This is a genomic window from Seonamhaeicola sediminis (assembly GCF_004358095.2).
GTDB classification, from domain to species: Bacteria; Bacteroidota; Bacteroidia; order Flavobacteriales; family Flavobacteriaceae; genus Seonamhaeicola; species Seonamhaeicola sediminis.
This window is the reverse complement of record NZ_SMZJ02000001.1, coordinates 173014-288356: the sequence shown is the minus strand read 5'-3', so window position 1 is coordinate 288356 and position 115343 is coordinate 173014. Positions and strand designations below refer to the sequence as shown.

Genomic DNA, 115343 nt, shown 5'->3' with positions numbered 1-115343 from the left:
GGATTTGCCATGAATTTCCGGACTTATTTTATATTCGGGCTACCCATCAGAATAAAAGTTTTGGAGGGCCATCCAATGCTAATTTGGGACCTCACATTTGGCATCCTTATGAATACACACCTTTTGGGCAACACCAGTGGTTTAAAGAAAATTTGCAAACCAATCATGGTAAATTGGGCGCGTTATATCCAGATAGAAAAGTAGATGATACCTTTCATTTTATTGGGGGTGGCGGCACCATACCTTGGCTGGTACTTGTTAATCCAGCATTATCTGATATTTCAGAACCTTCATGGGGAGGTTGGGGAGGTCGCTACTCTGCTAATAAATTACCAAATCCACCTTCAGGGTTTTCAATTGTTGAAGCTGATGAACAGCCCTACTTGCCTTATAAAGCCTATAGTGATGGAAACACAATTATTGATACTTGGACAAACCCCGATGATGGAAAAATATATGCTGATGAATATACTGCTGGTTGGCGTTGGCGAAAGGCTATTTGGAGCGATTTTAAGGCAAGAATAGATTGGTGCGTTCATCCTTTTAGTAAAGCGAATCATCGTCCTGTTGCTGTATTGAATGGAGATACTTCCAATCAAATTGTAAAGGCAAAATATAATTACAATGAAGAGGTGATATTAGATGCTACGGGTTCTACAGATCCAGATGGAGATAATTTGAGCTACAAATGGTGGATATACCCCGAAGCTGGAAAAAAACCATATAATAAACCCTTAAAAATAAAGAATGACACCAATATTAAAACGTCGTTTAAAATTCCTATGGAAGCAGCAACCAAAGAGTTACATGTAATATTAGAGGTATTCGATAATAACAGTATTGTGCCCTTAGTAGATTATAGGCGCTTGGTAATTATTGTTACTAATTATTAAAGACTACAACATGATAGGTTCCTTGCTCTTGAAATGTTTCCAAAATCCATGAAACAATTATTTAAAGTACTAATATTTTGTCTTTAGAAATACCTTTTTTAATGACAGTACAGGATAGTTTTTTTTCAAAAAAGAAGCATCTTGCTTTGCTGTTTTATCAACTTTATAGAATTCAGTTTTAACTCAGTTTTTAATAAATTAACTTCAGTTTCATGACAAAATCTAAACTCCCTTTTTTAATATTTTTATGTGTGGCTTTTGCTTTTTTTTTCTTGTCGTGTAATAACGAAGTAAATCAAGCACCAGAATTACTAACAATTTCAGAGGGGTTTAAAAACCCCATTGGATTTTACGATGCTAATCCAACTTTTTCATGGCAACTTCCTGTTTCTGAAGATATAAAATCTCAGAAAGCGTATCAAATTGTTGTAGCATCTTCTGAGAATTTATTACCTAATAATCCTGATTTATGGGATTCTAAAATACAAGAAAGTTCAAACTCTACTTTTGTAAAATATGCGGGAACTGAGTTACAGTCGCGTCAAAACGTATACTGGCAGGTGCGTTATTGGAATCAAGACGGCAATGTTTCAGAATGGAGTGAGATTAACACTTTTGAACTAGGATTGTTAAATAATTCAGATTGGAAAGCAAAATGGATAGGTTTAGATACGGCTAAAGACAGCATTAAGGGAGTTCGTAAATTTTTAATGCATAGGCCACAATATTTAAGAAAGGGGTTTGAAATTTCTTCTGAAGTAACATCAGCTAGATTATATATCACAGCAAAAGGTGTTTTTGATGTGCACTTAAACGGAAAGGACGTGAGTAATGATGTCATGCCTCCTGGTTGGACACCCTACAACCACCGCATAGAAACATTAACTTATGATGTGTCTGATGTTTTGGTTTCAGGAAAAAATGCTCTGGCTGTAGAATTGGCATCAGGTTGGCATTCAGGGCGAATTAGTAGAGGTACCGCTCTTTACGAAAATTTTGCTTCACCAAAAATTTTATGTCAGTTAGAAATTACCTTAAAAGATGGTTCCAAACAAACCATTATTTCTGATGAAACTTGGAAAGGCACTACAGATGGTCCTATACGATTAGCAAGTATTTATGATGGAGAAATGTATAATGCGAACTTTGAAATGCCAAATTGGACAACAACCAATTTCGATGACTTAACATGGATTCAAACGGAAACAGAGGCAATTGTAGATTCTGTAAAGTTACAACCCAAAAGGCACAACACAGTTAAAACTAAGACTACAATTGATAATGTAAAATTGGTCTCTGCAAAAAATAATACGGCTATTTTTAACTTACAGCAAAATATAGTTGGAGTTCCTAAAGTGAAAGTTCCCATGAAAAAAGGAGATACTTTAACAATCCGTTTTTCTGAAATGTTGCTCAAAGATGGCACATTTTATACAACTAATTATCGTTCAGCAAAATCAACCGATTTTTATATAGCTTCAAAAGATGGCGTTATTGACTATACTCCTAAGTTTACATTTCATGGTTTTCAATTTTTAGAGTTAAGTGGTTTTGATGATAAACAAAAACCAGATGCCAGTTGGGTGCAAGGTTTAGCGCAACATTCTGATTTTGATAAAAACGGAACGTTTACTTCCTCACATGATAAGCTAAATCAACTACAAAGCAATATTACTTGGGGATTAAGAGATAATTTCTTTGATATTCCAACTGATTGTCCGCAACGAGACGAACGTTTAGGTTGGACGGGAGATGCTCAAGTAATTGCACCAACGTCATTGTTCAATTATAATGTGCATTCTTTTTGGACTGCTTGGTTACAAAGTTTAAGAGAAACACAAACGGAGCATGATGATGGCTTAGTGCCTTTTGTAGTGCCTGATGTATTGCAACGAGATAATGCTAGTTCAGGTTGGGGAGATGCCAGTGTTATCATTCCTTGGGATATTTATAACATAACTGGTGATAAGACCGTACTTGAAGAAAGCTATAAATCTGCAAAAAAATGGGTGGGTTACTATCAAACTAAAGTGAAAGATAAACCCTATATACCCAATATGCATTCTTTTGCTGACTGGTTACAGCCTTACCCAACTAAAGAAGGGAAAATAGGGAACAGAGGAGATACGCCCAAAGAGTTTATTAATACTGCTTTTTTTGCACATTCAGCACATTTAGTATCTAAAATAGCTGGTGTATTAGGAAATAAAGAAGATGAAAAAAAATACAAAGCTTTATATGGTTCTGTTGCTTCTGCTTTTGAAACTAAGTTTTTTGACAATAATGGTAAATATAAAGGTGAAAAACAAACACAAACCAGTTACTTGCTTGCCATATATTTTGATTTGTTAAAACCAGAATCTAAAGTAAAAGCGCAACAACATTTATTAGCAGAAATTAAAAAAGCAGACAATCATTTAGGAACTGGTTTTTTAGGAACTCCCATTTTGCCTAAGGTCTTAGATGATATAGGAGAAATTGATTTGATGTACGACATTCTGTTTAAGGAAACCTATCCATCTTGGTTTTATTCCATCAATCAAGGGGCAACAACCATGTGGGAACGTTGGAATAGCTATAGCATAGAAGAAGGATATAACAAGCAACCCATGAACAGCCTGAACCATTACGCCTATGGTGCTATTGGGCAATGGATGTACGAGCGTATTGCAGGACTTTCATCTTTGGAACCAGGCTATAAAAAAATAAAGATTGCACCTGTGCCAAATGTAGATTTCTTAACATCGGCATCAGCTAGTTTAAATACGCCTTATGGAAAAGCATCATCTTCTTGGGTGGTAGAAGGTAATATATTTAATCTAGACGTAGTTATACCTCCTAATACAACTGCAGAAATTCATTTACCAAATTCATTAAAAAATGACACAGACAATGTAAAAATTGTTGGTGCGGGCACTCATACATTTCAAACGAAGCTAAATTAATACCTAATGAATACTAAATCAAAACAAAAAACAATTTTATTAACGCTCTTATCTGTTGTCTTTTTTAGTTTTATTTCTTGCAAAGAAAAGACTACCCTAGAAAAACCAAAGGATTTAACTATTTCGGAAGGTTTTAAAAATCCGTTAGGATTTTATGATGCAACTCCAACATTTTCTTGGAAATTACCAGCTACAGAGGGTGTTAAACATCAGTCAGCATACCAAATTGTAGTAGCATCTAGTAAAGATTTATTACCCAACAATGCTGATTTATGGGATTCTGAGAAACAAAACACAGACCAGTCCGTTTGGGTAAAATACGAGGGTAAGCCTCTGGAATCGCGCCAAAAAGTATATTGGCAAGTGAAGTATTGGAATCAAGATGAAGCTCCTTCAGAATGGAGTGCTATAAATCATTTTGAATTAGGGTTATTATCCAATGATGATTGGAAAGCACAATGGATAGGTTTAGATACGAAGGCTGAGGGTATTCTGGGAAGTCAGGACAACATTATCCACAGACCACAATATTTAAGAAAAGGTTTTGAGTTATCTAACGATGTGGAATCTGCAAGATTGTATATTACAGCAAAAGGGGTTTTTGATGTAGCCATTAATGGCGAAGATGTAAGTGATGATGTGATGCCTCCCGGTTATACACCTTACAAAGAGCGTATAGAAACCATTACTTACAATGTTACCAGTGTTATAGAATCTGGTCAAAACACCATAGGTGTGGAACTGGCTTCTGGGTGGCATTCCAGTAGATTAGGGTGGAAAAAAGCATTGTGGGTTGATACAGAAACGCCTAAAGTCTTATGTCAGTTAGAATTAACTATGAAAGATGGCACTAAAGAAATAATTGTTTCAGATAACAGTTGGAAGGGGACTACCAATGGCCCCATTCGTCTTTCAGAAATTTATGATGGTGAAACTTATGATGCCAATTTAGAAATGGAAGGATGGACAACCAATAATTTTAGCGATAAAGATTGGAGTTCAGTCAACAGCTTTCCTATTACAAACAATATTCGTTTAGAGCCTAAGCGCCACACTAAAGTTAAGTCTAAAATTGAATTAGCAACACAAGAGATTATTCAAAAAGATGGCACTATAATTTTTGATTTAAAACAGAACATGGTAGGTGTTCCGCTTTTGAAAGTTCCTATGAAAAAAGGGGAAACCTTAAAAGTGCGTTTTGCAGAAATGCTATCTCCAGATGGTGCGTTTTATACCAAAAATTACCGAAGTGCGCTATCGACAAATTACTACACAGCATCACAAGATGGTGTGATTGAGTGGATGCCTAAATTCACATTTCATGGCTTTAGATATGTAGAGTTGAGTGGGTTTGATACAACTGTAGAACCAACAAATGACTGGGTTACAGGTATAGTGCAATATTCAGATTTTGATGAAAATGGCACCTTTACCTCGTCTCACGAAAAATTAAATCAATTACAAAGCAATATTGTTTGGGGTATGAGAGGCAACTTTTTTGATATCCCCACCGATTGTCCGCAACGCGATGAGCGTATGGGTTGGACAGGAGATGCACAGGTGTTTGGACCAACATCCATGTTTAATGCAGATGTTTATAAATTCTGGGCCAGCTGGTTACAAAGTGTGCGTGAATCTCAGTTTGAAAATGGAGCTATTCCTTGGGTAGTGCCCGATGTTTTGTTTGATGGTAAAGTAAGTGCAGGTTGGGGCGATGTCTGCACCATTATACCTTATAAAATTTACCAAAGGACTGGAGATGTAAAAATTTTAGAAGATAATTTTGAAATGATGAAAGCTTGGGTGGCTTACCATCAAGAAAGTTCTGAGAATTTAATTTCTAAAATGGGCTTTTTTGCAGATTGGCTACAGCCTTATCCAGAAAATGGTGATAATAAAGGCGATACTAAATTAAATGTAATAGGTACCGCATTTTTTGCGCAATCGGCTCATATAACCGCCAAAACCGCAAAAATTTTAGGGAATAATGACGATTATAATACATACTATAAGCTGTATAAAAGTGTTTCGGAGCAGTTTAGTAATCAGTTTTTTAATACCGATGGTACTATAAAAAATGCTACAGAAACGCAAACCTCCTATTTGTTGGCTTTAGCATTCAAATTATTACCAGAGGAAAAACATGAAGGTGCAAAACAAAATTTACTAAAAAAGATTGCAGAAGCCGACAATCATTTAAGAACAGGTTTTTTGGGAACGCCATTATTGTCCCAAGTTTTAGATGAAACCGGTGAAATAGATTTAATGTACAAATTACTGTTTAATGAAACGTATCCATCATGGTTTTACTCTATTAATCAAGGTGCAAGCACCATTTGGGAACGTTGGAACAGTTACAGTAAAGTCGAGGGTTTCAACCCTCAAAACATGAATAGTTTAAATCATTATGCGTATGGTGCCATAGGTGAGTGGATGTATGAAAGAATTGGAGCCATTGCACCTTTAGAAGCAGGTTATAAAGTTATTCGTATAGCTCCAGAACCAAGGCAACCCCTTAGTTCGGCGTCAGCATCATTAAACACGCCTTATGGTGAAGCATCGTCTTCTTGGGAAATCAATGGAGACGAATTTCAGTTGGAAATTATGATCCCTCCAAATACAACAGCTCAAGTGATTCTACCTGGAACTACCGGCTCTTTTGATGGAACTGATGGCATTGAAACGATTTCAAACCAAGGTAATAAAAATGAATTCTTAGTACAACCAGGGCACTATAAGTTCGTATCCAAACTATAATCTTATGAAATTAAAATTTTTATTGTTCTGCCTCATTGCCACTTTTATGGGCTGTAAAAACAGTAAAGACCAATCAAAAAAAGAGGAGGAAACAAAAGAAGACGTTGTCGAGGTTAGTAAAAATAATCCAGTAATTCGCCATATACGAACGGCAGACCCTTCTGCTCACATTTGGAACGATGGTAAAGTTTGGATGTACACCTCTCGTGATATGGAGTATGCAACATTCTATGATTCTATGGATGGTTATCGTGCGTTTTCTTCAATTGATATGGTAAATTGGACGGACCACGGTGAAGTATTACATTCTAAAGATATTCCTTGGGGTGCGAGCGGATGGATGTGGGCGCCAACGGCTATCTACAAGAATAATAAGTATTATTTACTCTATCCGCATTCAGTAAAAGGTTCAAAAGACGATATGAGATGTGGCGTTGCCGTTAGTGATGTTCCAGAAGGGCCTTTTAAAGATTTAGGTTGGATTGAAGGTGTGGAAGGGCAATGGTTAGACCCTTGTGTGTTTGAGGATGACGATGGGAAAGTGTATTTGTATTGGGGTGTAAGAGAACCTAAAGTAGCACGTTTAAAAGACAATCTTTTAGAGTTGGCCGAAGCACCAAGAACCATTGAATACGGAAGCGATAACTTTTTTGAAGCCAGTTATATGCACAAACGTAATGGTGTCTATTATTTTTCTTACAATGCAGGTTTAGGTGGTTTTTACGGAATGGCAGATAGTCCTTATGGACCATTTGAATACAAAGGAGGAATTAACCCAAAACAAAGACAAGATCATCACTCTATTATCAATTATAAAGGGCAAGATTATTTCTTTTACCATTGGCAAAATTGGAAAGGCGGTTCTAAATTTAGTAGAAATACCGCTATTGAGTATTTGTATTATAATGAAGATGGTACCATTCAAGAGATAAATGCCACTCAAGAAGGTGTTAAAAATGTTCAATTATAAACTATAAAAATAAACCATGACAATTAAACGAGTACTAGGTTATTTATTTCTGACATCAATTTATTTAGTGAGTTGTAAATCTGAAAAGAAACAGGTAGAAAATAATAATCCTCTAGAAACCAAAAAACCCAATATTGTTTATATCCTAACAGACCAATGGCGTGGTTCGGCTTTAGGCTATGCTGGGAACCCCGATGTTAAAACTCCCAATTTGGATACTTTTGCCAAAGAAGCCATAAATTTTACAAATGCGGTTTCGGTACTACCTGTTTGTACGCCCCACAGAGCATCCTTATTAACAGGCAAGTTTCCAACAACAACAGGGATGTTTTTAAACGATTTGTATTTGCCAAGTGAAGAATTATGTATGGCAGAAATTTATAAGGAAGCAGGTTATAATACAGCGTATTGGGGAAAATGGCATTTAGATGGTCATGGTAGGTCTAGTTTTATTCCAAAGGAAAGACGTCAAGGTTTTGACTACTGGAAGGCATTAGAGTGCTCTCATAATTATACCAAAATGCCTTATTACGATAACGAAGATACAGAAATGAAAATTTGGGAAGAGTATTCGCCATTTGCCATTGTAAAAGATGCCAATGCTTATATAGCAAAACACGCCAACGATGAGCAACCATTTTTGGCATTCCTATCAATAGCAACGCCACATTATCCGCATAATAGTGCTCCCAAGAAATATAAGGCCATGTACAAGCCAGAGTCTTTAACATTGGGTCCAAATATTCCTAAGGAATTTGAAGACCGCTGTCGAGAAGAGTTACAAGGGTATTACGCACATGCCACAGCCACCGATGAGGCTATTGGGCTAGTGCTCAATAAACTAAAAGAACTTAATTTGATGGATAGCACCATTGTTGTATTCTCAGCAGACCACGGCGAAATGATGGGCGCTCATGGTGTTAAACCTTTTGTAAAACAATTGGCATGGGATGAATCTATTAGAGTACCTTTTCTAATTAGTTATCCTAATATTGATGTAAACAAAGGGGCTACAGTTAATGCGCCAATAACTACTCCAGATATACTACCTTCACTATTAGGGCTTTCAGATATAAAAATTCCAGAAGGGATTGAAGGTGACAACTTAAAGGGCTTAATCAAAAATCCAGATTCAAACGTTGACAGAGCAGCTTTGGTTATGAATCCTGCACCATTTGGTGCTAACTTCAAAGATGAACCTTACAGAGCTATTAAAACCAAACAATATACCTATGCAAGAACGCCTAATGGGCCTAGTATGTTTTATGATAATATTGCAGATCCTTTTCAACAAAATAATTTATTGGGAAATCCTGAATTAAGTGATTTGCAAAAAGATTTGGATGAAAAACTGAACATGGCTTTAGCTGAAATTAATGATGAGTTTGGAACACGCGATTTTTATTTAAAGAAGTATAACTACATTTTGGACGAAAAGAAAAAGGCCATACCACATTGGGGTTTCAATGAAGGCGATGGAAAACTTAAGAATGTCGGGGATATTAGAACAGTACAGTCGCCTAAGCCTATTATAGAATAAAATATATGTGATATTTAATAATATTTATGAGACTTATAACTCTAATACTATTGATGCTAAGTTTTGGTTTTTGTGCTAGTTCTCAAAACCTTTTAATCTTGACAAAAACAGGGCATTACAGACACGCATCACTACCTGATGCCATTAAGGCTTTTGTGGAAATGAGTGAAGAAAATGGTTGGAAATCTACTTTTACCGAAGATTCATCCTTTTTTACTAAGGAGATTTTAGCAAAGTATGATGTAGTGGTATTTTTGTTAACAAATAAAAATATCTTATCAGATGAGCAAAAGAAAGCGTTTAAGAACTTTATTCAATCGGGAGGTGGATTTGTAGGAGTTCATTCAGCCACTGTAACCGAAATGGAATGGTTTTGGTACGGTCAATTAATAGGCGCTCGGTTTATTGGTCATTCAGGGGTTCAAAAAGGTAGAATTGTAATAGAAAATAAAGAACACGCTTCAACCCAACACATAGAAGCTAATACGCTTATTTGGGAAGACGAATGGTATTCTTTAGATCATAGTCCTCGTGAGGACGTTAATGTGCTTATCTCTTTAGATGAAACATCAATAGAAACTAAAGAATTTCAAAATAAAAGTATGGCAATGGGAGATCACCCTATAGCATGGTATCATCACTTTGATGGCGGACGTATTTTTCAAACGCAATTAGGACATCGTTCAGAACTTTATCAAGACCCGATTTTTAGAAAACATTTAATTGGTGGCATTCATTGGGCAAGTGGTCTTAGTAATTAATAATAAAAATATTTTTATTAAAATGAGAAGTATTACAATTTTATTGTTGTTAGTATTAACTTTTTTAAGTAGTCAGGCTCAAACCAATCAACCTAATATATTAGTATTTTACATTGATGATTTAAGGGCCGAATTAGGGTGTTATGGCAGTGAAACCGCAATTACGCCTAATATTGATAAACTCGCTTCTGAGGGTGTAATGTTCAACAAGGCTTACACGCAACAGGCTATTTGTGCACCTTCTAGAATGAGCACCTTAACTGGTTTACGACCTGAAACTTTAGGTATCTATAGTATTTTCACGCCTCTACGAAAGATTCATAAAGAGGTGGTTACCCTCCCTCAACTGTTTAAGCAAAATGGGTATAAAACCATAAGCACAGGTAAAGTATATCATCATTTTGTAGATGATAAAGATAGTTGGACAGAATTGGTAAAAAGACCTTCTAATATATACCTAAAACCAGAGAGTCTTGCAGTTCTGAGTAACAAAGGAGCCAAAGGTCCTGCTTATGAAGATGCCGATGTAGCCGATGACGGATACAAAGATGGCATTGTTGCAAACGATGCTATTAGAATGTTACATCAATATAAAGATGACAAATTTTTAATGTTTGTTGGTTTTATGAAGCCGCATTTACCGTTTAACGCACCAAAAACATATTGGGATATGCATGACAAAAGCAAGTTTGAAATCCCATCAAAGAAGAAGCCTAAAGATATGTACAACTTGGCACTAAGCAAATGGGGCGAATTAAAAGGTTATCATGGCATACCTGATGAAGACCCTTTAAATAACGAATTAACCAGAACTTTAATTCATGGGTATCATGCTTGTGTAAGCTATATGGATGCCCAAGTGGGTAAAGTCATGCAAACACTTGAAGAATTAGATTTACGTAAAAATACTATGATTGTTTTTATGAGTGACCATGGTTATAAAATTGGCGAATATGGCGCATGGTGTAAACACTCTAATGTAGAAATTGATGTTAGAGTACCTTTAATTATAAGTCGTGAAACCAATGATAAAAATCGTGTATCGGGAGAAGTATCAAATGCATTGGTAGAAAATGTAGATATCTTTTCTACATTAACAGAAATTTGTGGATTAGAGAGTCCAAAATCTGATGGCAAAAGTTTAGTTCCTGTTTTACATAATCCAGATATAAAATGGGATGAGGTGGCAACAAGTGTATATGCTAGAGGTAAAAACATCATGGGATGTACAGCCACAGATGGTAATTGGCGTTATACAGAATGGCGAGATTCTAATACCCATGAAATTTTAGGAACAGAATTATATGAACATAAAAACAGTTTGTTGTCTTTTGAAAACCTCTCTGGTAAGGAAGGTTATAAAGACGTTGAGGAAAGAATGAAAACAGTTTTGGAATCACAATTTCCAAGAGATGCTAAACCATTTCCACAAAACGATATGCCCAGAAATTAATAATTAATTGTATTAATTTTCAAAAACATAACTTAAAGGTAGTTTTGCCTTAAGCTATGTTAAAAAACTTTTGGTTACCATAATTTAGATTTTTAGTTCAACTGGCTTTCATAATTTTGAAATGACTAAAACTATTTAAGCCATGTTAGACCTTATAAAACTAGACACAAACTCTATAGTGCCCAAATACTTGCAGATTATTAACTCTGTAATTAATAATGTTTCCAAAGGCAATGCTAAGTTTGGAGACCAAGTACCTTCAATAAATAGTCTAAGTAAAGAATTTTATTTATCAAGAGATACAGTTGAAAGAGCTTACAGGGTTTTAAAGAAGCGTAAAGTTATAGTTTCAGTTCCTGGAAAAGGAACCTACATTGCCAAAACTCAGTTAATATCAAAATTGAATATTTTGTTTTTTGTTAATAAACTGAGTCCTTATAAAACACAGGTTTACAATTCTTTTTTAAAAGAAATGGGCGATAACTGTCATGTAGATCTTCAAAGTTATCATTCCGATGAAACACTTTTTTTAGAATTAATGACAAAGTATAAATCGGTGTATGATTATTTTGTAATCATGCCCCATTTTAGGACAGAAAACTTATCTCATAGAAGTTTTACAAAGAAGGTAGAAGCAGTAATAAATGAATTGCCTAAGGAAAATTTAATTCTATTAGATAGTAAAAGCTCGCAAATAGAAGGTGAATTTATAGAAGTCTATCAGGATTATGAAAATGATATTTTTTCAGCTTTAGAAAGTGGTAAAGAGAAAATAGCCAATAAGTATAATAAGTTAACACTTGTTTATCCAAAAACCACATTTTACCCATATCCTTCAGAAATAGTAGATGGTTTTAGGGCGTTTTGTTCCAAATTTTGTTTTGATTTCGAAATTGTAGAGGAGATTTCTAATGAATTTCAATTAGAAAATAAAAGTTTATATATTACTATAGAGGAAGATGATTTAGTGGCAGTAATGAATCTAGTGAGGAAAAGTGACTATAAATTAGGTGTTAATGTTGGAGTTATATCTTATAATGATACACCCTTAAAACAAGTTTTAGGCATCACAGTGATTTCATGTGATTTTGAGGCTATGGGAGTACAGGCTGCAAAAATGATAACAGAAAATGTTAAGGATAAGGTTAAAGCACCTTTCTTTTATATTGATAGAGAATCAGCATAGAATTTAGTTATTTTATTACCAAAGGGAAGCTCTTGGGCTTCCCTTTCTTATTTAAACTTTTTTTGCTTTTAAGTTTTATAGAAAATAAAATATTAACCATAATAGTGAAATGATATTGAGGTAGCATTTTTAGAATTATGACACTTCGCCTATTCATTTTGAGAATATATTATCGATAACTCTAAAACATTTTTTAACTTGTGCTATAGGTTATAAGAGCTACAAATGAGGCATAGGATATTTTATTTTTTCTTATTATTTCAGATTGGTTTAGTACAATCTCAGATTGGTGATTTTAATTTCAAAAATTTCAATCTATCTGATGGTTTATCTAGTAGTACCGTAAATTATATAAAGCAAGATAAACTTGGGCAAATATGGTTAGCTACAAATAATGGGTTGAATAAATTTAATGGAGAAGAAGTTGTTGTTTATAGAAGTTTACCTGAAGATAAATCAACAATAAGTAGTAATAATGTGCATAACATCCTAGAAGATAAAGATGGGAATTTATGGATAGGAACTTTCAACGGGTTAAACAAATACGAACCTCAAAAAGATCAATTTAAAAGATATTTCAAAACTTCCGATGAAAATTCCTTAAGTGGTAATAGAATTTTTTCCAGTTTTGAAATGAAAAATGGAAATATATGGTTTGGAACAGAAGATGGTATTTCCATTTATACAAAGAAACATGACAGTTTTATAAGATTTCTAAAAAACAGTAAAAAACCTACACTGATATTAGATATACATGTTGACAAGAAAAAAACCGTTTGGTTGGCTACTTTTAATGGAATTATACAAGTAAGCAGGAGTAAGGAAGGAAAATTTAAACATCAAACATACCGCCCAAGGAATTTGAATAAGCGGTTTTTTATTTACAAAATATTAGAAGTAGAACCAGATATCATTGCTCTAGCTACAAAGTATCACGGATTTTTACTATTCAATAAAAAAACAAAACAATTTAGTTCTCCTGAGGAATTTGATTTTTTTAAAAATATAGAGATTAAAGATTTGTATAAAGATGAAAGTGAAAACCTTTGGTTAGCAACAACAACAGGGCTTTTCATCGTAACACCTTCAAAAGAAATAACCACTGTTAATAGTAGTATTTACGAAGATATTGGAAGTGTAAAAAATCATTTTAAAAAAATATATAAAGATAAAAATGGTTCCATTTGGTTAGCTACTCAAGATGTTGGAGTGATGACATGGCACAAAGCCAATCAGAATTTTAGGAGATTTAAAAATTCTGGAACCTATAATAATATTGCCAATTGTATAGCCTCTGATGACGAAAAAAATATTTACTATGGTACAGAGGGTGGAGATTTAAATAAAATAGATAGTAGTGGTATAGTTACAAAACTTTTTGATGTTCAAAACAAAACAAAAACAACAGTTTATCCTATCAAGACTTTATATAGGGATGGAAATTTACTCTGGATTGGTGCCATGAAAAATGGTATCAAGATTTATGATTTACAATCACAAAAAGAGTACGAAAATTATCTTTCTTCTGAGTTGAAAAATTTTTTAAAAGACGTATCTGTATTGGATATTAAAAAGGGTTTTGGTAATACTATTTGGATAGCAACTATAGGTAGAGGTTTAATAAAATACGATACCAAACAAAAAAAAATGAGGGCTTTTAACTCCCGTCAATTAAAAAGCAGTTACGTTAAAGTTATTCTGAAAGACAAAAGGAATTTAATTGTTGTTGGTTCAGACCATTTGAGCTTTTTAGAAGCAGAAAAGAAAGGAAATTTTAAGATATCAAATTACCCAACTATTGTAGATTCTAGCAGATTAGATATAGTTTCGGTGCATAAAGATTCACGAGGAGTGATTTGGGTAGGTTCAAGAACTAGAGGGCTTTATAAATTCACAGAAGATAAGAGATTTGAAACTGTTATTGTTTCTGCAAAGAATAGAATTTTTACGGTCAATGCAATTTTAGAAAGCAGCAAAGGCTTACTTTGGTTAAGTACAGATCAAGGAATTGTAGAGTATGATCCTATAAAGCAAGAAAGTATAATTTACAACCAACAAACACTAGCTCAGGATAACGATTTTAGAGTAAATGCTGCTCTTAAAGAAAATGATAAATTCTATTTTGGAGGAAAGCAAGGGGTTATAACTTTCCAAGCAGATAATATTGTGAAATTGACCAACGTCCCAAGGGTAATTTTATCGTATCTTAAAATTAAGAATAATAAAATTGACACTTTAAATAAAAATGAAACCGTATTTAAAAATATAAGTTATTCAAAGGAAATTGTTCTACCTCATAATAATGCTAGTTTTTCTATAAATTATGCGTTTCCTAATTATATCAATTCCAATACCAATCAATATGCGTATAGACTTAAAGGGTTAGATAATAACTGGTTATATACTAAACAAAACGAAGCATTTTATACCCTGCAAAATGCAGGTACTTATACGTTTCAAGTCAAAGCTGTGGGTTATGATGGTGTTTGGAATAATGAAATAACTGAGCTTGATATAACAATACAACCTGCACCTTGGTTTACATGGTGGGCTTATGCTATTTATTTTGTATTAGCATTCGGATTGTTTTTTAGTATTTCTTGGATGCTTCAATCTAAATCAAGATTAAAACAAAAACTGGAGTTTGAATTTGCCGAGAAGAAAAGAACTGAAGAGTTAAATAAAGCTAAACTGCAATTCTTTACGAACATTTCACATGAATTTAGAACACCTCTAACACTCATTTTAGGACCACTTCAAAATATTTTAGAGAATTATAATGGGCCTAATCTCATCTATAAGAAACTAAAAATAATAGAGGGTAGTGCTAATCAATTATTAAGACTTATTAATAGATTGATGGATTTTAGAAAACTTGAAAGTAATCAATTAAAACTGGAAGTAGCAGAAGGAAATATAGTAAAGTTTTTACAAGAAATATTTTTATCGTTTTCAGAGCATGCCAAAAATGGTCATTATAACTATGAGTTTCATGCCTCTGAAGAAGAAATTTTTGTGTATTACGACAGATATAAATTAGAAAGGGTTTTTTATAATTTAATATCGAATGCATTCAAGTTTACCAAAGCAGGAGGTGCTATTAGTATTCATGTTTCTAAAGATGATACTAACCTAATTGTAGAGGTTAAAGACACTGGAATTGGTGTCCCGGAGCAACACCTAGATAAAATTTTTGATCGCTTTTTTGAAGTTTCAAAAAACAACGAAATTGAAGAATACAAGAAAGGTACAGGAATTGGGCTTTCTATTGCCAGCAATATTGTCAAGTTACACCACGGAGAAATATTTGCTAAGAATTTAAGTCCTAAGGGTTCCGTTTTTACTGTCAAGCTTAAATTAGGGAAGAAGCATTTATCAGAAAGTGATATACTGGAAAATTTCAAAATGAGTGATGATGTCTCGCAATATGCTGCCCAGATTAATATTGAGGATATTGAGTTACTTGGTAACCCAGAAGATTTACTATTAGAAAAAACAAAGTATACAATTCTTATCGCAGAAGATAATGTGGTGTTAAGATCCTTTATTAAAGAGATTTTGAAACCAAATTACAATATTATTCAAGCAGAAAACGGAAAAGAAGCATTTGAAAAAACATTAAAGCATTTGCCTGATTTGATTATTAGTGATGTGATTATGCCAAAAATGGTAGGAACAGAACTCTGCTCAAAAATAAAAACAACCTTGGCAACAAGCCATATTCCCGTCATTCTTTTAACATCCAGGTCGTCTTTAGTTTATAAATTTGAAGGTTTAGAAAGTGGTGCAGATGATTACATTAGTAAGCCGTTTAACTTAAAGGAATTCAGTCTTAGAATTCATAATTTATTAGAATCTAAACAGCGATTAAAAAATAAGTTTTCGTCTAATGATGATTTTACCTCTATTGATGTTTCTCTCACATCACTTGATGAACAATTATTAAAAAAGTCTATCAAAATTGTAAAAGATAATATATCTAATCAAGATTTTAATGTAACTCAGTTTTCTGAAGATTTGGGTGTTAGTCGTTCTATGCTTTTTAATAAAATTAAGGCGTGGACTAATTCAACTCCCAATGATTTTATTCAGGAAATAAGGCTAAATCACGCAGCTAAGCTCCTAGAGCTAAATAAACTAAATATTTCAGAGGTTTCATACGAAGTAGGGTTTAAAAGACCTAAATATTTTAGCCAATGTTTTCACAAGAAATATGGGATAACACCATCCGAATATCAAGAAAAAGTTACAGTTAGTAACTAAAGTGTTATCTTATTCAACTATTTTATTTTATTAGTTTTTAGTCTAAAAATAGGTGAGTTTCAATTCATTTAAAAAACGTGATGGTGCAGGACACTACAGGATTATTTTATCTGTTTTTAAGGTTAAGTTTGTAGGTATTACAATCCTATATTTTTTTAACCAAATGAAAACTATTTTTTCTATTCTTTCGCTGGCCTTTTTAATGCTGGTTTCTTGTGCTAATCAAGAAAAAACAACAAGTACAAATTTCAATGATAATTGGCTTTTTATCTTAGATGAAGACCAAGAAGCCTTTTCTCAAGAAGAACTAGACGACAGTTCTTGGACAGCTTTGGATTTACCTCATGATTGGTCCTTCGAAAAAGGGGTTAGAAAAGGAGGTGACCAAGGACAAGGCGGTGGTTATCATGATGGCGGAATCGGTTGGTACCGTAAGTACTTCCATGTTTCAAAAGAAAGTTTGTCTAAAACCACATATATCAATTTTGATGGGGTATATATGAATAGCGAAGTTTGGGTAAATGGGAACCGTCTGGGTAAAAGACCTTACGGTTATATTAGTTTTCGGTATGATATTTCAAAACATTTAAAAGCTGGACAAAACACTATTGCCGTACGTGTAGATAATAGTTTAGAGCCCTCGGCCCGTTGGTATCACCCCTGTGGTATTTATGCAGGTGTCTCTTTAATTGAAAAGAACCCAACACACATTGAGCTTAACAGTATTTTTATCACGACGCCCAGTATTGCCACAGATAAGGCTTCTGTAAATGTAAAGCTTAATGTTGTAAACGCTTCTGACAATTTAGAAAGTAAAATTACAATTCTAGGTTCGGATGGTACTGTTTTAACATCGATAACAAGTGACGTTGAGGCAGCAAAATCAGAAGCAAACTTAGAAGTTGAAACACCTAAGTTATGGAGCCCAGAATCACCAAATTTATATAAAGCAGTAACTCAAATTCTTGATGGTGAAGAAGTATTAGATGAAAAAACAACCGTTTTCGGATTTAAAACCGTGGAGTGGAAAACTGAAACTGGCTTTTGGTTAAACGGTGAAAACGTAAAACTAAAAGGTGTTTGCGAACACTGGGAAGGTGGCCCTGTTGGAGGTGCATGGACGAAACCTATGTTACGATGGAAGTTAGAGTTACTTAAAGGTATGGGTATCAATGCCATTCGTCCGTCTCATAATCCAGCACCACCCATGTTTTATGATATCTGTGATGAAATTGGCCTGTTGGTCATGGATGAAATTTTTGATGGTTGGCATAAAAAGGCACCAGAGGATTACGGAAAACAAGCCTTTGACGAATGGTGGCAAGCTGATGTAAAAGAATGGATTACTAGAGACCGTAATCACCCAAGTATTTTTGTATGGAGTTTAGGGAATGAAACCCATAGCGATGTGGCACCAGAATTAGTGAGCTTTGGAAAAAGTTTAGACCCAACCCGTTTGTTTACCTCAGGAGCAGGGAATCCTGAAGATATGGATATTCAGGGGGTTAATGGCGGTTCTGAAACAAAATCTTTTATAGATAAACAAAACGAAAAAGAATTAGAGAAACCATTCATTTCCACCGAAGCACCTCACACATGGCAGACTAGAGGGTATTATCGTACCCACACTTGGTGGCGCGATAATGAATTACCAGGAACCTACGAATTGCCTAATCTTACAGAAAAGGAAATTTTCTTTTACGAAGGCTTAAATCCTAAAAATTGGAGAAATAGAAAACAACGTTATAACTCATCGTACGATAATGCTACGGTACGAGTTTCAGCAAGAAAATATTGGGAAGTGATGCGCGATACCCCATGGCATAGTGGGCATTTTCGTTGGACAGGTTTCGATTATTACGGAGAAGCAGGTTTGGTTCATGGTGGTTTACCGTTTAACCTATTTATGGGCGGTGCTCTTGATGTGGCTGGTTTTGAAAAGGATTTATACTATTTCTATAAAAGTCAGTGGACCAGAGAACCAATGATACATATGCTACCACATTGGACGCATCCAAGAATGGAAAAAGGTACTAAAATTCCGGTTTGGGTCTATTCTAACACCGATGAGGTAGAGCTATTCTTAAATGGAAAATCTTTAGGTAAAGACAAACCAGGAACGGTTTGGAACGAAATGCAATGTGAGTGGTTAGTGCCTTATGAAGAAGGAACCATAGAAGCAGTGGGGTATATTGATGGAAAGGAAGTAAATAGAACGTCTTTTTCAACGGCAAAACAACCATCTACTTTACAAAACACAGTAACTAAGTTGGAAGCAGAAGGCGATTTTAGAGCGAGCTATATCCTAACTTCAGAAGGGATGGATGCCGACGATAATTTGAATCCCTACGCAGAAAATAGGGTGTATTACAACATCGTTGGTGATGTGGATAAAGTGTCTATGGAAAACGGAAATCCTATAGACCCAACCAGCAGAACAAAAGCCGATTACAGAAGTATGTTTTTCGGGAAAACCAGATTGTTTTTAGAAGAAGGTCAAAATGCAAAAGAGGCCTCTGTAATTGTAGGTTCTATTTTAGGAGATAAAGCCTTATATGTTTCCAATGAAATTACTATTGATGTACAATCTGTATCGTTATTTGGAAATGATGCTTCCAACGATTTTGAAGTACTTTACACGATAGATGGCAAAAACCCAGAAACAGATGGTTTAGCTTACACCCAACCTTTTAAAGTTGAAGATGGTACTACGGTAAAAACTGTCGTGAAACAAAACGACGTTCTTATTTTATCTATGGAAGAAACATTCGGTAAAAACGAAGGTCTTTTCTGGGGAGATGAACACTCTGCAGATATGTGGATTGGTAGAGGTGTTAATATTTCTGCAGAAGATGGCGCCTTAACTGGAACAGCTAAACCAAGTAGAGAGGCGCACCGTTTTAAAGGAAGTGGTTTTGTGGATTTTAAAGGAGGTGAAGGGTCTATTACTTGGTATCAAGAGAATGATGGAGAACCTGGTGATTATAGCATTCGCTTTAGATATATGCATAATAATGAGGGGAAATTACACCCTATGAAACTCTATGTGAATGATGAATATGTTAGAAGTATAGAGTTCAAAGCCACAGGTGGTTGGGAAAAAGAATGGAAGTTTGTACCCACCATTATTGTACTGCAATCTGGAGCTAATAATATCAAATTAGAAACTACAGGAGAGAGCGCACCTTACATTGACGAGTTGTTCATTGATTAAATTTATTTAACAATGAAACAAAACCTTTTTGTATTACTTTTTTGCTTTTTAAGCATTTGTTTTTCTGTTGCTCAGACTAACCAGAAAAATGATAAAGATGTACTGCTTAAAGGTTTCAAAAACCCTCCAAACCAAGCAAAAGCTAGAACATGGTGGCATTGGATTAGCGGAAATGTATCTAAATCGGGCATCACCAAAGATTTAGAAGCCATGAAAGCTGTTGGTATTCAAGAAGCACAATTGTTTAATGTGCATCTTGGTTTTCCCCAAGGACCTGTAAAATATTTAAGCAAAGACTGGCTAGACTTATTTAAGTTTTCTGCTGAAGAAGCCAAACGTTTGGATTTAGAATTAGCATTTCACAATAGCGCTGGTTGGTCGTCTTCTGGTGGGCCTTGGGTTACCGAAGAAAACGCAATGCAAACGGTTGTTTTTAGCGAACTTACGGTTAAAGGCGGAAAACCAATCAAACAAGCTTTGCCAAAACCTAAAACCAAATTTGATTATTACAAAGACATTATAGTATTAGCTTTTCCAAAGCCTAAAAAAGCGATAAAGATTGATGGTTTAGACTATAAAATGCTTTCCGAACGTATTCGAAATCATCTGTTACCAGATACAAAAACGATTGCAAAAGAAGCTATAATTCAAAAAGAAACGATCATCAATCTAACTTCAAAATTGTCCGAAGATGGTGTTTTAAATTGGGACGTACCTAAAGGCGACTGGGTTGTATTACGTTTAGGACATACACCAATTGGAACAACCAACAGGCCAGCACCGCCAGAAGCTAAAGGTTTAGAGGTGGATAAAATGAGTAAAAAAGGGGTAGATGCCTATTGGGAATCTGGTATTCAACCGATTATTGATAAACTTGGCGATTTAGTTGGAACAACTGTAAATAATTGTTTGATTGATAGCTACGAGGTAGAAACTACTAATTGGACAACCGGTTTCGATACACAGTTTGAAAGTTTAAGAGGTTATGATTTAACAGCATATTTACCAACTTTAGCAGGCTATTATGTAGAAAGTGGCGAAGTTTCAGAACGCTTTCTTTGGGATTTTAGAAGAACTATAGGTGATTTAATTGCCGAAAACTACTATGCACACTTTGCACAATTATGCCATGAAAACGGAATGAAATTTTCTGTAGAACCTTATTGGGGTCCTTTCGATAATATGCAAGTTGGTGCTCAAGGTGATATTGTGATGTGCGAATTTTGGAGCGGAGGCTATCCGTTTTTTGATTCTCCAAAATTTGTGTCATCTATAGCGCATTTAAATGGAAGTGCCATTGTTGGTGCAGAGTCTTTTACAGGAATTGGTGGTTGGGATAAACATCCAGCAAACATCAAATCAATTGGAGATAGAGCTTGGGCAGAAGGCATTACACGATTCATCTTTCATACCTATGTGCATCAACCTTGGGATGTAGCTCCAGGTTTAGCCTTAAGTTATCATGGATTTGATTTTAACCGTTTGAATACGTGGTGGTACCAAAGTAAATCTTATATGGATTATTTAGCTCGGTCTCAGTTTTTATTGCAAGAAGGTAAAAATGTAGCTGATGTTCTAGTGTTTACAGGAGAATCCTCTCCAAATACAGGCTTTATTAAACCTGAGATTAAACAAATGGGCTTTGATTACGATTTGATTGGTGCGAATAAGTTGAAAGACTTAACCGTTAAAAATGGAACAATCTTCTCGTCTGTTGGAAATACGTATCAACTTTTGGTGTTGCCAGAATCGGATTTTATAAAACCAGAAACTTTAGAAAAAATAAAAGCATTGGTTGATGGTGGCGCAAAAGTCATTGGAAAAAAACCAATGCAATCGCCAAGTTTAACTGATTATCCAAATTGTGATAAGGAAGTTACAACTTATGTTGATGAATTGTGGGGAAGTAGTTTGGTAAAAGACATTACTATTATAGAAGCTTTAAGTGGCGCAATACCTGATGTTGAAATTGAAAGTAGTGATAAAACCGATCTAAGTTTCATCCATAGAAAAACTGCTGATACAGATATTTATTTTATAGCGAATGCTAGAAAAGAAGTCAGAGAAATAACAGCGCGTTTTCGAGTTTCAGGTAAGCAACCAGAACTTTGGAATTCAGAAAAGGGAACTATAAAAGATGTGGTTGTTTTTAAAGAAAATGAAGATGGCACAACCACAGTACCTTTACAACTAGGAATGGAAGAATCGGTTTTTGTTGTCTTTAAAAAGCCTGCAAATTCGAATCATTTAGTAGAAGTTTCAACAAAATTACAACCTTCTCAATTAGAACCATTGTCAAATTTAGAGATTGTAAAAGCAGAATATGGTACCTTTTTACAAGAAGGTTTGGTTGATATAACCGATAAGGTTTCCAACACCATAAAAGATGGGAAACTGGATTTTAACATGAGCAGAGCTTTTTGCGATTGCGACCCTGCCATGGGCTACAAAAAGGAGTTCAGAATGGAGTATCAAATAGGCGAAACCAAAAAGCAATTACATGCTGAAGAACGCGAGCATATTCATATTGATGCTAGAAATAAATCGTTAAAAATTTTAAAAGCTGTTTTTGGAAAGTTTAAGGCTGAAACTGTGGGCATTCCTGAAAATTATGAAACATTTGATGTTACCGATAAGATACAAAAGGTAGTAAATTCGGGAACGTATGATATTTTGGTATCTAATCAATTGATTAACAGTATAATTCCAGAAGGCAATAAACCCGTTTTAAAGATTACGTATAAAACAGATGGCGAAGAACGTACGTTGTTTATTCCAAAAGGACAAATTTTAAAATTATCTAAAGACAGACCACAACCAAAATTAGAATTTGAAGATGGTACAATAAATTGGACAACACCTTATCCAGGAAAAGTTAATTATACGCTCGCATCAGGAGAAACAAAAGTGGTAGAAGTAAAGTCTGTGCCAAAACCAATTGAATTATCTAATGATTGGGAGGTTACATTTCCATTAAATTCAAAAGTTGCTAAAAAGGAAACGTTCAATGATTTGATGTCTTGGACCAATGCTCAAGATGAGGCTATTCAATATTTTTCAGGAACTGCAACTTATATAAAAGAATTTATGTTGTCTGATGATTTACTTCAATCAGATAAAATTATAGAACTTGATTTAGGAAACGTTGCAGTCATTGCAGAGGTCATTGTTAACGGTCAAAATGTTGTAACTTTATGGAAAGCACCTTTCAGAATTAATATTTCAGATTTTGTGCAAAAAGGTAAAAATACTTTAGAAGTAAAAGTGACCAACCTGTGGCCCAATCGATTGATTGGTGACGAAAAACTTAAATTAGATTATCCAAGACAAGGTAAACGCGCAAAACCACTTCCAGATTGGTTGTTAAATCATACAGAACGACCATCTAAAAGAACAACATTTGCCAGTTGGAATCATTATAATAAGAGTGATGATTTACTAAAGTCTGGTCTGCTAGGACCTGTAAAACTTACATTTTTTGAAACTGTAAAGCTAGAGAACTAATGACTAAATATGTTTATATACACCTCTTTATTTGTTTTTGTTTGTTGGGTTGTGCTAATAAAACCAAAAAACAAAAGACAATTGACGCGGGTAGCAAAATGGTAGATTATTTTGCCGATAATGGCTTCGGAAATGCGGTGGCCATTGTACAACATCCATCAGGAGTTTATCACGAAGGAATTACTTATGTGGCTTATCAAGGTGCTTTAGAAGATCCTTATGTAGCTTCATACAATCATACTACTAAAGAATGGAAAGGCCCTTTTAAAGCAGGTGTGAGTGAAATGGGAAAAGACCCAAACCGTAAGAAGAAAATTGACAATCATGGTAAACCTGCATTGCTTATTGATGATGCAGGCTATATTCATATAGCTTTTGGAGGTCATGGAGGAACGCGAGAAGATGGTCCTAATCCATTAGGAAATCATCATTATGGAAAAAATTTACATGCAGTTTCTAAAAAACCGCTAGATATTTCTGAATGGGAAACTCTAGATAATATTTCTTTGTTTGGAACTTACAGTCAGTTTATAAAAATGGATAATGGAGACATCTATTTATTTTATCGTCACGGCGCACACAGAAGCAATTGGGTATATCAAAAATCAACCGATAATGGAAAAAATTTTGGAGCACCTGTTTCCTTTTTAAAGCATAAACGCAGAACAGATATAGAAGCTGAAGATTCTTGGTATCCTTGGGTTTCTAAAGGTAATGGCGATGATATTATTGTGGCCTTTGATTATCACATTTGTAGAGATAACAACAATGCGCAAGATTCACGAGGACATATCCCTGAACGGCATAATTTGTATTATATGGTTTTTGATACAAAAACAGGTGTTTGGAAAAATGTTAAAAACGAACCTTTAACAATACCCTTAACCAAAGAAATGGCTGATGAAAAAACTTTGGTAAGTACAATAGCTGAGGATTGGACATTTCAAGGGATAGCAGATGTAGACCCCAATGGAAATCCGCATGTTGGAATATTGGTTGGTTCAGACGTCGGCGAAAAAAGAAGTGCCCCTAAACGCATACAACTTTTTAGATGGGATGGACAAGAGTGGCTACAAAGTGAGAATATAGATATTCCCAAAGGCAATGGAGATTTAGAAGTAACGTCAGCAAAAGAAGTAAGTCTATATTTAGAACATGAAAGTAATGGTAATGTTGGTGAAATAAGCCGATGGGATAGTTTTGATGGGGGTAATACTTTTAAGAAAGAATCTGTTTTGTTAAGTCGAAAAAATTCCAGTTTTGTAATATCATCTCTTATTGATAATCCTCATCCAGATGCTAGAATTATTGTAGGAGAAAAAGAAAGGGGAACAGATTTTAGAAAAATGTATCTTTTAGGAGATAGTGGACCAATAAAACGTTCTAAAACCGAAGCTCAAATACTAAAAAACAATTAACAAATAAATAATTAAAACAATAATGAAAAAAGTAAAAAACACCTGCTTAATATTTTTAATTGCTGTCTTAGTTTTTTCTTGTGGGAATAAAGCGAAGAACAATGCAGAAAAAAATAGTGACATATCTGAATCTTCAGAGCAGCCGCCAAATATAGTATTCATATTATCAGACGACCAAGCATGGACCGATTACAGTTTCATGGGGCATGAGCACATTGAAACCCCTCGATTAGATCAGTTTGCTTCAGAAAGTTTAACCTTTACTCAATCCTATGTTCCAACGCCGTTATGTTCACCTTCGTTAGCAACCATTATTACAGGTCTGTATCCAAAAGATCATGGTATTTTAGGAAATGATAAAGTTTATGAACGTGGTAATATTCGTGGAAAAGCAAGAGCTGAAGCCTATAAACCAGTAATTACTGCTTTTGAAAAACAAACAACACTTCCAGAAATTTTAAAGGAAAAAGGATACTTATCGTTTCAAACAGGTAAATGGTGGCATGGTAATCATAAAATTGGTGGTTTTGATTATGGTATGACCCACGGTGACCCAGAACGAGGGGGGCGTCATGGTGATTTTGGTTTACAAATTGGTAGAAAAGGATTGGATACCATTAATAGCTATTTAAATTTGGCTGCTAAAGAAAAGAAACCTTTCTTTTTATGGTATGCGCCATTTTTACCACACCAACCGCATACACCACCGCAACGTTTGTTAGATAAATATTTGCCCAAAGCACCAACCGAGTATGTGGCTAAGTATTGGGCCATGTGTGAGTGGTTTGATGAAACTTGCGGACAGTTATTTGATATGATTGAAGCCAAAGGACAAATGGAAAATACCCTTTTTGTATATGTTTGTGATAATGGTTGGGTACAAGAACCAAATAAGAACACTTACGTAAAAACTTCAAAAAGAGCGCCTTACGATTTAGGGATTAGAACACCAATTATGTATAAATGGAAAGGTAAAATTACACCTAAAATGGATAAAAACACAATAACAAGTAGTATTGATATGGTACCAACAGTTCTTGATATTCTTGATATTGAAAAACCAGAAAATTTGCCAGGGATTAGTGTTTTAGATGACGAGGCGCTGAATGAAAGAAAAGGTGTTTTTGGAGAGGTATATGCACACGATTTTGATACCATAGAAAATAGTATGTTCTACAACATGGCTATTTTTCCTCCTTACAAAATTATCATTCCAGACCCTGAGAGAAAGAAGGACGAAGAGGTACAATTATTTAATATTGTAGAAGATCCTTTTGAAAAAAATAATATTGCCGAAAGCCACCCTGATATTGTTGCCGATTTAACCTCAAAAATCACAGCATTTAGGGCGGAATAATTCAAAAATATATCGCTAAAAATATACAGATGAAAAGAAGAGATTTTATTCAATTATCAACCATAACAGGTGTTGGGCTATCGCTTTCAGCAACTAGTTTGTTAAGTTCCTGTACCAATGAGGTGAAAGAATTTCATTCACCTGAATATAGAAATTTAGTTTTTGATTTATTGAAGGATTGGTGTGATGGTATGATAAAAACTCAAATCGTAAATCCATCAGACCCTAAAACTCATGGACTATTGGATTGCCCTGCTTGCGAAACAGTGCATGCTAGAATTATGGATGCCGTGTATCCATTTTTCTATATAGCTAAAGCCACCGGAGAAAAAAAATATCTTAATGCTGGTATTTTAGCTTTTGAATGGGGTAAAAACGTAACAAGAGAAGATGGGGCATGGACTAACGATTTAGATCCAAAATCATGGGATGGTACCACCGTTTTTGGAGTCATAGCCTTGGCTGAAACCTTAAAGTATCATGGCGATTTATTGGATGAAACCACTCGAGAACAATGGTATAATCGTTTAGATTCGGCCACCAAATTTGTTTATAATCGATTTTATAAAGTGGATGCGTCTAATATCAATTATGGCGCAACAACCATTTATGCGTTAAATTTAATTGGTAAGTTGATAGATAATACCAAGTATATATCAAGAAGTAAAGAATTGGTAGCACAAGTTAAAAGCCATTTTACTGAGCCCAATGCGCTTTTATTTGGTGAGATAAAAGGTAAGAATAAGAAAAAATTGAGTCCAAAAGGTTTACTAGGAATAGATTTAGGTTATAATATAGAGGAGTCTTTAAATAATTTAGTCTTATATGCTTTAGAAGAAAAGGATGAGGAATTACTACAACTCCTAAAAAAATCTTTAGATACCCATTTGCAGTTTGTTTTACCAGATGGAGGCATAGATAATAGCTTTGGTAACCGTATGTTTAAATGGACCTATTGGGGCAGTAGAACAAGCGACGGTATGCAACCGGCATTTAGTTTCATGGCTAATCATAATCCGGCTTTAGGGACAGCAAGCTTTAAAAATACTGAGCTTTTAAAACAATGTACTCATAACGGATTATTACATGGCGGGCCACACTACGTGTCTCATGGTATTCAACCTTGTGTACATCATACTTTTGCACATGCCAAACCATTGGCGATGTTACTTGATCATTGGGAGCATTTACCTAAAATAGATAAAACTACACCATTACCTAGAGTCATTGCTAAGGGTGAGACTTATTTTGAAGAACTAGATGTTTCTCTTTTTGGTAAAGGCGATTGGAGAGGTACAATTTCAGCCTACGATTCTATATACAGTCCAACAAATGATGTGAGGCAAGCTTCAGGAGTATCAATTGGGGTATTGTATCATAATAAAGTAGGATTGCTTTGTGCAGCTAGTACGGCAATTTATAAAATGCTAGAAGCCTATAATCAACAACCCCAACCGGGAGAGGATTTTGCGTTAACCCCAAGAATTGAAACGTTAAAAGATGGGGTTTGGTATACTAATTTATTTGATTTAGAAGCCACTTTTACATCCAAAGATGAGACCAATATTTTGGAATACAGTGCTAAAGTGCAATTAAAAAACGAAACTTTTGAGGCGATAACTGAAACGGCTTCAAATTTCAATTTAAATTATACCGCAACTTCTGAAAAATTAGAAATAATTGCGAGTACCAATGAGGCTATAAAAACATCAACCGCTTTTGTGTTGCCAATTGTTTCTCCAACTGGGGAAAAAGTAACGCAAGTTTCAGAACATGAAATTACCATTGAAAAGCCCGACGGCGTAGTAAAAATCACCTCAAATTCAGTTATAAAAATAAAAGACACGCCAAAAGGTAGATTGTTTAATATGGTACCTGGCGTAGAAGCAGTGCCATTAATGATGCCTTTTGAAGATGAAAATCAAGTTAAAATTACAATCAAAGTTATTTAAAATCACATGAAATATATTGTTAACCTAAGTCTACTGTTCATTTCAATTTTCACGTTTGCAAATGAACAATTGTTACAGAATAGTTACTTAAGAAACGGACAAAGCCTTAACGGTAGGTGGCATTACATTGTAGATGTTTACGAAACGGGGTATTACAACTACCGAATGGAACCTCATGATGGAACCGAAAATCCAGGTTCTAGCGCCTATTTTTTAAATAAGAAGCCACAAAATAAAACCGATAGGGTAGAGTACGATTTTGATGCTGCTCCAACGATGGTTGTTCCCGGTGATTGGAATTCGCAAGAAGAAAAACTGTTTTATTACGAAGGCACCGTTTGGTACAAAAAGTCTTTTAATGTTGAAAATTATGATGCTTCCAAACGTTACTATTTACATTTTGGTGCGGTTAACTACAAAGCAGACGTGTATTTAAATGGTAAGAAACTGGGTGTGCATGTTGGTGGTTTTACACCTTTCAATTTCGAAATGACGCATCTTTTACAAGAAAAAGACAACTTTTTAATTGTAAAGGTAGATAATAAACGTGCTGCCGATGAAGTACCAACATTAAGTACAGATTGGTGGAATTACGGCGGAATTACGAGAGATGTTACCATTTATGAGTTAGATGACACGTTTATTGAAGATTATAAAATTCAACTGACTAAAAATAACAATAAAGAGGTTTCTGGATATATTCAATTAAATGGGGAAAATAAAGGAGCTCAAAAAGTAAACCTGACTATTCCAGAATTGAAAATTGACAAAACCTTTACAACGGATGCTAATGGATTTGTAGTTGTAAAATTTCCTGTGAAACGTGTGTCGTATTGGAGTGATACAAATCCGAAATTATACGATGTAAACATTACCATTTCAAAGGATAAAGTTTCAGATAAAATCGGATTTAGAACTATTGAAACTAGTGGGAAGCAAATTTTACTAAATGGCGAAAAAATATTTCTGAAAGGTATTTCCATTCATGAAGAAAACGTCATGCGTGGTGGTAGAGCTTGGTCTATGGAAGATGCTCAGGTATTATTGGGTTGGGCCAAAGAATTGGGATGTAATTATGTACGTTTAGCACATTACCCACATAACGAAAACATGATTCGTTTAGCAGACCAAATGGGTATCTTAGTTTGGGAAGAAATACCGGTATATTGGACCATACAGTGGACAAACACCGAAACCTATAACAAGGCTGAAACACAGTTATCAGAATTAATTCAACGCGATAAAAACAGAGCCTGTTCTATCATTTGGTCTATGGCTAATGAAACACCCACCTCTAAAGAGCGTTTAACGTTTTTAACCAATTTAGCTACTACAGCAAGAAAATTAGACGATACACGATTGATTAGCGCCGCTTTAGAAGACCATGGTAAAAAAGAAAATAAAAATATCATGATTGTAGAAGACGAATTTGCAAAAGTGGTAGACGTATTAAGCTTTAACCAATATTATGGTTGGTATGGTGGTAAAATTGATAATATCAAAAACATACGTTGGGAAATAGATATTGATAAACCAGTCATTATTTCAGAGTTTGGTGCAGGTGCGCTTCAAGGGTATCATGCCGATAACATGACTCGATGGAGTGAAGAATTTCAGGAATTATTATACCAAGAAACCTTACCAACGTTGGCTAAAATACCGGGAATAAGCGGTATAACTCCATGGACGTTGGTAGATTTTAGGTCACCAAGACGTACCTTAATTCCTTACCAAGATGGCTGGAACAGAAAAGGTTTGATATCAGAAACAGGAAACAAAAAGAAAGCCTTTTATACGTTGCAATCGTTTTATAAAAACATCAAATAAATTAAAAGATAAATATGAGAAAACTACTCGTTGTAATCGCTGTTTTTGGCCTATGCTTTAGTTCTTGTAAAACTAAATCTTCATCAGAACAAGCAACTTCTGAAGGAAATTCAAAACCAAATGTATTGTTTATCGCTGTTGATGATTTGAACAATATGATTGGGCCAATCGATAACTTTTCAAATGTAAAAACACCAAATTTTGATAGGTTGGCAAACATGGGTGTTACTTTTACCAATGCCCATGTTCAAGCACCACTTTGTGGGCCCTCAAGAGCTTCAATTATGACGGGGTTACGACCATCTAATACTGGTATCTACGGAATGGCGCACGATAATGACGTAAGACGAGATGGAAATCCAGCAACAAAAGATATCACGTTTCTTCCTGAATATTTTGGAAATAACGGCTATCACACAATGGGAATAGGAAAGTTGTTTCATAATCATGCGCCTGATAGTGTGTTTCATGAGTCTGGTGGACGAGTTAAAGGTTTTGGTCCATTGCCTAAAAAACGATTTGTTTGGGATGGCTACGGAAAAGGTATCAAAGGTGTTCATGGTAGAACGAGTACCGATTGGGGTGCCTTTCCTGAAACAGATAGCCTGATGCCTGACTATGCTTCTGCAAATTGGGCCATTGAACGTTTACAAAGAGAATATGACCAACCTTTCTTTTTAGGGGTTGGATTTTTAAGGGTACACGTGCCATTATATGTACCTCAAAAATGGTTTGATTTATATCCTTTAGAAGAAATCGAAACACCTCCTTATAAAGCAGATGATTTAGCTGATATCCCCAATGTTGGTTTACAAATTAATGATTTGCCCATGATGCCAACAACAAATTGGGCGATTGAAAGTGGTGAGTGGAAAAAAATTGTACAAGCTTATTTAGCCTGTATCAGTTTTGTAGATAACCAATTAGGGCGTGTTTTAGATGCCTTGGAAAATAGTAAATATGCCGATAATACTATAATTGTTTTATGGTCAGACCACGGGTATCGTTTAGGCGAAAAAGAAACCTTTGCAAAACACGGCCTTTGGGAAACTGCCACAAAAGCACCGCTAATGTTTGCAGCACCTAACTTACCAAAAGGGAAGAAGATTGATGCGCCAGTAGAATTCTTGTCAATTTATCCAACATTATTGGAGTTAAGTGGACTTCCTGCTTACCCCAGAAATGAAGCTAAAAGCTTAGTGTCAATGATGACTAAGGATGAAGGTGTTGATGAATCGTATGCGTTAACTACTTATGGGATGAACAATCATGCTGTAAGAACACAGCAGTACAGATACATTCAGTATGAAGATGGTACTCAAGAATTGTACGACCATAGTAACGACCCTAACGAGTGGACGAATGTTGCAGGAATCAAGGAGTACAATGAAAAAATTGAAGAATTAAAACAATTGTTGCCTACTACAAATGTAAAATGGGACGAGAAATCTGTCTATAAATTTCAACCTTATTTTGTTGAGCAGAAGGCGAGAACTAGTTTAGAAAATTAAATAAGGTTTTCTGCTAAAATGAATGTTATTGGGAATATTGAATAGGTTTACTAAATGATAAGTAAGGTTTACTAAATATAGCTTTAAAGATAATTGGTTGATGGATAGTTTCGATGAATTATTCATAAAAACTAGACCAATGAAAAACATCGAGAATTACGTCAACATTTTACAAAGTAACCTATTTTTAAAAATTAAGAGTCTAAATTTGAAATTCAATTACAATTTGTTTTTTTTAACATTTATTGCCAGTTTTTGTTGCCATCTAGGAGCTCAAGATAAAGTGAGTAGTACATCTTTAAACAAGTATTCCTTTGATTTGTACAACCAGTCAAAAGTTGAAAATGAAAATCTTTTTATCTCGCCTTTAAGTACGTATTATGCACTTTTAATGGCTTATGAAGGTGCTAGCAATACAACTAAGAAAGAATTTGAAAACGTTTTATACATTGAAAATTCTGAAGACGTTCCAAACACAAAATCAGTTAACCAAAAACAGCAATCAGACAGCTTATATGGCTTTAAAGTGGCAAATGCCCTTTGGTTAGACAAAGCGTTTCATGTAGATAAAGCTTATAGAAATTCAGTATGTCATAAGTACGGTTCAGATGTTAATCAAATCGAGTTTAAAAACACAGCTTTGGCGGTTTCACAAATCAATGAATGGGTTTCTAATAATACTAATAATCGAATACAAAATATTCTAAATCAGTCAGATTTAAATGCCGACACTAAATTAGTGATTTCCAATGCAGTTTATTTTAAAGGCGAATGGCTTGAAGCGTTTAAAAAGAGTGCAACTCGTAAAAATGTATTTTTTACCGATAGTATTAACCAATATCGTACAGATTTTATGAATAAAACTGAAAAGCTAATGTATTTTGAAAATGAAGCATTTCAGTTTGTAGCCAAACCTTATAAGCAATCAAACTTATCGTTTGGAATGATTTTACCAAAAGATTTTTTTGGTCTAGAAGCCTTGGAAAATCAATTAAATGATAAATTATTTAATGAACTTTTGGAAAAGGCCGATACCACTAATATCTGGCTTTCAATACCAAAGATAAAGCTGGAGTCTAATCTTAAATTAAAACCAGTTTTAAAGAAAATGGGCTTAGAAACAATGTTTACTAATGAGGCTGATTTTTCTGGAATTAATCGAAACGATAGTCTGCACTTTAGTGAAGTTATACATAAAACACAAATAGACCTTAACGAAAAATATACTGAAGCTGCAGCAGCTACTGTAGCCGTAGCATATATTCGTGGAATACCCAAACGCAAAGATGTTGTAGCCGACCATCCGTTCATGTTTTTCATTTTTGATAATTATACTCGAACTATATTGTTTGTCGGGCGTTTTACTAAACCGAAAAACGGCGAAATGATTGAAGAAGATGATTTTTCAGCTGATTTGCTGCAAAGAATTATAAATGAGATAAAACCTAATAAGCGGACAAGTTTTAGTTATACCCAACCTTTAACTGTGATTTCTGATGGAAATGATTTGATTGCAGTAGATTTGAATGATATTGATTTTAACGATGTTGAGGATATGAAATCTTATAAAGTAGATGCCATACAGTTAGCATCCAAAGGTTATGAAGGCCTTATTGTAATCACCCTTAAAAAGGGAAAAACTAAGAAAATAAAGAGGAAAACCATAAAATGAAAGCATTACTATTAAGAATGTTGCTGTGCAGTCTAGTTTTTACTGGATATAGTTTCAGTCAAACTACAAAAATATCTTCCGAGAACAAAAAACCTAATATTTTATTCATCGCCGTTGACGATTTGCGTCCAGAATTAAATTTCTACGGCGCCAATCATATCCAATCGCCCAATTTAGATAAATTGGCTAGCGAAAGTTTGGTATTTAATAAAGCCTACTGTAACGTACCAGTTTGTGGAGCTTCAAGAGCAAGTTTGCTTACGGGTGCAAGACCAACACGTCATCGTTTTATTGATGCAAAAACAGAGAAAGACCATGATTACCCCGAGGCAGTATCATTGCCCATGCTTTTAAAACAGAATGGATATAAAACAATATCAATTGGTAAAATTTATCATAGTGGTAAAGATGATAATGCTGCTTGGGATTCGAGGTGGTTCCCTAAAGGAAATGTTAGAGATTATCAATTAACTGAAAGTAAAGAGCAAGCAATAGCAACAGGATATGGTCCACCTTTTGAAAATATAGCTGTTGAAGACGGTGCCTATTTTGACGGCAAAATTGCTAATAAAGGAATAGAAGATTTACAAAAACTAAAAGAAGGAAACCAACCGTTTTTTCTGGCACTTGGTTTTATGAAACCTCATTTACCGTTCAATGCGCCAAAAAAGTATTGGGATTTGTATGATAGAAGTGCGATTGAACTTCCTGAAAGCTACGTGCAACCAAAAACGACACCTAAACAGGCCTTTCATAAATTTGGGGAATTACGTAAATATAGTAATATCCCTAAAAAGGGTGACGTTTCAGAAGATATGGCAAAAGAGATGATTCATGGCTATTATGCCTGTGTTAGCTATGTGGATGCACAGATTGGTTTGGTTTTAGATGAACTAAAGCGTTTAGAGTTAGAAGACGATACCATCGTAATTTTATGGGGTGACCATGGTTGGAATTTGGGCGACCATAAATTATGGTGTAAGCACGTAACGTTTGAAACAGCGCTGAGAACACCACTTATCATTAAAGTGCCAGGTAAAACCAGCGGGCAACAAACAGATGCGATAACAGAATACATAGATATTTACCCAAGTTTAGCGGAGTTAGTTGGTTTGAATAGTCCTGAAACCGTTGAGGGACAAAGTTTTGTACCCGTTATAAATGGAGAAACACCACAAAAGGATTGGGGAGTTTCTAAATTTAGAGATATGGTTACCTTAATAAAAGGTGATTTGTTTTATACCGAATGGACTAAAGATGATGGGATAGCTTATGCGCGTATGTTATTCGACCATAAAACAGATCCTTTAGAATTAGATAATTTAGCCGAAAAACCAGAATATCAAGATACTGTAAATCAACTTGCTGTGGAGCTTAGAGAAAAATGGGGAAAAGATTTCTTAAGTAAATAGTGTTCATGAAGTGGAACGTATGCCTATTAGTGTTTTTTTTAGTCCTTGTAGTTTCCTGCAAGACAAACAAGTCCCTTAACGAAAAGAATAGCGAAACTCAAGACAATTGGAAATTAGCTTTTCAGGATGATTGTACCAAAGATTGGACTCAACAATGGACATTAGATGGTTTAATAGCCATGGTGGAACACTCTAATAACGGTATGCATTTTAAAGCAGGTCCCGAAGCTGGAAATGATGCGCATCATGCGGTTTTATGGACGAAGGAATCGTTTTCAGGGGATGTGAAAATTGAGTTTGATTACATTAAAACCGATGATGCCAATAAGTATGTAAATATAATTTACATTCAAGCAACTGGAGATGAAGAAGATGTTTACGAGAAAGATATTGCTAATTGGAAGCACTTACGAGAGGTACCTAAAATGAAGCTGTATTTTGAAAATATGAACACGTTTCATATCAGTTTTTCGGCTTTTGGTAATGATGGTGCTGGCTTACACTATGTGCGCGCACGACGTTATCCCAAACCAAAAAACAAACCCTTTAATAGCATTGTGGTAGAACCATCGTACGATATGAAAGGTTTATTTGAAACTGGAAAAAGGTATCATATAACTGCCATTAAAACTTCAGAAAAACTCAGTTTTAAAATGGAGCATGAAGGTAAAGCGCAATATTTTGAATGGGATATTACCAAAGAAGCTCCAATTTCAGAGGGAAGAATAGGGTTACGACATATGTACACGCGTACAGCTATTTATAAAAACTTCAAAATTTATACGAAGTAGTGTAATGGAATGATATCTTTTTAAATAAATGAATTATTAAGAAAAACTAGGCAAAAATGAAAAGCGTTTTAGGTTTATTACTTATTAGTGTTTTGTTATTGGGTTGTAAACAACCTAAGCAAACAAAACAAATTTCGAATTTGGAATCTGACTCATTAGAGGAAAAACAACCTATAGTCGTACAGTTTATTATTGATGGACTGATGAAAGACGCAGCAGAAACTGCTATTGCTGCCGGAGCAAAAAACTTAAAGTATTTTGCAGAAAACGGAGTGGTTGTTGAAGATGCCTATTCTAATAGTCCCGTAGGAAGAGTGAAATTACCTGATGGAAGTGAACCATGGAGAGGCGCATCACCACCAAATATTGGAATGCATACTGGGACTCATGTTTTTGAAACACAACAGTTAGATGATATCTTTTTATCAGCAAGAAGAAAAGGCATAAAATCGGTTTATGTAGGCGGACATACGTTGTATGATGTGTTTACCACAGCAGATACACATTATGCAGAAATTATGCCAGACCAAAAGGTTGTAGAATTGGGTATAAAACATATCAAAGAAGATAATGTAAGACTGGTTCGCTTACATTTGCAGCAGATTAGAGATTTCTGGAAAGGGCCAGAAGGTAAAACAAATCCAGATTCAGAATACATAAAAGCCATTTTAAATGCAGATGCTGAATTAGGAAAACTAATAGCGTTTTTAAAAAATGAAGGTTTATGGGAAAATACATTTTTTATTATTTCTGCCGATCATGGCATGGGAATTTTGAAGAAAAGTAATCATCTTTCTGAACAACTTTCTTCTTGGCAGATTTATATGAATTTTTATGGACCAGGTATTAAAAAAGGAGCAACCATACCTTATGCAGAATCTCCTGATGTAGCTATAATGACCAATCATTTTATGGGCTTACCACCACTAAAAGGTTATAATTCAAAAGTTGAGAGCCTAAATAAAATAGAAACAACAGGTGTTTTTCTTAAAAATATTTTTGAAGAAAACTCTGAAAGTATAGATCACCCTAAATGGATAAAAACATATCTAGATGAGAACGCTGGATCTCCACCTAATGATTACCTTCATTATAGAGAGGCGATGCTAAATTTTATAAATAATTAAAAAATGTTTTTACGAAGGTTTTTAATTTTAAGTGTTTGTATATTTTTTAGTTGTAATTCTAATGATGCAACTAAAACAGATCAACCAGATAGTTCAACTCAAGATTTATTCTCAGGTTTTCAAAATCCACCAGCCGAAGCAAGACCTTTTGTGCGCTGGTGGTGGAATGGTAACAAAATTAAACAGGAAGAATTAGATAGACAGCTAGAATCTTTAAAAAGTGTGGGGTTTGGTGGTGTTGAAATAAATCCAATTGCGATGCCTAATGCGACGCCAACAGACGAAAAATCTTTGGTTTGGATGAGTGATGAATGGATAGACCTTGTGGTGCATGCCTGTAAAAAGTCGCAAGACTTAGGCATGATTACCGATATTATTGCAGGAACGGGTTGGCCTTTTGGTGGAGAGTTTCTAACTGAAGACCAAACCTGTCAACGCATGGTCTCAGATAAGATTTTGTACCAATCGGGGGATATTATTAAGGTAAGTGAAGACTATTTAATTAACTATTATAAAAATAAATATAAGAACAGCCGAGAAGAAAAACGCAACAGTAAACGTACAACATGGCGTTTGTCAAGTGTCTCATTAGTACCTACCAACTGCAGTTCTTCAGCTCAAATAATTAACCTTACCGAACACCAAGATGACTCAGGTAATATTTCATATACCATCAATGGAGAAGGAAATTATTATCTGTCGTATCAATTATTACAACAAGATTTTAGAGATGTTACTTTAGGAGCACCAGGAGGCGCTGGTCCAGTAATAGACCATTATAAAAAGGAAATGACTTTGGCCTATTTAAACAGGATGAAGAAAATTTCTGAACGTTCAGGGATACCTTTAAATCAATTAATTCGAGCGTTATTTTGTGATAGTATTGAAGTATCTGGTGCCAATTGGAGTGATGGTTTTTCTGAATTATTTTTCAAAACGTATGGCTATAAACTTGAGCCTTGGTTAGCTTTCGTGTTCTATGAGGGGCATCACGACTATTCTAGAAGTAGATATTTAGATAAATTTTCAGAAGATTTTAAAGCACAGGTAAAGCGTGTGCGTTTCGATTATAACAATATGTTGGTGGAAACGTTTCTAGAGAATTTTACGAAGACCTATAAAGCGTTCTGTGATGAGAATGGTATTTTATGTCGCTATCAGGCCTATGGAACCCCATTTTTAATGGGGATGCTAGATGGGTATTTAATTCCTGATATTCCAGAAAGCAATAATTGGATTTATTCGGCAAAGATGAAAGATTCACTGTGGCAATGGCGACAGTCTCATGGGTATATGATATGGAATTTATATGCATCTTCCGCAGCACATTTAACAGGTAAAAAAATAACAAGTTGTGAAACTATGACCAATACCAACGGTGTATTTAGAACGACATTGGAGGAGATTAAACAGCATGATGATATGAACTTTATTACGGGTATTAATCACTCTGTTTTACATGGTTATAATTATTCGCCAAAAGATGCATCGTTTCCCGGTTGGATTCGCTATGGTGCTTATTTCAGTGAGCAAAACCCATGGTGGAAACATTTAAGCAGTTGGGTAGATTATAATGCACGATTGTCTTATGTATTTCAAAACTCAAAAGCTGAAAAATCTATTGCCATCTTAGGGCCAACATCTGATATTTGGGGCGATAAAGGTTTGGCAAGAGAGCCATTTCATTTAGAGCCAGAGTATTTGTATAAGTTATGGGAACCTATTAGTCAGTTAGGATATTCCTGCGATTATATCAACCAAAATGTATTGGCTAATGCTACGGTAAACGATGGGGTTTTAACCTATGGCGAAATGAACTTTAAATTGCTGGTATTAGCCAATTTAGAATCAGTAGATGTTAAAGTAGCCAAAACATTGAAAGATTTTGTAGTTTCTGGTGGTAAAATTGTAGTTATAGATGGTTTACCAGATAAGTCTTTAGGATATAGTAATTATCAGGCTAATGATGCAGTTGTTTCAGATATTATGACTGATATTCAAAGTAATTATGCAACATCAATAATTGATGTGAACCCACCAAATTCTATTGAGGAACTATTCTCATGGACAAAGAAAATTTTAAATAAATCTGAACTTTCACCTGATGTTGAAATTAGTAGCCCCAGTAAGAATGTATTTCAAATCCATCAAAAAACTTCAAAAGAAATCATTTATTTCTTCACGAATGTTAATCGTTACGAGATTTCAAATTTTACAGCGAAATTTCCATTTCAAAATAAATATCCATACCTCTGGAATCCTGAAACAGGTGAACGCAAGCCTTATTTTTTTGAAAAAGCTTCAAATGAATTAGACATCAATTTAGAGCCACTTCAATCTTTACTGTTAGTATTTGAAGATGAACGACCAAAGATAAAATCTGAGGATACTAAAAGTAAATTGGTGTTTTCAAAAGAAATACATACAAATTGGACGGTAGAAGGGAAAAGGGTAGATGGTGAAAGTTTTACATGGAATATGACTGCTTTACACGATTTTGGTGCATCAAAAGATAAAACACAAAATACGTTTGCAGGAACTCTAATTTATAAAACCAAAATTACTGTTGAAGATGCGATTACGCATTTGGATTTAGGTAATGTGAATGAAGGGATTACAGAACTATATATAAACGGAAAAAAAATTGGTAAACGTTGGTATGGGAGAGCAATATATCCTATATCTGATGTTTTAGAAGAAGGCGAAAATGCTATTGAAATTCACTATACTACAGTTTTGGCAAATTATTGCCTATCTTTAAATATTCCAGCTATTAATAGATGGACATTTAGATATAAAGATGAGCCTTTAACATCGGTAGGTCTTGCGGGGCCTATTAAACTGATGAAATATGAGTAATAGAAATTACGTAATAGTAAAGCACATGACACTATTAAAACAAGTAAAAATAACAGCTTGCTACGTATTTTTGGTATGGATTACAATAACTCAATTTAAGGCATGGTCTCAAACCCAAGAACGTCCATTTATATTGGTAAAAGCTTCTGAGCGTGAAAAAATACTTGATAAAATAGAAAAACAAGATTGGGCAAATGAGATTTATACCAACCTACAAAAGGAAACCAACAGGCGAGTAGATATTTTCTATAAAAATCCTGAAGCCTTTATTAAAAAATTACCCTTCGATTGGTCTAAAAAGCAACAAAATCAATTTCCTCCATTTTTAAAAACAACTCATGTTGCCAATGGTGTTCAAGAGAATTTGGATAATGCCACAGATGAAGAATGGCGACCCGCCGAACTTTTAATTAACAATTTACAAGTAGCTTTAAACTGCGGTGTTATGTATTACTTAACCGAGGATGAAAAATATGCCTATGTTGCAAGTAGCATTTTATATTCATTTTTGAAGTCGGTTCAGCAATCTGAAGTATCTACTTGGCGAGGTAGAGGTGGTTGGTTATTTCCGTATGATGGTTTTCGGGAGGTACGTGTTATAGGATATAAACTACCATTAATTTATGATTTTATTCATCCGTATCTAAAACAAGAAGGAAAGGCGTTTGATATATTTAAAAACAATAAAGTGAGTTTCCCTTTTGAAGACGCTCAAAAGGTATTTAAGGCTTACGCAAACATAACAGTAAATTACGGGCAAACAGGTTCAAACCATTGTGCTTTAGAAGCACCCAGTTTGGTGTTTAATGCCTTAGCAATGGATGACGATACCGACCGAGAACAATGGTTGTCTTATTTTTTAACAGAAAGTACAGAGAACCAAGATGCGTTAAATGTTATGGTTAAAAATTATAAAAATGAAGGGGATATTTGGCCAGAAACCTCGCAATACTTAAATCATACGACCTCAATTTTAGCTCGATTAATGTTGGTTGTTAATAAATACAATCCATCGTTAAAATTAGGTAAGAAGTATCCCAATGTGCTGCATGCTTTACCACGACTGGATTATTTTGTGTATCCTAACAATGAAATTGTACGTTGGGGAGATGGACATAGGCGTGCTCACGCCCCTTATGAAGCTTATGAAAATGCATATGCTTTAGCGAAGATGGATGGCTTAACTCAAATTCAAAATAAATTCGCTCCGCTCATCAGTGGGGCTATTCGTAAAGGCAAATATAAGCGAAAAGGTATAGAGGCCTTGTTTTGGTATGATGATGATTTTAAAGACGCCCCCGTCAATATTGAATTGTCCAGAACCGATAGAGTCTATCATGCAGGTATTGTTTTACAACGTAATTTAAGTAGTACTGGTAATCCCAAGGATGATATGATGTGTTTTGTTGGCGGTGCACACATGGTACATGGGCATGCTGAGGGCATGAATATAGAATTATATGGCGAAGGACAAGTTTTAGGTGTGGACCATGGAAGAAAAAGTTATGGTAAAAATTTACATGAAAATTATTCCAGAATTTTTGCGGCTCACAATACGGTTATCGTTAATGGCAGTTCTCAGGGCGAAGGTGGTTGGGTAAATTTAGGCATGAATAAAGTAAAGCCTGTTACCATGGAACCCGAAGTAGGTAAAGAAGGTGTCTCTCCACATCATTCTTTTAGTTTAACAAGTTTTGTAGATGATAAAGGGGATAAAGCTGAGGCAACTCAAGAACGCACCTTGGCTTTAATTAGAACGTCTCCAACAACGGGCTATTATGTGGATGTGTTTCGCTCAAAATCCAGACTGCCGAATGAATATCACGACTACTTATATCATAATATTGGGGATGAACTGGTTTTCGACAATCAGGATTTGGATTTTAAAGAAACACCTGATAGATATATGGCGAATGCCAACGCGCCATGGAAACGCAATAAACAATATAGGCACCCGGGATGGCATTTCTTCGAAGATGTAAATACATCAAAATTGTATGCAAGTGATGTAAAAGCCACATTTCATACTAAAAAATTAGAACAAGGCGCTGTTTTTATGCAATTGCATATTCCAGGTTTTGAAAATAGAACCTATACCAAGGTTAAAGCTCCAACTACTTTCGAGTCTCCTGAACCTTATAATCATATGCCAACGCCAACTTTAGTGATTAGAAAAGAAGGTGAAGCATGGAACAATCCCTTCGTGGTGGTTTTTGAACCTTTTAATGACATGGAAACGCCATCTGTCCAATCGGTGACAAAAATTGAACAGGATGGGATATATAAAGGTTTAAAAATTGTAAGTAAGACACCTTCTGAAACTGTAACTCAATTTATTATCACTCAATCTAAAAACCAAGTATTTAAAAATGATACATTAGGAATACATTTTGAAGGGACTTTTGCGATTATTACAATAAATGAAGATGATTCCTTAAAAAGTATTTATGTTGGTGAAGGCGAAAAACTATCTTATAAAAATGAAGTTGTTACTACAAATTCATTAAAATCATACTATAAGGATTATAGTAAATAATTCTAATAACAATCACTACTTAAAATGAAGCAATTACTTTTTTTATTATTGACTATTACTGTTTTTGGTTGCCAAAAAAGTACTAACGAAACCTTGCTTTTTGTGGGTAGTTATACTGATAAACAACCAGGTGAAGGCATTCATGTTTACCAGTTTAATAACGAAACTGGAGAAAGCGTTTTAAAGTATACTTTGGATAGTATAACAAACACCTCTTTTTTAAAGTTATCGGATAACGGCGAATATTTGTATTCTGTTGTAGAAAGTCAAATGCCACACCATGGCAAAGTTGCCGCTTTTAAAGTTGATACACAAAACACCAAATTAGAACTTTTAAATATGCAGGATTGTGGCGGGTTAAATCCTGCACACCTTGAAATTGATAATACAGGAAATCATTTGCTAAACTCAAATTATTCTGATGGAAGTTTAAGTCTTTTCAAAATTAAAGAAAATGGAAGTCTAGAAGCGCTTAGCCAAGTGTTACATTTTAAGGATAGTAGTATCATTAAAAGCAGGCAGGAAGCATCACATATGCATTCTGCAAATTTTTCTCCAGATGGGAATTACGTTTTTGCTCACGATTTAGGAGCAGACAAAATAAGAAGATTTACACTTTCAAAAACTGAAGATTCAGTAGCTCTAAAAAACCTTAAAGATATCAAAACAAAATTAGGCAGTGGCCCTAGACATTTTGCCTTTCATCCCAATGGAAAATTTGGATATCTAGCAAACGAGTTGAGCGGTAAGGTTGATGCGTATCAATATGACAATGGCAATTTGGTTTTTATAGAAGATTACCTTTCTTACGGTCAACAACAAGATATTTATAGAACGGCAGATATTCATATTTCACCAGATGGAAAGTTTTTATACGTTTCAAATAGAGGGCCTGAGGAAGATACTATTACTGTGTTTCAAATTAATCAAGACAATGGCAAACTTACTTTGGTAGAAAGAACCGATACGGGAGGCCAACACCCTAGAAATTTTGCGATTCACCCTTCAGGAAAATACCTGTTAGTTGCAAACATGTTTACCGATAATATAGTTGTGTTTCACAGAGACTTAGAAACGGGAAAACTAACAAAACTAGATAAGGATATTAAAGTGAAAAGTCCATCTAGTATTCAAATAAAAATTTATAACTAAACCTAATGAAATTTTTTAGATTAACTAACTGGTCTTATAGGATTTATGTTCTTATGTTTTGTTAGGGATTTTTCATTCAAATACAATATATGTAAAATAATAACGAATCAAACTGTAAAAACTAAAATTGATAAACCTTTGGAAGAAATCTTGAGAGATCAAGATTAAGCACTCATTCTAAGTAAACATAGTGGATTATAACGAATCTCTTTCAATAAAATTAAAAGGTACTTTTATTGTGCCTCGTGATTTATTACGAATCATGTTGGCTGCCGTTTCTCCCATTATTTTGAAATCAGTAGACATTACTGTAATCCCAAGCAGTTCTTTGAGAGGGGTGTCGTTGTATGAAATGATTCCAATTTCTGAGCCTAATTTAAATTCATCTTCACGTACTTGTTTTAAAAGGTTAACTAGGTCAGATTCCTCTATAGTAATGAACAAATCCCCTTTTTTAAGAATCATATCATCGTAAATTTTATCAAGAATTTCAAAATCTAATTTGTATTCTACACAAAATTTTCTAAAACCATGTAAGATTCTTCTTGGATATGGGTAAACAGATTGTTCGGGATATATCAGAATTATCTTTTCATAGGTTTTGATTTTATCCAGCCCCTCTTTTAAAGCAAAATAAATATCATTTTCAAAATCTTGGAATATTTCAGTTTGAACGGTATTAAGTTCTGGTTTTACATTATCTAATATTATTAGTTTTTCAATGGGTATTTCTTCTAAAGCGCTTATTACTTTTTCAGTGAGTGTTACATGTTTCAAATCTTCCGTTTTGAAATGAGGCATTATAATATAGTAGTCGTAAGCCGCTTTATTTTTTTCTAACAAGTTTAGAAAAAGGGTTTCATCGCAATGATATACTTGTAAGTCTATATGAGCGTTGGCTCCAATAGCATCAATAAAATGGTTGTATATTCTAAGCTTGTAATTACTTAGTTTATTAATTAGAAAAAATATATTAACCTTAGAAATTAACTTAGTTCTAGATATATAAAAGCCTTTTCCTCTAATTGATGTAATAATATTTCTATCTTTAAGAATGCTATATGCTTTTTCAACAGTATCTCTAGAAAGATAAAATTCTTCACTAAACATATTAATTGAAGGTATTTTTTCATCCATTTTTAGATTACCTATAGATATATTGTGAATTATAGAATCTATAATCTGTTGATATTTAGGTACCCTCGAGTTTTCGTCAATCTTTATGAATTTCATCATTTCCATCAAACATTCATTACATGAACTTGTTTAGCTACAAATTTACAGTTTTAAGATAATTAAAATCAATTAAAAAGCAACAAATAGTTTGTGTTTATTGTACAAAATAACTTGATTTAATGTAAAGCATCATAATACGGAAATTATTGAGCTAATTAATGTGAGTCAGTTTAGAGATAAAATTTTTTTTTAAAGAATTTTAGTGTAGACCAAGATAAAAGCAACCTAAATGTAATACTTAACTTTTAATGTTTATTTAGGTTAATAATAATGAACAATTAGGAGTTTTATTGTTATCGTTATTATATACTAATGTTGAAAACTTATAAAACGATAAGGTTTTACTTAAGGTGTTTATATTGTTGTTTTTCAGTTTTTTAAAGTTATCCTTGTTAGTTTTTTTAATTATTATCTCTTAATTATTCATATTGCGGTATAGTACAGGATACAAATGTTTGTAACGTGATATACTTTTGAAACAATAATTAATTAAAGAAAATGGAAAATACTACAAAAACTTTTAAATACGTTGATTACTTATGGGATCAGGAAAAGGCCGAATCGTTAAATGATAACCAAGTAGAGTTATTTTTGTATCGCTCTAATATTTTAGGGGCAGATTTAAGAATAACCAATTATGGTGGAGGTAATACGAGTTGTAAAACGATTGAAACTGATCCATTAACCAATGAAGAAGTTGAAGTTATGTGGGTTAAAGGTTCTGGAGGTGATATAGGTACACTAACCAGATCTGGTATTGCTGGATTATATACAAAAAGATTGAGAGATTTAAAGAACGTATATCAAGGGTTGCATGATGAAGATAGAATGGTTGGTCTATTCAATCATTGTATCTATGATTTAGATAGCAAGGCACCTTCTATTGATACGCCTTTACATGGTTTATTACCATTTGCTCACATAGATCATTTACATCCAGATGCTTTAATTGCTGTAGCAGCTGCTCAAGATAGTGAAAAAGTAACCAAAGAGATTTGGGGAGATACTATGGGATGGGTGCCTTGGCAACGTCCAGGGTTTGATTTAGGATTACAGTTAGAAAAATGTTTGGCTGAGAATCCAGGAATAAGAGGTATTGTATTAGGTAGTCATGGTTTGTTTACTTGGGGGGATACGTCTTATGAGTGTTATATAAATAGTTTAGAAGTTATTGAAATGGCTTCTGAATACATTGACAAAAAAATCAAAGAAAAAGGAAGCGTATTTGGAGGTCAAAAAGTACAAAGCCTTCCTAAAGAGGAACGATTAGAAAAAGCAGCGCAGTTAATGCCACTTTTAAGAGGTCTTTGTTCTTCTGAAAATAGAATGATCGGTCATTTTTCTGATACCGATGTAGTAATGGAATATATTAATAGCAATGATTTAGAGCGTTTGGCTCCAATGGGAACCTCTTGTCCAGATCATTTTTTGAGAACTAAAATTCAGCCTTTGGTATTGGATTTAGACAAAAATGAAGATCTTTCAGATTCAGATGCTGTGTTAAAAAAATTAGAGCCTGCATTTGAAGCGTACCGTCAGGAATATGCAGATTACTACAATACTTGTAAAAGAGATAATAGTCCTGCTATGCGTGATGCTAACCCGGTAATCATTATATATCCAGGAGTTGGAATGTTTAGTTTTGCTAAAAACAAACAAACTACACGTGTGGCAAGTGAGTTTTACATAAACGCTATTAATGTAATGAGGGGTGCCGAGGCTATTACTGCTTATACCTCCTTACCAAGACAAGAAGCCTTTGATATTGAGTACTGGTTGCTTGAAGAAGCTAAGTTACAACGTATGCCAAAAGAACAACCACTTTCTAGAAAAGTAGCTTTAGTAACTGGAGCTGGTGGCGGAATTGGTAAAGCAATTGCCGATAAATTAGCCGCTGAAGGTGCTAATGTTGTGCTTACAGATATAGTAGAAGATAGATTAATTGAAGCCAATGCAACCTATAAAAGAGATGTGTCTACTTATGCTGTTTGTGATGTAACGAAAACAGAGTCTATTGAAGCTGCATATAAAAAAGCATGTATAGAATTTGGTGGTGTTGATATTATAGTACATAGTGCTGGTTTAGCTATTTCTAAGCCACTAGAAGAGACCACAGACAAAGATTGGAATATATTACAAAATATATTGGTTAAAGGACAGTTTGATCTAGCTAAGCAATTTGCAGCTATTGCCAGAAAACAAGGCATTGGAGGAGATTTTATTTCAATAGCAAGTAAAAATGGTTTAGTGGCAGGTCCAAATAATGTTGCCTATGGTACTGCAAAAGCAGCACAACAACATATGGTACGTTTATTAGCAGCTGAATTAGCCAAAGATAAAGTAAGAGTTAATACCGTAAACCCAGATGGAGTAATTGTAGGAAGTAAAATTTGGGAAGGTGCTTGGGCTGAAGGAAGAGCTAAAGCAAATGGTATTACCGTTGAAGAGTTGCCAGCATTTTATGCTAAAAGAAATCTGTTGCATGAAATCATTACACCAGATGATATTGCAAATGGAGTATTCTCATTAGTAGGTATATTAGATAAATCTACAGGGAATATAATTAATGTAGATGGAGGTATGGCAAATGCTTTTGTGAGATAATTTAAAATTTAAATAATAGTAATTTGATTAGTTTAGTTTAGTTTGAAAAAAACTTCCTTAAAGCAATTTTAGGGAAGTTTATTTTCTTTTAAAAAGTAAGAGTATGAAAATACAAAAGCAACAAGTATTAGAAAGCAACAAAAGCAGCCTAAAGAGTCATGAAGAAAATTTTGATTTTTTAGCTAACAAACTGAGTAAGAACGGACATGATGTCAAATCCATAGTTTCTAAGTTATCAGATTTTCAGGTAGCTATCCCAAGTTGGGCCTTAGGAGCTGGAGGCACACGTTTTGGTAGATTTTCATTTTATGGAGAGCCGTCTACTTTAGAGCAAAAAATTGAAGATATTGGAGTTATCCATAGTTTGACCCAAACGGCAGGAGCAGTATCCTTACACATTCCATGGGATATACCATCTGATTATGCAGCCATTAAAGAAAAAGCAGATGCCTTAAACATAAAGTTTGACGCTGTTAACTCTAATACGTTTCAAGATCAGCCAGATGCCGCTGAAACTTATAAATATGGTTCTTTAAGTAACTTAGACAAAGCAGTTAGAGAGCAAGCTATTCAGCATAATATTGATGTTATCAATATTGGTGATAAGTTAGGTTCAAAAGCATTAACAGTATGGTTGGCAGATGGTTCTTGTTTTCCAGGACAAAATAACTTTCAAACGGCTTTTCAAAATACACAAGATAGCTTAATTGATATTTATAAAGCATTACCAGACGATTGGAAAATGCTTGTGGAGTACAAACCATACGAACCAAATTTTTACAGTACAGTAATACAAGATTGGGGAGCATCTTTGATGCTAGCCAATGGATGTGGAGACAAGGCTTATACGCTAGTTGATTTAGGACACCACTTACCTAATTCTAACATTGAACAAATTGTATCTATACTTCAATTAAAAGGTAAATTAGGAGGTTTCCACTTTAATGATAGTAAATACGGTGATGATGATTTAACCGTGGGTAGTATTAAACCATATGCCTTATTCTTAATATTCAATGAGTTGGTTTATGGTATGCAAAACAATCCACAAAACCCAGATTTAGCGTGGATGATTGATGCTAGTCACAACGTAAAAGATCCTTTAGAAGATTTAATTCAATCTTTAGAAGCCATTCAAGAGGCTTACGCTAAAGCTTTATTGGTAGATCAAAACGCTTTAAAAGAAGCACAATTAGCGCATGATGTTGTGAAATGTCAAGAAATATTACAAGGTGCTTACAGAACAGACGTTAGACCTTTAATAGAAAAAGCCAGACTTAATGCAGGTGGAGTTATAAACCCAATTAGTGCTTACAGAAGCTTAGATGTAAGAGGACAACTAATTAAAGAACGAGGCAAAAACACTGTAGCAACAGGCTTATAATCTGTGCAATATGAGAACAAAAGTAACAGCCGTTTTTGATATTGGTAAAACCAATAAAAAGTTTTTCTTATTTGATAAAGATTTTAAAGAAGTTCATAAAGAATATATATCATTTGATGAAACTGTAGATGAGGATGGTTTTCCAACAGAAAACTTAGGTGCTTTACAACAGTGGATAAAAGGTGTATTTGATCGTATATTAGAAGCTAGAGAGTTTAATATTAAAGCTATTAACTTTTCAACGTATGGAGCAAGTTTTGTTCATATTGATGAACACGGTAAACCAGTAACACCACTATACAACTATTTAAAGCCTCTTGATCAGAATATCATAAATGACTTTTTTAGAAAATACGGGCCAAAAGAAAAGTTTTTAAAAACTACAGGCTGTGCAGACTTAAGTATGCTTAACTCTGGATTACAGTTGTATTGGTTAAAGTATTCGCAACCAGAGGTTTTCAAAAAAATTAAATACTCATTGCACTTACCACAGTATTTGAGTTATATTTTTACAGGACTTCCTTTAAGTGAATATACAAGTATAGGATGTCATACCGCTTTATGGGATTATGAAAAAAAGGATTATCATCCTTGGGTTTATAAAGAGGAACTAGACAAAATCCTGCCTCCAATTGTTTCTACAGAAACTAGTATAAATATGAACTATAACGGAAAACGCATCAAAATTGGTGTAGGAATTCATGATAGTTCAGCGGCTCTTTTACCCTATGTAAGAAGCATTAGAAAGAAGTTTATTTTGGTATCAACAGGTACTTGGAGTATTGTTTTCAACCCGTTTACACAAAACCCAATAGCATCAGAGTCTGATGATGGGGATACGATTAACTACATGCGTATTAATGGGAAACCAGTAAAAGCAACTCGACTATTTTTAGGAAACGAATATAAAGTTCAGGTTGCTAAATTAGATAAGTATTATGGTGTGAGTGATGACTATCATAGATCTGTAAAGTTCGATTATAGCATATACGAAAACATTACTCAAGATTTTAAACTTTGTTATAAATGGGAAGGTTTGAAGGATGATAATATGCCTGAAACAACACAGATGCCATATGATACTTACGAGTATGCATATCATCAGTTAATGAGTGAACTTGTTTTACTGCAAATTAAGTGTATTGAACAAGCTATTGGTAATGATGATATTTCAAGAATTTATGTAGATGGTGGTTTTAGTAATAATGATGTTTATATCAAATTACTAACACATAAATTCAGAAGTAAAAAATTAAGTACAACCGATGCTTCCCTAGGGTCAGCATTGGGTGCCGCAATTTCAATTTCTGACACTAAATTAAATTCTAAATTTTTAAAGAAAAATTATGCTTTAAAAAAGCATGTGCCTTTTATAATTGGGGGTAAATAAACAAATTCAAAAAACAAATACAATGTCAAAAAACATAAAACTAGTACACCCTAGAGACCAGATTACTGAAGTTATTAGCAGAATCTATAAACGTGGTATGACAACCACATCAGGGGGAAATATTTCAATTATTGATGATAATGGCGATATATGGGTAACACCTTCTGCTATTGATAAGGGGTCTTTAAGAGCATCAGATATTATTTGTGTTAAAAAAGATGGAACGGTAATAGGGAAGCATAAGCCTTCTTCTGAGTTTCCATTTCACAAGGCTATTTATGAAGCAAGACCAGATATCAAGTCGGTTATTCATGCACATCCACCAGCATTGGTTTCTTTCAGTATAGTTCGTCAAATACCTAACACAAACATTATTTCGCAGGCTAAACATATTTGTGGGCCTATTGGTTATGCTAATTATAGATTACCTGGAAGTGAGGATTTGGGAGATGTCATTGCAGACGAGTTTAAAAAAGGCTACAAAGCCATCATCATGGAAAATCATGGTACTGTATTGGGAGGTAGTGATTTAACTGATGCTTTTGAACGTTTTGAAGCTTTAGAGTTCTGTGCTAGAACCATAGTTTATGGGTCTCAAATTGGAACACCAAACTATTTAACTGATGATCAAATAGATGAATTTGAGGCACAGGCCACAGGAGTCCTTCCAGAAATGGAAAAAACTGAGTACCCTTCTGATGAAGTTGAAAAACGTTTAGAGATTTGTAAAATAGTTAAGCGTTCCTGTGAACAAGGTTTAATGATTAGTTCTTATGGTACAGTATCTATGCGCTGGAAAGATAATGATTTCTTAATTACACCAACTAATATTAATAGATGGGATATCGATTTAGATGATATTGTTCAAATAAAAGGAGGACACAGAGAGGCTGGTAAAATTCCTAGTAGAGCCACTTGGATACATCAAGAGATTTACAACAGGAATCCAAATGTAAATTCTATTATCATGACCCAATCTCCATATTTAATGGCTTTTGGTGTTACAAATAGCTATTTAAATGTGCGAACTATTCCTGAAAGTTGGATCTTTTTGCAGGATATTAATGCAGTAAAATATGGAGCTCATTTTAGAAAAAACAACAATTCTGAAATAGTTGATAATTGTCCTACGGCGTTAATTATTGAAAATGATTCTGTAATAATAACTGGAGACAAGCTACTTCAAACATTTGATTATTTGGAAGTTGCAGAATTTAGTGCCAAGTCTATTGTTTTAGGAAATTCTTTAGGAGAAATGGTGCCAATTAATGACGAACAAGTAGAAGATTTACGAGTAAAATTTTTATCTTAATAGAGAAAACCAACACATATTAAAATGAAACATTATAAGCAATACATTAATGGACAATTTGTAGAATCTAAGGCTACATCTGTTATTGAAATTTTGAATCCTTGTACAGAGGAAGTTTTAAGTACAATTTCTACAGGAACTGTAGAGGATGCAAATAACGCTCTAGAAGCAGCACAGGCTGCACAACCTGCTTGGGAGGCTTTGCCAGCAATACAAAGAGCAGCTTTTTTACACAAAATGGCTGATGTTATTAGAGAGAACCGTGTTTTTTTAGCAGAAACGTTATCTAAAGAGCAAGCCAAAGTAATTGGTTTAGCACAGGTTGAAATTGATGTAACTGCTGATTATTTTGATTACAATGCAGGTTGGGCTCGCAGAATAGAAGGAGAGATTATTCAAAGTGATAGAGAGAAGGAGCATATCTATTTACATAAAGTACCAATTGGGGTTGCTGTAGGTATTTGTCCCTGGAATTTCCCGTTTTTTGTGATGGCTCGTAAAGTTGCAGCATCATTAATTACAGGAAACACTTGTGTTATCAAACCAAGTTCTGAAGCACCAAATACCATTATGGAATTTGCAGACCTTATTCAAAAAATTGAATTGCCTGCAGGTGTTTTAAATTTTGTGTGTGGAGCAGGTAGAACCGTTGGTAATGCACTATCTGCTAGTCCAATTACTGGTATAATTAGTTTAACAGGAAGTGTTGGTGCAGGACAACAAGTTATAAGTGCCTCTGCAGAGAATATAACTAAAGTTTCATTAGAATTAGGAGGTAAAGCCCCAGCAATAGTTTGTGCCGATGCTAATTTAGATTTAGCGTTGAATTCAATTGTTTCTTCAAGAGTGATTTTCAGTGGACAAGTTTGTAATTGTGCTGAACGTGTATATGTAGAAGACAGTATTTACGATGAGTTTGTAGATAAACTTACCAAAAAAATGAGCGAAGTTACAGTTGAAGATGCATTAACTGGGGTAGGTGCAGATATGAGTAGTTTGGTATCTAAATCACAATTAGATAAAATTACAGAAATGGTTGAGTTTGCTAAAGAGGAAGGCGCTGAAGTATTAGTTGGAGGAAACCGTCCTGAAAAATTTGATAGAGGTTATTTCTATAATCCTACTGTTTTAGTAAACTGTGATCAAAAAAGTCAAATTGTTCAAGAAGAAGTATTTGGACCGGTATTACCTGTTTTGAAGTTTAATACTTTAGATGAAGCTATTGCTTTGTCTAATGATACAGAGTTTGGGTTAACATCATCAATTTTTTCTGAAAACTTTAATAATATTATGAAGGCTACCAATGGTTTGCATTTTGGTGAAACCTATGTGAATAGAGAACACTTTGAGGCCATTCAAGGGTTTCATGCTGGATGGAAAAAATCTGGTGTAGGTGGAGCTGATGGTAAACATGGTATGGAAGAATATTTACATACAAAAGTAGTTTATGCTAAATATTACTAAGCCTAAGTTTAGTAGAAATAAAAAAACACAGCCGAAACAATTGTTTCGGCTGTGTTTTTTTATTTAATCTGGCTTTGAAATCTAAAACAGGTGCTTATTTTTTATTAGAAAAAGTAAGCATCCAATCGACACATGCAACATGACTAAACAGCATTTTGTTTCCTTGTGCATGGTTGGCACCAGGAAAAGCAATATACTTTACATTTTTATTACCTGCTGCTTTTAATAGGTCAGTCATTTTTTTTGCTGATGCTACGTTTTTGCCATCTTCGCCACCCACCATACCATATACAGGGAAATTAGCAAGTTTAGTAAAATCATCATTTTCCGAAACACCACTAAATCCTCCTAGTCCTGCAGCCGCAAAACGTTCTGGAGATTGCTGTATCCATTCCCAAGTGCCTTTGCCTCCCATACTGTGTCCTATCACATAAATACGGCTTTGGTCTATTTGAGTATACTTCTTAAGTATATAATCTAACATGATATTGAGTGTTTTAGGATCCCATTTTTCAAAAGAGTTGGGTTCTAAAAGGATTAGATCTTTACCAGCTAATTCGGCAAGAGAGAGTCCCTTTACTTCAGAAGAACGTTTAAGTTGCTCTTCAAGGCTCCACGTCTTTCCTCCTCCACCATGTAATGATATAAGTAGTGGTAATTTACCTTTAGTTTCCTTTTTGGGGAAAGCCATAAAAGCAGTTTTTTTTAAACTTCCTAATTTAGGTTGTAATGCTTCAGGCCAGTGCAAAAGTTTTACTTCCATGTTTTTGAAAGTTTGATTAATATCAATAAGTACCTTTTCAATATCAGGTGTTTGCTGAAAACTACTCAAGGTAAATAATGTAAAAAAGATGATAGCTAATTTTTTCATTTCATCAAACGATTAAATGGATTTATAAAGTTGATTTTTTTAAATAAAACTGTTAGAATACTTATTAAATTAATAAAACAGCTAAACTCATAGCGCCATGGGCACCCACTACCAAACATTGTTCAATATCGGCAGTTTTTGAAGGGCCTGATATAAATACACCAAAATCCCTATAGCGTTCTGCTATTTGATCATATGCCTTAAGCATGTGTAAACAGATATTTTCTTTTTTAAGAATAATTACCAAATCGTTAGTTATAAATGGTAATACACGTACAATACTATTACTCGCAGTAACCCATACAGCACCATTTTCAGAGACACCAAGTTCAGCTTCTAAAATGGCTAAGTCTATATTCTCCAGAGTATGAGGCTCCGTGTTTTTATCTATTGTAATAGTTCCTAAAGCAGACTTTTTTGTTGTGCTAACAATATTTGTCTTATTGGAGTGAAGTACTTTAATTTCTGTGTCAATACTTTTTTCGTCAATTTCTTTAACAAAACCACCAACTGCCTTAAGATTGTTTTTAAAAGTTTCTAAAAGATTGATGTCTTCTTCAAATGTAGCTTCATTAATGTCTGGCAGTTGCAGTAATTCTGGTTTATTTTGTTTTACTGATTTTAAAATAGATTCTCTACCCATTTTTCTGTCTTTTTTTATACCAATCATCAAAGTTTTGCCCTTTTACCTCTGGTAAATCTCTTGCTTTACCCCAAGCATTTAGTTTATTATATATCATAAATTTAGGAGCATTTTTAAGCATAAATCTAGCTGTTTTTCCAGCAATTCTATAAAGACCAGGCTTAGACAAAACAACCCCAGCAGTTTTTAAAATAGATTTTTTAACCATAGGCTGTTTTTGTTCTTTCACTATTACCTGACGCCACTTATAAAGTTGTTCGTGAATGTTAATTTTAACCGGACATACATTTGAACAAGAACCACATAGCGTAGAAGCGAATGGTAACGAACTGTGTTTTTTCAAATCTTTACCTGGAGAAAGAATAGAACCTATAGGTCCAGGTATAGTATAATCATAACTATGACCTCCGCTTCTCCTATAAATAGGGCACGTATTCATACATGCTCCACACCTAATACAATGAAGAGAAGCTCTAAAATCTTCTCTGCTTAGTTGCTCTGTTCTGCCATTGTCTACTATAACAATATGCATTTCTTTACCATCTTCTGGTTTATTGAAGTGTGAAGAATATGTGGTAATTGGTTGACCTGTAGCGCTTCGAGCCAAGAGTCTTAAAAAAACACCTAAATGTTTTTCTTTGGGAATAATCTTTTCAATACCCATACAAGCTATATGAGCTTTTGCTAAGTGAACTCCCATATCTGCATTTCCTTCGTTGGTACAAACAACTACACCGCCAGTATCGGCCACTGCAAAATTAACACCAGTGATGGCTACATCGGCATTAAGGAATTTATCCCTCAAATGTTTTCTTGCCTCACCAACTAGATATTCAGGGTTGCCTTGACTAGGTGTTGTTCCTAAATGCTCTTGAAATAATTCATCTACATCCTCCTTGGTCTTATGTATAGCTGGCAATACAATATGGCTTGGAGGCTCCTGCGCTAGTTGTACTATGCGTTCCCCCAAATCTGTATCAACAACTTCAATACCCCTGCTCTCTAAAAAGGGATTCAAGTGGCATTCTTCCGTTAACATAGATTTACTTTTAACTACCTTTTTTGCATTGTGCTTGCTTAGTATATCATTTACTATATTATTGTGTTCTTCAGCATCAGACGCCCAATGAACATGTATACCATTCTTTTTGGCATTAGCCTCAAACTGGATTAGGTATTCGTCTAAATTTGATAAAACATTAGCTTTAATTTTAGATCCTAGTTGTCTTAAATATTCCCATCCTTGAACATTGTGAGCAGATTTATCGCGTTTTTCTCTAACATACCATAAGGCTTTGTCATGCCAGTTTACTTTTGCTTCGTTTTTATTGAATTCAGCTGCCTTTGTTGCGTGACTCATAACTATAAACTACTATTTAGTATTTCGGCAATATGCATCACCTTTATTGGTTGTTTGTTTCTGTTAATTATTCCTTCTAGATGCATTAAGCAAGAGTGGTCTGCTCCCGTAAGAACTTCTACATCACTACTAAGGTGATCCTGAACGCGGTCTTTACCCATTTTAGAAGAAATAGCTTCCTCAAAAACTGCAAACGTACCTCCAAACCCACAACATTCATCTTTTCTATTAAGAGACATTAATTCCAACCCCCTCACTTGATTTAATAAATCCTCTTCGGTTGAGTAATGTTCTCCTTGTACTTCAGAACAGGAGCCAAGTTTTAGACCTCGCAATCCATGACAGCTTTTATGAAGCCCAACTTTGTGTGGAAATGAAGCTCCTAAGTCTGTTTTTCCTAGTATTTTTACAATAAACTCACAAAGTTCGAAGGCATTGTTTCTTACCCTTTTTACTTCTGGTGTTTGTTCCAAAATATCAAAATGATGTTTAATATGATAAATGCAACTTCCAGAGGGCCCCACAATAAAATCGTACTCTTTGAAATTTTCGACAAAAAGATTACAAATTCCTTTAGAATCTTCTTCGTAACCAGAATTTCCTAATGGTTGGCCACAACATGTTTGTCTTTGTGGATAGTCAACATCAACATCTAATTTTTCTAAAAGCTCTAAAGTTGCTATCCCTACTTGAGGATACAATTGGTTGATATAGCAGGGAATGAATAATCCTACTTTTATTTTTTTCTTTTGCATTGGTTAATTAACAAGGTAAACTTCAATATAAAATTAAAATAATACAATTCATTTGCTGTCCTGTTCTAACCTGTTTTACTGAAATAAGGTTATGAAAGGTACTTATATGGGTTTTTAAGTAAAAGTGAAAGTTTTAAAATTAATATGAATTAATAGTTATTAAGAGATACTATAAAAGGAAATAGTTTTTTATTAATATAACCCGTTGTGCATTTTGGCTAATAATCATAAATTATGTCAGTTCGAGTGATTTTGAGGCACGAAAAATCGTATCGAGAACGTATTAAAAATATTAAAATTTTTATTCTCGATACAAATTTTACTCATTACAATCGTAAAATCAACTCGAATTGACAAAATTTTATCAAAATGTACAACGGGTTAATATATAATTTTATGGCTAAGGTTAATATTTCTTTTGAAATTTACTTTTTAGATGTGTTTTTTTGAAGATTCTCTCACAATTAGTTTGGCATCTAAAATTTGTTTATTTAAAGACTGTGTAACTATATCTTTCTTTGCGTGCTCCAAAAAAGTAAGAGCAGCTAATCTTCCAATCTCAGAACTTTGTTGATTTATACTAGACAAGGTTGGTGTAACCATAGCTGTAAAAGGTTCGTCTCCAAAACCAACCAGTGCTATGTCATGGGGGACTTTAATATTTTGTTCATTTAATACCTGTAATGCCCCCAAAGCAGCATAATCTCCTGCAACATAGACCGCATCAGGTCGATTTTCTAAGTTTAATAATTGCTGCATTTTTTCTCTACCGTCCTCTGTAGTTAAGTTACTTTCAATAAGTAATTCATTTTCAAGAGGTAGATGGTATTTTTTTAAGGCATCAATATAACCCCTAATTCGGTTATTGTAAATTCTAGTGTGTTTATAACCACCAATATGTGCAATACGCTTGCAGCCTTGATTTACCAAATGCTCAACAATCATGTGACTACTTTCGTAATCGTTAATACCAATATAATCAACATTCAAATCGTTTTCACCCCGGTCAAATAAGATGAGCGGAATACCTTTAGATTTTATCTTTTCATAATAGCTTAAATCAACGGTTTCATTGGCCATAGATGCAATAATTCCATCAACTTGTGTAAACAATAAGGTATCAATATTAGCGCATTCTTTTTTATAAGATTCATTAGATTGTGTGATTATGATATTGTACCCCTTTCTATTTAAAACTTCTTCCATGTTTTGAATAACAGAAGAAAAGAAGTTACTATTGGTTCTGGGTACAATAACACCTACTAAATTGCTTTTTCCTTTCCTTAGGGCACTTGCTAGGTGGTTGGGCTGGTAATTTAAATTTTTAGCAACTTGCTTGACAGCTTTTTTTGTTTTTTCACTAATTCGGGAATCATCATGAAGCGCTTTTGATACGGCAGCAGGAGAGATATTAAGTACATTTGCAATATCTTTTATTGTTGCTTTTTTTTTATTTCCCAATTTTGTTCTATATTTGCTTAAACGTTTAAGCAAATATATTACTTTAGTAATAAAAATCAAAACACTTAACCTATTTTAAAGCGTTTTGATTTATTTTTTATTTTTTGGTTAAACGTTTAAGCATAACTAATAAATATTTTAAATAAGAATTAAAAAATGAGTAGAGTAGTCACGTTTGGAGAAATCATGTTAAGATTATCTCCTCAAGGATTTTTAAGATTTTCACAAGCAAACAATTTTGATGCTGTTTATGGTGGGGGAGAATCTAATGTTGCAGTTTCATTAGCCAATTACGGCGTTGATGTTGATTTTGTTACACGTTTACCAAAGAACGATATTGGAGAATGTGCTATGATGGAAATGCGAAAAAGAGGTGTTGGTGTTGATAAGATTGTTTGGGGTGGAGACCGTTTAGGTATCTATTTTTTAGAAACCGGTGCGGTATCAAGAGGTAGTAAAGTGGTTTATGATAGAGCAAATTCTGCAATGGCAGAAATTCAATCAGGTATGGTTGATTGGGAGGAAGTTTTTAAAGGTGCAGATTGGTTTCACTGGACAGGTATTACACCAGCTATTTCTCAAAGTTCAGCAGATGTTTGTTTAGAAGCTGTGAAGGCTGCCAGTAAATTAGGGTTGACAATTTCAACAGACTTAAACTACCGTCAAAAACTTTGGAAGTACTGTGATACTGCTCATAGAGAAAAAATAATGACCGAATTAACATCTTATTGTGATATTATATTAGGGAACGAAGAAGATGCTGAAAAACATTTTGGTATCCACCCTGAAGGATTGGATGTACACAAGCATGGTCACGAAGTAAAGGCTGAAGCATTCCTATCTGTATGTGATCAAATGCTCAAAAAATTCCCTCGTGCTAAGAAGGTTATTACTACGTTGAGAGGTTCTATTTCTGCATCTCACAACACATGGGCAGGGGTGTTGTATGATGGTAAAAAAATGTATGAGACTCGTCAGTACCAAATAACAGATATTGTTGATAGAGTAGGTGGTGGTGATTCTTTTATGGGAGGATTAATCTACGGATTATTAAAATACCCTGAAGATGATCAAAATGCATTAGATTTTGCTGTAGCAGCCTCTTGTTTAAAACATACTATTAAAGGTGACGCCAATTTAGTAACAGTAGATGAAGTTGAAAAACTAATGGGTGGAGACGCTTCAGGGCGTGTAGCCAGATAATATTTGTGTTTGTTGTTGAGCTGTTAAGAAGTCGTTTATTCGGTTTTTCAGTTTAACAAATACACAAATTAACAATTAAATAATAAAAAATATGGCACAATTTTCAAGATTAGAAGTAGCCCAAGCCATGAAAGAAACAGGAATGATTCCTTTGTTTTTTCATAGCGATATAGAATTAAGTAAAAAAGTATTAAAAGCATGTTATGATGGTGGTGCTCGTTTAATGGAGTTTACTGCTCGTGGTGATTTTGCCCATGAGGTTTTTGGAGAATTAACTAAATTTGCTATTGCAGAATTACCGGGAATGATCATGGGTGTTGGTTCTGTGACTGATGCTGGACAAGCATCCTTATATATGTCTTTGGGAGCAAACTTTGTAGTTACTCCAGTTTTAAGAGAAGACATAGCTATAGCTTGTAACCGTAAAAAAGTGTTGTGGTCTCCTGGTTGCGGAACATTAACTGAGATTACTAGAGCTGAGGAATTAGGTTGTGAAATAGTAAAATTATTCCCTGGAGATATTTATGGACCTCAGTTTGTAAAAGGGATAAAAGGACCGCAACCATGGACTAGTATTATGCCAACAGGAGGGGTGTCTCCAACCGAAGATAACTTGAAAGCATGGTTTGATGCTGGTGTTACATGCGTTGGTATGGGATCTAAATTAATTTCCAAAGATATTATTGCTAACAAAGATTACGCTAAGTTAGAGCAAGATGTAAAAGATGCTTTAGCAATTGTAAAAGCCGTTAGAAAATAATTTACATATTTATAGTTGATAAAGAGCCGCAATTTATTGCGGCTCTTTTCTTTTTATTTTAAACTTAAATTTCGTTAATTCGCATCACGTTAAAAACTAAAAAAATAGACACATGAGAATAGAGAAGATTTTAAGCATTATGCTTGTAGCTACATTAGTAGTTTCTTGTAATAAGAATGGTGCTCAAAACAAAGAGTTGAAAACAGCATCAGACTCCTTAAGTTATGCCATTGGTATGGATGTAGCCAGAAATGTTGCCTTATCCTTTAAAGATGATAATTTTAATCATGATCTTTTTTATCAAGGTTACAGAGGTGTAGCTGATTCCTCTGATGTAAAAATAGACCCAACTTTAGTACAAGGAATCATACAAACCTACATGCAAAAAAAGCAACAAGAGCAGTATGAAAAGCAACAAGCTGAGGCAATAAAGAAAGCCGAAGAGCAATATGCAGATGAAAAGGTTGCCGGAGAAAAACTAATGGCTGAGAACATTTCTAAAGAAGGTGTACAAACTACTGAAAGTGGATTGCAATATATAGTACTAAAAGAAGGAGAAGGGGATAAACCAACAGCAAGCGATAGAGTTAAGGTGCATTACCACGGAACCTTATTTGATGGAACTGTGTTTGATAGTTCTGTTGATAGAGGAGAGCCAACTACCTTTGGTGTTGGGCAAGTAATTAGAGGATGGACAGAAGGTTTACAGTTAATGACTGTAGGGTCTAAATACAAATTTTTTATACCTCAGGAATTGGCATACGGTCATCAACAAAGAGGTGAGCACATTAAACCTTTTACGCCGTTAGTTTTTGAAGTGGAATTAATAGAGATTGTTAAGTAATTAATCTTAGAGACAACATAAGCAAAAAGCAGGAAGTTTTCTTCCTGCTTTTTTGTTTTTATTTTTCATAGGGCAAATACCAATCAAGGTTGTAACTTTGCACAAAATGATTATATGGCACATAAAGCGGGTTTTGTAAATATCATAGGCAACCCTAATGTTGGTAAATCAACTTTGATGAATGCTTTTGTGGGTGAAAAATTGTCTATAATAACATCAAAAGCACAAACAACCAGACATCGTATTTTGGGTATTGTAAATGGCGATGATTTTCAGATATTGTTCAGTGATACACCCGGTATTATTAAACCTGCTTACGAACTGCAGGAGTCTATGATGGACTTCGTGAAATCAGCTTTTGAAGATGCTGATATTTTGGTGTATATGGTTGAAATTGGAGAAAAAGCACTTAAAGACGAAGCGTTTTTTAAAAAAATAACCAATTCTGAGATTCCTATTTTATTGCTTTTAAATAAAATTGATACCTCCGATCAGCAAAAACTTGAAGAACAGGTGCAACTTTGGAAAGAAAAAGTGCCGAACGCCGAGATTTATCCTATTTCGGCATTAGAAGGATTTCAAGTAAATGAAGTGTTCAACAGGATTATTGAGCTGCTTCCTGAGTCGCCTCCGTTTTACCCTAAAGACCAGTTAACAGATAAACCCGAACGTTTCTTTATAAATGAAAGTATCAGGGAAAAAATTCTACTTCACTACAAAAAAGAAATACCTTACGCGGTTGAAGTAGAGACTGAAGAATTTCACGAAGAAGAGAAAATTATCAGAATCCGCTCTGTGATTATGGTAGAGCGTGATACTCAAAAGGGTATTATTATAGGTCATAAGGGTAGTGCCCTAAAGCGTGTTGGTGTTGAGGCTAGAAAGGATTTGGAAAAATTCTTTGGCAAAAAAATTCATTTAGAACTTTATGTTAAGGTGAATAAAAATTGGCGTTCAAATCAAAACCAATTAAAGCGATTTGGGTATAACTAAAAATAAACTAAATTTTTAGTAGCTTTTAAAAGTTAAAACATTCTTTAATTTCTCATAACCATTACTTTACATAGTTAAAATAGATTTGTGTTATTAAAGTTTGATACTTCAACTGCGCCAAGTACAGCGGTTTTTGAGTTAGTTAGTTTAGTTGAAAAGTCTTAATGGAATTTGTCATTTAAGACTTTTTCTTTTTTATGATTTAGCTTTCTTAATCTGCTGAAGCCTTTTAAAATTTTAGATTTGATGATAAATTCAATTAACCTTGTTCTAAATCGTAATTCGTAACGGTTTTTTTGAGGATCTCATTCATGAAATCATTTAATTTGTGCATGTCATTTTTACTAGACGCTTTTCCAATACTGCCTGCAAAATACAACGAAAACCAAATAATCACCATTAAAATCATAATACCAATTTGTAGAATATAGTCGGTTTCAAGTTTCCAGTTGGAGTAAGCCCAAGCTCCAAACGCAATAAACAGGCATGCTACAATAAAATGGAAAAACATAAACATAGTCCACACAGTAGGGTTAGGTCCAAATAACCCATGAAGCATACTTGTTTTATCGTCAATTTCATCAATTTCTAAATGCAACTGTGGGGTCCAAAACTGTTGTTCTCTTTTTGGAAATTTTATAAAAACATGGTTGTCTAATCGAGTAACTATAAATTGAGACTGCTCTTTTTTAGAGGTTTCAAAAGCCTTTAAAATAACCTCATTATGTTCGCTAATTTCTCTCTTAAACCTAGGGCGTAAAACAATATCGTTTGTTGTTGGCATTTAGTTAGTAGTTTAGTTTTGTTAAAGTACTATTTTTTATTTAAATCTTAATTGTTTCTAAATAAGGTGTACTTTTGCACAATGTTTCCAAAAGGAACAAAAATCAAGGAAGTATATGAGTAATATTGTTGCTATAGTAGGGAGACCCAATGTTGGAAAATCAACGTTTTTCAATCGTCTTATTCAAAGACGTGAAGCTATTGTAGACGCTGTTAGTGGCGTTACAAGAGACCGTCACTATGGTAAAAGCGATTGGAACGGGAGGGAGTTTTCTCTTATTGATACGGGTGGTTATGTTGTTGGTAGTGACGATATTTTTGAGGCTGAAATTGATAAACAAGTTGAGTTAGCTATTGATGAAGCAGATGCTATTATCTTTATGGTTGATGTTGAAACTGGTGTAACTGGAATGGATGAGGATGTTGCTAAATTGTTGCGTAAAGTAGATAAGCCAGTTTTTCTCGCAGTAAATAAAGTAGATAATAATAAACGTGCCGAAGATGCCGTTGAATTTTACTCATTAGGTTTAGGAAATTATTATACCATTGCTAGTATCAATGGAGCAGGTACAGGTGAATTATTAGATGCTTTAATAGAGGCACTACCAGAAAAAGAGGAGGTTGTTGAAGAAGACTTACCCCGTTTTGCTGTGGTTGGGCGTCCTAATGCAGGAAAATCATCGTTTATAAATGCGTTGATAGGAAAGGATCGATACATTGTTACCGATATAGCTGGTACAACCAGAGATGCTATTGACACAAAATACAACCGCTTTGGGTTTGAATTCAATTTAGTTGATACGGCAGGAATACGAAGAAAATCTAAAGTAAAAGAAGACCTGGAGTTTTACTCGGTGATGCGCAGTATAAGAGCTATTGAACATGCCGATGTTTGTTTATTGGTTTTAGATGCGAATAGAGGTTTTGACGGACAAGTACAAAACATTTTCTGGCTTGCAGAGCGTAATAGAAAAGGTATTGTAATTCTGGTTAATAAGTGGGATTTAGTAGAGAAAGACCATAAATCGGTTAAAGAATACGAAAAAGCCATTCGTAAGCAAGTAGAACCTTTTACCGACGTGCCTATTGTATTTATTTCAGCATTGACCAAACAACGTATTTATAAAGCTATTGAAACAGCTGTTGAGGTATATCAAAATCGTTCTAAGCGTATAAAAACAAGCGAACTAAACGATGTGTTTTTACCTCTTATAGAAAATTATCCACCACCTGCATATAAAGGTAAGTTTGTTAAGATAAAATACGTTATGCAGTTGCCTACACCACAACCACAGTTTGCTTTTTTCTGTAACTTACCACAATACGTAAAAGACCCTTATAAACGCTTTTTAGAAAATAAACTCCGCGATAATTTTGGGTTTACTGGAGTACCCATTAGTGTATATATGCGAAAGAAGTAGTTTTGTCCGAAGCTCCTAGTTTAAGGGAAACATTCTAGTTTTATTTATTGTTAACGATTACCTTATAAAAAGAAAGGTTGTTACAAGTTATTCCAGATAGCCATAAAAATTGGCAATTTATTAAGAAAAAACATACTTTAAAAAGTTTACTTTCGTTACATTAGCATACAATATCAATTAATAACTTCTTTTTAAGTATTTTGAAAATACTCACCTTTACCATTTTGTTTTCGGTCTCATTATCATTTGGTCAAAAGCCAGAACCTGTTACGTGGGCAACCTCCATAGAAAAAGTGACAGAGAATGACTACAATATCGTCTTTACATCAACCATAGCCAAGAATTGGCATTTGTATTCTCAATATTTAGAGGAAGGCGGACCGTTACCAACAGTTTTCACATTTGAGCCAAATAGTAATTATCAATGTATTGGTAAACCATCAGAACAAGAACCTATAGAAATATTTGAGGAGGTTTTTGAAATGAACGTGAAATACTTTGAAAAGAAAACGGTGTTTAAACAACGTATTAAAATGAAGCACAACACACCATTTAAAGTAAAAGGTGAAATCACTTATATGTCCTGCAACAACCATCAGTGTTTACCATGGCAATTTAACTTTGAAATAGAAATTCCATAAACAAACATCAATCAATTAAAAAACGAACACTCATGAAAAACATTATTTCCATGCTTTTCTTCGGATTAGTCACGCTGTATTCCTTTGCACAAAAAACTATAGAAAATCCTGAATATGGATACTCAACTTATCCAGGAGAAATTCTAAAAATTGAAATTCACGATACCACAACGGTAATGCATTTTAAAATTAAAAAATTGCCTTGGGGTTATTTCCACTTGCATAAAGAGTCTCATATTATTTCAGGTAAAGACAATGATAAACAATTTGTTACTAAACTTACTGGAGCATATTTTGGAAGAAATGATTTTCCTGAATCTGGTGAAGTAACATATCAATTATATTTTCCGCCACTTGATAAAGCAGTTACCACTTTTGATTTTGGCGTTGATAAAGAACGAGGTTGGCAAGTCTATAATATTGTTTTGCAAGAAGATGAAAACATAGCCCTTTTACCTAAATCGTTAAGAGGTAACTGGCTTTTAGCCGATGGTAGTAACCGCTGGGACTATGGCTTCAATACCAAAAATGCTATTGTTGAAGGGCAGGTTTGGGATTATAAAACCGTAGAGCAAAATGGAAAAAAATACACGATTACCCTAGAACATTATGGTAAACTAAAAACCATTTATGCCAAACAAGGTAAGAATGGGTTGGTTGCTTTTGGTGCTTCTCCTAAAACATTAAAAGATTATGGTTTAAAACGCGTATACAAACCAAAATTTAAATTGGAAAATGATGTGCCTTTTGAAACTGTAGCCTTTGCAATAGATTCTGCTACTTATTCTGGATATATTAAAGGATTTTCAGAAAGAATGAAACAAAAAACGGGAATGTTGTATGTTAATAATCCTTTTTTAGGAGGTCAGGAATCTTATTTGGTTAAAATAAATGACGATGGAAATTTTAAGGTGAAATTACCCCTAACACATCCTCAAACGGTTTATTTAAGAATGCCTAATGACCGATACGATGTGTTTTTGGAGCCTAAAAAGGAAGTGTTTCATTACATAAGTAATAAAGACTCGTTTTTTATGGGAGATAATGCCCTGGTGAATACAGACCTACAAGATTTAAAAGATATTAAGCTGATGTTAAGTAGGGAGGTTTACAAAAAAATAGGTGAAATGTCTCCTAACAATTACACAAAATTGTGTCTTGAACTTAAGGAAGAAGTACTGAATAAACTTAGCACTTACCAAAAGGATCACTTGGTAAGTAAAAAAGCATTACAAATAAAAAAAGCAGAAATAGAATTGGAGTACTACAACATGCTTTTGGGTTATAATATGAATCGTCGTTCTGTAGCTTATCAGAATGAAAAAGCTAAAAGTGACAAAGAAAAACTCCCTTACAAGGAGTTTGAGGTGAGTGAAAGTTATTATGATTTTCTGCCTAAAGATGTTTTAAATAATAAGCTGTTAACCCTGTCTAATAGTTATTACTTTTTTACCAATAGGTTAATGTACGCCGATATTTTTAAAGAGAATAGACTACCAAAATTAGGTAAAGTAGAACTAACAAAATTATTACAAAAGAAAGGTGTGGAATTTACTACCGATGAACTTAATATGGTGGAATTTAGTAAGCAAGTTGAAACTCCTGAAATGCTTGCTAAAGAAGATAAATTCAATAAAGATTATGGAGATTTAGAACAAGAATTTTACAGAAAGTATAGAACATATTTCAAAGATGCTGGAGAGTTTATTAAAGCACAGAACCAACCTAAACATCATTTTATACTCAATTTAGTAGACTATTTTGAAACTAAAAACATTAAAATTTCAGACGAGGAAGTTAAATTGGTAGAGGCACTAAACGTTTTAAGGACACCTGCAGAAATTGAAGATGAGCGTTTATTTAATAAAGAGTTTGCAAATGCTATCAAAACGTTTTATGATAAATACAAAGATTATAGTTCTGAGATTTTCAGAGAGCGATTAAATGCTGAAAGAGATAAAAAAGTACAGGCATTTTTTGGAACCGAATATTCCTTTTTACAAGACGTAATGAAAACACAAACGTTTAGTAAAAAGTTTGAAGATTATGAAGTGTATGGTGAAGAAGATTTAAAAACGTTGCAGGCGTCATTAAGTACGCCATTTCTAAATGAGTATTTAGCATTTTGTAATACCCAAACCAAGGAAAAAATAAAACGAAACAAAACCAAAGGAGGCTATACTGTTCACAATGTTGAGAAAAAAGAAGGTGATGAGCTGTTTGCTTCTATGCTAAAAAAGTTTGAAGGTAAAGTAGTGTATGTAGACTTTTGGGCTACTTGGTGCGGACCATGTAAGTCTGGGATTAAAAGAATTGCACCACTAAAAGCAGAAATGGCCAATGACGATGTGGTGTTTTTATATATAACTAACCAAACCTCACCAGAAGGTACATGGAAGAATGCTATTGTTGATATTAAAGGTGAGCATTATAGAGTTTCTGCTGATGAATGGAACTATTTGTCTGAAAAGTTTAAGATTTCTGGAATTCCACATTATACCTTAGTGAATAAAGAAGGAGAGATTGTAAAACCAAAAATGCCCCATATGGATAATACCAGTTTAAAAAGGATTTTAAAAGATGAATTGTCTAAATAAAAATGCCAGTAATAAAGTTTAAAACAAAAAGAGAGAAGTGTTTTTAACTTCTCTCTTTGTTAGTTGTTTTATTAAAAAGTGTTTACCAACTTCCACCTGCACCACCGCCAGAAAAACCACCACCGCCAAAGCCGCCTCCAAAACCGCCTCCTGACGACCAACCACCACCAGAACTTCCCCAACCACCACGGCTACCAGAAGAACGTCCCATGTTACTCAAAATAATCATATCCCAGATATCTAAGCCGCCTGACTTGCCTCCTCGATTTCCACCTTTACCACCACCTCGCTTGTTCTTTGAAATGGAGATGAGAATAACAACAAAAATGAAAATAAAGACTAAAAGAAAACCAACAGGAAAGTCGTTCTTTTTAGATTTCCTTGTGCTCTTATATTCTCCGTTTAAAACTTCAAAAATCGCATCGGCCCCTTTGTTAAGGCCACTAAAGTAGTCTCCTTTTTTAAATTCGGGAATGATAATATTTCTAATGAGTTCTCCAGTAATACCTGCAGTTAATTTATGCTCTACTCCATAACCAGGAGCAATCCAAATTTTCCTGTCGTTTCTAGCTAGTAGTATAAAAACACCATTATCTTCTTTGGCTTGACCAACACCCCATTTATGTGCCCATCTTGGAGCTAATAGGCCTATGTTTTCACCCTTGGTTGTATTTATTATGGCAACTACTATTTGGGTAGATGTCGTGTCTGCATACCTTTTAAGTTTTACTGTTAAATAAGTAGAATCTTTTTTTGATAAAAGTTTTGGTTTAGTATAGTCGTAAACAAATGTTTGCTTTTTGTCTGAAGGCTTATCAGGAATGTTAAACTGAGCAAAAGAAATATTAAAAGAAAAAAGAGTAAGGCAAAGTATTGAAGCAAAAGAAATAATTTTCATTTTGAAATACTGTTTATTGAACTTTGGAAACTGCATAATACTTGCTGAATAATGCATAGTAATTTTAGCCTTTGGAGATATCGTTAGAGAGTTCGTTAGTGTCAAAATCGGTATAAGGGAAATGTTTTTTCAATTGTTCTCCAGACATTAAAATACCTTCAACTAACCCCTGTTTAAATTTACCTAGCTTAAAATGAGATTGTATAATGTTTTTTGTGCTATCCCAGAAATCTTTTGCAACAACATCATTTATGCCTTTGTCTCCATATATCACAAAATTTCTATCCTCAACGGCCACATAAATCAATACCCCATTTTGGGCTTTGGTGTTCTCCATTTTCAACATATAAAAAACTTCTAAGGCTCTATTGGTAGCATCGCCATTAGAGGTTTTTTCAATATGAACACGAATTTCTCCCGAAGTATTTAATTCTGCCTTACGAATAGCCTCAACAATATCTTGTTCTTCTTCAGAGGTTAAGAAATCTTCAATTTTTGACATTCTTAAAGTTTATTTAAACTCCATTTCATCTACTTCAACAGGTTTTTCCGCACCTACTTCCGCATTAAAGTTTGGTTTTTCATCAAAACCTAAAATGCCAGCAATTAGATTACCAGGAAACTGTCTAACATGGATGTTATAGGGTTTAATAGCTTTATTAAAACGAGTTCTAGCCGTTTGGATGGTGTTTTCAGTACTAGTTAATTCATCCTGTAGTTTTAAGAAATTTTGATTTGTCTTTAATTCAGGATACCTTTCAACAGTCACTAACAAACTTTTAAGAGCGCCACTTAAACCTCCTTGAACTTGATTGTATTGTGCTAATTGTTCTGGAGTAATATTGGAAGGGTCAATGGAAATTGATGAGGCTTTAGCACGAGCATTTATAACGCCTTCAAGAGTGCTTTTTTCAAAATTAGCAGCACTTTTTACGGTATTAACTAAATTGCCAATTAGGTCATTTCTTCGTTGATATGATGTTTGAACATTTCCCCAAGCTTCTTTAACAGATTCGTCTAATCTTACGGCAGTATTATTAAACCCTTTTCCCCAAGAGAATAAACCAAATACTATAACAGCAGCTATAATCCATGGTAAAAATTTTTTCATGATATAATAATTTAATAGAGTTTTTTTATGGTTAATTGTTTGACACCTTGTTTTGTAAAAAGTTACACCAACTAACAGATCTTTTTTTTAAAGATGCTCTTTGATTTTAATCAATTGGTCTTTAATGTCCTCTAGTTTACTAATAATTTCAAAGTTGCTTAAGGCTTCCTTTTTATCTTCCTTTAAATGAATTTTAGCACCTTCTAAAGTAAAGCCGCGTTCTTTAACTAAGTGGAAAATAAATTTAAGATTTTTTATGTCCTCTGGTGTAAACTTTCGGTTACCCTTAGCATTTTTTTTAGGCTTTAATACATCAAACTCTTTTTCCCAAAACCGAATTAATGATGTGTTTACACCAAAAGCCTTAGCAACTTCTCCAATACTGTAATAACGTCTTTCGGGTAAATCTATATGCATTAGTCAAGAGATTGGTTTTCTAAAGAAGCGTGTTCTAACATTTTACTAAATTCTTCGGCTGTTAAGCTTCCATAGTAAAAGTTAACAGGGTTGATGCGTTTACCATCTTTAAAGATTTCATAGTGAAGATGTGGAGCCTCAGAACGTCCAGTGCTACCAACAAAACCTATAAGGTCACCACGCTTTACTTTTTGGTTTTTACGTACGTTATATTTAAATAAATGCGCGTACAAACTGGTATAGCCAAAGCCATGATCTATGCGAATGTGCTTACCGTAACCACTAGCTCTTGAGTCTGCTCTAACAACTTTACCGTCTCCGCTGGCATAAACAGGTGTGCCTCTGGGTGCGGTAAAATCCATTCCCCAATGCATTTTTCTAGCTTTGGTAAAGGGGTCTGTACGCATACCGTAACCAGAAGCCATTCTGGTTAAATCTTCATTACTAACGGGTTGAATAGCAGGTATAGCAGCCAATAGTTTTTCTTTTTCTTCTGCTAAAGCTGCAATTTCATCTAAAGACTTAGATTGAACAACTATTTGTTTTTGTAGAATATCAATACGTTTATTGCTTTCAATAATGAGTTTAGAGTTATCGTAGCCTTCTAAGTCTTTGTAACGGTTAATACCACCAAAACCTGCTTTTCGTTGTGCTTCTGGAATAGGGTTAGCTTCAAAATAAACCCTGTATATATTATTGTCTCTATCGGCTACATTAGCCAATACAGCCTCAGCCTCATCCATTTTTTTGTTGAGAATTTCGTATTGAAATTTCATATTCTGCAACTCACGCTTTAAAGCTTTTTCTTTGGGAGATTCTATATATTGACCAATAATAAAGTTTGCAAAAAAGCCAAACAATGCTGCCGCCATTAGAAATACCATAACATACTTGAAGGTACGCCTTTTTTTACGCTCAACTTTGCGGTACGAAAGCGATTCTGGATCGTAGTAATATTTTACCTTACTCATTACGTTATTTATGCTATTTTTGCATCGATAAAATTCAAGCCTTAAACTTGTAATTAATTGCTAAACGATTAAACCTACCAATTATTTTGATGTTTGTTTATAGTTCTTTAAGATACTGTTTCACAAACATCTTCAACAAAAAATAAATTTTGGTGAGTAAAGATAAAAATTGTTTTACAATTAATGTAATGAAACAAAAAAGAGAATATCCTTAAAATAAATGAAGTCACAAGAAATTCGATCTAAATTTTTAAGTTTTTTTGAAAATAAGAAACACGCCATAGTGCCTTCCGCACCCATGGTTTTAAAAGATGACCCAACGTTAATGTTTGTAAATGCAGGTATGGTACCTTTTAAAGAATTCTTTTTAGGTAATGCAGAACCTAAAAACCAGCGGGTAACAGATACTCAAAAGTGCTTGCGTGTTTCAGGAAAGCACAACGATTTAGAAGAAGTAGGTTATGATACCTACCACCACACGTTGTTTGAGATGTTGGGAAACTGGAGTTTTGGCGATTATTTTAAGGAAGAAGCCATAGCTTGGGCATGGGAATTACTCACTGAGGTTTATGGTATTGATAAAGATATTCTATACGTAACGGTTTTTGAAGGCGATGATGAAGACGGACTACCAATGGATTCTGAAGCTTACGATTTTTGGAAAAAGCACATATCAGAAGACCGTATTTTAAAAGGAAACAAAAAGGATAACTTTTGGGAAATGGGAGACCAAGGTCCTTGTGGTCCTTGTAGTGAAATTCATGTGGATATTCGTTCTGCAGAGGAAAAAGCTAAAATTGATGGTAAGGATTTAGTAAATATGGATCATCCGCAAGTGGTTGAAATATGGAATTTGGTATTCATCCAATTTAACAGAAAAGCTAATGGTTCCTTAGAGTCACTTCCAAATAAGCATATAGATACTGGAATGGGCTTTGAACGTTTGTGTATGGTTTTACAAGGTGTTCAAAGTAATTATGATACCGATGTGTTTACGCCAATCATCCGGGAGGTAGAAACCATCACCAACAAAGATTATGGTAAGGATGAAAAAGTTGATATAGCTATACGTGTGATATCAGACCACGTACGCGCTGTAGCCTTTTCAATTGCAGATGGGCAATTACCTAGTAACAGTGGTGCTGGTTATGTGATTAGAAGAATTTTACGTAGAGCTGTTCGTTATGGATTTACGTTTTTAGATAAAAAAGAACCTTTTATTTACAGGTTAGTTGATGTGTTGAGTGAAAAAATGGGTAAAGCATTCCCAGAGTTAAAATCACAAAAACAACTTATTGAGAATGTTATTAAAGAAGAAGAACAATCATTTTTGAGAACTTTGGAGCAAGGATTGATTTTACTTAATAGGATTGTTGAAGAAACTAAGGATGATATTGTCTCGGGTGAAAAAGCTTTTGAGCTTTATGATACCTATGGCTTTCCAATTGATTTAACGTCACTTATTTTAAGTGAAAAAGGTTATACTTTAGATGAGAATGGTTTTAAAAAAGAACTACAGAAGCAAAAAGACCGCTCTCGAGCCGCCAGTGAAATGTCTACAGATGATTGGACCATTTTAATTGATGATTCAGATCAAGAATTTATTGGTTATGATACACTGGAAGCCAATGTGAAAATAACCAGGTACAGAAAAGTAACTTCAAAAAAAGAAGGCGATATGTATCAGTTGGTTTTTAATTTAACACCGTTTTATGCTGAGGGTGGTGGGCAAGTTGGTGATAAGGGCTATTTAGAAGATGCTCATGGCGATGTGGTTTATATTTTAGATACCAAAAAAGAAAACAACGTCATTATTCACTTTACCAAAAATTTACCAGAGGACATCAACAAAACTTTTAAAGCGGTTGTTGATGCTAAACAGCGACACAGAACAGAGTGTAATCACACCGCAACGCATTTATTACACCAGGCATTACGTGAAGTTTTAGGAACCCATGTGGAACAAAAAGGGAGTGCGGTACACTCAAAGTACTTGCGTTTTGATTTTTCTCATTTCGCTAAGTTAACTGTGGAGGAATTACGTGACGTTGAAAACTTTGTTAATGCCCGAATAGATGGTAAACTACCTTTAGAAGAAAAACGAAACATTCCTATGGAAGAAGCCATAGCTGAAGGTGCCATGGCTCTTTTTGGAGAAAAATATGGGGACACAGTAAGAGCGGTTCGTTTTGGTCAATCTGTAGAGCTTTGTGGTGGTACTCACGTGAAGAATACAGCAGATATCTGGCATTTTAAAATTGTTTCAGAAGGTGCAGTAGCTGCAGGTATTCGTCGTATTGAGGCTATTACAAATGATGCTGTTAAAGATTTTTACCATGAAAATAACCAAGCGTTTTTTGAAATGAAAGATTTGCTCAATAACCCTAAAGAACCGATAAAGGCACTCCAGAATTTACAAGAAGAGAATACAAGTTTAAGAAAGCAAATTGAATCACTTTTAAAAGATAAGGCTAAAAACATAAAAAGGGAATTGAAAAATGAATTGACCAATGTAAATGGTATTCAGTTTTTAGCAAAAAAGGTTGATTTAGATGCTGCGGGTATTAAAGATGTTGCTTTTGAATTAGGGAATCAGTTTAATAATTTATTTCTGTTACTTGGTACTGAACAAAACGGTAAAGCTTTGTTATCCTGCTATATATCAAAAGATTTGGTAACAAATAAACAGTTTAATGCAGTACAAGTAGTTAGAGAACTTGGGAAATATATCCAAGGTGGCGGTGGTGGTCAGCCATTTTTTGCAACGGCAGGTGGTAAAAACCCAGCAGGGATTGAGGCGGCTTTAATTGCAGCTCAAGAATTTGTGAAATAAGGATTATTTAATTCCTAGCATTTTATTGAAGGTTCTTACCTCACAAAGGTAAAACTTAACAAGTTTACTTTTTAGAGCTGTCCATTTTTTGCTACTTTTCATGATATATTGATTTGTTATGTTAGACTAACAAACATTTAAAATGTTACAATAGGATTTGTTTTAGTGAATCTTCAAACCAAAATACCATTATCAAAACAGTCTACAAATCTAATAGACTATAATTCTAATATACTTTTATTAGGTTCTTGTTTTGTTGAAAATATCGGAGCTAAATTGCAATATTTTAAATTTCAATCTGTAGTAAATCCATTTGGTATTTTATTTCACCCAAAGGCTATTGAAGCTTTGGTTGAAAATACTTTACAAAACAAATTTTATTCTGAAGAATACCTCTTTTTCAATAACGAACAATGGCATTGTTTTGATGTACATTCAAAGTTAAGTAATACTTCAAAAGAAAGATTATTAAGTGATTTAAATAAGCAAATAAGCTTAACAAATAAACAAATACACGAATCAACACACCTCATAATTACTTTAGGAACTGCGTGGGTATACAGGTACATAAAAACTAATAAAATTGTTGCCAATTGCCATAAATTGACTCAGAAAGCATTTGATAAAGAGTTACTTTCTGTTGATGAAATTATAGGTTCATTACGGAGTATTGTTGATTCTATTAGGGATATAAATACGAGTGCTTCCATTATTTTTACGGTATCTCCAGTGCGACATTTAAAAGATGGTTTTATTGAAAATACGCTAAGTAAAGCACATTTAGTTTCGGCTATTCATGAGTTTTTAAATCAAAAATCATTGTCTGGAAACGATAACTTAAGTTATTTTCCTTCGTATGAAATTATGATGGATGAGCTAAGAGATTATCGTTTTTACAAGGAGGATATGATACATCCAAACCAAACAGCAGTAGACTATGTTTGGGAAAAGTTTGTTACTGTTTGGATAGCCTCACATACAAAAAAAACAATGGGTGAGGTTGATGCAGTTCAAAAAGGAATGTTGCATAAACCATTTAATCCCGATTCCGAAGCGCACAAAAAGTTTCTTAAAAATTTATCAAAAAAGAAACAACAACTTCAAAAGCAATTTACCCACATAAGTTTTTAAAACACTACTTTTTGAGTATGTTTATAACTTAAAAATCAAGTTGTTATTTTAAATTTTAACGTATTCAATAATTTTTAAACCCAACAGATATTATTCATTTTCATGGACTAATATTATAGCACTACTACTCTTTTTAGAATAGACAATTCACTCTGTTTTTAATCAAAATACGCAATTTGTCGTATTGATTCTAATCTTCTTTAGTTGCAATTTTGAAAAGCTATTAATAATAAACAAGATTCAACAATGAGAAATTTTAAAAAAATTGTGATGCTAGTAATGATAATGTTATTGGCGCACACAGGATGGACTCAAAAAACCACACCAGATTATCAATATGCCTTTGACGGACAGGTTAAATGGCTAATGTTACATGAGTCTGGAACTTTACTAGCATCTACAGGCGAAGCCTTAGCAGGAATTCGTCCCAACAGTAGTGAGGTGTCATTTAAACTAGAACGTCTAAAACGTGTTAAGGAAGAGCACCTTGAATTTGTACCTAATACCCCTTATGTTATAATTAAACCGCGCGGTATTTTTATGCATACTGTTGTGGTTGATGTAGTTAAGGGGAAAATTGTTTTCGATTCTAAAGCTGAAAATTGGCAAAACGGTGTAACAAGCAGACATTTTTTGTATCCCGAAATGATGATTGTAGTTAACGGGATGCATAAGGAGGAAGGACTCGGTAACTATACTGCTGGTGTAGGTATGTACGATTTAAAAACGGGTAAGCTAGTTAAAATATTTGAACGCAAAGGAACAAACCCAATGACGGGTGAACCTGATATTTTAGGAGATAATATTATCATTCCTGGATTAAAAAATGTGGAGTGTTACTCTATAAGTTCTGGTACCGTAAAATGGACAGCAGATGTTAAAAACGCTACAAACATTGTTACAAATGAAGCTTCTAAAGAAGTATACGCGTTCCGCTCAAAAGGAGATAATACGGTAGTTTATAAAATTAATGCAGATAATGGAACCTCGTTATGGCAAGAAGGTAATAAAATTAAAGGTGTTATTTCAACCATAGAATTTACAAAAAAAGGGTTAGCCATAGTAACTAATATTTTGAGTGGAGGAAGTAAGTTAGCCAGTAAATTAAAAGGTTCAGGAACTTCAAAGGTTTACTTACTAGACTTAAATTCTGGAGCTGATTTATGGGATAAATCACCTAAAACAAAAGGTATAATTAACCATTTTTATATAGAAGATGATGGTATCATTTTCGGAGTATCAGATGGAGGTATCAATAAAATTGCATTTGATGGAACTCCACGATGGAAAAAGCCTCTGAAAACAGGACCTGGCATTCAAATAATGGCAACGGTTCCTACGGGGTTATTATATATCTCTGAAACAGATGCCGACATTATTGATATGGCAACAGGAGAATCGGTATTTGGTAAAGCCATCAAATATAAGCGTTCAGCATCAGTAGTATCAACCTATGATTCTAAGATGGATCGTTTTTTAATTTCCTGTAAAGATGGCGTTTATGAAGTAGACGGAAATAATGGAGAGTATAACTTAATTGCTAATGACATTACTTTTGGAGGTAAGGAAGACCCAACAGGAATAGAAGTTAGGGCAGGTGGTATTTTATTGACCTCAGATCAAAACTTAGAAATGTTAGATTTTCAAGGCGGCGCAAATTGGGATGTATACCATCGCGCACCAGGTAAAAGTGCTTTTGGAGCTATTTTAATGGGGGCTTTAACAGCTACCTCTATGGCAATGGGTTCTGCACATGCTGCTAGGGCTGGCTATATGAAAGGGGCAGGGGTTCCTGCGTATCATTCAGCGGTACAAAGAGAAGAAGATGCCGCTGATGCTTATGCAGCTATTGCTGATGCTGCTTTCCAAGAAATGATGAAACGTTTTAAGGCTACAAAGGCTACAGCAAACGCTTCATTTATTTTAACTAAAGTTGATGGAGGTGTTGCATTGGTTAAAGTTGATAAAGATTCTGGTGAAACCATAAATGAAATTGTAATTGAAGATAAAGACCCCATGTATGAGGTTGATGATATTGAAGGCTTTCTATACTTTAAAGATAAAGGCAATAATATAAGTGCTTACAATTTAAATAAGTAGATCTTGTTGTTGAGATTTGTTTGATTAGGCGTGGTAATTATTTTATTGCGCTTAATCTTTTTTAAAGGTATTTCGTCGAATAATTATAATAACAATTATATTTAATTGTAAATTATGTGTGCTATTAATCAGTTCATATAGGAAACACCAATTTACAAAATTAAGTTTTTGTGGTTGGTGTTTTTTTATGGCTACATAGACCTTAGTAAAACACAAGTATAAGAAATAATGGATTTTAACATCTTTTTAGAAACTTCTATATCTATAGCTATTGCAGCTTGTATAAGCTGTATGATAAAAATTTGTACAGTTACTTTAAATATGAAGTCTAAGTTAGATTCAGATTATTTTATTTTGAAAAATAAGTTAATATTGGCAAAAAAAGAAAATAGTATTTTAGTTAATAAAGTTGTTTTGTGTAATGAAATCAATTCAAAACTACTTCAAAGTTTTTTTGAAGTTGTTAAACAACTTCTTTCGCTTCAAAAGTTTATATTTGAGAAAGGTCAATGATTTTTTATGAAAAAAAAGTTACTCTCATTCGCTTTTTTATTCCTTACTTCGTTTTGTTTCTCTCAGGATCATTCTAAGATAATCGACAGTTTAAAAACGGTCATATTTAAAAAACCTTCAGATTCTATTAAAATAAAGGCTTACGGAGATTTATGTTGGTATTATAGAACTGAGTCTATAGATTCTGCTTTTAAATATGGTAATTTAGCTTTAAAACTTTCTAAAGAAACCAGTAACCAAGTTGGAGAAGCGCAGGCATATAATGATATTGGTATTCTACATTATAATCTAGCAGATTATAAAAAGGCGTTAAAGTATTATGATGCTTCTTTAAAAATTAGAAGTGTACTGAAAGATACCATGGGCATTGCAGCCCTCTACAGTAAAATAGGTCTTATACATCAGAACACCTTTAAATTAGATTCGGCTATTTTCTATGCTACAAAGGCTCTCAAGATTTATGAGGAAAAAAATCACACACGCTATATTGCCTACATTAAAAGCAATATTGCCAATATTTACAGAGGTTTAAAACAATACCAAAAGGCACTTGAAACACATCTTGAGATTGCAGATGTTAACAAAAGTATAAATGATAATTTAGGGCTTACAAGAACCTACAATAATATTGCTAATGCCTATTTGTTTTTAAAGGACACAGTTCAAAGTGAAGCCTATTATTTAAAAAGTATAGACCTAGCTTTAAAGTATAATTACAAAAAAGAATTAGCAGGACTTTATAATAACTACGGTGGTATTTTACATGATATGAAAAAATATCTAGAAGCCATTGACTATAATACAAAATCATTAAAATTAAGAGAAGAGCTAAAAGATAGTTATGGTATTACAAGTACATCTTTACATTTAGCAGGTTTGTATTTAGATTTAGGAGACTTTAATAAAGCTAGAAACTACTTGTATGAAGGTTTGAATTTGTCTAAAAGTTTTAATATTAATGAACTAAAAATGGATGCCTATGATAAGTTGGCTTCGTATTATGCCTTTAAAAGGATACCAGATAGTGTGTTGTACTATAGGCAATTATTTAAATCAATAAATGATACTATTTATAATAGTAGAATAACCAAAGAAATTGCTGAAGTTCAGGAGAAATATAATTCAGCAGAGCGGGAAAAAGAAATACAGACGCAACGTGCAGAAATAGCTGAAAAAGAACTTAAATTAAACAGGAAAAACACGCAAATAATTGGATTAGTTACTCTTGCCTTACTGTTGTTTCTTTTGGGCTATTTGCTCTACAACCAGCAAAAATTAAGAAACAAGCAATTACAAAAAGAGAGCGAGCTTAGACAAGCTTTAGTAGAAATTGAAACCCACAATAAACTTCAAGAACAACGCCTGAGGATTTCAAGAGATTTGCATGACAATATTGGTGCTCAACTTACTTTTATTATTTCTTCCATAGAAAATTTACAATACGGTTTTAAAATTACCAACAATAAATTAAAAGGAAAGTTAACAGATATAAGTGCCTTTACTAAAGAAACTATTAACGAGTTGCGAGATACTATTTGGGCAATGAATAAAAATGAAATTACACTTGAAGATTTACAGGCCAGAATTTCTAATTTTATTGATAAAGCCAATATATCAGCTTCAAACTCAAATTTTAGGTTTAATATGGATGAAGCGCTTTCAAAAGAGTTAGTATTTACATCAGTTAGAGGCATGAATATTTATAGAATTATTCAGGAAGCTGTTAATAATGCTATTAAATATGCCGATGCTTCAAATATTGAAATTCATATTAAAAAGAAATATGAAGCAGTGGTGTTTACAATAAGCGATAACGGAATAGGCTTTGATATAAATGAAATTGAAGCAGGTAATGGACTAAGCAATATGAAAAAACGTGCTAACGATATGGATGCTACTATTATTTATAAAAGTCAAATTAGAAAGGGAACTAAGATTATTTTAAGTGTATGATTATTAAAGTTGCTATAGTAGATGATAATAGCTTTTTAATTAAAGCAGTTACTGAAAAACTATCGTTTTTTGATGATATCAAGGTAAGTTTTACCTCCAGTAATGGGGATGATTTAATGATAAAACTAAATGAAAATCATAAACCAGAATTGATTTTAATGGATATTGAAATGCCTATAGTAAATGGCATTGAAGCCACTGAAAAGGTAAAGCAAAAGTACCCTCATATTAAAATAATCATGCTTACAGTTTTTGATGATGATGAAAACATATTTAATGCTATCAAAGCTGGAGCTGATGGTTATTTACTTAAAGAAGTCAATCCAAAGGAATTGTACGAAGGCATAAAAGATACTTTAAATGGCGCTGCTGCCATGAATCCTTCCATTGCAATGAAAACCCTTAAGTTGTTAAGAAACCCCGTTGTTTTTAATAACAGTGAAGAAAATGAAGAAATAACGTTAACCAACAGAGAAGTTGAGGTGCTAGAACAACTTAGTAAAGGTTTGAGTTATAGTGCTATTGCCGACAACTTGATTCTATCAACAGGAACTATTAGGAAACATATTGAAAATATTTACAGAAAACTTCAAGTACACAACAAGTTAGAGGCTGTACAAAAGGCTAGAAAGAATAACTTAATTTAATCATTGTTTAACATTTAGGTAAATTAAACATACAATTTCAGTTATATATTTGTATTGTTAATTAACAAGCTATAATCACATTGGTTAGACTTCTTATGTCGAAGGAAACTAATGTTTTTTTGTTTTATATACTTTCCATTGTTTGTTTTTGAGAAACTTTTTAAAATCTAAAAAGATTACACTAAAAGTTTCTGGATAAACGTTGCCAATCGCCACCATTCATCACCTCAATACCATGTGGCTTTAAAATACTACAGGCACTACCAGAGCGCATACCACTGGCACAACAAGTAATTACAGGCTTATTTAATTTTCTAAGCTCATCAATTTTAGAATTCAGCATCTGTAACGGTATGTTTTTTGAACCTTTTATTGCGCCTTGTTGATACTCTTGAGGTGTCCTCACATCTACAATAATAGCACCTCTGTTTTTAAAATCTTCAATCATGTTTTTTTTGTTTCCAAATAGTATACTCAATAATCCCATCTTGTTTTTGTACAAATGTCTGTATTATTAAAAATATGGTATGTAACAAGTGTTACTAAATCATTTCATATATTTTTTGTGTATCTTCAACCCCAGCAAAAGTGACTATGGAATCTTACGTTAAACTCACAATTAATGCCCAGGTTGGATACATTGAGTTTTTCCACCCTAATAAAAATGCCATGCCCAGCGATGTTTTACAAAAGCTGGAGCAAACTATTTTAGAAGCAAGCAAGAATGAAGCTGTTAATGTTATTGTTCTTAAAAGTTCAGGAAACAGAACTTTTTGTGCTGGTGCTAGCTTAAATGAGTTAATAGCTATTGAAGATGCAGAAACAGGAAAACAGTTTTTCTCGGGTTTTGCTAGCGTAATTAATGCCATGCGTAAATGCTCAAAACTTATTGTGGGTAGGGTGCAAGGAAAAGCTGTTGGAGGAGGTGTTGGTTTAGCTGCCGCTACAGATTATTGTTTGGCAACGCAGTACGCATCTATAAAACTAAGTGAATTGAGTATTGGTATTGGGCCTTTTGTCATTGAACCTGCTGTTTCTAAGAAAATTGGTAAAACCGCTATGTCTCAAATAACTATTGATGCCGAAAGATTTTATTCTGCAGATTGGGCTAAAGAAAAAGGATTATATACCGAAATTTTCAACACTACCGAAGAACTAGACGAGGCTGTAAATGCTCTAGCAGCCAAATTAGCTACATACAATCCTGAGGCTTTAAAAGAAATGAAAAAAGTTATTTGGGAAGGAACCAGTCATTGGGATGTGCTATTGCAAGAGCGCGCAGCCATTAGTGGTAAATTAGTTTTAAGTAAGTTTACTAAAACTATTTTGGATAAATACAGATAAGTAACATTGTCTATATTAAAAAAAATGCCCTTTAAAACTGAGGAACTTTTCAAGGGCATTATTCTTTTAGAAAAAAATATACAATACTAATTAATCATTATCCTTAACCTTAATTTCTTCTAAGGCCTTTTTTTCTTTTTTAGTTTTCTCTTTCTGTTTTTTGATTTTTTCGTCAAGCTCATCTAGTTTTTTCTCCGCTCTATGAACTTTTTCTTCTTTTTCTTTAGCCTCTTCTTCGGTAATTGCTTTTTCTTTTTTTTGTTTTTCTAAGCGCTCTTTAGCTTTTCTTATACGTTCCCTACCCTCGTCAAGTGTTCTTTCACTACTTTTAATGCGTTTTTCCTTTTCCTCTATTTTTTCTTGAGCTTCTTGAGATCTTAGTTTTCCAAACTCTTTACCGCTCAGATTGTATTTATTTCTTCCGTATGCATTGCCATCGCCTTTAAATTCTTTTGTCTCTTTAATTTCTTTCTTAACCTTTTCTGTTTTCTGCTCTTTTATCTTTTTTTCGCCTTCGCTAATTACCTTTTCCTTGCCTTCTTTTACTTTTTCCTTTCCGTTTTGTTTAACCTCTTTTGAGTTCTTTTTCTGAACTTGTTCCAATTTCTTTTCTTTACTTTTTCCTTGAGCATAAATTTGAGGTGTACCTATAAAGTTCAACAATAGGAATAATAAGAATAATAGTTTTATAGTTTTCATAATGAGTGTTTTTAAATACTGTCAATTTCTTTAAGGTTTTCTTCAATCTCTTGAGTGAAATCTTTTAGTTCTTCAATTTCCTTTGTAACTGTTTGCTTTAAAGAATCAATTTTCTGAATAGTCTGTTCCATTTTCTTTTCTTCTTCTTTCTTTTTATCTGTACAAGAGAAGAATAATAGGAATGCTATTCCAAGTATAAACGCTGTTTTCATAAATAAATTTTAAGTTAGTATTGACTTTATGACCCTGAAAGATTGAATAAGTCACATGATATTTTATTTGTTTGTAATATAGTTTTCTTTGAAATGAATTATCTCTATCCCGTCATCAATTAATTTACCAACTTCGGGTCTAAGGTGTTTTACATTATCTAAATGAGTTAAGGCTTTTTTACATAATTCAGTTTCGCTTCCAATATAAGCTAATTCATAAATTTCTAGAGATAATAACCAATCGTTAGGGTGGTTTTCAATCAGTTCTTCTATGACTTTAGTTCTTGAGATAGTTCTGTTTTTACCACTTCTGAAATCTCTAATTTGTTGATATAGTACTTCCAATCTTAAACGTTCTTCAGATTTTTCAATTTGAATGGTTTTTTCAGAAGGAACATGGGTAATCAAATTAAAGCTGTTTAAATCTGCTGGACCAGAAAAGGCTGAAATGATTTCTTTACCAACGACCATATTATAAATACCCCATTCGGGTTTAAACAAAATATTATCATTGTGAGTAACGGTGCAATCTTTAAAGCTGATTAAAATTATTTTTCCTTGCAGGTTTCGCTTTCCAGTAATAATTTCACCAGAAACTTTAATGCCACATTCAAATTCAAGAGTTACCGTTTTTTCTTCATAAATATTGTAAGCTGCTAAATCTCTAGGACTCATGTCTTCAATGGCGATATTAATACCTTTTAGTTTTCCAATAGGAGACCCAAATCCTTTATAATGTGTTTCAATACCATGACCAACTAATTCTTTTTCTCTATAAGCTAGGGCTGTTTTACCTTTAGTTTGAATGTAAACTGGTTTATTGTTCTTTTCAATGACATCTGTAAAAACACCCGATATTTGTAAACCAGTACTTAATTCAATAGAACCTAAAGCTTTTGATTTAATGAGTTTTTTTACACCAGAGAGACCGCCTGTTCTTAATGCCATAGTGTTAGCAAATTCTTCTAACACCAAACTTAAATGAGCAAAATCTGGGGTAACATAAAGTTGAGGTTGTGGTTTTGTGATATCAAAATTTTGGTAAGTAGCTTGAATGGTATACGGTAATTTTTTTACGGCATCAGTAAGACACCATTCACTTTCGCCAATAGATGACAAGAGACCTGCGCCATAAATTTTAGGGTTTTCAACAGTACCTATAAGTCCGTATTCAACGGTCCACCAATGTAAGTTTCTAATAAGTGCCATTTCACTGGGTTCTCCCATATTTTGTTGTAATTCTTCAATATGTTTTTCGGCAAGAGTGATTTCCTTTTCTGGTGTATTTATCGCTTCTTTAATAATTGATAAATGCCTAACAGCTTCATATAATTCGTAATCTTTAGCAGATGAAATTGCTTTGCACCCAATCTCTCCAAAGCGTCTTAAATATTCTGCATATTCTGGGTTTGCTATAATGGGCGCATGTCCTGCTCCCTCGTGAATAATATCTGGAGCAGGTGTATACTCTATGTGTTCTAATTGACGAATATCACTAGCAATAACGAGCACATTGTAAGCCTGAAATTCCATAAACGCATTTGGTGGAATAAAACCATCTACTGCAACTGCTGCCCATCCTATATCCTTTAAAATACGGTTCATACCGTACATGTTTGGAATGCTATCAACAGAAATCCCTGTTTTTTTTAAACCGTCTAAATACGATTTATGGGCAACTTTACTTAAATAGTTTACATTTTTACGCATCACGTAGCGCCAAACAGCTTGGTCAACAGCAGAATAATCCGCATAGTTTTGAGGTTTGATAAACTGTTTTAAATGCTTAGGTAGCTTATTTAAAATAGGGTTTGTTTCTATTGAATTTTTCATGATACCCTTTAAAATCTTTATTCTACTAAAAATACAAAATTCTTATAAAACCCAACATATTTATAGCTAGTGCTATTCTTAGAAATCAGTTATTTAATATATGTAATATGTGTTGTTATAAAGTCAAAATAATTAATGTTTAGACTGGAGTTACTTATTGCTATGCTAGGTTTAGTTTTCTTCATTTTCGGTAAATAAAATTAAGATGTTATGGAGTTGATACTCCAAAGTTACAGGGTGATGAACGTGATGAAGGTATTAAGTAAGTAATGTTTTAAGAGAAAAAATACTGAAAAGGTGAGGTTGAAATCCATTCCTAAAAAGATAAGCTAGGTGCGTGTGGATGTTATTTAGCTAATGTTATTGTTGATGGAATAGATATAAATCAATTGTTGGTTGATAATGGACATGCAAAACTAAATTTCCCTTAAAACAAAAAGCAGCTAAAAGCTGCTTTTCTTATTCTTATTGTTGAACGTCTGGAGGATATTTTTCAAAAATCTTAGAAACAAATTCTTTAATACGTTCTTCTTTCTTCTCCATATTTCTGCTTAAATAACCTGTTCCAACACCTTGCCACACCAATTCCTTTTTATTAGCATCAATTAAATCAATAAATAATGTGCCTTGAGTACTTGTTGATACCATAGGTTGATTCCAACCCCAGCCCCATCCAGGTCCCCAAAAACCAGGTCCCCAACCAGCTCCCCAGCCCCATCCGCCCCAACCCCAGGCGTTATTATAAACATCAACACGTTGGTTGGATTTGGTAAAAATGCTTACCAATAAATCAGGTTTTTCAGATTTTATATATCCTTTAGCTAACATATTAGCTTCAATAGCCCTTAAAATCCTACGTTTATCTAAGTCGCTTATTTCTGCTTTATCAATACCAGTTTTAAAAAAAGCAAAGGTTTTATACGTGTCAAAATTGACGTTTTTATCATAATCTGCTGCAACTCTCACAGAGCTACATGATGAAACTACCAACAGAACGATAAGTAGTGAAATGGTTCTTAATAATGTCTTCATAATGCAATTTTTTTAATGATTATAGTAAATTTAATAAACTAATGTTAACTGCGCTAGGTTATATAAGCAGTTTTAAATTGCTTTTCGGTTTGTTAAATAACATCAATAATCATACCAACTAGTTAGTTGTTTTTTTTTGCAGAATTAGTTTTAGGATTGTAACCATAAGGACAATGTCTACAATTGCTTTCGCAACAGTAACCACGTTTTAAGTGGTATTGCTCTGTAAAGCATTTATAGCCTTCGGGGGTTAAGTAGTAGTCTCCTTCCTCTATAGGGATTATTTTTTTCATGATTACAAAGATAGTTTAATTAGTAAAAAGTATCTTCGCATTGATGAATTTTAGAGTTGAAAATAGCGTAAATCAACCTGTAATATTACCTAAAAATTGGGGTGTAGAATTATATGTAAAACGCGAGGATAAAATTCATCCGTTTGTTTCTGGTAACAAGTATAGAAAGTTGAAATATAACCTTTTAGAAGCACAATCTAGGGGGTGTGATACACTTTTAACTTTTGGAGGTGCTTTTTCAAATCATATTGCGGCGGTTGCTTATGCAGGTAAAGTATTTGGTTTTAAAACTATTGGTATTATCAGAGGAGAGGAACTGAAAGGTAAGGTGAATGATAATGAAACGCTTAGTTTTGCTAAATTTAATGGTATGCAATTTGAGTTTATTTCTAGAGATCTGTATCGAAATAAAACAAGTGCTGGTTTTCAGAAGCATTTAAATGAGTTTTTTGGGAATTTTTATTTAGTGCCTGAAGGTGGAACCAATTATTTGGCGGTAAAAGGTTGTGAAGAAATACTAAGCAAAGCCGACAAGGAATTTGATTACGTTTGTTCTGCTGTTGGCACGGGAGGGACTATTTCAGGTCTTATAAATTGTTCAAAACCTAGTCAACAAGTTTTAGGATTTCCGGCTTTAAAAGGCAGCTTTTTAAAAGAAGATATTAGTAAATTTGTTACCAAGACCAATTGGAATTTAATTACCGATTATCATTTTGGTGGTTATGCCAAAATAAACGAAGAATTGATTACGTTTATTAATAAATTCAAAGCAGATAACGCAATTTCTCTAGACCCTATTTATACTGGAAAAATGCTATTCGGAATTTATGATTTGATAAAAAAAGGATTTTTTAAAAAAGGGACAAAAATTTTAGCTATTCATACAGGAGGGTTACAAGGGGTTGGTGGAATGAATTCGGTTTTAAAAAAGAAAGGATTACCAATAATTGAATAAATGAAAAAATTACTGTTAATAATATGTTTAATGAGTTTTATGTTTAGTTGTAAAACCAGAAAAAGGATTGTTGATAAACCAGAAATAACAAAAACTGAAACTATTGTAAAAACAGAAGAAACTCCAATACCTAACGTAACTTTAAAAAAAGTTTATGCTAATGATACAGAGCGTTATATTGATGCCTACAGAGCTATAGCGCAACATGAAATGCAATTGTATAATATACCCGCAAGTATTACCTTGGCTCAAGGTATACTAGAGTCTGGTTCAGGTAATGGTAGGTTGTCAGTGAAAGCTAATAACCATTTTGGTATTAAATGTCACGATTGGATAGGGGCTCGAATTTATCATGATGACGATAAAAAAGGTGAATGTTTTAGGAAGTATAAAGATGCCAAATACTCATTTAGAGACCACTCACTATTCCTAAAAGATAGAAAACGATATGCAGGTCTATTTGAGCTAAAGCAAAGTGATTATAAAGCCTGGGCCAAAGGATTAAAGGCTGCAGGGTATGCAACAGACCGAAAGTATCCGCAAAAATTAATTTCCTTAATTGAACGCTACCAATTGTATAAATATGATAAGGAGGTTTTGGGAGATAAATATCAAAATATTGAAGAAGCTGTTTTGCCAGAAACCTATGTAGTGGTAAAAGGAGATACAATGTACTCTATTTCAAAAAAATACAATCTAACAGTAAAAGAACTTCAAAATATAAATGGTTTAACTGATACAGCGCTTAGTATTGGCCAGATATTACAAGTAGAGCCATCAAACAATTAACTAATGATTTATAAGAGAAGTAGTGCTTTATTTTCCGAAGCAGAAAAAGTAATTCCGGGTGGCGTAAACTCGCCGGTAAGAGCCTTTAAAGGTGTAGGAGGAACTCCTATTTTTGTAAAAGAAGCCAAAGGGGCTTATTTATATGATGAAGACGGAAATCGCCTGATTGATTATATAAACTCATGGGGTCCCATGATTTTAGGGCATGCGCACAAGCCCGTAGTTGATGCGGTTATTGAAAAAGCACAGAAAGGGACTTCGTTTGGAATGCCCACCGAGATTGAAACTAAAATAGCTGAGTTAGCTGTTTCTATGGTGCCTAATATTGATAAGATTAGATTTGTTAACTCGGGAACCGAAGCTTGTATGAGTGCTGTTAGATTGGCTAGAGGCTTTACAGGAAAAGACAAGGTTATAAAATTTGCGGGTTGTTATCATGGGCATAGTGATTCGTTTTTAATTCAGGCGGGAAGTGGAGCTAGTACTTTTGGAACACCAAATAGCCCCGGAGTTACTCAAGGTACGGCTAAAGACACCTTACTGGCCAACTATAACGATATTGACAATGTACAGACACTTATAAAGGCTAATAAAAATGAAATTGCATGTATTATTATTGAGCCAGTTGCTGGTAATATGGGGTGTATTCCTCCAAAAGAAGGATTTTTAGAAAGCCTGAGAGAAGTTTGTGATGCTAATGATATTTTGTTGATTTTTGATGAGGTCATGACAGGTTTCAGGTTATCTAAAGGAGGTGCACAAGAATTATACAGAATTAAAGCAGATATTGTTTGTTTTGGAAAAGTAATTGGTGGTGGTTTACCTGTAGGCGCTTTTGCTTCAAGAAATGAAATCATGAACCATTTGGCGCCATTAGGTCCCGTATATCAAGCTGGTACTTTAAGTGGGAATCCGTTAGCTATGGCTGCTGGTTTAGCAATGTTAAATGAACTAAATAATGATAGCGGTATTTTTATGAGGTTGGAAGATAAAACTGCATATCTTCACAACGGGATTAGTAGCGTTTTAAAAGCCAATAAAATTGTGCATACCATTAATAGAGTAGGTTCCATGATTTCTGTTCATTTTGATGAAGGCGCAGTTACTAATTTTGATACGGCAGCTAAAGGAAACAATGACACTTTTAAAAAGTTTTTTCATGGACTGTTAAACGAAGGTGTTTATATTGCGCCAAGTGCTTTTGAAACATGGTTTATTACAGATGCTTTAACATATCAAGATTTAGATTTTACTATTGAAGCTATAGATAAAGTAGCTAAAACGTTATAAAGAAAAAAGGCAATTCAATATTCTGAATTGCCTTTTTCATTTTCAAACTATAATCAATCAACAAACTAAAACTCTATTCTTTTTTCTTTTGGTGCATTCTTTTGTTGTCTTGCATTTTTCTTTTTTCTTTGCCTTTATGTGCCATGCGTGCTTGCATTTTTTCCCATTTAGCAAATTGCTCTTCACTTAAAATCTCTTTCATTTTAGATTTCATTGCAATTTGATGATCTAATCTAGCGTTCGCCATTTTAAGGCGTTCTTCTTTTGTTGGCTTTTGCAATTCTCCTTTTTCTCTTTTTGCCTTCATTTCTTCCATTTTCGCTTTACGAGCCTCAGCATTGGCTAAAAGTAGTTTTTGTACTTCAGCTTGCTGTTTTTCGTTTAAATCTAAATGTAAAGTCAACCTTTTGGTTTGCATTGTAGCAGCTTCTTCAGGTGAGAGGTTCTGCATTTTATGCATTCTTTCTTTATTGCCTTCGCCTTTTTTTTGTTGTGCAAACGCTTGAACAGTCATTAGCGTAATTGCAATTAAAACTAGTTTTTTCATTCTTTTAATGTTTAAGTCTTTAAGGATTTTAATTGCCCTTTTGACTTAGTCAAGTTAAAAAGGTTTAATGAATAATTAATTTTAACTATAAATTAACAAATGAGCCATTAACGACAAATGAAGTTTATACCTAGAAAAACTACTTTAAAATTGGGACTTTTAATTGAATGCCTGTTTGAAAATCAGGAGCGTTATGAACCTCTAAATCTTGTTTTATGAAAAGTGAAATTTTGTATTTAGAATGATTGTAAGTATAGATTAATGACCAAGTAGAAAGGTTGTTGTATAGTGTTCTAACACCATGATGCCAACCGCCATTAATTTCTTGCCATTTACCTTTTAAATGGTAATAATTAGCTTCCTCTTTTTTATTATAGCTTGTTTGTATTTGAAAATTTATTCCTAGTGCATTATAATTGCCCCTTTTTGTAGATTTAGAGAGTTCTAAATTGCTTTCAAATGTTCCTAAATACTTGTTGTTTCCTAAATCAATGGTGTCATCACTAAACGTAAGGAGGTTTTTTCGAAGAATATTAGCACCCACTCCAAAGTTGAATTGAAACTGATTTTTAAACGGAATGTGTTTTACAGCATTTGCAGATAACCCAAAATCAACAGATGGATTAAAAGTAGAGGTGTTTATTCCTAAATGGCTCCCAAAATTAATGTAGATATTCCTGTTTTTGCTTATTGACCAGGAAGGGTAATAGTAATGAGAAAATTCAATACCTCCTATAAAAAAGTCATTATTATTAAGCTTTAAAGTATGTCCGTTTCGGTCTAAATATTCAAAATTTACTTGGTTTAAGCCATAATAGCGCCTTCCGTAAGGGTCTTCACCACCTGCAATGTTACTGTGAAACCACTCAATAGATTCATCACTTGTAAAAACCGAAAATGGATGCTTCCCTTTTGTAATGAGATAAGAGCGTAGTGTAATGGTAAATTCCTGATTGTTATTAATAGGAATATTGAGACTGGCTCTAAACTCCTTTATAACAGCATCAATAACAATATTCATATACTCTGCAGGAGTTGTTTCTTGGTCTATGAAATTAAAAGGGCGCAAGTACCATATGGTTTCACTAAATTGTTTTCTAATGTCTGTATTTTCAGGAAAATAGCCCTCAACAAAAGGATGAAATAAGTTTCCGCTGGTGTAATTAAATGAAAGCGACTTGTCTTTAGCGGATCTGAGTTTAAAGTTAGTGTTAAGCCTAGAGCTAAAAATACCAAAGTGATGAATGCTTAAAAGAGAAGGATTCTCAATGCCATTTTTAATAGCCAAACTATCTGGTGTTTGTCCAAGCATTAAAAATACGCAGGTTAGGTTAAGAATTAGGGTAGCCTTTTTAAACATTGGGCAAAAGTACATGAATTTTTTCTTTTGAGCCTTTTTTAGTTTAGCTTAGAGTGGTTGATAAATAACCTTAAAAACTAGTTGTCTTTTATGACATCTAAAGTGGTTTTATAAATGGGCGTTTTTGTCATTTTACTCTTTAACCAAGCGTAAAAACTCATTACAAAAATATCTTCTCGTTTAGCATTGGTCCATTCAAATGAATTTTTAACGGTGTTCTTAAATGATTCTGTAGTCACCTCTTCCGGATTATTATATAAGCGCTTTACCAAATCTATAAATACATTATAAACAATATGTCTGTTAAAGACTATGTAAACACAGAAGTTGATTAGAGATAGTTACTAATTTTTAAATTGAAAAGTTTTCTCTTAATGAAATTATAAAATTATGTATAATCTGTTAAACCTTTCTAAACAAGTTATGTAGAATGACTTTTTTATTGTCAATTTGTGGTATAGTTTAATTTTCATTAAAAAGAAATTAGATTTAACATTATATTTAGTTAAGTTATTAGTTAGTTTTACGAACAAACCCAGTCATACTTATGACCGGGTTTTTGTTTTTTTAAATTCAGATTATAAAACAACTTTTACCAACAGACCTTCATCAGTTTTTTCAACTTTTGCATGACTGTTTTTGGTAAGCTCTTTAATAGATTTATCCCATTTTTTATTTGATAATCCTGACTGTGTTTTCAGTTCAGAAAGCCCTATGGCTTCGGATTTTTTTAAGATATCAAAAATGGCTTTAGCGTCATCGCTTAAAGCTACAGGCTTTTTCTCAGGTTTCATTTGCGGAAAGAACAATACTTCTTGAATAGATTGGTTATTGGTTAAAAACATAATTAATCTATCCATTCCAATTCCCATGCCCGATGTTGGTGGCATTCCATATTCTAAGGCTCTTAAAAAATCAAAATCTATAAACTCAGTGGCTTCGTCATCACCTTTTTCTGCTAGTTTTAATTGGTGTTCAAAACGCTCACGTTGGTCAATGGGGTCGTTCAACTCAGAATAAGCGTTAGCTATTTCTTTTCCACAAACCATTAATTCAAAACGCTCTGTTAATTCAGGATTGTCCCTGTGTTCTTTACATAACGGGCTCATCTCTTTTGGGTAGTCTGTAATGAAAGTTGGTTGGATGTAATTGCCTTCGCATTTTTCACCAAATATTTCATCAATTAGCTTTCCTTTACCCATGGAGGCGTCTACTTCAATACCTAAATCTATAGCGGCTTGTCTTATGTCATCTTCAGTCTTTCCTGTTATATCAAAACCTGTAAAATGTTTGATAGCGTCCGCCATGGTTACGCGGGCATACGGTGCTTTAAAATCAACTTCATGTTCACCAAAAGTAGCTTTAGTTGTTCCGTTCACAGCTAAGGCACAATGCTCTAACAAACGCTCACAGAAGTCCATCATCCAATTATAGTCCTTATATGACACGTAAATTTCCATAGCCGTAAACTCTGGATTATGAGTTCTATCCATGCCTTCATTTCTGAAATTTTTAGAAAACTCATAAACACCATCAAAACCTCCAACAATGAGTCTTTTTAAGTACAATTCATTGGCAATTCTCATATATAGAGGAATATCCAAAGTATTGTGGTGTGTAATAAAAGGTCTTGCAGCAGCCCCACCCGGGATAGGTTGTAATACTGGAGTTTCTACCTCAAAATATCCAGCATCGTTAAAAAACTGACGCATGGCATTAAACAGTTTAGTGCGTTTTATGAAAACCTGTTTTACATTAGGATTTACCACCAAATCAGCATAACGTTGTCTATACCGCTGTTCAGGATCTGTAAAAGCATCGTATACAACCCCATCTTTTTCCTTTGGTAACGGAAGCGGTTTTAAAGCTTTGCTAAGTAAGGTAAAATCCTTAACCTTAACCGTTTTTTCACCAACCTGAGTAACAAATAGTTCGCCTTCAATTCCAATAAAATCACCAAAATCAATCAGCTTTTTAAATAAGTCATTATATTTTGTCTTGTCTTCTCCAGGGCAAATTTCATCTCTGTTAAAGTACACTTGTATTTTTCCTTCACTATCTTGCAACTGCGCAAAACTGGCTTTTCCTTGTACTTTAATCATCATCAATCTACCAGCAATAATCACTTGTTTACCTTCTTCAAACTGTTCTTTTATTTGTTTTGAAGTATGATTTACCGGATATAAATCTGCAGGATATGGATTAATTCCCAATTCACGTAATTTTCCTAACTTTTCTCTTCTTACAAGCTCTTGCTCTGATAATTGCGACATCTTAAATGCTATATAAAATTTTAAAGACCACAAATATAAACATTTGATTTACGATTATTGATGATACAATTGCGATTTTTTTTCTTGTATTTAAAATACAGAAGTGTCTTAATGCGCTGTTTACGAGAAAGTTGTGTCAGTGGTTAATAAGTGCCAGTGCATGTGTAAATTAAATGTAACAAAATGGAAGGAGTAACGTCAAACTTATACATCAATCAATAAATCACTAATTGCATGGGTTTTTGGAGAGTTTTATTGTCTATTATATGTCCGCCATTAGCTGTGTTAGATAAGGGGTGCGGCTCTATTCTTATTGTTTTTCTTTTATGGTTATGCGGTTGGGTACCAGGAGTTATTGCAGCCTTGGTAATACTTAATAATCCTAGATAGATAAACATAAAAAATATTGTAATTTTGCAGGTTATGAATAAGCAAGTAAAACTGCAAGATTTGGGCTTTAGGGACTACAAAGATACTTGGGATTACCAAGAGGAGTTGTTTAAGGGTATTGTAGAAACTAAAGTAACAAGTAGGAGAGAAGAAACTAATTTACAAACTAATAATTACTTTTTGTTTGTAGAGCATCCGCATGTATACACTCTAGGTAAAAGTGGTGATTTGTCTAACCTACTCTTAAACGAAACTCAACTAGAAGAAAAAGGGGCAACCTTTTATAAAATTAATCGTGGTGGGGATATTACATACCATGGACCTGGTCAAATCGTAGGATATCCTATTTTAGATTTAGAGAACTTTTTTACTGATATTCATAAGTACCTCAGGTTACTGGAGGAAATGATTATTTTAACCCTAGCTGAGTATGGATTAAAGGCCGAACGAAGCTCTGGAGAAACCGGAGTTTGGTTAGATGTAGGAACACCATTTGCTCGCAAAATTTGTGCTATGGGTGTGCGTGCTAGTCGTTGGGTTACTATGCATGGGTTTGCTCTAAACGTTAACGCCAATTTAGGGTATTTTGACAATATTATTCCCTGTGGAATACGTGGTAAAGCAGTTACTTCATTAAATGTAGAACTTGGTAAGAAAACCGTTGATGAATCTGAGGTTAAAGAAAAACTAATGAAGCATTTTTCTAAGCTTTTTGAGGCTGAATTTGTTTAAGTATTTGTTTGTTTTGAGATATCTTTTTAATATCGGATGTTTTTTGAGATTTTAGCACTAAATATTTTAAGGCAGGCAACCTTTTTATTCTCTGTATAAAAAGTACTTGTTAACGAGCTCGATGTATTTGTGTTTAGCCTCCAATTCAGAAATATTTCTGGCTTGAAAAAGGGCATTGGTTTTAAAAGCATTTATCAAGGCTTCCCTGCTTCGTGGTCTGCCATAATCATTTGTGGCTCTCTTATAGTAAGCGTATAATTTTAGTAATGTATCTGCAGGAAAAGGTTCTTTGTGTTTATTAACCCTAGCAACAGCCTCTTGAAATTTTTTATTTAATTCTTTGTTGCTCATTACATCTCTGCAATAACTGTTTCTCCACCGCGCACTTTTTGATTTAGTGCTACTTTTATGTTGGTATCTAATGGTAAAAATAAATCTACTCTAGAGCCAAATTTAATAAAACCAGCATCAGCGCCTTGTTCGGCTTTATGGTTCTGTTTAGCATAGTTTACAATACGTTTAGCTAAGGCACCAGCTATTTGTCTGTAAAGTACTTTCCCGAAGGTTTCGTTTTCAACAACTATTGTAGTGCGTTCATTTTCTTCACTTGCCTTAGGATGCCATGCTACTAAATATTTACCTGGGTGATATTTGCTAAAAATAACATTACCACTAATGGGGTACCTGGTAACATGCACATTAAGTGGAGACATAAATACACTTACTTGCAAACGTTTTTCTTTAAAATACTCCTTTTCAAAAACTTCTTCAATAACAACAATTTTCCCATCTACTGGGGCAATAACTTGTTTGTTATTAGCAACCGTATGTCTTTTGGGGTTTCTAAAAAATTGAAGAATTAAGATAAATAGAGTAAATAAAGTTACTAGTACTATTGTTCTCAACCAATATGTTGTAATAAAATTATCAACCAACAAAAAGGAAGCTACTACAATAATAAGTGTTATGAAAATAATTTTATGACCTTCTTTATGAAACATAATTTAGTAATCTTAAAAATGAATATACGAATGGCGCTGCAAAAATAATACTATCTAGTCTATCTAATAAACCACCATGACCTGGCATAATAACACCACTATCTTTTACTTCAGCTTGTCTTTTAAATTTAGATTCTATTAAATCTCCTAAAGTACCAAACACACTAATTATAATGCTTAAAATTAGCCAATTATTAAAATCAAGTGTTTCTGTAAAGGTAGCAATAAAATAGCTTGCAACAGAGGCAAAAAATAAACCGCCAAGGAAACCTTCAACCGTTTTTTTAGGTGATATTTTAGGAAAAAGCTTTTGTTTACCAAAGTTTTTACCAACTAAATACGCAAAGGAATCATTTACCCAAATAAGTATAAAAGATCCTAAAAGAATATTAGAGTTAAAGACGTTTTGAAAGTTAGCTATTAATATTAGGAAAACAAATGCACTGGATAAATAAAAAGTTGTTAAAATGAATCTTTTTGAGGCAAATAGCGGAATGGTTTTTTCTGAAAACAAGTCCTTAATTAAAAATAGTTGAACAAAAATAGTAATTACCATGAGTATTTGGGTAGCTTCATCTAAACCAAAAGGTGTGTTAAGAACTAGTTTCCAGTAAACAAATACAAAGTAAATAATCACAAAGATTATATAAGGTACAATACTTTTTAATTGAATAAGTTTTTTAAACTCTGCTAAACAAATAAGTCCAAAAACAAAAAAGAGTACAATTAAGGCATGCTCGTTTTGTAAACAACCTATGAGTAATAATATATATAGTAGGCCTGAAAAACCTCTGATTAGTGCTTCCTTCATTATTCTATAAATCTTCTAGAAGTAGTAGATAAAGATTTTTTGCGCTACTGCCATAACTCAAAAAGTCTTTTTCATCACCAGATTTAAAATGCTTTATGGTTGTAATATTTGTTGGAATTCTTTGTTTGTTTTTGGACTTTATACCTCGAAGTCCTTCACCAATGTTCTCAACAATTTGACTAGTGGTTGCAAATACAATAAAGTTGAAAGGAAGCTCTGTTAGTTTTTTCTCGAAAATTTGCTTTGAAGATATAAGAAGTGATCCATCATTAGCAATCAAATTTTCGCAAGTAGTTAAGAAAAATGTAGAATCGCTAATTCTGAGAGTGGGGTCTAAATTTGAGTTTTTGAATTTGTCTTTTAAGTTTTCGTCTAGCAAAAGCACTTTTTTGTCATGCCATTTGTTTTCTTCAATAATATTCTCAAGGTTTTCAAAAACTTCGTTTAGGTCTTCGCAATAGAGAAATTTACCACCATTAGCTTTAAAATTTATTGTAAATCTTTCGTCTATTGGTAGTTTAATTTCTGGCATGTATTTGCCTCTTTCATCAGATTTTAATTCCTCTCCAGAGTGTTTAGATTTGGAACCAAAAATTTTTCTAAAAAGACTCATTTAGTGACTGCTATTACCCAATTCTTAATGTTTATAACCAAAGATAAAAAATCTTAAACTAACCTTAAGGTTAATTTAAGATTTTTACCAAAAGCTTTATAAAATATTGTGCTTAAGCTTATTTTTTTAACTTTATTCTTCTTCTTGGGTAGAATCTTCTGTTTTCGTTTCTTTTTCTGCTTCTTTGGTGTCTGCTTCTTTTTCGAAAGCACGTTTTCCAAAAATACGCTCTAAGTTATCTTTAAATATAACTTCTTTTACAAGGAGTTCCTCTGCAAGCTCTACAAGCTTATCCTTATTGTCTTCTAAAAGTTTAACAGCTCTTTGGTATTGATTTTCAATAATATTAGAGATTTCCTTGTCAATCAATTCTGCAGTTTCTTCACTATATGGCTTTGTGAAACCATACTCACTTTGACCTGAAGAATCATAATAAGTTAAATTTCCAATTTTGTCACTCAAGCCGTAAATGGTAACCATAGCTCTTGCTTGTTTGGTGACTTTTTCTAAGTCACTTAGAGCACCAGTAGATATTTTTCCAAAAATAACTTGTTCTGCGGCTCTACCTCCTAAAGCCGCACACATTTCGTCAAGCATTTGCTCTGGACGAACAATAAGGCGTTCTTCAGGCAAGTACCAAGCAGCTCCAAGTGAGCGTCCTCTGGGTACGATAGTAACTTTAACCAATGGAGCAGCATGTTCTACCATCCAACTTACTGTGGCATGACCTGCTTCGTGGTAGGCGACGGCTTTTTTTTCAGCTGGAGTTATTATCTTATTTTTCTTTTCTAATCCACCAATAATTCTATCAACTGCATCAAGGAAGTCCTGTTTGTCAACTTCTTTTTTGCCATTTCTGGCAGCAATTAAGGCCGCTTCATTACAAACATTGGCAATATCAGCTCCAGAGAATCCAGGAGTCTGTTTAGATAGGAAATCAGTATCTAAGTCTTTAGCTTTTTTAAGCGGTCTTAAGTGTACCTCAAAAATTTCTTTACGCTCGCGTAAATCAGGTAAATCAACATAAATTTGTCTATCAAACCTACCAGCACGCATCAACGCTTTGTCTAGGATATCGGCTCTGTTAGTTGCTGCTAATACAATAACGTTTGTATTTGTGCCAAAGCCATCCATTTCTGTAAGCAATTGATTTAAAGTGTTTTCTCGTTCATCGTTGCTTCCAGACATAGCATTTTTTCCTCTAGATCTACCTATGGCATCAATCTCATCAATAAAAATAATAGAGGGTGATTTTTCTTTGGCTTGTTTGAATAAATCTCGAACTCTCGAGGCCCCCACCCCAACAAACATTTCAACAAAATCTGAACCTGACAGAGAAAAGAAAGGCACTTTAGCTTCTCCAGCAACGGCCTTAGCCAATAAGGTTTTACCTGTTCCCGGAGGGCCAACCAGTAAAGCACCTTTAGGTATTTTTCCTCCTAGTGTAGTGTATTTTTCAGGGTATTTTAAGAAATCTACAATTTCTTGAACCTCTTCTTTAGCACCTTCTAAACCTGCTACATCTTTAAAGGATGTTTTTACCTCGGTATTTTGGTCAAAAAGTTTTGCTCTTGATTTTCCAATGTTGAAGATTTGCCCTCCAGCACCACCACCAGCACCACCAGACATTCTTCGCATTATAAAAATCCAAACCCCTATTAACAAAATAAACGGGAGGATGCCTATTAATAAATTTCCAAAAGTGTCAGTTTCTGTATCAAACTCAATAACTGGTTTGGTGTCTAAATCTTCAATGATTTCATTGAGTTTATTTTCGAAATTTTGAAGATCTCCAAATTCAAATTTATAATTAGGTAAGGCAGTCCCAGTAGGAATAAAAGGCTGTTGTTTTGAGTTTCTGTGCTCTTCTTTAGACTCAGCCTCATTGGTTAAATACACTCTAGCTACCCTTGTGTTTTTAACAATATCTATTTTTTCAACATCACCGTTGGCTAAAAATTTAAAAAAGTCTGAAGTGGTAGTTTTAGAACCCCCACTAGTATTATCACCACTAAATAAATGGAATCCTAAAAAAAGTGCAATTAGAATACCATAAATCCAAAAAGGGCTAAATTTTGGTTTTTTGTCTTTTATGTTTTTTTTATCGTTTGCCATCTAATTTTTTAATAATTTGTTTCTATTACTGTTGTTTTTGCATCGCCCCAAAGACTTTCAATATCATAATATTCTCTAACATGCCTTTGGAATACATGTACAACAACATTTACATAATCTATTAAAACCCATTCTGCATTATCTTCACCTTCAACATGCCAAGGTTTGTCTTTAAGTTCTTTGCTTACCTTTTTTTGTATGGAGTTAACTATGGCGTTTACTTGAGTGTTAGAAGTTCCTTCACATATTACAAAGTAGTCGCAAACAGTATTTTCAATTTCTCTAAGATCTAGAATATTTATTTCTTTTCCTTTTACATCTTCAATGCCACTTATAATTACCGATATTAATTGGTCTGCGCTTATTTTTTCTTTCGCCATTAATTTTATTTAATTTGTGCAAAGTTATTATTTTTTTAGTTCTTTATGCTTTAAAAAAATCATAAGATTTTATTGCTTTCTAATAACTTGTACATGCACATAATCAAACTTAATGCCACTGATTCTACAAATAGTTACCTCCGTAGATATATTGCTAAAAACAAGGTTGAAGATTATACAGTTGTTTTAGCTAAAAAACAGACCAACGGAAGAGGCCAAATGGGAACTGTTTGGAGTTCCGAAACATCTAAAAACCTTACGTTTAGTATGTTTAAAGATTTAAGTGTACATTATGTTGAGTTTCCGTTTTACATAAGTATGGCCATTTCTTTGTCTATTCTAAAGGCTTTGAAGAGTTTAAATATTCCTGATTTAAAGATTAAGTGGCCTAACGACATTTTGTCAGAAAACAAAAAAATCTGTGGAATTTTAATTGAAAATGTCATAAAGAATAAGTTGGAGTCTACTATTATTGGTATTGGGGTGAATGTTAACCAAACTAAGTTTAACGGACTTCCTAAAGCTGCATCATTAAAAAATATTACAGGTGTCCATTATGATTTAGATGAGGTTTTACATAGGATAATCTCATGTACCAAGGAATACTCTACACTACTTCAAAATGGTGATTATGATGCAGTTAAAAAAGAATATGAATATAATTTATTTAGAAAAGACAAACCTTCAACATTTAAAGATACTAAGGGGAATATGTTTTCTGGATTTGTAAAAGGCGTTACTAAATACGGCAAGTTAATGATAACCCTAGAGGATGGAGTAGTTAAGAAATTCGATTTAAAAGAAATAGAGATACTTTACTAAATTGCATTTGGGATACTAGTTGCTAATGTTTCAATAAACTTGCTAATAGGTCCTTTTATCATCATAGCCATCATAGGGTTGAAGTCTCCTGCAAATTGTAATTGTACCTCGCTTGAAGTTTCTCCCTTAGGTACAATATTTCCAGTTAAAGAAAAGTCTATTTTTCCACCAGCAGCCCCCAAAACAATTTTATTTGGCGCAACAACTTCTTTCTTTTTTAGTATAATCTCGGGCATACCTTTTAAAGCAAAAAGAAACGTGTCTGCTTCTAAAACTTCAAATTTACTTATGTTTTCTGGCATTAAAGCTTCAAAATTTTTAATATCGTCTAAAAAGTTAAAAACTTCTTCGGGTGTTTTTTCAACGTTTATTTTAGGAGATTCTAAGTTCATGATTCTATTAAGTCGTAGTTTGTTAACCTGTTTAGTTGTAAATCAATCAAATTCCGTTCCACTCACTTGGGTTAGTATTCCATTCCAATAAGGTTGCCAATTGGTCTTCAGTAATGTATCGAGTTTGTAAAGCTTGTTCTAATAAACTTTCATAATTACCTAAGGTTTGTAATAGTACATTTTCTTTTTCAAAATTTTGTGTAGCTACATCAAATCCATAAGTAAAGATGGCAATCATTCCTTTTACATTAATTCCAGCATCCCTTAAAGCTTTAACGGCGTTTAAACTGCTCTTTCCAGTACTAATTAAGTCTTCAACAACCACTACATTCTGACCTTTTTCAATGAAGCCTTCTATTTGATTTTTTCTTCCATGACCTTTAGCATCTGGTCTTACGTATATAAACGGTAGTCCCAAATATTCTGCAACCAGCATACCTATGCCAATGGCACCTGTAGCAACGCCAGCAATAGCGTCAGGCTTACCATATTGCTTTTCAATTTGTTTAGCCATTGTTTCTCTTACATAATTACGAATTGGAGGAAACGACAGAATAATTCGGTTATCACAATATATTGGAGATTTCCATCCGGAAGCCCATGTAAAAGGTTCTTTTGGGCTTAGTTTTATAGCGTTTACCTGCAATAAAACTTCGGCAGTTTTTCTGGCGGTGTTTTTGTTAAAAATCATGTTCGCAAAATTACAATTAAATGTTTGAGTTGAATTGACATTAAAAATATTTTTTTCAACAATGAGCGGTTTGTGTTGAAAAATGATATTTTTACGGAAACCAAATTCTAAAGTAACCAATGCATAAAGTTTTTGTAGGAGATAAGCCTATAGTTTTGACTTCTAAGGTTGAAATGGAAGCTAATTTTAAAAATTATTTATTGGATACTGTAAACATTGGAAAGGTAATTAGAGACCTACGCAATTCTCAGTTGAGTGAGGTTAGACTAATACATAAAAATCCAGATAAACTCTTGAGTAAGTTTTTAAAGAAACTACCTAATGTAACTGCTGGTGGGGGAAAAGTATATAATGAAAAGGGAGAAGTATTGTTCATTTATAGAAATGATAAATGGGATTTACCCAAGGGCAAAGCGGAAAGAAAGGAAACTATTGAAGAAACTTCCATAAGGGAAGTAGAAGAAGAAACTGGTGTCAAAGGTCTAAAAATAACCAAACCCTTAGAAACCACTTACCATATTTTTAAGCGTAACGGACGTCATAGGATAAAAATCACTTATTGGTTCGAGATGAAGACTACATTTAGTGGTAAATTATACCCTCAGGAAAAGGAAGGCATTACAAAAGTGGAATGGTTAAACAAAAAAGAGTCGGTAAAAGCTCTTGAAAACTCCTATGCTAATATTAGAATATTGGTTTAGAGTTTTATATAGGTAAAAAGTTAATTTTCAAGCCCTAAGAATTATCGGAAAATTGAAAGAAATTAAAGCTATAGCAGTTATAGTTGCAACCAGTAGTGCTTTGATGTCCACGAAAACAGTTATAAACTTGAACACTAATAGTTATTGGAATAAAAATGTGTTTCAAGAAACGGAGGAAGCTTTAATTTGGGTAGTAATATAATAGCTATTATATTGTAATTCAAACGTTTTAGTATTTTAAGGTGTTTAATTATTGTAATTCCCTTGTGCCTTCTTTTATTAGCCTTAAATTTGCACTTTCAAAAAATAAGCCATGACAGAATTTATTAGAAAGCGGGCTAAAAATGCCAAAAATGATATTTTAAGTGGAGCTACTGTAGCTCTTGCATTAGTGCCAGAAGCAGTAGCCTTTGCTTTTGTTGCTGGCGTAGATCCTTTAGTGGGTTTGTATGCTGCTTTTATGATTGGTTTAATTACCTCTGTTTTTGGAGGACGTCCCGGAATGATAAGTGGAGCTACCGGAGCCTTAGCAGTTGTTATGGTTAGTTTGGTTGCCGAAGGTAATGCTATGGGGGCTCCAGAAGATAATCTTGGACTTTATTACCTTTTTGCTACCGTTATTTTAATGGGGTTAATACAAATTTTGGCTGGTGTTTTTAAACTAGGAAAATTTGTTAGACTTATTCCGCACCCGGTAATGATGGGGTTTGTTAACGGTCTTGCTATTGTTATTTTCTTAGCGCAGTTAAAAATGTTTAGAGGTGCAGATGGTGCTTATTTTACAGGTTCAGAGTTATGGACTATGTTAGGTCTTGTGGCCTTAACCATGGGGATTATGTTTGTATTGCCTCAAATTAAACTAACTAAAAAATTACCTGAGGCTTTAATAGGAATTTTGGTTGTCTCAGCCATTGTTATTTTTGGAAAATTAGATGTTGCCACTGTGGGTAGTTTTATTAGAGATGGCGGAGGAGAAGGTTTAAAGGGAGGTTTACCGCAATTTCAAACAGATATATTCAGTAAAGTGCCTTTCAATTGGCATACTATAAAATTTATTGGTCCTTATGCTGTAATATTAGCTGCTATAGGATTAATTGAATCATTAATGACATTAAACTTGGTTGATGAATTAACAGAGACTAGAGGTAATGCCAATAAAGAATGTATGGCACAAGGTGGTGCTAATATCATAACTGGGCTATTTGGTGGTATGGGTGGTTGTGCCATGATTGGACAATCTATTATCAATATTAAAGGTGGCGGACGTGGTAGACTATCAGGTATTGTAGCAGCAGTTTTATTATTAGTATTTATCCTGTTTGCCTCTGTTTACATTGAACAAATTCCTATCGCCGCCTTAGTGGGTGTCATGTTTATGGTGGTTGTAGGTACGTTTGCATGGAGTAGTTTTAGAATACTAAGAAAAATACCTCTTACCGATGCTGTGGTTTTAATTGCTGTATCCTTAATTACCGTTTGGAAAGATTTAGCGGTTGCAGTTATTGCTGGAGTTATTATTAGTGCTTTAGTATTTTCTTGGGAGAATGCTAAACGTATTAGAGCGCGTAAGCGTATGAAAGAAGATGGTACTAAAATTTACGAAATTTGGGGCCCATTATTCTTTGGGTCAATAAAGGCTTTTAATGAAAAGTTCGATGCAAAAAACGACCCTAAAAATGTCGAAGTTGACTTTGTAGAGTCTAGAGTTAGTGACCATTCGGCTATTGAAGCTATCTATAATTTGGTGCATAAATACGAAGCCGAAGGAAAATCAATCAAACTTAAACATTTAAGCGAAGATTGTAAGGTGTTATTATACAAATCCAGTCCTAAATTCAGAGAGGTGATTGTGGAGGATATTGATGATCCACGCTATCATTTAGCAGAAAACCCAGAGGCATTTACCAAAGGGCTTTCAGAGTATAAGCTTTAATTTATTTTGAGATTTTATATTTTAATTTTTTGACCATTAGGGTCAACGTATAGGTTTTTTTAATTGTTCTTTTACCCTTTCAAAACTCTTTTTACTGGCACGTTCCCAACGGTAAATATTATATTTTTTGCCTTTATTTGCTTCTTGTTTTGCTTTTTTATCACGATGTTCTCTTACCCAATCAAAGCGTTTTTTAATTAAAGTAGCACCTAATTCATCTTTACATCCAATTTGCTCAAGTGCATTCAAAGCTGCTATTGAAACGTTTTGAACTTTATCATCAATACTTCTAAATAACATCGGGATGGAAGAATGTGCCCCTAGGTTACCTAAAGCTTCTGCAGCTAATTTTCTAGTTTTATAATTACCATGTTCCAATGCATATTCAATTCTATTTACGTAATTGTATTGCATCCAATCATAGATATCATTATCTGATGGTTGTGTTATATTGAATTTTAAAAGCAAGTATTTGATATGATGTAACATGAACTATTATTCTTACTTTATAAGTATTGGATAATAAAAAAATGTTACAAGAATACAATTTATTTTACTCGAACACTATTTGGAACAAGTTTGGTATAGTTGCCATTATTTCTGATAACGTCACGCACTATTGAAGAGGCTATATATGATGTTTCTGCCGAGGTTAGTAGAAATACGGTCTCAATATTAGCTAGTTCTCTATTGGTATGGGCTATGGCTTTTTCAAATTCAAAATCGGCTGGATTGCGTAACCCTCGCAAAATAAAATCCACATCAATTTTTTTGCAGAATTCTACCGTTAAACCTTCATAAGTCATGACTTTAACTTTTGGTTCGTCAGTAAAAGTTTCTTCAATAAATTTTTTTCGATCTTCTAAAGAGAACATGTATTTTTTGTCGGCATTCACGCCAATAGCTACAATAAGCTCATCAAAAAGGGTAACACCACGTTTAATAATATCAAAATGGCCTAAGGTTAGAGGGTCAAATGATCCTGGAAAGATGGCTCGTTTCATAATATAAAAATAATATTTTTATTTAATTGCTTCCTTGATAGCATTATCAAACAAATCAGCAAGAGGAATGCCAGCTTCGGCAGCCTGTTGAGGTAAAATACTTTCCTTGGTTAATCCAGGAACTGTATTAACCTCTAACAAATGCGGTTCGCTATCTTTAAAAATATATTCACTTCTGGAAAAACCAGTCATCTTTAAAGTTTCATAAACCTTTTTTGCAACAGAATTAACCTTTTCTTCCTGTTCTTTAGTTAACCTAGCAGGTGTTATTTCTTGAGATTTCCCCAAATATTTGGCCTCATAATCAAAAAAATCATTTTCACTAACAATTTCAGTAATTGGCAGTACTTTGGTTTTACCTTTATAGGTTATTACACCAACAGATACTTCGATGCCATCCAGAAACGATTCGATAATAATTTCATTATCTTCTTTAAAAGCAACATCAATGGCATTTTGTAAATCTTCCTGACTATGGACTTTTGAAACACCAAAACTACTTCCTGCTTTATTGGCTTTTACAAAACAAGGTAACCCAACTTTATTAATTATGGCAGTTTCATCAATTACATCACCTAAATTTAAATAATATGATTCTGCAGTTTTTATGCCATAAGGTTTTAAAATGCTTAAGCAGTCTCGTTTATTAAACGTTATTGATGCTTGATACATAGCACAACTGGTATGCGGAATTCCTAATAATTCAAAATAGGCTTGCATATATCCATCTTCACCTGGAGAGCCATGTATGGCATTAAAGACACAATCAAAAAAAGTAATTTTTCCATTAATATTAACTGAGAAGTTATTTTTATCTATTGGAAATTCAGCGTCATTTTCATCAACATAAACCCACTTATCTTTAAAAATATGGATTCGGAATGCATTATATTTTGTGGCATCTAAAGTTTCAAAAACTACATTTCCACTTTTTAAAGAGATTTTATATTCGCTGGAATAACCTCCCATGATGATGGCAATATTCTTTTTCATCTAAGCCCAAATAATTTAAATATTAATCTAAAACCTACAATAAATCGTATCTATTATAGATTAAGCTAAAATATCATATATATCGCAAAAGAAAAAGCAGTTCTGTTTTTATATATTTGCGGTATTCAAAATTCTACAAATGAACATTATTAAATTCCTAGTTAGTAAGACATTTTTTAAACAAATTTTGTTAGCAGTGGTAGCTGTTATTGTTCTGTGTTTTTTGATGTTATGGTGGCTGAAAGGATATACCAACCATGGAGATTTTGAAACGGTTCCAGACTTAAAAGGAAAATCCATTAGTGTGGCTCAGATGGAATTAGACGAGAATAATTTGGCGATGCAAATACAAGATTCAGCTAATTTCAATCCAGATTATCCAAGATTTTCGGTGATAGAGCAAGAGCCTGTTGCTGGTTCTCAAGTAAAAGAAAATAGAAAGATATATTTAACACTCAATCCATCAGGCTACCGAAAAATTGAAGTACCAGATTTAAGAGAGCGTACATTTAGACAAGCCAAACCAAACTTAGAAGCTTTAGAATTTAAAGTAGGTAAAATTACCTATGAAGATAATATTGGTAAAGATTTGGTTTTAAAAATGTATTATAACGGTGAACTTTTAAAACCGGGTGATAAGCTAGCAAAAACATCTATAATAGATTTAGTACTTGGTAATGGGAACCGACCAAGCAAATAACTCTTTTTAATGGAGGACAATACGTTACAACTTCCTGATGAAGATAATTTATATGAGCATTATGCTTTTACTGTGGGTAAAGGGCAAACACCGTTGCGTATTGATAAATATTTAATGAATTTTATTGAAAATATAAACAGGAATAAAATTCAAAATGCAGCAAAAGATGGGGGGCTTTTTGTAAATGATGTTTGTGTAAAATCTAGCTATAAAGTTAAACCCGGTGATGAAATTAGGGTAATGTTTACACACCCAACATACGAAGCGCTTTTGGTAGGCGAGGACATTTCCTTAGATGTGGAGTATGAAGATGATGAACTACTTGTGGTGAACAAACCAGCCGGTATGGTGGTGCATCCAGGGCATGGTAACTATTCAGGAACACTTATTAATGCCTTAATTCACAGGTTTGATAATTTACCAAATAACTCAAGTGATAGACCTGGATTAGTGCATAGAATTGATAAAGATACTAGCGGACTTTTAGTGGTGGCCAAAACCGAAAATGCTATGGCACATTTAACGGCTCAATTTGCAAAAAAAACCAGTGAGCGTGAATACATTGCATTAGTTTGGGGTAATGTAGAGACAGATGAGGGTACTATTGAAGGTAACATTGGAAGACATCCCAAAAATAGATTACAGAATACGGTATTTTTAGGTGATGAAGCTAATAAAGGAAAACCGGCGGTGACACATTACAAGGTTATAGAGCGCTTAGGTTATGTTACGCTAGTATCTTGTAAGTTAGAAACAGGGCGCACGCATCAAATACGTGTGCATATGAAACATATTGGACATACTTTGTTTAATGATGAGCGTTATGGAGGTGAAAAAATTTTAAAAGGAACCACATTTACTAAGTATAAGCAGTTTGTAGAGAATTGTTTTAAGATTTTACCCCGTCAGGCTTTACACGCTAAAACCTTAGGATTTGAACATCCAAAAACTGGTAAGTTTATTCGTTTTACTTCAGAAATACCAGAAGATATGCAACAGTGTATTGAAAAGTGGCGTGGGTATTCTAAGTATCAAGAGCATGAGTAGGGAGACTGCTTACGTTTGTTATCTTATTAAGTAACAGAGTTCATTAAATTTTAGTGTACAATCAAATGCAGATTGCTATTTTTAAAAGTTGTTTAGTAATTGTAACTTTGAGTAGCATAATTTAAACTTCTGCGAAAGCAAAATAAATAAGAATACCATTCTATGAAATTAGTTTTATCACCCGCCAAATCACTTAATTTTGAGAGTGAATTACCTACCACTTTAAATACCGAAGCCTGTTTTTTAAAGCAAGCCGAGCGATTAAATAAACTGCTTAAAAAGAAATCAGCCAAAAGTTTATCAAAACTAATGGGCATATCAGATACTTTAGGGCAGTTAAATTATGAGCGCAATCAAGATTGGAGTTTACCTTTTACATCAGATAATGCAAGACCAGCGGTATATGCATTTAGTGGTGATGTTTACAGGGGGTTAAATGCTTATAGTATTCCACAGGATAAAATGGAGAAACTACAAAGTACGGTACGTATTATATCGGGTTTATACGGTCTTCTAAAACCAATGGATTTAATACAGCCTTACCGTTTGGAAATGGGTACTAAATTCCCTGTAGGGAAAAATAAAAACCTATATGAGTTTTGGAAAAAAACGATTACTTCAGCCTTAAATGAAGAGTTAGATGATGATGAACTATTTCTAAACCTTGCTAGTAATGAATACTTTAAAGCTATTGATACTAAAGCTTTAAAAGTGCCTGTAATAACTGCCAATTTTAAAGATTTTAAAAACGGACAGTATAAAATGATTTCGTTTTTTGCCAAAGCAGCAAGAGGTATGATGGCACGCTATATTATTGATACCAATGCAAATACACTAGATGACTTAAAAGGTTTTAATTATGAGGGTTACGGATTCAGTGAAGAGATGTCCTCTGATACCGAATTGATTTTTATAAGGTAATTTATGTGGTATTATGTTGTTCTGCTATTACAAGGGTACTGTATTTACCATGTGATTAAATATAGAACACCTTATTATTGGATATTTTTGGTTTTGTTTTTGCCTGTTTTGGGTTCTGTAATTTATTTAATCACTCAGGTTTATAACAAACGTGATGCTGAAAAACTCACTACAGAAATCTCTCAAATTATTAATCCAACTAAAAAGATTAGAGATTTAGAAAAGCAATTACAATTCTCTGAGTCTTATCAAAATCGAGTGAATTTAGCTGATGCATATATGGAAATTGGTGATAACAAAAGTGCTATTAAGTATTATAAAGAGGCATTGGATGGAAGTTTTCAAAATGATTTCTATGTTATCAAAAATATGATTGAAGCCTTTTATAATATGGAGGATTACAAGAGTGTTTTAGAATATGCCGAAAGTATTATCTCGAACAAAGAATTTGTAAAGTCAAGAACTCAGTTTATCTATGGATTAGCACTAGAAAGAGAAGGTAAACTAGATGAAGCCGAAGACAATTTAAAATGTATTGATGTACGGTTTTCGTTTTACGACGAACGCTTAGTATATGCCAAATTTTTATTAAGCCGAAATAAAACCGAAGAAGCCAAAGAAGTATTAGAGTCAATAACACTAGAAGCACAACACATGACCAAACCTAATAAACGAATTTACAGAGCTACTATCTCAGAGTCTGAAAAATTATTGGAAACTCTATAATTATTTTGGATTGGCTTTAGTGTCTATACTTATTTTAGTTTCTATTGAAGGTTTCTTTTTAACTCTTGGACGTCTTACGCCAAATGTACCACGGTTAATTTTTCCTCGTTTAGTTTTCTTATCACCTTTTCCCATAATTTATTATTCTTTAATTAAGTTAGTAAAGAGTAATTTGTAAGTAAAATTTATATGTTTTATTTTAAAAAATAATATAATAAAAAAATATTTGCAAGGCAAGGTTAAGGGAATTGGTTTTGGATTAAAACGCAAAAAAAATTCCGGCAAACCTCAATAATAAATAAAAGGGTTAAACCGGAATTGCTTGCTATTAACTAGTTCATTAAAAATTACATAGCTGCTTTGTAAATGGCTATAGTGTCTTCTAGTGTAACGTCTCTTGGGTTTCCTCCTGTACAAACATCTGCTAATGCATTTTTAGCCATTTCTTCAAAATCTTCTTCTTTAACTCCTAATTCTCTTAATCCAGAAGGAATTCCAACAGATTTTGAAAGAGCCTTAATTGCTTCAATGGCGGCATTGGCACCTTGAGTATCACTCATTTCTAAGACTCCTACCCCCATAGCACGTGCTACTCTTTTTAGTTTGTGCGCGCAGGCGGGGATATTAAATTGTTCTACATGAGGTAGTAAAATAGCATTAGCAACACCATGTGGTAAGTCATACATACCACCTAATTGATGTGCCATTGAGTGTACATAACCTAAGCCAGCATTAGAAAATGCTTGTCCAGCTATAAATTGGCCCCAAGCCATTTTGCTTCTAGCTTCAAGATCTTTGCCATCAACAACAGCTTTCTCTAAACTTTGTGAAATTAATTTTATAGCCTCTAGAGCCAAGGCATCAGACCACCCAAAAGCACCCTTGGTTACATAAGTTTCTATGGCATGCGTTAAGGCATCCATACCTGTAGCAGCAGTTAAATCTGCGGGTTTACCTAGCATTAATTTAGGGTCGTTTACTGCAATAGAAACTAAGCAGTTTTTATCTACCATTACCATTTTTATATGGCGTTCCTCATCAGTTATTACATAATTAATAGTTACCTCACTGGCTGTTCCTGCGGTAGTATTAATTGCAATTATAGGCAGAGAAGCATTTTTAGATAAATGGATACCTTCATAATCTGCAATGTTCCCACCATTAGTAGCTAGTATACCGATAGCTTTACCGCAATCTTGAGGTGAACCACCACCAAGTGTCAAAATAAAATCACAAGCGTTGTCTTTAAGTAATTGTAAGCCGTCATCAACATTTTTAACCGTAGGATTTGGTTGAACATCATCAAATAATACAGTTTCAATATTAGCAGATTTAACAACTTCCAGTACTTGTTGAGCCACTCCTATTTTAACTAAAACTTTATCTGTAACAAAAAGCGCCTTTTTATAAGGAAGTGTCTTTAGTTCTTCTCCTAAATCTTCTAGCGCACCAGGACCTATTAAACTTAAAGGGGGTAGGTAAATTCTTCTGTTTTGTAGCATTTCTGTATGTGTTATAAGGTTATTTTAAAATTTATTTAGAGCACAAAGGACTAAAATGAAGGGCTTTTTTTTTATGATTTTTATCACCTAACTTAAATCATAAGAATTTTTTTCTTTGACCTAATTATTAACTTTTACGGTAGTGTTGATTTTTTATTTGTTTTTGTTAAATTTTGGTATCAAGTGTGAATGATATTTTAAAGAATATGTTAAAAAAATATATTAATAAAAAAACCACTTTGTATTCACAAAGTGGTTTGAAATATATAAGGAATACTGACTTAGTCAGTATGACGTGACTACTTTATCATGTCATAACTACGTTTAATGAAGTTAGTTAGTTCCTCGCCTTTAAGCAAACCTTGAGATAAACGTGCTAAGTCTAAACTTTGATTAATTAAACGTTCTTGTTTTTTACGGGTTTTGGTATTCAAGATTTCGCTTACTAATTCATGATTGGTATTTACCACAAGATTGTACATTTCTGGCATATTACCCATACCAAACATACCACCGCCACCAGTAGCTTGCATTTCTTTCATCCTACGCATAAATTCTGGTTGGGTAATTATAAATGGAGAAGCCTCACTATCCATTGCTTCTAATTGAACCATAAACTTTTCAGAAGGAATCACTTCTTTTAATAATTCATCTAAAGATTTCTTTTGGTCTTCATCTAATTTAGAAATGGTAGTATCTTCTTTCTTTATTAGATTATCAATATGATCACCGTCTACACGAGCAAATGAAACCTTTTCTTTTGTTGTTTCTAATTTTTGAATTAAATGAGATACAATTGGAGAATCTAACAGCAATATTTCATAACCTTTAGCCTTGGCAGCTTCAATGTAACTGTGTTGTGCATCTTTATCGGCTGCATAAAGAATCACTAATTTGTCGTCTTTATCAGTTTGGTTGGCTTTAATCTTGTTGTATAACTCTTCGTATGTATAATATTTACCATCTACCGTTGGGTATAATGCAAATGCTTCTGCTTTTTCAAAGAACTTTTCTTCAGAAAGCATTCCATACTCTATTACTACTTTAATATCGTTCCATTTGGCTTCAAAATCTTCACGGTTATTGTTGAATAGTGATTTTAACTTATCAGCAACTTTTCTGGTAATGTATGATGAAATCTTTTTTACTGCACCATCGGCTTGTAAATACGAACGAGAAACGTTTAACGGAATATCTGGAGAGTCAATAACACCACGAAGCATGGTCAAGAATTCTGGTACAATTCCTTCAACATTATCGGTTACAAATACTTGATTTTGATATAGTTGAATTCTGTCTTTTTGAATATTTAAATCGTTTGTCATTTTTGGGAAGTACAAAATTCCCGTAAGGTTGAACGGATAATCAACATTTAAGTGAATGTTGAATAACGGTTCTTCAAACTGCATTGGGTATAACTCTCGATAGAAACTATTATAGTCTTCATCTTTTAAGTCAGATGGTTGTTTTGTCCAAGCAGGATTTGGATTGTTTACAATATCATCAACCGTAATCTTTCTATGAGGTTCTTTGGTTTCTTTACCGTCTTTATCTGTAATAGTTTTAGGTTCATGCTCAGGGTCATTAATTTCCTTGGTGCCAAACTTAATAGGCACAGGCATAAACTTGTTATATTTGGTTAAGAGTTCTCTAATTCTACTGTCTTCTAAAAAGGCTTCTTCGTCTTTAGAAATGTGCAGTATTATTTCGGTGCCTCTCTCTGTTTTATCATGAGGTTCCAAAGTAAACTCTGGAGATCCATCACAAGTCCAATGTGCAGCGGGCTCATCTTTATAAGATTTTGTGATAATTTCAACTTTATCTGCAACCATAAATGCAGAATAAAACCCTAAACCAAAGTGCCCTATGATTCCTGAATCTTTAGCTGAGTCTTTATATTTATCTAAAAACTCCTCAGCACCAGAAAATGCCACTTCATTAATGTATTTTTCAACCTCTTCGGCAGTCATACCCAAACCTTGATCTATAATGTGAAGCTTTTTGGCATCCTTATCAATTTTAATTTCAATCTGTGGGTTGCCATATTCTACTTTTGCTTCACCTATGTTAGTGAGGTGTTTTAGTTTTAAAGTAGCATCTGTAGCGTTACTAATGAGCTCACGAAGAAAGATTTCGTGATCGCTGTATAAGAATTTTTTAATGAGAGGAAAGATATTCTCTACCGAAACATTAATATTTCCTTTTGTCATGATATATCTGTTTTTATCTATTTATTAATACGATTCTTCAAAAGACAAAAAAAATACCAAGAGTGCAAATATGACAAACTGACACAAAATTTGTACAAAGTGAAAAGTAATAAGTTATAAGTATAAATATTGGAAATTATTAGTGGTTATTGTATTTTGTATAACTAAACTAAAATTTCTCTTCTGTAAGAGAATGTTAAAATTGATTTATAATGTACAACTCTAGAATTATAGGCCTTGGAAAGTATTTGCCCGATAATGTGGTGACTAATGACGACTTATCTAAAATGATGGATACTAATGATGAATGGATACAGGAAAGAACTGGTATAAAAGAAAGACGCTGGATAAAGGAAGGAAGTGAAGATACATCTGCCGTAATGGGAGCAAAAGCTGCTAGAATAGCTATAGAAAGATCGGGGTTAACTAAAGATGATATAGATTTTATAGTATTTGCTACGTTGAGCCCAGACTATTATTTCCCAGGGTGTGGTGTTCAAATTCAGGATATGTTAGAGATGCCTACTGTTGGTGCATTAGATATTAGAAATCAGTGTACAGGTTTTGTGTATGCAGTGGCAGTAGCAGACCAATTTATCAAAACAGGTATGTACAAGAATGTATTGGTTATTGGTTCTGAGTATCACTCTGGTGGTTTAGAAAAATCTACCAGAGGAAGAAATGTAACCGTTATTTTTGGTGATGGCGCAGGAGCTGCTGTGCTTAGCAGAACAGAAGACAACACCAAAGGCGTGTTATCATCACATTTACATTCTGAAGGAAAGTATGCCGAAGAATTAACTGTTTTGGGGCCAAGTATAAAGCATTGGGTACCGGAAATTTTAGAAGCTAATGACCCAGATGATACTTCGTATTATCCTTATATGAATGGGACCTTTGTGTTTAAACATGCAGTAGTTAGGTTTAGTGAAGCTATTGTTGAAGGTTTAAAAGCAAATAATCTTAAGAAAGAAGCTATTGATATGCTCATTCCACATCAAGCTAACTTAAGAATATCTCAGTTTATACAAAAGAAATTTGGTTTAAGAGATGACCAAGTTTATAATAACATTCAAAAATACGGTAATACTACGGCTGCTTCAGTTGTAATTGCTTTAACTGAAGCTTGGGAAGAAGGTAAAATCAAGGAGGGAGATACCGTTGTATTAGCCGCTTTTGGTAGTGGTTTTACTTGGGGTAGTGTTATTATTAATTGGTAAAAATTATTAAATAAGATTTAAAAGTAAAAACCCAAAACTTTAAGTTTTGGGTTTTTTCAGCTATTAATCAACTCCAACTAACACTAATGTGAAGAATCTTACCTATTAGACGTACAAAACGTTACTTTATTGCACGCATTATATAATTTAACGTTTTTTAACACTTTATAGAGAAAACTCGAAGCTTTTTGGCTTCGAGTTTTATTTTAAAAATATACTAATCTGATTACGAAATTTAATATGTAAGATGACTAACTCTAAATAATTATTCTTCGTTTTGGCTAGATTGTATATTATGAGTAACGAAAAATTATTAGGTTTATTATATTAAGATTAGTTTTTTGTTTTTTTAAAACAAAACCCCAGAACTGCTAAACTCTGGGGTCTTCTATTTCATAACCTCACTTAACACTAACCATCAAAAATTATACAGGTTATCAAATTAATTTTAAAGAAAACCTCCGCTACCAGATTTGGTATTGTTATCGCGTTGCTTTCTTTTTAGAGCCCTATATTTGCTGCCTCCAAACCTATAAGAGAGGGCAATGTTCCAAGTGTTACTTTCCCAGTTAAACTCGCCTTGGCTAGGAAACGGTGATACGCCTTCAAATTCAAATTTCATGCTATTAAAAATATCGCTATAATTGAAACTAAAAGTAGCTCTATTGTTTTCTAAAAAGCTATATCTCATACCTGTATTCAGCATTACCATAGGTTTTCTAGTAAACTGAATACCCTTTTCCTCGCCTCGGTACATGGCAAAAAGTGAAAAACTCAATTTTTTGGAAGCATTAAAATTGTTGAACACCCTTAAATTCCATATGACATTATCCACAATCGTTTTACTTGTTTTAATATCATCTACAGTAGCATCTTGGATATTAGGATTGTCAATAAACTCAGTAATACCTGTCTGTTCCTGAGAATATAAGTCGAAACTTCCGTTAATGCTCCACCATTTTGTTGGGCGGTAGTTAGAGGATAATTCAACCCCATAGGCAGAGGTGTTGTCAAAATTATCATAAGAAAGAATTACGTTACCTGAAGTTACATCAGTTCTGTCTATACGAACAAATCTATTAATGTTGTCCTCAATAATTCTAAAAAATACACCCCCAGTAATACTACCACCTTTTAAATTTCGTGTATAATTCGCTTCAATAGAGTTAGTAAATTGAGGTTGGAGACTCGTATTTCCAAATGAAGAAACCCTAGGTGTACTCCACTCTCTGATAGGATTTACCTGCTGCAACCCTGGTCTATCTACTCTGCGGCTAGCACTAATTTGATAGGTGCTTTTTTCAGAAGCCTCAAAGCTAAAAAAAACTGATGGGTATATTTGAAAATAGTTGTTTTCAAAAGGGATGATTTCATTACTGCCACTAGAGAACATTCTCAGAGCTTGAGCATCTTCAGTTACCGATTCTACTCTGGCTCCAACTTGGTAACTCCATTTGTTGAACTTTTTGCTATATGTAGCATAAGCAGAGTAAATATCTCTATTATATTCAAAATCAGTGCTAGGTGAGGGAATGATAGAGCCTTGTTCAGAGAAACTTAGTCCAGTTGAAGTATAATTTACATCTGTACTGAACAGGCGAGCTTCCAAACCTAATTCAAATTTTGATTCGTCACCTAATGGTTTTACATAATCTATGTTAATAGTGGTTTGATCTCGTTCTGTAGCTACAAAATCTAGATAGTTTGGAGGGAAATCAAAATTGATAAAATTAAAACGGGCGTCTTCGTTATTTACAAAATCATTATAATCTATCTCCACATCAAGGGTTTCATCTTCATCTGTAAATTCATGTTTGTAAACTAAATTATATTGACTTGAAGTGTTTTCACTATTGTTATTAAATAATTGTCTTTGGGATAAGTTGGGATACGTTAGAAAAGTGTTACCAAAACCTTCTCCTTCAAAAGTATTTTGATTGGTAAAAACTGAAATGGTGTTTTTGTCGTTTATATAATAATCAACACCAAATTTGTATAAATGGGATTTATTGTTATTTCCAAATTTAAAGTCTTGACGCGAGTTGTCGTCCAGTCTGTCTATACCACCAAAATTGTCGTATTTTCCAATATTATTTCCATAATTACCGAAAAAATTGAATTTACCGTTTCGATAATTCATATCAATAGAGCTGTTGAATTTAGCAAATATCTCTTTTGTTAAACCTATATTTAGGTTTCCATTGAAACCTAATTGTGTGTTTTTATGTAATTTAATGTTTATGATACCACTCATACCCTCGGGGTTATATTTTGCTGAAGGATTGGTAATAAGTTCAATTGATTTTATTGAAGTAGAGGGAATTTGTCTTAATAATTGTGCAACTGGAACATTACTCAATTTACCATCTACCATAACCCGTACATTTTCATTGCCTCGTAAACTAATATTACCAGA

The 115343-nt window shown here is 33.7% G+C and carries 91 protein-coding genes (2 of these 91 only partly in view); 54 read left to right on the top strand and 37 right to left on the bottom strand.

Annotation, left to right across the window (positions count from 1 at the left end):
* From E1J38_RS01275 to E1J38_RS01165, 23 genes are all read left to right on the top strand, one after another.
* On the top strand, positions 1-893 hold the 3' portion of the coding sequence (locus E1J38_RS01275; protein WP_133354672.1) for a nucleoside hydrolase-like domain-containing protein. Its footprint begins 673 nt before the window's first position; 893 of the gene's 1566 nt are visible here — the last part of the coding sequence; the start codon falls outside the window, past its left edge; its stop codon occupies positions 891-893.
* 212 nt (positions 894-1105) lie between these two features.
* Entirely contained in the window at positions 1106-3838 is a 2733-nt protein-coding gene (locus tag E1J38_RS01270) for a family 78 glycoside hydrolase catalytic domain (RefSeq protein WP_133354674.1), read from the top strand.
* 6 nt (positions 3839-3844) lie between these two features.
* Positions 3845-6595, top strand: coding sequence for an alpha-L-rhamnosidase (locus E1J38_RS01265; protein ID WP_133354676.1), 2751 nt, complete (start codon positions 3845-3847; stop codon positions 6593-6595).
* 4 nt (positions 6596-6599) lie between these two features.
* On the top strand, positions 6600-7565 hold the full coding sequence (locus E1J38_RS01260; protein WP_133354678.1) for a family 43 glycosylhydrolase: 966 nt from the start codon (positions 6600-6602) through the stop codon (positions 7563-7565).
* A 16-nt stretch (positions 7566-7581) separates the two neighbouring features.
* Entirely contained in the window at positions 7582-9105 is a 1524-nt protein-coding gene (locus E1J38_RS01255; protein WP_133354680.1) for a sulfatase family protein, read from the top strand.
* Positions 9106-9131: 26 nt separating this feature from the next.
* The gene (locus E1J38_RS01250) at positions 9132-9866 is read left to right on the top strand and encodes a ThuA domain-containing protein (RefSeq protein WP_133354682.1); all 735 of its coding nucleotides are present in this window, start codon (positions 9132-9134) and stop codon (positions 9864-9866) included.
* A 22-nt stretch (positions 9867-9888) separates the two neighbouring features.
* The gene (locus tag E1J38_RS01245) at positions 9889-11319 is read left to right on the top strand and encodes a sulfatase (RefSeq protein ID WP_133354684.1); all 1431 of its coding nucleotides are present in this window, start codon (positions 9889-9891) and stop codon (positions 11317-11319) included.
* A 142-nt stretch (positions 11320-11461) separates the two neighbouring features.
* Positions 11462-12505, top strand: a complete 1044-nt coding sequence (locus E1J38_RS01240; RefSeq protein ID WP_133354686.1) for a GntR family transcriptional regulator — start codon at positions 11462-11464, stop codon at positions 12503-12505.
* 225 nt (positions 12506-12730) lie between these two features.
* The gene (locus E1J38_RS01235; protein WP_133354688.1) at positions 12731-16768 is read left to right on the top strand and encodes a hybrid sensor histidine kinase/response regulator transcription factor; all 4038 of its coding nucleotides are present in this window, start codon (positions 12731-12733) and stop codon (positions 16766-16768) included.
* Between the two features lie 52 nt (positions 16769-16820).
* Positions 16821-19982, top strand: a complete 3162-nt coding sequence (locus E1J38_RS01230) for a glycoside hydrolase family 2 TIM barrel-domain containing protein (protein ID WP_255449750.1) — start codon at positions 16821-16823, stop codon at positions 19980-19982.
* A 12-nt stretch (positions 19983-19994) separates the two neighbouring features.
* On the top strand, positions 19995-23486 hold the full coding sequence (locus tag E1J38_RS01225) for a glycosyl hydrolase (protein ID WP_133354690.1): 3492 nt from the start codon (positions 19995-19997) through the stop codon (positions 23484-23486).
* Positions 23486-24904 (top strand): BNR-4 repeat-containing protein, encoded by a 1419-nt coding sequence (locus E1J38_RS01220; RefSeq protein ID WP_133354692.1) that lies wholly within the window; start codon positions 23486-23488, stop codon positions 24902-24904. The genes E1J38_RS01225 and E1J38_RS01220 overlap by 1 nt, the downstream gene beginning before the upstream one ends.
* A gap of 22 nt (positions 24905-24926) precedes the next feature.
* Positions 24927-26261, top strand: a complete 1335-nt coding sequence (locus tag E1J38_RS01215) for a sulfatase-like hydrolase/transferase (RefSeq protein WP_133354694.1) — start codon at positions 24927-24929, stop codon at positions 26259-26261.
* A gap of 29 nt (positions 26262-26290) precedes the next feature.
* The gene (locus tag E1J38_RS01210; protein ID WP_133354696.1) at positions 26291-28213 is read left to right on the top strand and encodes an ulvan lysase-like protein; all 1923 of its coding nucleotides are present in this window, start codon (positions 26291-26293) and stop codon (positions 28211-28213) included.
* A gap of 6 nt (positions 28214-28219) precedes the next feature.
* On the top strand, positions 28220-30040 hold the full coding sequence (locus tag E1J38_RS01205; RefSeq protein ID WP_133354698.1) for a glycoside hydrolase family 2 protein: 1821 nt from the start codon (positions 28220-28222) through the stop codon (positions 30038-30040).
* Positions 30041-30054: 14 nt separating this feature from the next.
* Positions 30055-31551 (top strand): sulfatase, encoded by a 1497-nt coding sequence (locus tag E1J38_RS01200; RefSeq protein WP_133354700.1) that lies wholly within the window; start codon positions 30055-30057, stop codon positions 31549-31551.
* Positions 31552-31690: 139 nt separating this feature from the next.
* Positions 31691-33223 carry a serpin family protein gene (locus tag E1J38_RS01195; protein ID WP_186525794.1) on the top strand — a complete coding sequence of 511 codons (1533 nt, stop codon included), beginning with the start codon at positions 31691-31693 and terminating at the stop codon, positions 33221-33223.
* Positions 33220-34635, top strand: a complete 1416-nt coding sequence (locus E1J38_RS01190) for a sulfatase (protein WP_255449749.1) — start codon at positions 33220-33222, stop codon at positions 34633-34635. The genes E1J38_RS01195 and E1J38_RS01190 overlap by 4 nt, the downstream gene beginning before the upstream one ends.
* A 5-nt stretch (positions 34636-34640) precedes the next feature.
* Positions 34641-35426 (top strand): DUF1961 family protein, encoded by a 786-nt coding sequence (locus tag E1J38_RS01185; protein ID WP_133354704.1) that lies wholly within the window; start codon positions 34641-34643, stop codon positions 35424-35426.
* A 56-nt stretch (positions 35427-35482) separates the two neighbouring features.
* Positions 35483-36553 carry a sulfatase-like hydrolase/transferase gene (locus E1J38_RS01180; protein WP_133354706.1) on the top strand — a complete coding sequence of 357 codons (1071 nt, stop codon included), beginning with the start codon at positions 35483-35485 and terminating at the stop codon, positions 36551-36553.
* Positions 36554-36556: 3 nt separating this feature from the next.
* Positions 36557-39412, top strand: a complete 2856-nt coding sequence (locus tag E1J38_RS01175; RefSeq protein ID WP_133354708.1) for a glycosyl hydrolase — start codon at positions 36557-36559, stop codon at positions 39410-39412.
* Positions 39405-41948 carry an endo-acting ulvan lysase-like protein gene (locus E1J38_RS01170; protein ID WP_133354710.1) on the top strand — a complete coding sequence of 848 codons (2544 nt, stop codon included), beginning with the start codon at positions 39405-39407 and terminating at the stop codon, positions 41946-41948. Before E1J38_RS01175 ends, E1J38_RS01170 begins: the two co-directional genes overlap by 8 nt.
* Before the next feature lie 24 nt (positions 41949-41972).
* Complete coding sequence (locus tag E1J38_RS01165) at positions 41973-43100, top strand: lactonase family protein (RefSeq protein ID WP_133354712.1); 1128 nt, start codon at positions 41973-41975, stop codon at positions 43098-43100.
* A 195-nt stretch (positions 43101-43295) separates the two neighbouring features.
* On the opposite strand, the gene E1J38_RS01160 is transcribed toward E1J38_RS01165, so the two are convergent.
* Positions 43296-44336 (bottom strand): GntR family transcriptional regulator, encoded by a 1041-nt coding sequence (locus E1J38_RS01160; RefSeq protein ID WP_133354714.1) that lies wholly within the window; start codon positions 44334-44336, stop codon positions 43296-43298.
* Positions 44337-44834: 498 nt separating this feature from the next.
* Between E1J38_RS01160 and E1J38_RS01155 the strand changes: the two genes are divergently transcribed.
* The 5 genes from E1J38_RS01155 to aldA all read left to right on the top strand — a co-directional run bounded on the left by E1J38_RS01155 (position 44835) and on the right by aldA (position 52490).
* Positions 44835-46940, top strand: a complete 2106-nt coding sequence (locus E1J38_RS01155) for a bifunctional aldolase/short-chain dehydrogenase (RefSeq protein ID WP_133354716.1) — start codon at positions 44835-44837, stop codon at positions 46938-46940.
* Between the two features lie 103 nt (positions 46941-47043).
* Positions 47044-48324, top strand: coding sequence for a sugar isomerase (locus E1J38_RS01150; protein ID WP_133354718.1), 1281 nt, complete (start codon positions 47044-47046; stop codon positions 48322-48324).
* Positions 48325-48334: 10 nt separating this feature from the next.
* Positions 48335-49714 carry an FGGY-family carbohydrate kinase gene (locus tag E1J38_RS01145; RefSeq protein WP_133354720.1) on the top strand — a complete coding sequence of 460 codons (1380 nt, stop codon included), beginning with the start codon at positions 48335-48337 and terminating at the stop codon, positions 49712-49714.
* 22 nt (positions 49715-49736) lie between these two features.
* The gene (locus E1J38_RS01140) at positions 49737-51026 is read left to right on the top strand and encodes a class II aldolase/adducin family protein (RefSeq protein WP_133354722.1); all 1290 of its coding nucleotides are present in this window, start codon (positions 49737-49739) and stop codon (positions 51024-51026) included.
* Positions 51027-51050: 24 nt separating this feature from the next.
* Positions 51051-52490: an aldehyde dehydrogenase gene (gene aldA, locus E1J38_RS01135; protein WP_133354724.1), complete on the top strand. Its 1440-nt coding sequence runs from the start codon at positions 51051-51053 to the stop codon at positions 52488-52490.
* 94 nt (positions 52491-52584) lie between these two features.
* Here aldA and E1J38_RS01130 read toward each other — a convergent pair whose 3' ends face one another.
* From E1J38_RS01130 to E1J38_RS01110, 5 genes are all read right to left on the bottom strand, one after another.
* Positions 52585-53361 carry a carboxylesterase family protein gene (locus E1J38_RS01130; RefSeq protein WP_133354726.1) on the bottom strand — a complete coding sequence of 259 codons (777 nt, stop codon included), beginning with the start codon at positions 53359-53361 and terminating at the stop codon, positions 52585-52587.
* A gap of 64 nt (positions 53362-53425) precedes the next feature.
* Complete coding sequence (locus E1J38_RS01125) at positions 53426-54031, bottom strand: LutC/YkgG family protein (protein ID WP_133354728.1); 606 nt, start codon at positions 54029-54031, stop codon at positions 53426-53428.
* Positions 53997-55364, bottom strand: a complete 1368-nt coding sequence (locus E1J38_RS01120) for a LutB/LldF family L-lactate oxidation iron-sulfur protein (RefSeq protein ID WP_133354730.1) — start codon at positions 55362-55364, stop codon at positions 53997-53999. The genes E1J38_RS01125 and E1J38_RS01120 overlap by 35 nt, the downstream gene beginning before the upstream one ends.
* A 2-nt stretch (positions 55365-55366) precedes the next feature.
* Positions 55367-56119, bottom strand: a complete 753-nt coding sequence (locus E1J38_RS01115) for a (Fe-S)-binding protein (RefSeq protein WP_133354732.1) — start codon at positions 56117-56119, stop codon at positions 55367-55369.
* Between the two features lie 432 nt (positions 56120-56551).
* A complete protein-coding gene (locus E1J38_RS01110; protein ID WP_133354734.1) occupies positions 56552-57580 on the bottom strand; it encodes a LacI family DNA-binding transcriptional regulator in 1029 nt (342 codons plus the stop codon).
* A 156-nt stretch (positions 57581-57736) separates the two neighbouring features.
* Between E1J38_RS01110 and E1J38_RS01105 the strand changes: the two genes are divergently transcribed.
* From E1J38_RS01105 to era, 4 genes are all read left to right on the top strand, one after another.
* Complete coding sequence (locus E1J38_RS01105; protein ID WP_116524246.1) at positions 57737-58783, top strand: sugar kinase; 1047 nt, start codon at positions 57737-57739, stop codon at positions 58781-58783.
* 91 nt (positions 58784-58874) lie between these two features.
* Positions 58875-59543 (top strand): bifunctional 4-hydroxy-2-oxoglutarate aldolase/2-dehydro-3-deoxy-phosphogluconate aldolase, encoded by a 669-nt coding sequence (locus E1J38_RS01100; protein WP_133354736.1) that lies wholly within the window; start codon positions 58875-58877, stop codon positions 59541-59543.
* 112 nt (positions 59544-59655) lie between these two features.
* A complete protein-coding gene (gene bamJ / locus E1J38_RS01095; protein WP_133354738.1) occupies positions 59656-60387 on the top strand; it encodes a BamJ family beta-barrel-assembly machinery protein in 732 nt (243 codons plus the stop codon).
* A gap of 114 nt (positions 60388-60501) precedes the next feature.
* Complete coding sequence (era, locus tag E1J38_RS01090) at positions 60502-61380, top strand: GTPase Era (protein ID WP_116524249.1); 879 nt, start codon at positions 60502-60504, stop codon at positions 61378-61380.
* 259 nt (positions 61381-61639) lie between these two features.
* Here the strand turns inward: era and E1J38_RS01085 are convergent, their stop codons facing one another.
* Positions 61640-62164, bottom strand: coding sequence for a GTP-binding protein (locus tag E1J38_RS01085; RefSeq protein WP_133354740.1), 525 nt, complete (start codon positions 62162-62164; stop codon positions 61640-61642).
* A gap of 115 nt (positions 62165-62279) precedes the next feature.
* Between E1J38_RS01085 and der the strand changes: the two genes are divergently transcribed.
* The 3 genes from der to E1J38_RS01070 all read left to right on the top strand — a co-directional run bounded on the left by der (position 62280) and on the right by E1J38_RS01070 (position 66822).
* Positions 62280-63584: a ribosome biogenesis GTPase Der gene (gene der / locus E1J38_RS01080; RefSeq protein WP_133354742.1), complete on the top strand. Its 1305-nt coding sequence runs from the start codon at positions 62280-62282 to the stop codon at positions 63582-63584.
* Positions 63585-63784: 200 nt separating this feature from the next.
* The gene (locus E1J38_RS01075) at positions 63785-64225 is read left to right on the top strand and encodes a protein-disulfide reductase DsbD domain-containing protein (RefSeq protein WP_186525793.1); all 441 of its coding nucleotides are present in this window, start codon (positions 63785-63787) and stop codon (positions 64223-64225) included.
* Between the two features lie 32 nt (positions 64226-64257).
* The gene (locus E1J38_RS01070; protein WP_133354746.1) at positions 64258-66822 is read left to right on the top strand and encodes a TlpA family protein disulfide reductase; all 2565 of its coding nucleotides are present in this window, start codon (positions 64258-64260) and stop codon (positions 66820-66822) included.
* Positions 66823-66904: 82 nt separating this feature from the next.
* On the opposite strand, the gene E1J38_RS01065 is transcribed toward E1J38_RS01070, so the two are convergent.
* The 5 genes from E1J38_RS01065 to E1J38_RS01045 all read right to left on the bottom strand — a co-directional run bounded on the left by E1J38_RS01065 (position 66905) and on the right by E1J38_RS01045 (position 70219).
* Positions 66905-67720, bottom strand: coding sequence for a TPM domain-containing protein (locus tag E1J38_RS01065; protein ID WP_133354748.1), 816 nt, complete (start codon positions 67718-67720; stop codon positions 66905-66907).
* Positions 67721-67784: 64 nt separating this feature from the next.
* Positions 67785-68222 (bottom strand): TPM domain-containing protein, encoded by a 438-nt coding sequence (locus tag E1J38_RS01060; protein WP_133354750.1) that lies wholly within the window; start codon positions 68220-68222, stop codon positions 67785-67787.
* A gap of 9 nt (positions 68223-68231) precedes the next feature.
* Positions 68232-68831 carry a LemA family protein gene (locus tag E1J38_RS01055; RefSeq protein WP_133354758.1) on the bottom strand — a complete coding sequence of 200 codons (600 nt, stop codon included), beginning with the start codon at positions 68829-68831 and terminating at the stop codon, positions 68232-68234.
* 87 nt (positions 68832-68918) lie between these two features.
* The gene (locus tag E1J38_RS01050; RefSeq protein ID WP_133354760.1) at positions 68919-69248 is read right to left on the bottom strand and encodes a MerR family transcriptional regulator; all 330 of its coding nucleotides are present in this window, start codon (positions 69246-69248) and stop codon (positions 68919-68921) included.
* On the bottom strand, positions 69248-70219 hold the full coding sequence (locus tag E1J38_RS01045) for a M23 family metallopeptidase (RefSeq protein ID WP_133354762.1): 972 nt from the start codon (positions 70217-70219) through the stop codon (positions 69248-69250). Before E1J38_RS01045 ends, E1J38_RS01050 begins: the two co-directional genes overlap by 1 nt.
* Before the next feature lie 220 nt (positions 70220-70439).
* Here E1J38_RS01045 and alaS point away from each other — a divergent pair, with 220 nt between their 5' ends.
* The 5 genes from alaS (at position 70440) to E1J38_RS01020 (ending at position 79396) form a co-directional block, all read left to right on the top strand.
* Positions 70440-73052 (top strand): alanine--tRNA ligase, encoded by a 2613-nt coding sequence (gene alaS / locus E1J38_RS01040; RefSeq protein ID WP_133354764.1) that lies wholly within the window; start codon positions 70440-70442, stop codon positions 73050-73052.
* Between the two features lie 165 nt (positions 73053-73217).
* Positions 73218-74183 (top strand): GSCFA domain-containing protein, encoded by a 966-nt coding sequence (locus tag E1J38_RS01035; RefSeq protein WP_133354766.1) that lies wholly within the window; start codon positions 73218-73220, stop codon positions 74181-74183.
* Positions 74184-74429: 246 nt separating this feature from the next.
* Complete coding sequence (locus E1J38_RS01030) at positions 74430-76283, top strand: outer membrane protein assembly factor BamB family protein (protein ID WP_133354768.1); 1854 nt, start codon at positions 74430-74432, stop codon at positions 76281-76283.
* 519 nt (positions 76284-76802) lie between these two features.
* On the top strand, positions 76803-78749 hold the full coding sequence (locus E1J38_RS01025) for a tetratricopeptide repeat-containing sensor histidine kinase (protein WP_133354770.1): 1947 nt from the start codon (positions 76803-76805) through the stop codon (positions 78747-78749).
* Positions 78746-79396, top strand: coding sequence for a response regulator (locus E1J38_RS01020; protein ID WP_133354772.1), 651 nt, complete (start codon positions 78746-78748; stop codon positions 79394-79396). Before E1J38_RS01025 ends, E1J38_RS01020 begins: the two co-directional genes overlap by 4 nt.
* Before the next feature lie 181 nt (positions 79397-79577).
* Here E1J38_RS01020 and E1J38_RS01015 read toward each other — a convergent pair whose 3' ends face one another.
* Positions 79578-79883 (bottom strand): rhodanese-like domain-containing protein, encoded by a 306-nt coding sequence (locus tag E1J38_RS01015; RefSeq protein ID WP_133354774.1) that lies wholly within the window; start codon positions 79881-79883, stop codon positions 79578-79580.
* 107 nt (positions 79884-79990) lie between these two features.
* Between E1J38_RS01015 and E1J38_RS01010 the strand changes: the two genes are divergently transcribed.
* On the top strand, positions 79991-80740 hold the full coding sequence (locus tag E1J38_RS01010) for an enoyl-CoA hydratase/isomerase family protein (protein ID WP_133354776.1): 750 nt from the start codon (positions 79991-79993) through the stop codon (positions 80738-80740).
* A 90-nt stretch (positions 80741-80830) separates the two neighbouring features.
* Here E1J38_RS01010 and E1J38_RS01005 read toward each other — a convergent pair whose 3' ends face one another.
* From E1J38_RS01005 to E1J38_RS15045, 5 genes are all read right to left on the bottom strand, one after another.
* The gene (locus tag E1J38_RS01005; RefSeq protein ID WP_133354778.1) at positions 80831-81439 is read right to left on the bottom strand and encodes a hypothetical protein; all 609 of its coding nucleotides are present in this window, start codon (positions 81437-81439) and stop codon (positions 80831-80833) included.
* An 11-nt stretch (positions 81440-81450) separates the two neighbouring features.
* Positions 81451-81651: a hypothetical protein gene (locus tag E1J38_RS01000; protein ID WP_133354780.1), complete on the bottom strand. Its 201-nt coding sequence runs from the start codon at positions 81649-81651 to the stop codon at positions 81451-81453.
* 63 nt (positions 81652-81714) lie between these two features.
* Entirely contained in the window at positions 81715-83484 is a 1770-nt protein-coding gene (locus E1J38_RS00995) for an aromatic amino acid hydroxylase (RefSeq protein WP_133354782.1), read from the bottom strand.
* A gap of 465 nt (positions 83485-83949) precedes the next feature.
* Positions 83950-84516: a DUF4136 domain-containing protein gene (locus tag E1J38_RS00990; RefSeq protein WP_133354784.1), complete on the bottom strand. Its 567-nt coding sequence runs from the start codon at positions 84514-84516 to the stop codon at positions 83950-83952.
* A 122-nt stretch (positions 84517-84638) separates the two neighbouring features.
* Positions 84639-84809 carry a C1orf53 family protein gene (locus E1J38_RS15045; RefSeq protein WP_186525792.1) on the bottom strand — a complete coding sequence of 57 codons (171 nt, stop codon included), beginning with the start codon at positions 84807-84809 and terminating at the stop codon, positions 84639-84641.
* Positions 84810-84852: 43 nt separating this feature from the next.
* Here E1J38_RS15045 and E1J38_RS00985 point away from each other — a divergent pair, with 43 nt between their 5' ends.
* From E1J38_RS00985 to hemL, 3 genes are read left to right on the top strand one after another with little or no spacing between them, the layout of a single operon-like run.
* Positions 84853-85764 (top strand): 1-aminocyclopropane-1-carboxylate deaminase/D-cysteine desulfhydrase, encoded by a 912-nt coding sequence (locus tag E1J38_RS00985; protein ID WP_133354786.1) that lies wholly within the window; start codon positions 84853-84855, stop codon positions 85762-85764.
* Positions 85765-86553: a glucosaminidase domain-containing protein gene (locus E1J38_RS00980; RefSeq protein WP_133354788.1), complete on the top strand. Its 789-nt coding sequence runs from the start codon at positions 85765-85767 to the stop codon at positions 86551-86553.
* Between the two features lie 3 nt (positions 86554-86556).
* Positions 86557-87843, top strand: coding sequence for a glutamate-1-semialdehyde 2,1-aminomutase (hemL, locus tag E1J38_RS00975; RefSeq protein ID WP_133354790.1), 1287 nt, complete (start codon positions 86557-86559; stop codon positions 87841-87843).
* Between the two features lie 73 nt (positions 87844-87916).
* Here the strand turns inward: hemL and E1J38_RS00970 are convergent, their stop codons facing one another.
* From E1J38_RS00970 to lysS, 4 genes are all read right to left on the bottom strand, one after another.
* Positions 87917-88390 (bottom strand): DUF4890 domain-containing protein, encoded by a 474-nt coding sequence (locus E1J38_RS00970; protein WP_133354792.1) that lies wholly within the window; start codon positions 88388-88390, stop codon positions 87917-87919.
* A 139-nt stretch (positions 88391-88529) separates the two neighbouring features.
* Positions 88530-89702 (bottom strand): hypothetical protein, encoded by a 1173-nt coding sequence (locus E1J38_RS00965; RefSeq protein WP_133354794.1) that lies wholly within the window; start codon positions 89700-89702, stop codon positions 88530-88532.
* Between the two features lie 125 nt (positions 89703-89827).
* A complete protein-coding gene (locus E1J38_RS00960) occupies positions 89828-90022 on the bottom strand; it encodes a hypothetical protein (RefSeq protein ID WP_133354796.1) in 195 nt (64 codons plus the stop codon).
* A gap of 306 nt (positions 90023-90328) precedes the next feature.
* Positions 90329-92023, bottom strand: coding sequence for a lysine--tRNA ligase (gene lysS, locus E1J38_RS00955; RefSeq protein ID WP_133354798.1), 1695 nt, complete (start codon positions 92021-92023; stop codon positions 90329-90331).
* Between the two features lie 234 nt (positions 92024-92257).
* Between lysS and E1J38_RS00950 the strand changes: the two genes are divergently transcribed.
* Entirely contained in the window at positions 92258-92413 is a 156-nt protein-coding gene (locus tag E1J38_RS00950; protein ID WP_133354800.1) for a YqaE/Pmp3 family membrane protein, read from the top strand.
* A 33-nt stretch (positions 92414-92446) separates the two neighbouring features.
* The gene (gene lipB / locus E1J38_RS00945; protein ID WP_133354802.1) at positions 92447-93145 is read left to right on the top strand and encodes a lipoyl(octanoyl) transferase LipB; all 699 of its coding nucleotides are present in this window, start codon (positions 92447-92449) and stop codon (positions 93143-93145) included.
* 84 nt (positions 93146-93229) lie between these two features.
* Here the strand turns inward: lipB and E1J38_RS00940 are convergent, their stop codons facing one another.
* The 6 genes from E1J38_RS00940 to rsfS form a co-directional block, all read right to left on the bottom strand.
* The gene (locus E1J38_RS00940) at positions 93230-93496 is read right to left on the bottom strand and encodes an acyl-CoA-binding protein (protein ID WP_133354803.1); all 267 of its coding nucleotides are present in this window, start codon (positions 93494-93496) and stop codon (positions 93230-93232) included.
* A complete protein-coding gene (locus E1J38_RS00935) occupies positions 93496-94146 on the bottom strand; it encodes a phosphatidylserine decarboxylase family protein (protein WP_133354805.1) in 651 nt (216 codons plus the stop codon). Before E1J38_RS00935 ends, E1J38_RS00940 begins: the two co-directional genes overlap by 1 nt.
* Positions 94136-94957: a phosphatidate cytidylyltransferase gene (locus tag E1J38_RS00930; protein ID WP_133354807.1), complete on the bottom strand. Its 822-nt coding sequence runs from the start codon at positions 94955-94957 to the stop codon at positions 94136-94138. Before E1J38_RS00930 ends, E1J38_RS00935 begins: the two co-directional genes overlap by 11 nt.
* Positions 94958-94961: 4 nt before the next feature.
* Positions 94962-95570, bottom strand: a complete 609-nt coding sequence (locus E1J38_RS00925; RefSeq protein WP_133354809.1) for an LUD domain-containing protein — start codon at positions 95568-95570, stop codon at positions 94962-94964.
* Between the two features lie 132 nt (positions 95571-95702).
* Entirely contained in the window at positions 95703-97685 is a 1983-nt protein-coding gene (ftsH, locus tag E1J38_RS00920) for an ATP-dependent zinc metalloprotease FtsH (protein WP_133354811.1), read from the bottom strand.
* Positions 97686-97693: 8 nt separating this feature from the next.
* Positions 97694-98065, bottom strand: a complete 372-nt coding sequence (gene rsfS / locus E1J38_RS00915) for a ribosome silencing factor (RefSeq protein ID WP_133354813.1) — start codon at positions 98063-98065, stop codon at positions 97694-97696.
* 93 nt (positions 98066-98158) lie between these two features.
* On the opposite strand from rsfS, the gene E1J38_RS00910 reads away from it, so the two are divergent.
* Entirely contained in the window at positions 98159-98887 is a 729-nt protein-coding gene (locus tag E1J38_RS00910) for a biotin--[acetyl-CoA-carboxylase] ligase (RefSeq protein WP_133354815.1), read from the top strand.
* On the opposite strand, the gene E1J38_RS00905 is transcribed toward E1J38_RS00910, so the two are convergent.
* Positions 98884-99279, bottom strand: a complete 396-nt coding sequence (locus E1J38_RS00905) for an SRPBCC family protein (protein ID WP_133354817.1) — start codon at positions 99277-99279, stop codon at positions 98884-98886. The genes E1J38_RS00910 and E1J38_RS00905 overlap by 4 nt on opposite strands.
* Before the next feature lie 46 nt (positions 99280-99325).
* Positions 99326-99970 carry an orotate phosphoribosyltransferase gene (gene pyrE, locus E1J38_RS00900; RefSeq protein ID WP_133354819.1) on the bottom strand — a complete coding sequence of 215 codons (645 nt, stop codon included), beginning with the start codon at positions 99968-99970 and terminating at the stop codon, positions 99326-99328.
* Between the two features lie 119 nt (positions 99971-100089).
* On the opposite strand from pyrE, the gene E1J38_RS00895 reads away from it, so the two are divergent.
* Both E1J38_RS00895 and E1J38_RS00890 read left to right on the top strand, forming a co-directional pair.
* Positions 100090-100671, top strand: coding sequence for an NUDIX hydrolase (locus E1J38_RS00895; RefSeq protein ID WP_133354821.1), 582 nt, complete (start codon positions 100090-100092; stop codon positions 100669-100671).
* 313 nt (positions 100672-100984) lie between these two features.
* Positions 100985-102604 carry a SulP family inorganic anion transporter gene (locus E1J38_RS00890; protein ID WP_133354823.1) on the top strand — a complete coding sequence of 540 codons (1620 nt, stop codon included), beginning with the start codon at positions 100985-100987 and terminating at the stop codon, positions 102602-102604.
* A 42-nt stretch (positions 102605-102646) separates the two neighbouring features.
* On the opposite strand, the gene E1J38_RS00885 is transcribed toward E1J38_RS00890, so the two are convergent.
* From E1J38_RS00885 to E1J38_RS00875, 3 genes are read right to left on the bottom strand one after another with little or no spacing between them, the layout of a single operon-like run.
* On the bottom strand, positions 102647-103093 hold the full coding sequence (locus E1J38_RS00885; RefSeq protein WP_133354825.1) for a HEAT repeat domain-containing protein: 447 nt from the start codon (positions 103091-103093) through the stop codon (positions 102647-102649).
* Positions 103094-103152: 59 nt separating this feature from the next.
* Positions 103153-103608 carry a pantetheine-phosphate adenylyltransferase gene (gene coaD / locus E1J38_RS00880; RefSeq protein ID WP_133354827.1) on the bottom strand — a complete coding sequence of 152 codons (456 nt, stop codon included), beginning with the start codon at positions 103606-103608 and terminating at the stop codon, positions 103153-103155.
* An 18-nt stretch (positions 103609-103626) separates the two neighbouring features.
* The gene (locus tag E1J38_RS00875; RefSeq protein WP_133354829.1) at positions 103627-104601 is read right to left on the bottom strand and encodes a D-alanine--D-alanine ligase; all 975 of its coding nucleotides are present in this window, start codon (positions 104599-104601) and stop codon (positions 103627-103629) included.
* Positions 104602-104740: 139 nt separating this feature from the next.
* Here E1J38_RS00875 and E1J38_RS00870 point away from each other — a divergent pair, with 139 nt between their 5' ends.
* From E1J38_RS00870 to E1J38_RS00855, 4 genes are all read left to right on the top strand, one after another.
* Positions 104741-105301, top strand: a complete 561-nt coding sequence (locus tag E1J38_RS00870) for a PASTA domain-containing protein (protein WP_133354831.1) — start codon at positions 104741-104743, stop codon at positions 105299-105301.
* A gap of 9 nt (positions 105302-105310) precedes the next feature.
* Positions 105311-106348 carry an RluA family pseudouridine synthase gene (locus E1J38_RS00865; protein ID WP_133354833.1) on the top strand — a complete coding sequence of 346 codons (1038 nt, stop codon included), beginning with the start codon at positions 105311-105313 and terminating at the stop codon, positions 106346-106348.
* A 162-nt stretch (positions 106349-106510) separates the two neighbouring features.
* Positions 106511-107269, top strand: a complete 759-nt coding sequence (yaaA, locus tag E1J38_RS00860) for a peroxide stress protein YaaA (RefSeq protein WP_133354836.1) — start codon at positions 106511-106513, stop codon at positions 107267-107269.
* A 3-nt stretch (positions 107270-107272) separates the two neighbouring features.
* Positions 107273-107995 (top strand): hypothetical protein, encoded by a 723-nt coding sequence (locus E1J38_RS00855; protein ID WP_133354838.1) that lies wholly within the window; start codon positions 107273-107275, stop codon positions 107993-107995.
* Here the strand turns inward: E1J38_RS00855 and E1J38_RS00850 are convergent, their stop codons facing one another.
* The 3 genes from E1J38_RS00850 to htpG form a co-directional block, all read right to left on the bottom strand.
* Entirely contained in the window at positions 107996-108130 is a 135-nt protein-coding gene (locus E1J38_RS00850) for a 30S ribosomal protein THX (protein WP_133354839.1), read from the bottom strand. It abuts the gene before it with no gap.
* A 212-nt stretch (positions 108131-108342) separates the two neighbouring features.
* On the bottom strand, positions 108343-109497 hold the full coding sequence (locus E1J38_RS00845) for an iron-containing alcohol dehydrogenase (RefSeq protein ID WP_133354841.1): 1155 nt from the start codon (positions 109495-109497) through the stop codon (positions 108343-108345).
* Positions 109498-109796: 299 nt separating this feature from the next.
* Positions 109797-111707, bottom strand: coding sequence for a molecular chaperone HtpG (gene htpG / locus E1J38_RS00840; protein WP_133354843.1), 1911 nt, complete (start codon positions 111705-111707; stop codon positions 109797-109799).
* Positions 111708-111919: 212 nt separating this feature from the next.
* Here htpG and E1J38_RS00835 point away from each other — a divergent pair, with 212 nt between their 5' ends.
* Positions 111920-112927, top strand: coding sequence for a 3-oxoacyl-ACP synthase III family protein (locus E1J38_RS00835; RefSeq protein ID WP_133354845.1), 1008 nt, complete (start codon positions 111920-111922; stop codon positions 112925-112927).
* Positions 112928-113375: 448 nt separating this feature from the next.
* Here the strand turns inward: E1J38_RS00835 and E1J38_RS00830 are convergent, their stop codons facing one another.
* Positions 113376-115343: the 3' portion of a TonB-dependent receptor gene (locus tag E1J38_RS00830; protein ID WP_133354847.1), read on the bottom strand. 507 nt of this gene lie beyond the right edge of the window; only the last 1968 of its 2475 coding nucleotides appear in the window; the start codon falls outside the window, past its right edge — the gene reads right to left on this strand; it ends in the stop codon at positions 113376-113378.

Coding starts and splice junctions, on each gene's coding strand:
- E1J38_RS01270 (WP_133354674.1), top strand. CDS start 1,106: ATGACAAAATCTAAACTCCCTTTTTTAATATTTTTATGTGTGGCTTTT.
- E1J38_RS01265 (WP_133354676.1), top strand. CDS start 3,845: ATGAATACTAAATCAAAACAAAAAACAATTTTATTAACGCTCTTATCT.
- E1J38_RS01260 (WP_133354678.1), top strand. CDS start 6,600: ATGAAATTAAAATTTTTATTGTTCTGCCTCATTGCCACTTTTATGGGC.
- E1J38_RS01255 (WP_133354680.1), top strand. CDS start 7,582: ATGACAATTAAACGAGTACTAGGTTATTTATTTCTGACATCAATTTAT.
- E1J38_RS01250 (WP_133354682.1), top strand. CDS start 9,132: ATGAGACTTATAACTCTAATACTATTGATGCTAAGTTTTGGTTTTTGT.
- E1J38_RS01245 (WP_133354684.1), top strand. CDS start 9,889: ATGAGAAGTATTACAATTTTATTGTTGTTAGTATTAACTTTTTTAAGT.
- E1J38_RS01240 (WP_133354686.1), top strand. CDS start 11,462: ATGTTAGACCTTATAAAACTAGACACAAACTCTATAGTGCCCAAATAC.
- E1J38_RS01235 (WP_133354688.1), top strand. CDS start 12,731: ATGAGGCATAGGATATTTTATTTTTTCTTATTATTTCAGATTGGTTTA.
- E1J38_RS01225 (WP_133354690.1), top strand. CDS start 19,995: ATGAAACAAAACCTTTTTGTATTACTTTTTTGCTTTTTAAGCATTTGT.
- E1J38_RS01220 (WP_133354692.1), top strand. CDS start 23,486: ATGACTAAATATGTTTATATACACCTCTTTATTTGTTTTTGTTTGTTG.
- E1J38_RS01215 (WP_133354694.1), top strand. CDS start 24,927: ATGAAAAAAGTAAAAAACACCTGCTTAATATTTTTAATTGCTGTCTTA.
- E1J38_RS01210 (WP_133354696.1), top strand. CDS start 26,291: ATGAAAAGAAGAGATTTTATTCAATTATCAACCATAACAGGTGTTGGG.
- E1J38_RS01205 (WP_133354698.1), top strand. CDS start 28,220: ATGAAATATATTGTTAACCTAAGTCTACTGTTCATTTCAATTTTCACG.
- E1J38_RS01200 (WP_133354700.1), top strand. CDS start 30,055: ATGAGAAAACTACTCGTTGTAATCGCTGTTTTTGGCCTATGCTTTAGT.
- E1J38_RS01195 (WP_186525794.1), top strand. CDS start 31,691: ATGAAAAACATCGAGAATTACGTCAACATTTTACAAAGTAACCTATTT.
- E1J38_RS01190 (WP_255449749.1), top strand. CDS start 33,220: ATGAAAGCATTACTATTAAGAATGTTGCTGTGCAGTCTAGTTTTTACT.
- E1J38_RS01185 (WP_133354704.1), top strand. CDS start 34,641: ATGAAGTGGAACGTATGCCTATTAGTGTTTTTTTTAGTCCTTGTAGTT.
- E1J38_RS01180 (WP_133354706.1), top strand. CDS start 35,483: ATGAAAAGCGTTTTAGGTTTATTACTTATTAGTGTTTTGTTATTGGGT.
- E1J38_RS01175 (WP_133354708.1), top strand. CDS start 36,557: ATGTTTTTACGAAGGTTTTTAATTTTAAGTGTTTGTATATTTTTTAGT.
- E1J38_RS01170 (WP_133354710.1), top strand. CDS start 39,405: ATGAGTAATAGAAATTACGTAATAGTAAAGCACATGACACTATTAAAA.
- E1J38_RS01165 (WP_133354712.1), top strand. CDS start 41,973: ATGAAGCAATTACTTTTTTTATTATTGACTATTACTGTTTTTGGTTGC.
- E1J38_RS01160 (WP_133354714.1), bottom strand. CDS start 44,336: ATGATGAAATTCATAAAGATTGACGAAAACTCGAGGGTACCTAAATAT.
- E1J38_RS01155 (WP_133354716.1), top strand. CDS start 44,835: ATGGAAAATACTACAAAAACTTTTAAATACGTTGATTACTTATGGGAT.
- E1J38_RS01150 (WP_133354718.1), top strand. CDS start 47,044: ATGAAAATACAAAAGCAACAAGTATTAGAAAGCAACAAAAGCAGCCTA.
- E1J38_RS01145 (WP_133354720.1), top strand. CDS start 48,335: ATGAGAACAAAAGTAACAGCCGTTTTTGATATTGGTAAAACCAATAAA.
- E1J38_RS01140 (WP_133354722.1), top strand. CDS start 49,737: ATGTCAAAAAACATAAAACTAGTACACCCTAGAGACCAGATTACTGAA.
- aldA (WP_133354724.1), top strand. CDS start 51,051: ATGAAACATTATAAGCAATACATTAATGGACAATTTGTAGAATCTAAG.
- E1J38_RS01130 (WP_133354726.1), bottom strand. CDS start 53,361: ATGAAAAAATTAGCTATCATCTTTTTTACATTATTTACCTTGAGTAGT.
- E1J38_RS01125 (WP_133354728.1), bottom strand. CDS start 54,031: ATGATTGGTATAAAAAAAGACAGAAAAATGGGTAGAGAATCTATTTTA.
- E1J38_RS01120 (WP_133354730.1), bottom strand. CDS start 55,364: ATGAGTCACGCAACAAAGGCAGCTGAATTCAATAAAAACGAAGCAAAA.
- E1J38_RS01115 (WP_133354732.1), bottom strand. CDS start 56,119: ATGCAAAAGAAAAAAATAAAAGTAGGATTATTCATTCCCTGCTATATC.
- E1J38_RS01105 (WP_116524246.1), top strand. CDS start 57,737: ATGAGTAGAGTAGTCACGTTTGGAGAAATCATGTTAAGATTATCTCCT.
- E1J38_RS01100 (WP_133354736.1), top strand. CDS start 58,875: ATGGCACAATTTTCAAGATTAGAAGTAGCCCAAGCCATGAAAGAAACA.
- bamJ (WP_133354738.1), top strand. CDS start 59,656: ATGAGAATAGAGAAGATTTTAAGCATTATGCTTGTAGCTACATTAGTA.
- era (WP_116524249.1), top strand. CDS start 60,502: ATGGCACATAAAGCGGGTTTTGTAAATATCATAGGCAACCCTAATGTT.
- E1J38_RS01085 (WP_133354740.1), bottom strand. CDS start 62,164: ATGCCAACAACAAACGATATTGTTTTACGCCCTAGGTTTAAGAGAGAA.
- der (WP_133354742.1), top strand. CDS start 62,280: ATGAGTAATATTGTTGCTATAGTAGGGAGACCCAATGTTGGAAAATCA.
- E1J38_RS01070 (WP_133354746.1), top strand. CDS start 64,258: ATGAAAAACATTATTTCCATGCTTTTCTTCGGATTAGTCACGCTGTAT.
- E1J38_RS01065 (WP_133354748.1), bottom strand. CDS start 67,720: ATGAAAATTATTTCTTTTGCTTCAATACTTTGCCTTACTCTTTTTTCT.
- E1J38_RS01060 (WP_133354750.1), bottom strand. CDS start 68,222: ATGTCAAAAATTGAAGATTTCTTAACCTCTGAAGAAGAACAAGATATT.
- E1J38_RS01055 (WP_133354758.1), bottom strand. CDS start 68,831: ATGAAAAAATTTTTACCATGGATTATAGCTGCTGTTATAGTATTTGGT.
- E1J38_RS01050 (WP_133354760.1), bottom strand. CDS start 69,248: ATGCATATAGATTTACCCGAAAGACGTTATTACAGTATTGGAGAAGTT.
- E1J38_RS01045 (WP_133354762.1), bottom strand. CDS start 70,219: ATGAGTAAGGTAAAATATTACTACGATCCAGAATCGCTTTCGTACCGC.
- alaS (WP_133354764.1), top strand. CDS start 70,440: ATGAAGTCACAAGAAATTCGATCTAAATTTTTAAGTTTTTTTGAAAAT.
- E1J38_RS01030 (WP_133354768.1), top strand. CDS start 74,430: ATGAGAAATTTTAAAAAAATTGTGATGCTAGTAATGATAATGTTATTG.
- E1J38_RS01025 (WP_133354770.1), top strand. CDS start 76,803: ATGAAAAAAAAGTTACTCTCATTCGCTTTTTTATTCCTTACTTCGTTT.
- E1J38_RS01020 (WP_133354772.1), top strand. CDS start 78,746: ATGATTATTAAAGTTGCTATAGTAGATGATAATAGCTTTTTAATTAAA.
- E1J38_RS01015 (WP_133354774.1), bottom strand. CDS start 79,883: ATGGGATTATTGAGTATACTATTTGGAAACAAAAAAAACATGATTGAA.
- E1J38_RS01010 (WP_133354776.1), top strand. CDS start 79,991: ATGGAATCTTACGTTAAACTCACAATTAATGCCCAGGTTGGATACATT.
- E1J38_RS01005 (WP_133354778.1), bottom strand. CDS start 81,439: ATGAAAACTATAAAACTATTATTCTTATTATTCCTATTGTTGAACTTT.
- E1J38_RS01000 (WP_133354780.1), bottom strand. CDS start 81,651: ATGAAAACAGCGTTTATACTTGGAATAGCATTCCTATTATTCTTCTCT.
- E1J38_RS00995 (WP_133354782.1), bottom strand. CDS start 83,484: ATGAAAAATTCAATAGAAACAAACCCTATTTTAAATAAGCTACCTAAG.
- E1J38_RS00990 (WP_133354784.1), bottom strand. CDS start 84,516: ATGAAGACATTATTAAGAACCATTTCACTACTTATCGTTCTGTTGGTA.
- E1J38_RS15045 (WP_186525792.1), bottom strand. CDS start 84,809: ATGAAAAAAATAATCCCTATAGAGGAAGGAGACTACTACTTAACCCCC.
- E1J38_RS00985 (WP_133354786.1), top strand. CDS start 84,853: ATGAATTTTAGAGTTGAAAATAGCGTAAATCAACCTGTAATATTACCT.
- E1J38_RS00980 (WP_133354788.1), top strand. CDS start 85,765: ATGAAAAAATTACTGTTAATAATATGTTTAATGAGTTTTATGTTTAGT.
- hemL (WP_133354790.1), top strand. CDS start 86,557: ATGATTTATAAGAGAAGTAGTGCTTTATTTTCCGAAGCAGAAAAAGTA.
- E1J38_RS00970 (WP_133354792.1), bottom strand. CDS start 88,390: ATGAAAAAACTAGTTTTAATTGCAATTACGCTAATGACTGTTCAAGCG.
- E1J38_RS00965 (WP_133354794.1), bottom strand. CDS start 89,702: ATGCTTGGACAAACACCAGATAGTTTGGCTATTAAAAATGGCATTGAG.
- lysS (WP_133354798.1), bottom strand. CDS start 92,023: ATGTCGCAATTATCAGAGCAAGAGCTTGTAAGAAGAGAAAAGTTAGGA.
- E1J38_RS00950 (WP_133354800.1), top strand. CDS start 92,258: ATGGGTTTTTGGAGAGTTTTATTGTCTATTATATGTCCGCCATTAGCT.
- lipB (WP_133354802.1), top strand. CDS start 92,447: ATGAATAAGCAAGTAAAACTGCAAGATTTGGGCTTTAGGGACTACAAA.
- E1J38_RS00940 (WP_133354803.1), bottom strand. CDS start 93,496: ATGAGCAACAAAGAATTAAATAAAAAATTTCAAGAGGCTGTTGCTAGG.
- E1J38_RS00935 (WP_133354805.1), bottom strand. CDS start 94,146: ATGTTTCATAAAGAAGGTCATAAAATTATTTTCATAACACTTATTATT.
- E1J38_RS00930 (WP_133354807.1), bottom strand. CDS start 94,957: ATGAAGGAAGCACTAATCAGAGGTTTTTCAGGCCTACTATATATATTA.
- E1J38_RS00925 (WP_133354809.1), bottom strand. CDS start 95,570: ATGAGTCTTTTTAGAAAAATTTTTGGTTCCAAATCTAAACACTCTGGA.
- ftsH (WP_133354811.1), bottom strand. CDS start 97,685: ATGGCAAACGATAAAAAAAACATAAAAGACAAAAAACCAAAATTTAGC.
- rsfS (WP_133354813.1), bottom strand. CDS start 98,065: ATGGCGAAAGAAAAAATAAGCGCAGACCAATTAATATCGGTAATTATA.
- E1J38_RS00910 (WP_133354815.1), top strand. CDS start 98,159: ATGCACATAATCAAACTTAATGCCACTGATTCTACAAATAGTTACCTC.
- E1J38_RS00905 (WP_133354817.1), bottom strand. CDS start 99,279: ATGAACTTAGAATCTCCTAAAATAAACGTTGAAAAAACACCCGAAGAA.
- pyrE (WP_133354819.1), bottom strand. CDS start 99,970: ATGATTTTTAACAAAAACACCGCCAGAAAAACTGCCGAAGTTTTATTG.
- E1J38_RS00895 (WP_133354821.1), top strand. CDS start 100,090: ATGCATAAAGTTTTTGTAGGAGATAAGCCTATAGTTTTGACTTCTAAG.
- E1J38_RS00890 (WP_133354823.1), top strand. CDS start 100,985: ATGACAGAATTTATTAGAAAGCGGGCTAAAAATGCCAAAAATGATATT.
- E1J38_RS00885 (WP_133354825.1), bottom strand. CDS start 103,093: ATGTTACATCATATCAAATACTTGCTTTTAAAATTCAATATAACACAA.
- coaD (WP_133354827.1), bottom strand. CDS start 103,608: ATGAAACGAGCCATCTTTCCAGGATCATTTGACCCTCTAACCTTAGGC.
- E1J38_RS00875 (WP_133354829.1), bottom strand. CDS start 104,601: ATGAAAAAGAATATTGCCATCATCATGGGAGGTTATTCCAGCGAATAT.
- E1J38_RS00870 (WP_133354831.1), top strand. CDS start 104,741: ATGAACATTATTAAATTCCTAGTTAGTAAGACATTTTTTAAACAAATT.
- E1J38_RS00865 (WP_133354833.1), top strand. CDS start 105,311: ATGGAGGACAATACGTTACAACTTCCTGATGAAGATAATTTATATGAG.
- yaaA (WP_133354836.1), top strand. CDS start 106,511: ATGAAATTAGTTTTATCACCCGCCAAATCACTTAATTTTGAGAGTGAA.
- E1J38_RS00855 (WP_133354838.1), top strand. CDS start 107,273: ATGTGGTATTATGTTGTTCTGCTATTACAAGGGTACTGTATTTACCAT.
- E1J38_RS00850 (WP_133354839.1), bottom strand. CDS start 108,130: ATGGGAAAAGGTGATAAGAAAACTAAACGAGGAAAAATTAACCGTGGT.
- E1J38_RS00845 (WP_133354841.1), bottom strand. CDS start 109,497: ATGCTACAAAACAGAAGAATTTACCTACCCCCTTTAAGTTTAATAGGT.
- htpG (WP_133354843.1), bottom strand. CDS start 111,707: ATGACAAAAGGAAATATTAATGTTTCGGTAGAGAATATCTTTCCTCTC.
- E1J38_RS00835 (WP_133354845.1), top strand. CDS start 111,920: ATGTACAACTCTAGAATTATAGGCCTTGGAAAGTATTTGCCCGATAAT.